This window comes from Paenibacillus sp. J22FR5, from assembly GCF_059691975.1.
The window spans coordinates 1-115,343 of record NZ_JCAUAN010000009.1; the positions used below are offsets into that span (position 1 = coordinate 1).

Sequence of the window (115,343 nt, forward strand, 5' to 3'; positions counted from 1 at the left end):
CCGTATCGTTACCTTTACGTGTTCAAGACTCGATTCCGGGTAGGGCGGCTTTTCCCTTTGCCCGGGTGGGAATTACACCCACTGAAAGCACCCAGCTTACCTAGGCGCACCGAAGAAACCTTTTAAATCAATAGAAACCACAAACATATTTTGGTTGGATGTTAATTTAGGAGCATAGTATTGACAAATCTTCTTTGGACGTGAAAGAAACAACCTATAATCTTCATAAAACTTTCGGTATGAATGAGAATTACCCCATCCAAACTTTGCTTGCTTCGGTTTATCATTTATCGATAACCATTCACAGTGTAATCGATTTCCATAACTATAAATCCCCTGTCTCTGTGCTTCAAGAAAATCAACTTCTTCTGATGGTCCTTGTGCTGTTTCTACTGCATCGGCCAAACAAAGCATTGCTGCAGTAGCGAGAGTTTGGTCTTTAATACTCAGATGTGCTAACGGTCTAAGCTTTTGTATTTCATCTGATTTCCAAAAATTTTCATCATTAACATCTTCAAAAGCCCAGCGAGAGCTTTTGGGTGCTGGAACAATTTTCATTTTATCCGGTTTATAATCACTTCTTTTACACGACTTTGCCCATTTTATTAATCTTTTCTCAAGATTTATAGTCGAACAATCAAGTTCCAAAACATCTGCATACCAGTTATGCCTACGAATATATTTTTGTGTCTTTTTCCAAGCCTGAGCAAGTACTACAGTGTCCGTCAGGTAATCTGTTCGCGGTGCAATTAGTGAATATTTATCTATTATTTCGTTCATAATTTCACCCCTAGGAAGTAGTTCTATTTTCACTTGTTGTAACAATAAAAGACAATATCTTGAAAATTATAACAAATTATTAAGACTTCTGATATAAATTTTAAAAATTATTCTACAGTTCTATTCCAAATATGCTTTTTTAGTTTCCCATAAAACTAATTTTTTTTGGGATGGTCTTAAACTACATTAATTTGAACTCCTGTTTTCATTTTTAATTTTTCGAAAAGTTTCCGTCTTATGTTTCAACGTTCCTCTGAATGAATCTAGACATAAAAAAACTGCACATCTAATAGTTAGATAGTGTCTAACTATTGGGGTGTAGCCCAGAGAATCGCCTTCTTAATCTTATGGATGAATCTACTTATTTAATAAATCTCAAATCGAATAATCTGCAACAAACATAACCTCCAGCTCCCTCAACCATTTTTCTAATTCTTGGTTGCTCTGTAATGCTTTAATTATCATAAGACAGGCGTTTGTCCTGTATCCTTCGTCCGATTTCAGTAATGCTTCTATAATTCTACCAATATACTTTCCAATCAATTCTGTAAAGCGAAAACAAGGAATACTTGAGATGCGAATCGAAATACTACTGAAACTATTCGATATAAAGGAAGTATCGTCTCTTTGAATTAGTTTAAGAAGCCGAAGAACGTGAAGATTACTATTGAAAGAGGAAATCATATGAACGAGATAAGGAAATCTTACTTTACTGACGTTTCAATTAGAGACGAGTTTATTAAATTGGTTAGTAGTTCCTTCATAATTCCCGAAGAATATAGGCCATACTTCGCAGAGGGGATCAAGAAATTTCAAAATAATCCAGACAAACCATTAACGGACAAAACAGTTGAAAAAATGGTTGCTACGGAGCAATCTTTAAACCAGTTCATTAAATCAATACAAAAAGAAAAAAACCCACAGCGTCAAATAGGCGAAAAATTTGGTCATTGGAAAGGTTATTTTGCGGAGTGGGTAACTTGTCTGGAATATAATTCTTTAACATATAAAGGCAATGTGATAATGACAATTGTGAATCCCGATACAACATCCAAGGCTGATTTGCTTCATCTAGTTAAAACCAATGATGGTTATGAAGTACTTGCTGGTCCTGATGTAAAAACTGGTTCGGCCGAGTATGTACTGACATCATATGAACGACTTCTAAGGGAAAAAATTGAAATACCTTTCTTAGACGCATTCGGTCATTTAACTGATAATAAAAAGGCACTAGGAAAAGGGCAAATAAAGCGACTAGAAGCTGCTCTAGAGGCACACCCTGGGAAAGAACCACTTGCAGGATTATTTTCTACAACAGATTACCATAGATTAATTATGGACTATCTTGCATTTGAAAAGACAGGTCACTTGCCTAGTGAGCGAGTTACTGGTGATTTTAAACTGCCAAAGTCAACTAAAACAATCGAAGATATTATAGACCTGAGCACTAGTCGTGAGACTTCCAACCTGATTAGTTGGGAACAATTCCGAATAGATTTTAGTGAAGGTCGGGTTTCACATGCCCCACTAGACATCGATCCAAATCCTGTTGAGATACCGCCACCTGTATCACGCTTAAAGGGAATAGATGAGTTAGATAAGTTTCCACATGCTAAGCAAAAAATTGATAATAGTAAATTAATCGATGCGCTAAATAACCGTAATGAAGTAAAAAATAAAAAAAGTAAGCTGGAGAAATTATTAGATCTTGGTAAAAAAACAGGGAAGTTTCTTGGACAATTGGCGTGGGAACACAGGTCGGATATTATTAATAGAATTATCATTCCATTAATAGAAGACAGAGTTTCAAAAAGTACTAAGAAAGTTATTAACTTAAGGGGACAAGAGGGAAAATCAATTCAACCTAGAGAACAAACGTCACTTAATAAATTAGATGGAATCGGCACTTCAAAGAGACCCCATGATCGTAGAGAGCATACGAGGCATTATCCAGATGGCCGAACCACAAAGGTTAAACAGTCACAAATAAATAAGCATAAGGATTCGTTATGAGCAATTAATAATTGACCCCAACAACAACATGTACATTTGCGTTCTTGAAGGTGTGCTGGGTTTTCCGCTTACCTATATATTGTCTGAAAAAATCACCAATCGTATGAAATTGAACAGAGCAAGACGCCGCGGACAACTAAAATAGCCTAGCTGCATGGCGAGTAGCAGCTAGGCGTTCTATAGCTATTTTAGTGGAATCGAGTAATCCAGAAGGTGAAGGCTATGTATTCCAATTTTCAATTGGAGTGTTCTTTCATCTTCCGTTGCTAGAACATGTACATCTCTAGCCCGTCCCGTGCACGGTATCCTTATGACCATCATCGTTAGATATTCTAACCAGATTGCACGCCCTCGGTTTCTGCTCCGATAGGGTAGCGCGCGCTTACAATCTGGGATTTCACGAATCCTGAAAAAAAGGAATCATATCACAGAAGGCGGATTCGGCCAAAATGCTACATACTGGAATCGAGAATGTGATATTTACATTCTGTATGATGGTGTGACTGGAACTATTGGATTTATTTGTAGTCGAGCAAAAGCCGAGAGAGAAGAGTTTGAGCAATCTTCTGACCAAGAATGATCTATACAGATCATTCTTGGTCAGAAGTAATAACTTTGATATTATACCTGTTGATTCTAGAATTCCAGATACAGATATTCTTAACCGTCTTATGATGATATTAAGTTTTTTGTGAAAGATAGAAACAGAGTGTTTAATAGCTAAGAGGTTATTCAGCTGAATAACCTCTTAGCCTTTAATACCATATTTCCTATTCAATCATTAAGCTAAAACTTTTTTGTAAATCCCCGCAGATGCTTCACTTCCGAGTATTACTTGATATTTCATGTTACTCGCTCCAGCTATCTGAGTGGCATACTCTTTCTTAGCTTGCACTACAGGATCATCGATTTTATTATCACCTTTCACTTCGACGATAACCCATGATTCATCATTCTTTTGGACAATAAAGTCTGGGTAGTAACGTCTAACCGTATGAGAGTCTGGATCAATATATTGAACAAAGAAATCTGACTGACCATGAGTTAACATTCCAGTGAAATAAACCTTAGTAACTTCACCACTTTTAATCAGGTTCCAAAACAACAATCTTTCTGGATTTGAGTCAAAGCAATAGGTATCGAGATGGAAGCTTTTCCCTGCATATTTAGCGATTGAAGAATCATTCTTCTCTAGAACCAATTCAGGCTTCGCAGTTACTGAATAATAGCCCTCCTTCGGTTCCTTTACAAGTTCAATTTCTTCCTCAATTGTCTTTTCTTCAGGTTCAAGATCAAACATTTCCTTAAACAATCTTGGAATTATCCAGTCATAGAGCAGTTCATTATATTCATTTACTGCCTTTAGGATTACATCCATTCCTTCTTTTGTACCTTCAAGGATATTCTCAATCTCTAGGCAGGATCGATTCAAATAGCGGGCAACTTCCGCTGTTAATGTAAAAGAACTAAACTTTCGTTGATCTTTTAACTCCGATAGATCTTCAACAAATGTAGTTTTTTTGCGTGCGGCATCATTAAAATCGATGCCATATTTAACTTTGTGAATTAACATATATTTTTCTACATCAGCTTCTGCCAAACAAAGATCTGTTCCCATTTGTGGGACTTTTTCTTTTATTTTATGTAATTTATGAATACGCTTGAGTTTTATTTTAACTGGTGGTGGTACAAGCTCTATTTGGTACTGCTTTTTACCATTATTATTTCCATTTAAGTCTGCTGTGCCAAGTCTAAAATTTTCTAAAAGCTCTTCCTCTAAAATCTTTATATTTTCATCGGAAAGGTATACATTTGCTGTCTCTTGAATATGGCCTATAGCACGCATACAACGCATAGTGGCTTGAAGAACAAATACTTTAGACTTAGGCTTTCGGTAAAGAGCTACTCCAAATAAAGAGCGACAATTCCATCCTTCACGACCCTTATTAACAAGCAAAATAACTTGTTTCTCTGATGACTTTGAATCTAGGCGATTGAACTCACGAATATCATCATTACTTGTTAATTTAGAATCCCCTACATTAATTAGTATTCTATTAATAGATATGTTTAGATCGGCCATTGCTGCTTCAACGGCTGGTTGTAACTCATCCTGCAATTCTTCAATTGATGAAGCAAAAAAGGCCAATTTAGGTAACATACCTTCATACCGATTTTCTCCATACTTTTCCCAAAAATCTTTGATTACTATCCTTACAAACTCTGTACTCTTCGGATTAGTAAAATCATGTAATTCTACTTTCTTTAAGTATTCATTATCAATTGCATCTTTTAAGCCATAAGCATAAATAACTTCAGGTAAGATCTGCTTGCCCACATAAGGCGTTCCAGTGAAATTATAACATGCAACGACATGCGTTCCAGACCTTTGGAGGCTTGCCGCAAGTTCGTTTATTGTTAACCTAAGACTGTTTGTAGCTTTCTTAATCCCCATATCCTTTGCTAGCTGATCACCGAATGAGTGATGTGCTTCATCAACAAATATGCCAAGTTGTTCTAACCTCGTCAGTTTGTAAAATCTTTGATTTAGTGTAAGTTCCGACTCGTCTTCAGGTGTATCAAAATCATAAAGATCAGCAAATTGATTGTATACACTTTCTGAATCAAAGGTTGGCTTAAGTGCAAACATTTGCTCCAACGAACTTTTTTCTTTGTGTTGTCTTTTTAATATTATCTTTTGACTGTTTGAAATTATTAAATTAAACCGAGAACTGTCAATTGTATTAAGGGTTGTTCCCGCTTCCTCTAGAAAATGAATTTGCAAATGAGCGTCAAGAAAACTTGCGTACTCTGGGGGAATAACCTTTGATTTATCGAAAGTATATATTTCTTTTAAGGATTCAAGTACTGTTCTATCAGGAGCAAATACAAGAGCATTGTGACAGTATTTCTTATCCTTGGGAAACTTATTTGCTAGAATAAATTCATAAAAGATACAGGTAGCCATTAAAATAGTTTTACCTGTCCCCATCGTCAACGCGAATATATAGTTGGGATAAAGCTGCGAATTATTTTTCATGTGAGTAAATACTGCTTTATATTGCTTATCGTCCAGTACACCAAACAAATCCATTTGCTCGCCTTCAAGGCCAACATCGTCACGGCTCGAAAACCTATCTAACTTTTGAAACCAGTCTTCAAATATTTTATATACTGGTGCGTTATTTAAATATTCCTTTAGAAAAATATACATCTCCAATGCTTCAAACTGAGGTACTCTTAAATAAGAGTTGGGATTACTTGGATCATTAAAGTCTAAAAACTTCTTAGATAAATCTCTATAGTGATTACGGATAGCACCCCGTTTTTCAGTATAAAATTGCCTAAGGTATTTAAAAAAGGTAAAATTCAAGTCAATATTTTCTTTAGAGGAGGCAGTTTTTTTAGCCATGTAATACAGTTACCTCCAATGATTCTGATAGTAAATCAGTAATTTTCAAACGGATGGTGCCGGCATTAATAGGAACTTCATAGGTACCGTTAACAAGTTCATCTTGTTTTGGTACATCAACTGTTGAGGGTTCAAAGATTACTCCATCATAATTCCAATCGATCATAATTGACTCTACTAATTGCCGCCAATCATCTACATTTTCTTTCATTAGGCTTAATTTTTGTAGTAAATTCATTGGGTAAAACTGTTCAACCGAAAGTAGGTTTTCATTACTTATAGTAATCTTAACCTCTGAGTCCCGCTTAAATTCAAGCTTGGATTCATTCCGAAGAATATCGACTACCTCAATATCAAGTTTATAGTTCACTTCACTTTGGAGTGCAGCAGCTAAATCAGGTTCGTGTCCCATACAAACTAATGTTATTTTTTCAACTGGTTGATTGGGTCTATTTTTTTCTTTTCTTTTTTCAAAAACTGTATAGTCAAATCCGGTTATTAATTCGTTTAAATCAGCACGAGTAGCAATTCGATTAATTGGCATAATCTTAACAAGTCTTCCATCCTTTTCACCATCATAGATACTATGATTCTCAAGAGGCTGTATCTCTAAGGCTTCAATAAGTAGTTCACGTGCTTGAATAGGGTTTCGAAATACATCGTAATGATTAACGTTATACACTTTAAAGCCACTATAAATAATTGACGACTCATTAATTTGTTCTACAGTAGTATCATCTTCAGAGTCTTCAAATTCATCTTGAAATTCTTCATTATTAAAATCAATAACACTTTGGGCGTCTTGTTTTAAATATTCTTTAGATAAATTAAGTAATCTCAGCGTAGTCGTTTGTATTGCTCCCAAATTAATATCTGCTCCAATGAATTTTCTGCCAAGTTTCATTGCAGCGGTTTGAGTCGTTCCCGATCCCATAAAACAATCAAATACTATATCGCCTGGATTGGATGATGCCAAAATAATTCTTTCAATTAATTTTAATGGTTTTTGTGTAGGATATCCAACTCTTTCATCTGCTTGAGAATTTAATAAAGAAATATCATTCCAAAAGCTTCCTATAGGCTTCCCTTTATCATCTTCGGGTCTTAGCATCCTAAATGGTTTACCTGTAGTTGACCACCCTAGGTTACCCTTTTGATCCAGTTTCTCTAAACTCGACTTCTTCATACGCCATCCTGCAGGACCAGGGGTATATCCTTTATACTCATAAACTAAATTTGCACGAGCCCCCATACCATCGGATCGTAAAATTGGTCCGTCGTAGTAGCGAAGCCCATTTTCATCAGTCCTATGGTATTTTTCTAATAACTCCTCTTCAGTTAAAGGAATTCTAACTCTGTCTAGGTGAAGCTCTGCCTTAGAAGACTTCACATAATAAAATATAGTATCAGTAAATGGGCTATATCTACGGGATTTATGCTGTGACCCCTTCGGATTAGTCGATCTAACCCAAATGATTTCGTTTTTAAAATTGTCGCTACCAAAAATCTCATCTAATATAAGTTTTAGATAGTGAGATTTATGTGAATCGCAGTGCAGATATATTGAACCATCATCTGCCAAAAGTTCTCTTAATAATATTAGTCTTTCGTACATGAATTGGAGGTAATCATCGTTAACCCAAATATCGTTATATTGCTTTTCTTCAAATACAGTATGATCATTTTCAGTTGTTTTATCTTTCAATTTAATAGTTTTCTTGTATTGAGCTTTGGAATCAAATGGAGGGTCAAGATACACTAATTTTACTTTTCCACGAAACTTTTTAAGAAGATGACTCATTACTTGAAGGTTATCACCCCAAAATAATTCATTAATCCAGCCATTAATCTCATCATTATGTTTCTCTTTTAGTTGTGCTGGATAGTACTGAGTTGACCGAAAAGGTCTCTTTCCTTTCCAGTGAAGCATCGGATAGCCTTGAATTGGTTCAAATTTATAGTTCTCCACGGAATCAAGGTTTAGGCTGTCGGTTTCTAATTTTATTTCTTGTTGCATCTATAGTTACGCCTCCATCATCTATTGTCTGTCGCAGTAAAACCTCATATCACATTCAGCACATATCTTTGCCGGACGCTCTGTGATAGTAAATTCTTTTCTCTCGATCTTATCAACTATATTATCAAATGTCTTTACAGTCTTGTCTATTGATTTAGCGTTCTTATTGAATGTTACATATGGGTTACCATCGTTTTCACCTGTGTAATATAAATGCAGCTTACTAACCTCTTGACCTGTTCGAGCTTCAACTAAATGTGCATAAACCTCAAGTTGCCTACGATAACGCTCAAGTTTATCACGATCATGAATTAAATCTGGCTTCTTCTCTCCTTTAAAATCAACAATTTCCACTGTTCCATCTTCGCCGCGGATAAGATCAATAGTACCTTTAAGAATATAGTTTTCTTTAACTAACGACACATCAACCTCAGCTTCTTTGATTCTAGACCAGTCTCCAGCTTGTCTGTCCACATATCTAAGTACTTGTTTTATTGCTACTTGTTGGATTTGTGGAGCTAAGTAAACTCGTTCTTTCTTTGTCAAATACAAGTAATTTCTATTAAACCAAGATTCAATGTTGACTGGTGTAATGAAGTGCTCCTCATTTCTTAGAGCACTTTTATGTATATCTTCAATTGTTTGATGAATAAGCATTCCAAAAAGTGTTGCATTACTTCTAACAGGCGAAAAATCCAGATCTTTAAAAAACCTATATTGTATAGCACAGTTTTCAAATAGAGCGATATGTGATGTAAAGGAGTATTCATTCTTTAAATTAACATCCTTCACCATTTCAAAATCCATCTTTGTTAAGTCTACAACATCATCTCGCCAGTAGGGGAGCTCATCATATTGTGTTTGAAAGTGTTTAGATGGTGAGTATTTTTGCCCTTTACCTTTTGGAGTATTTTCTTGGCATGACATAACAAGTAAGTTTTGCGCACGCGAAAAAGCAGTATAGAAAAGTCTCCAAAAGTCGTAGTTCTTGATTTTATCTATGGGCTCGAATGGTGGTTTTCGATAATGTTCATTTTGTAACACTTCATCTAATTCCGTATAATTCTTCCGTGGGCCCTCATTTAATGACCCTACCAATACAATAGGAAACTCAAGCCCCTTGGATTGATGTATTGTCAGGAATGAGACACAACCGCTTGGGGCGTATTCAGAGTCATCTTCATATTCATTAATCCCACCATCCATTAGGAAGCGTAAGTATTGATTAAATAAATCACGAATGTTTTTATCAAGAAATTTAGGCGTTATTACAGATATATTGTGTAAATATTCAAACTTAGTAAGCAGCTTTGAGAACAATGCAAGGTTTCTAGCTTGGCGACTATCTACGATCATTGTTGCCCCTGAATCTTGAATGTATCGACCAAATAAAGGAAATTGGAGCAATTCATAAAATAACCGAGCAAAACCATAGTCAGTATTTTCACTTAGAGTTAAATGGTTTTTAGCTCTTTTACGGCACCAGTTTAGAAGGTCTTTGTTTTCTGACAAACGTAACTGATCAGCAAATTCAGCAAAGCAGCTATCGTAGTAATCCCACTCCCTAAGATAAGCATCATCACTCCACTTTCTAACTTTTGGGAATTGAGGAAATAAGAAAATAAGGGCACCTAAAATAAGTCTTACTTCCTCACGGTCAAAGAACATGTTTGAGCGAGGGGAATAGACCGGTATCCCCATTGACTCGAGGTATTCAGCTAGGCTTACTACTTTCTCATTCCTAACTGACCTAAATAAAAATGCTACTTGATTCCAATCTGACAATTTACCTGAATTTCTTAGCGCATGTAAAAATTCAAAAACTTCATTATTCCAGTTATTTGCACCATCTTGACCAGAGACCTTAATAACAGCCGGTACGTCAACAAACTCATCTTCTCTTGGAAGGATAATCTTATTATACCTGAACACTTTTCCATTATCTGTCCAACTGTTCATTCCCATCCATCTGTTATAAAAGTCGATAATTTTGGGATGAGATCGATAGTTTATTGTTAGTTCAACCTGGTGACAATCTCCATCAGGAAAGTTATTAGGAAACTCAAGAATATTTCTTATGGTTGCTCCCCGAAAGCGGTACAAACCCTGATCGTCGTCCCCGACAACACAAATATTACGTTTTTCACTTGTGATCAAAAATAGAATAAGTTCCTGAACAGTATTCGTGTCCTGGTATTCATCGATCATTACGTATTGAATTTGTTCTCTTAACTTCTTTAAAATGACTGGATTATCTTCCAGTAGTCGAAGTGTTTCCACTTGGATAGTGGAGAAATCTAGGCTATTGTTTTCTTCAAGTTGTTTTAAATATAAATAATAGCAATGCCCTAGTATTACAACTTGAGGGTTTGAAGAAGACAATAATGTATTAGTATCAATGCATTCTTCGCTTATCTTATTGAGCATATTCATTAAATCTTCTGCACGATCCCAACGTGACTTTACTGCCGTTCCAAAAAGTAATTCACTGTTAGGAATACTTTGATAATCATAAATTTTATTGTAAAGGAAATATTGTTGATCAAACTGATCCATTAAATTATAATTCCGTTTCAATCGAGTGTATTCACGGTTTTCTTCAAGTAATCTTAAGCAGATAGAGTGAATCGTTCCTATGTACATTTCATTCAGATTAACACTGACTTTAGCAGCAATAAGCCGATTTGAAATACGAGTAATGAGTTCTTGAGCAGCTTTTTCAGTGAATGTTGCAACCATAATATTTTCCACTGGAACATTCTTTTCAGAAATAAGATAACAGATTCGTTCTACAAGCGTAAATGTTTTTCCTGAACCAGGTCCAGCTATGATTAACAGGGGGCCCTCAGTTGTCTCAACAGCATTAAGTTGATCCTTATTTAATTTGTTTTTATTAACTATATTCGCCAAAGGGTTCCCTCCTGATAATTTATGTATATTTATAAACAAACTTTCATTTCAATGTTTTTACGTATGAAATACAATCCATTTATATTGATGGAATCAGTAGAGTAACACTCAATTATTTCGAAAAATTCTTCATGTTCTCCTTGAAACCAAATTTCTATGGGAATCTGAAATAATATACAATTCTCCAAATCCTGCATCTGTGCTGATTACTTTACCACTAGTATACATAGTACCAGCTCCCTATTATAGCTTAGATTATCCGTAAGTTTCACATTACAAATCCTACCATACTCCTAATATTAGAACAATCAATAGATCCTTATGTTAAACATAGAACTTAACGGATGAAATATCTATTTTGATCTAGCTGAAAACGTGTAAATGTGTAATTCAGAGCGATTTCAGGTCATTGTGTACTAATGCGGTTTATTATCTGACACTATGAAAATTAAGAAAGGATATACATCGACTTTTGTCGAAGTAATTAATTTTAGTTTTCTTTTGCATTTTCAAAAAATGAATCTTTAGTCGTAGGTACTTAGCAGGAAAATTTATACTTTTGGCGAAAATATTATGAATAAATGGGCTGTGAATAATTTTATGACCAAACGAACAATTCCGTTTTTGAAATGGGCTGGCGGAAAGCGATGGTTTACAAATAAATATAATGATATGTTTCCTAGAAACTTCGATCGTTATATTGAACCATTTCTCGGTGGTGGCTCTGTGTTTTTTCACTTAGAACCATTACATGCGTTATTGGGCGACGTAAATGACGATCTAATTACAACGTATATTTGTATTCGTGATAATTGGCAGGCTGTTGAAAACCTGCTAGTTCAACATCAAAGAAACCATTCTGAAAAGTATTATTACGAAATCAGGGACTCAGTACCAATCGAGACCGTTGAAAGGGCTGCGAGATTAATCTACTTAAATCGTACTTGTTTTAATGGGATTTATCGAGTTAACCGACAGGGCAAATTCAATGTTCCAAAAGGTACGAAAGATACTGTTATCTTCGATTTTGATGACTTTGAAAAGTTATCACGAATATTGACAAACGCCGAAATCCGTGTTAATGACTTTGAAATGTTAATTAATGAAGCACAAACAAATGACTTTATTTTTGCAGATCCACCTTACACAGTTAGGCATAACCAAAATGGATTCATTAAGTACAATGAAAATTTATTTTCTTGGAACGATCAGATTAGATTGGCCGATGCCTTAGGGAGAGCACGTGATAGAGGGGCCATTGTAGTTGCTACTAACGCCAATCATCATTTGCTTAGAGAGTTATACGAAGTACGCGGATTTAATCTTAGAACCGTTTCTCGCTATAGTTCAATATCAGCAGACCCTAACAAGCGTAATCAGTATGAAGAAATAATAGTATACGCTAATATTCCACAGGAGGAATGACAAAGTATGAGTCAAAATGCTTCAAGCCTCACTTCCTTAGTAAATAATGTTGCAATACAAGATAATCCGCTTTCGGTTTTGAGGACTTTCATTGAATCACAAGACAGTTACGAGAGAGCTAGGCAGACAGATAAGTGGCGGTTCGTTGGTTATGTGTTGGAGCTAGGATATGATACTGCAAAAATTATTACTTCAGATCCATACAAAATAGCAGTGGGAGGTATACCTCGGGGATCGTTTTTGATTATGACTCCTAATAATCCGGGCAATCTGCCTCTGCATTTTACGTTATTACGCGTCACAGGAGTTACAACAACCCCTCTAAGTAACCAAGTACAGCAAACATATTTTGAATTGCACAAAAAATCAATGCCTGAACTTGATGTTTGGACACAGGGTGAATTGCAGTGGGGAGCCTTGGAGTGCGATGTACTAGGAATGTTCTATCCTGACCCTAATGATCAGCGTCGACTTTCATTTTCTGGTGATGTAAATAATGTAGTAAGTGCCCACCGCTATAGAGTTTTTGCTCCTGATGAAGATCTTCAGAAATTAATAGTCAACGGAACTGTTAAGCCAGAGCAGCAGTTTGAACTTGGCACATTGCGAACAATGGAATGCCGACTCACAGAAGCAAGCGTCTCACAAATCCCAGTAAAAATTTCTATGAAAGATTTCAAAGGTTGCCGTACATCAATGTTTGGTAAAACACGATTGGGTAAATCGAATGTTGTGAAGCTTATTGCTCAAGGTATGCTCGAATCCACTGTCAATGATAACAGCGTTGGGCAACTTATTTTTGATATAAACGGTGAGTACGCCAATGATAATCCTCAAGATGGAAATAAATCCATTCGTTCAGCATTTGCTGATAGATGTGAGGTCTATGCTCTTACTCAGCGGCCAAATACTCCTTCGAAACCGCTGAGACTGAACTTTTATGAACAACCTGAGTCATGTATTGAAATACTAGCCTCTATGTTACAGCAAGATAATAAGGTATCAAATTATATTCGTAGTTTTGCAAGTGTAAAATTACCATCTATTGAAAGTATTGCAACTATGCCTGATGGTGATAAAACTAGACCTGTAAGGAAAGTACAATTATATTGGGCTATTCTAAAAAAAGCAGGATTTCATGGTGATGAATCCCGACTCAAGGATAGAGGGCTATTAAGTAGAAACGCCAAACATTTTAATCCAAGTTTTAATCAAGAACTTCGAACCGCCGCGTATAGTTCTTCCAACAGACAACCAGGAAATGCTCCTGCCAATTTGGATGAATTAGTATCTGAATTTGAAGTGATGGCGAAATTTCAACGAGAAAATCCAAATCACCAAGCATTAGTCAGTGGTAGTGGAAAGCCTATGTTTGATGCGGATGATCAAGCATTACTTGAATTTTTAGCCCCCAATTCAGGATCGGGACCATCTATTTTACGAGCATACAAAGATTATCATTCACCATTGGCAGGAGACTTCCTTAAAGATATCCTTGATTTATTGGATACAGGAAAAACTGTAATTCTTGATCTTGGAAATGCAACAGATGCAATTCGCCGTTACTTTTCTGAAATGCTTTCAAGAACAATCTTCGCTTATCAAGAGAAAAAATTCGTAAGTAATTCACTTGGAAATCATTATATACAACTTTATTTTGAAGAGGCTCACAACCTATTCCCACCAAATGATAAGGATCTTACGGGAGTCTATGCTCGATTTGCAAAAGAAGGTGCTAAGTTTCATATCGGTATGGTGTATTCAACACAATCACCGTCAACGATCAACAAAGAACTATTAGCTCAAACTGAAAATTTCTTTATTGGTCATTTAGCCTCTGTTGATGAAACAAAAGCATTATCTAGAGTACAGGTTGCGTTTGAAGGGATTGAAGAAGACATTTTACGCTCTAAGACGCCTGGTTACATGCGAATGCTGACGATGTCTCATCGTTTTGTAATTCCAATGCAAGCGAAGAGGTTCGAGGCCTCAACTCCCTTAATTCAGTAAGCAGTTGTTAGTTTTAGGAGGTCATTATGCCATATAGCCAGGGAACAAGACTGCCAGGTGAGACAGCTTCAAAGCTAGGACATTTAAACGTTGTTCATAGCGAATGGGTTAACTCATTAATACAGGATTTTGAACATAGCAAGGATTCAACTACTGATCCAAGTAACACTTTTTGGGCAGCGTTTAGTCCAAGCGATGTAGAGCCACTTCGTAATGTCTGGGCTGTAGACGGTTCATTCGTAACGGTAGCTTCCGACGATTTTCCTAGGAGAGAAATCTCATTTGTAAAAACTGCGTTATTGACAATGGATCGAACCAAAATCGATGCGATCGATAAAGAACATCCTCACCCTCTTCATCTTCAGGATGTAATGACTGGAAGTGCAATATTCCATGCAACCGTATTTCCGCTAAGAAATATTAGAACAAGTATTGGAAATAATTACGACACAGTCAGACACATAATTAGGGATTCTATGAAAATTGATGAAGAGGGAATATTTTTCGAAACCTTGAAATGGATTGTGTATCAAAAGTGGAGCCAAACACCAACGTCATCACCTTCATTTGGTTGTCCGCATTGCGGAAAGGATGTTCACGGGTTACCTTATGATGCTGATGAAGGAAAGTGTTTGGAATGTAATAAAGTCGTGTTTTTAACCGACATGATAGGTTTCCATTTAGATATGGATGAAGAAAGTGCTCCTGAAGGCGTCTCCTCCGCTTATATGCTAATAATGGAGCTCATAATGTTATTTACTGTAATCAGACTCTTATGGGGTCATACTGATAAGCATTTGTTGAGTGATACGTTATTTATTAAAGATGGCCCACTCACACTCAGAAGTCAGTATTCAAAACTTGTACCTCCGATTCGTACATTTCTGGAACATGCGAAGCAATTAGGACGGCCAATTCATATAGTCGGTCAAGAGAAAAGTGGAACTTTTTTTGATCATCTTTCCTCAATAGCAAGATTCGCTCCACCAACTGAACGTGGTGAAAATCTACATTATGCTGTTTTAACACATGATTATGTAAGAAAAGAGGTATATCGAACTCCCGATATGAGTAATCCGTATGGAAAGAGAACAAATTGGGGTGAAAAGCTTTATGTTAAATTTGATCCTAACACCTACATGGTTCTTAATGCACCTACGGGAGATTATAATGAGGATGTTAATTTTCCTAAGGAATCCAATATTATTGGACTTGACAGAATTCTAGCCACCTTACCGAGTCTAGTTAGCCATAAATACGAGGGCGCATTATTTCCGGTTGAACTTGCGAACGGTATTGCGTCTATGTCTAGTTATCCCTCAGCAAAAATCCTACAAAGGTTTGCAATGGATCCAAGATAAAGTAGCTCCACTTTTTGGATCTACAAAAAGGATTAAAATCTGTTGTACTATCGCAGATTTTAATCCTTTTTCATTGCTGTAGTTGTAATAATAATTCGTCATCGTCAAAATACTATTGAAGTTCCACACTAGCTGAATAATTATTTATCTTTGGAAGAGATTTTGATTTCCCAAAACAACCTTGATTTCGTAGGAGGGGTATATGAGAAATTAACTTGATAGCCGATCACCAAATTACTCCCACCCCCTCGGGGAATGAATTGGTTGGCTGTACTCCAACATGACTGCACGCTCTAGACTTCAACAAGGAACCCCGGACTGCTCCGAGCTCGCATAATTGTACTATTGTATGATTGCTTATGGTAAAGGTAAGTTCGTATACACCGTCACCGTACAATTGTTTCGGACTAGTCTGGCTCTACCGAGTGCTTGGATTAGTGGTTCTTCCAGATGGTAAAACTGGATTTCTCGCAGCAAAGGCTCATCAGATATCGTGTTATATTTTAAATAAACATTTCGGCACTCACTGGGCCTACTACTCTTGCTCTCGACCAATTCTTGTTCCCCATCAATTTAAATGTCGTCATCAACATCTTTATGGATCGACTGATCTAACTCATCCATTATGCCTTCGTTCACTATACCAATTACTTTGCTAGTAAAAAGACTAATTATCAATATAGATAAGAGTATTTCAGTTATTTAAGAAATTACAAAAATGGCATTTATTTTTTTGACGACAACCATTTTCTTTTCAGTAAAAAATGGTAGATATTGATGTCTGATTACTCAAAAATAATATCTATCATTTCGTGTAAAAGTTTTTTTATCTTTTTCCTTTTCTCAGCAGATAAAATACTTATTATATCTTTGTCTGATTTGAACTCATGATCAGTTTGTATATTTGTTCCAAGCCATTCTAACAACGAATCTTTAGGGATAAGGATTCTATTACGTACTCGAACAAAAGGAAAACCTTCTTGTCCTATTCGAACCATACTATAAACAGTATCGCGACTAACACCAATTAATTTGGCTGCTTCGGTTACATCCAACATTCTTTTGGGTGTATTGGCTTCCATTTAAATCCTCCAATAATGTATTAAGTACTACTTTTTTAAAATTTCTAAATATCACCACTTTATTTATTTACATTTTTATACCTCACTAGACAATATTTAATAATTAATTTTCTCTTCTTTTAGAAGCTGAATAGTTTGTATATAGATAGGTCAGAAAGTGATACCCTTACATTCAGTCCTTTGGGAATGGTAGATATCACATTATAAAGACAGACCTTTTTACTTTAAGACTTTATTTGTTACATCAATTTAATGTCCTTAACTAATTTCCAACTCTTTAAATTAAATGCTCAACTTTCGCACCTTAAATCACCAAACGTAAGCGTCAAATAACCAAGTGTATTTAAACAGAAAAGCCCATGGTTCAATCCACAGGCTTTTCATTATGTACAATGTTGTTGAACTGCCGGACTCCATGGAATATACGCATCAAGTAGCTCCGGCTGCTGACGAAATGCAACCGCTGGTAACTGTTGCAACAGTTAGACTAGATATTTGTACGGGCTCAATCCATTTGCATTTGCTGTCTCTACGATGCTGTAGATCATTGCACTTGCGGTTGCACCCCGTGGGCTGCCGCTGAATAACAAGTTTTTACATCCTACTGTATGTAAAGGGACGAATGCTGTTATCAGCTAGATTGTTCGAGACCACACAGTTCCCATCTTGTAAGTAATTCAGAACTCTTGCTTATGGTTACGTGCATACTTCAGCGCTTCACCCAGCTTGGATTTGGGAAGTACCTTGCCTTTGGCCGTTTCTACCCATAACCAAAAAGCATCGAGTACAGGCTTTTCCTGCACCAGACGTTGCTCCTGCTCCTTTCGTTCTTCTTCAGCGGAATGTGACGTAAGTTGTGTTTCAAGCTCAAAAAGTTTGTTGCAATAGGCTACCCCTTCACTGGCAAGGGCCCCTTCCGGCTATTTCGCCTCCGGTGGTAACGCCTCAACAAACTTACGTCGAAGATGTGCCCAACATAGGCAGGATGTCGTCCCTGCTAGATTCGCATAGCCCGAGTAGGCATCGCTATATAAGTATCCCTTGAACCCTTTTAGGAACGCTTGCGGGTACTGCTCCCCTCGTCCTGGTTGGTACTCAAAGATTCGTATGGGATGCGCACTATGATGCCCACTGCTGTAGATCCACATGTAGGAGGCGGTCGTGTTCTTCCGTCCCTTTTCATTCATGACCTGCAAGGGCGTCTTCTCGGCATGCAGATATCGCTCTCGTACAAGGAGCTTATTTAGTCGATTCACCAGTGGCTTCAGCCAGTCTCTCGTAGCCGCGATTATCTAGTTCATCTACCATCGTTGCCCGACTCAGATCAAGGCCGATGCTCTTCCACTCCTTCTCCTGACGGTACAGCGGCACGCTGTTCACAAACCGAAACTCCTGTGGAGTGATCGAGCATACGGCCTCCGCATCCATGGGCCACTGGTATTGGCTTGACAGCGGCAGTTTTGAACAAACGTTTTAGAGACCAAATACCGTTGCTGTCGCTGACTAATTACTATTATGCTATGCAGTGTTTGCCGAGGTACCAGATCCCGCCAATTCATGTGCCTTAATAATGAGGGAGTAGCCTCGTTGTACGACGTCGTTACTTGTTAATGTCTCCGCGTACAGGTCAAGTTCCTCTTTTATTCCCGCATCGACAGAGTAGAGCCAATTGGCACCGTCCAACATAAAGACCGCATTGTTTACGGTACGGATTTCACTTTTCTCCGATAGACGCTTCTGACAGTCCTCAATTCTACAAATAGAACGGTCGCTTATCAACTCTACCACGGCTTCATAGAAAGGATTGATATGTACCGCCTGCAGGTTTACCCCAGACAATCGTTCAATGTCAAAGTTATGACCGCTCGGGAACGGATAGTTTTGTCCGTAAGTGTTCGTAAATACCTGATGATCGTTTTTTAGCATAGTATCGTATTTGATAAAATAATATTGCCAGTCTTTGGTCTTCCATCCGTTAGCTGACTCAATCAAAGATACCACTTTTTCCTCTATCGATTTCCCATTTGCTTGCATTAATAACTCAATAAATTTTGTGAATACTTGTTTCAGTGAGTTGCCGTAATAAGTCCAAAGATATTCTCGGTTATTCCGATTTCCACCGAATAGATAGCGCGGCCCTAAATTACTATTGCCGAGTTGGACTTGATAGGATCCCACCGATAACATCGCTCGGGAAACAAGGGAAGAACTCATTTTATCCAGTTCTAATAATGTTTTTTTAAGCTGATCTGGGTAAGCAATATATGCACCTAGCCATAGGTGGACGGCACCTTTTAAGATTGTTATATCTTCTAATTCGTGAAGCCCCTGTTTCCACTGAGGGTGCTCGGATATTAGAACGGCCTTCTCTTTCTCATGCAAAAAGCTCCAATTAGCAAATCCGAGGATACCCTGCTCTTCAAGCAAAACCACGTAAATCGGTTTGTTTTTTTCAACAAGGTTATCAATAGAATTAAAGATGTGACCCAGATTATCTACACGAAGATTGCTGTTATAAAAGCCTCCATTGTCTTGCCGAATTCGAATGAGTAAGTTTCGAATAACGCGCAAGGTATCGGATAGGTCCTCCTCCTGCTTGGCTATTTTCTTAACCAATAGTGCATAAAGCAGAACCCGCTCATCCAACTGTATTGTGTTCTTAATACATTTATCCATCAGCTGGATGTCATTGTTAAAAAGTCGTAGTTTCTTATTAAAGATTTCCTTGAATTGACTATGAATGTTATTTCGGTTCTCCCATAAAGACAAGACATCGAATAAAAAAGAGACATTTTCCTTTTTAGCATAAATTTGCGTCAAGTCATGGAGCCTAGTGAAGTGTTGGGAAAAAAGATTTGCATTTTTCGAATTAGGATTTGCCTTTAAATACAATGTGCTGCTGATAAATGAAAAGAGATTCATAAACGCTTTATCAAGTGTTTTATCGTCATCATCGCGGTAGTCCCAGAGCAAGTCCTTCCAATTCGTCTCTACAAGCAAAGAAAATTGCTTACTTTCTTCTTCGAATCCGTTCTTTTCAAGCACTTGCTCGAACTGTGCCTTGAAGTTTTCGTAGGTAGTGAGAGGCTTTCCTCGAGAATTCATCTTAATATAGAGTTCATCGCCTAATCCGTAATCTTCTAACTTTAAGAAGCTAAATGTGATTGGACACTGGCCGGACTCGCTCATCAATGCTTCCATGACGGGTTGATTCAATCCCTGGAAGGATTTATGCATCGAATCTATCATAACGAGCATTGCCTCTACCGTCGGATCTGCTTGCCAGTGATAATGAAACCATTTCTTATTCCTGATTACATATGATGGAGTATTTGTATCAAACTCATGATAATTGATAGTCTGCTTAGTTAGTTGCTTACAAAATTCACGAGCACTTATTCTCGTTGCATAGGAGAATTTTATTAGGGTATCCGAGACGTCTACGTCCTCTTTAATCGCGAAATACCAGTGAAGTAAGAATAACGTTGTCACGCGTTGCTGGCCGTCCAGAAGAGAAAGCACATCGTCTTCTACAGAACCATAAATAAAATCAAAATCCAGCCTCTTCTTTAAGGTAAGAGCATCATTTATATTCTCAAGCAATAATTCGCGAATTTCTTTAGTTTGATGATCGTTGCGGCCTTGAGCGTAGTCGCGTTGTATCATGGGTACGGTAACATGATACTTATTAAGAAGTGACCAGAACGTATTCATTGAACTCATCTCATGTTCCCTCCTATTCAAAAATCTGGAAAGACTTTTCTATGGCTGCCAGGTAGCCGTTACGGTCTGACTCACTCCACAATTGGAAATGATCGACCTGCTCACTGTAATATTTCATGAATGCATTTCGAGTGCAGATTGGGATAAAGTGCCCCTTTTTGTCATACGAAAGAAGCTTATGATACTTCACTGGGTAAAAATGATTGCCAAGCGCGCTATTGGTTCCTTGATCGAGTAAGGCCAAGTTTTCAATCGAATTTAAATCGGTGATACCAAACCGATTTTCAGTTATCAAGATTACATCATTAGATAGATCTTCAAATTCAGTCTGGGTCAGACTGTTATCTCTGTGACGTTGTTTCAACTTTTCAATGATAACTTTGTACGATGGATCCTCCAACTGTTCGAGAAACGTTATAGCATCACCGATCCAGGCCTGCCACAGTTCTTTCGTCCTGAGACCTTCCGTATTTTGAGCATGAAGATGTTCTATGGTCCACTTATCCTGTCCGTATGCATCGAAAGGAAAGCGTGCCTCATGATTTTTCTGTGTTAAGGTAGTAGCAATATTAAACAAGAGCAACACCTTCTTAATTACTGCAGTATCTACTCCGTATTGCAACTGGCTGAAATCAATTCCTGCGACCTGATCGTAGATACGTTTCTTTAAGTTGTCGCGGAAAGCCGGCTTATCTGCAATGTTCGCATCTTCATATAGATTGATAATATCGACAATGTGCATATACTGTGTGAGGTATCCAATATAATGATACAGCTCTCGATCCTCAAACCATTCCTCAAATAGCGCCAGGTAACCCTTTATGGTTTGCCAAACCTCATCTAGATCAGGCTGCTTTTGTATTTCATAGAAGGTAAAAAACATATCTTGGTTTTTTGATTTCGCATTCTTAGTATAGAGGTCAAATAATAATTCGATGCGGCTTGTGTAGTCCGTTTTTGGGTTAATAAAGTACCATAACCGATTGTTTCTAAGCTTTCGTTCGATCGCGTCCCACTCATTTGCTCTTTCATCTTTTTTTTCAGTGGACATTAAGATTAGCGCTTTTATCAGCTCCGCGTTTGTTAGCGGAATTTTACCGATATTCAGTCGGCTAAAAACCTCTCTAACCTCGATTGTCCGATCAACCTCATACCAGATGACCTTTACGTTTTTACCCAATTCAATATGAAATTCATCTTCCAAAGTTTCCGCATCTTTGCGCGGTCTCTTAAACCACTCTTTCACCGTATCGTAAGCTTCCTTGAAGAAATAGTAATCAATATTTTTGGCATCTTTCACGTTGGCCAAGTTGTTCAGAATTTCCTCACTGTCAAGGCGTGTTTCGTACGAGATCGCATAATTTGTCTTCCCCAGATAGGATAAAATGATTTTGATGGTAGTCAGTCTTTGTTGTCCATCAATAACCTCATAAATTTTATGACCCGAAGCATTTCGCTCCTTGCATTCCCTAACTACAACCGGCTGCAAGCAATAGAAATCCGACGTTTTTTCTTTAATCCAGGTGTAAATATCATCGAGCAGATTAACTACCTGTTGCTGATCCCAACGATAGCCACGCTGATATGACGGAATAAAATATGCCGAGTCTTTTCGTACATCATTAACATTTTTCAGTTGAATAGCGTTATTCATACCGGACCCCTTCCATTGAATAAAGCATTAGTAAATCGCAAAAATTGGGTAATCTTACCTATACTATTTTCTGTATGCCTTTGTATTTATCCTTCTGTATGTGATCAGATATGACAAGTTTAAAAATAGGTTAGGCTGGTGGGCCTGATATAACGCGATTTAATATTTAATGAATATAAAGTTGTCTCAGCAAAGCCCCACACACGAACATTTGTTTGGCATTACAAAGACTAACGAATGTTCCGGAGTGGTCTGAGATAGGAAAACAAGAAATAATGACTCTGAAGAGATTTCAAAGAGTGTTACATTCCGAAGATACGTGCCGTGAGTACCTATTCCAGCTTCGCTGGCCTAACGGTTTCTGTTGTCCGAAATGCGAGCACAATGTCTTTTATTTTCTTGAAGCCCACAAGCTTTATCAATGCACACGGTGCAAGCATCAAACGTCGGTTACTGCGGGCACCATTATGCATAAATCCCATTCACCTCTTCTGACCTGGTTCTGGGCGATTTTCCTTGTCGCTCATGACAAACGCGGCGTTTCCGGAGTGTATTTATTACGATAATTGAAAATATATGTAAAGTTTATACCTACTATCCAACGTCTTCGTTTTTTAAACGTGAGTTGAATTTTATATAACTTAAAAGAAGCCATCTCTCTGAAAATCATTAGAAAGCTGGCTTCTAATCAAGCTATATGTACTAAGTTTTAGATTTTACTTTCTTCTTATTACGACTACGTTTTTCTCTCTCAAATTGTCTTCGCTTTTCACGATTCATCCGAACTTCAGAAACATGGCTGTCCCAGCTAACACTTTCGCTTTTTCTGTGTTCAATTGGATTTATCGATGAAGGCATAAAGCTATTTGTTCTATCGGCAATACTCATGCCTAGATTAGAATCTACAATATGAAACTGATTATAATTAAATGCGTGCGTTACACGTTTAAGGATTATTGGCTGATCATCCGCAAAGTAAGTATATGGATAAATAAGGCCTCCAATGATTCTTTCAATTGAATTCTTATATTTCTGTTCTACGTTTTTATCCCACAAAAATACTAAAAACAAAGCGGATCCAAACCGCATTACAGCAGAAAGCAATAATCCTTCAATGTTCTCATTTAATTTATTCGCATTTTCCCTCACACGAATTTTCGGCCTAAAAATATCCGTAGTAGGTATCATCTCAAGAAATGATTCTCCAATTATTGGTGGATTGAAATAAACAGCTAATTTAATGTTATCTAAATAGAACTCTGGGACTGGTGACATGTTTACAGAGAGCCCACCAAAAATAGAATATGGAAGAATGGAGTCCGTAGAGTGATCAATTAGATAATTTATATTAGTTTCAAACCATTCTGTTTCTAACTTATATTTACGCGCGTTATTATACATAATTTTTAATAACCAGCGTGAGAACAAGGACATATTCAAATTGAGTGTTACCTCATCGTCTTTTCCATACTCTTGAACGAAATAATTTTTGATAACTTGTGATCCGTAAGTGTCCAATGCAGAAAGAGGACCACTATTGCATTTTTCACAAACGTCTTTTATTACTACCCACTCTGTTTTATAGTATTTTGTCGAAGACTCAGGGATTCCGTTACTGTTTTTAATATTCCTGTCGATATTGAACTCACATTCAGGAAACAAGTCTATAAGAGCCATTGGAATAAGATGTTCGCCGGTTATTTTGCCACCTAGCTGGCAGTATTTACAAGTCATAAAATGGATCCTCCTTATTTCTATGATACTGCTGCATTTTAAAAGAAGATTATTTGTATATGATAAATGCCTAATAAGATATCTATCAGGACTTATCGTGTCTTGTTCGGTATTGGTAGAATGCTCCTATGGATTTAGCCTTGCTGGGTTGCATTTAATATTAAGAAAGAGTAAGTCGGCTGGATTAATCGAAGCAGCATGTACCTTAATCAATACTTCATTACTCCCTATTCCAGGTATAGATATTTTAGATAGTCCCAGACCCTCAATCCCTGTATATCTATTCAGTATAACTGCTTTGTTGCTGGTCAAATGAATTCCTCCTTGTTATATGTCTAAACTGGTGAATGTCTTTTTCATAGCAAATGCCCCCTATAGTTGTGATGCGTAGTTAGCTACCGGCGGTACGGTCTACTTTTTTTGTTTGAAAAATGGTCATAATGCCATGTGAAGTATTCTTTTGTTTGATCATTCCAGGCTTCGCATAGTTCCCTCTTGACTCTGAAGTCTCGAATGATTCGTGACATACTTTTTTCTATATGAGTTTTCAAATACAATCTTTACTACCATTTTCCACGAAAATCGTAGTGTCTATAGATGTATCTATTGCTATTTGGCACCTTGACCTTCGCAGTTCGAATGTTAATCGGTTCTTCCATTTGCTTTTGTGCATCGGCTTTTATTCGATTAATAAATATGATCTGGTTTTCTGAGAAGGTCTTGATTTTGTTGAAATTCTTGTAGGTTGTTATGAGAAAATCCGTACATTTTTTATTTAACTCGATGTCGCCTTGTGCAAGATGGATATTAAGGGTGTATACTAGATTTTTCAAATGGTCAGCTTGGTGAATCTGCATTCTTTGCTCTTGCAATCTCTTCTTTATCTCCGGTTGCATCCTCTTTTTGTATTCATCACATAGCTGAAAGAAAACCTGACGTTCTTGCTTCACTATTTCTCTTGAGAAGAGGTCATCCCCGTTATAGATGTCCTTTTGAGCCATGTACGATAACGAGATTGCAACCCGTCTATTCAAAATTCTGTCTTCAATATCCGGTATTTTATCATATAAGATTTCTTGGTAGTTTCCATTTTGAGCCCCAAGTTGAATGGTAAAACCGATACATCCGAGAGCTTTAAAGAAATTCCAAATAGCAAAGGAAAAGTGAATGGTATCCCCTTTGGGTACATAGGTAACTTTAAACACCTTCGCTAATTCTTCTTTTATCGTAGGAATCCACGCTTTATTTTCAATTCGGTTAAAAATGAATTTATCATATAACCAAAGCTGCCAAACCGCAGCGGGGACTTGGATAAGGTGCCCGGAGTACGTCCATACCTTAAGGAAACCTGGGAAATTATCGTCACAAAGTTGGTGTTTTTGAAGAAGGTTGAGAAAGAGCTTTTTATCTTGTTCTCGTTTAATCATTGCTGTGATGTCTGTTAAAGATATTTTTTCATGAAGAATTGTTTTCGCATCGATGACGGCTATTTTGTTTCGATTCCCTACGGACTCTCGCATCTTCGCACGATCTCGCTCTTCTCTTTCCTCTTTTTTTAAATTTTTTAGCCGCGCTTTTTCTTCTTCTTCTTTGCGTTTGAGTTCAGCTTCTTCAAATGAAACCATTTTCTTATACAAAGCTTCGTTTACCAAGTAATGTTTATACGAAAACAACTGTTGAAGGTCATCTGTTACACTTTCAATGATGAATGTCGTATCCCAATGGTAGTGATATGCTGCATTCATTTTAAAGAGCAAGCGAACTTCCCTTGTTTCAACATTCAGGAAATAAACGGCACCATGCTTTAAAAAGATTTCTTTTGGGAGCGAAACAAATTTATGTTTTAAAGGGTCAATTTCATGTTGTGATCGACCTACTCGATGCACGGACTCCCCTAACAACCAGAAGTCTCTAATACCTGCTGATTTGTAGAGTTGATGCCTGTTCCACCAATCTTCACCTGGTATTTCGGAACACTGTATTTCAAACGCCCAGCGCTCTCCATTTGGATGAATACATATAACGTCAGCTCGTTGATTAGTTTCGATAATTTTATATTCAAATTGCACCTGTGCTTGCGGATACTTTTCTTTTAAGTAAGAATATAGCAAGAGCTTTCCTTTGATGTGTTCTTCGGTTTCAGGCTCCCAATCATTTTCGCATTCTCGAATTCTCCAGTGTTTGAAGTGCCCCATTCGTCTTGGACCCGAATGAAAGATAACTCTATCCCCGCATTCCGGACACTGTAAATGTTTACCCTCAGACAGCAACCGAATGTCATTCTCATTTATAAATTCGAATGGTATAATTTTTTCACCGGTATTGGTGACAGCTACATACATGTTGTTATCCTCCCTTCCATCTGGGTTTGCAATAAATTCATCTGCCAAGCACCATGACGTAGTGACTGATAAAACTGGCGGTCACCATTTAATGTGTATGAAAAAGGCGACACGTACCTTTATGGTAGACATCCTCGTGTTTCTTTTCTCCTCGTTTTTCGTCAGGTGGCGATTTCTGGCTTGAGTAGACTCTCAGGCAACAATACAGCTATTAAGATGTGGATCTGGTTCATATTCCCACGGACGCACGAGAATTATCTTTGAGAGTTTCTGATCGATGCGCTTGGAAATGAACCACTGGTATCAATTAGTCAGATCAAAAACAAATCCTCTCCATCGCAGGTATATACGGCTTTTCCGTCGGGTAGGAAACGCAATTCGTAATATCCGAAAGGATAGCAGCCGGCGAAAACTCCAGTTGGATCCAATCGACTTTGGCCAATGTACATCTACTCCCTTCTCGCATTTATAGAATCAAGATTTTATTACTGGTTAGAAACCATCTTGATCCAAAATCATTCCGGTCCCGTTGTATTACATCTGTTAAGCATCCTCCAATGCAGTGAAGTGCTCTCGTTTTACCCAATCGATAAGTATTCCGTTTTTACCGCGTTGGAGCAGATATTCCATTTCTACTTTACTGCCCAAGCGAATGTCACGGACTCGGTAGATGGCACCGTCACTATGGAGGCGAACCATATGTCTGATTTCTATATCTGGTTCACCATCAAACGTTTTATATTTGTCCATTGAGCTGACTCACCCTTTAATGTCTATATTGCATTCGTATAATATATATACTACATTGCAATGTATATCCCTTCCAATATTCGACAATATATTGATTCAATATTCTTTGGCAGCCTAGTGCTAAATTAAACTTTAAAAAGTGTCAGATATACATGTTCCTCGTACCAGAATACATTTATGAAAAAATAAGAACCCGCTCCTTATTTAGTGGAAGGCCACGTTGCCCGGCTAACCAGTCAACTTTCTGGAAAGAAAAAAAAGCAAAAAGGTTATGGACCCTTCGCTTTACTCAATACTATATATAATATCATTCTAAACTTTCTTCTTCGTGACTACTCATTATTTGTACACTATTGGTACACGATAGTATGTAGCAAATCACCATTATATAGAACAGTTGAAATTGAAACAAACTGCGATGCAGTAAGAGTAGCTAAAAAACTATCAATCTCTTGGCTATTCACTACCTTCACTTTTAAACCCATAGTGTATACACTCCTTATCTTTAGTTATATAGTTATATACTTGATGCAATTTGATCATTATTTTCATAGTATGCCACCTGACATTTCGCACAATGGTGTATCACATTTTCTTTCAGAATAGGAATTTTTTTATAAACTTAGTATTCACCAGAGTTCCAAAGTTTGGAGTGAGAGGCTCTATATTTTCTCGGTTCACCAACGTCAGGATAAACAGATAACCGACAGTTTAAGCATTCGGCAGCTGTGGTATTCCACCAAGATCCTAAATAAGCCCCTTCGTTGTCGATTTCGTGGTCACTGATAGTGCTTACAATTAACGTATGTTCTTTGCAAACATAACAAGTATCCAAGTTTAAATCATGAACAGCTTCTACAATTGCCTTCGCTTTATCGAGAATATCAGATAGGTCCAAATTCCAATCGCGTAAGTTGTAGCATGCACTTCCATATGTTTTAAAGAATGCAATACGTTTGTAATTTATAGGTCTGGATTGACCTGATTTAATAATTTCATTAATTGGATCGAGATCTGCTGATTCATTATACTTCCAGAACCGTTGTAGTTTATTATATTCAGTTTGTTGGGTCACCCGAATGACAAGCGGCAAAATATTCTGTGAAACAAATTGGTCAAGCTCGGTAATACGTAGGACAAAAATACCTTTGTGCCAACCACGGTTACGCAAAACATTAAGATCGTTTAATGTAACCTTATTGTCTCGAATGGTCTTAACGACAATAGGGACCCCATCAACATGGTTAATAAGATTGCATACACGATCTAAGGCGTTGCCGAATTCTACTGTATTGTCATGTAAAATATCAGCGCTGCCTATATTCTGAAGAATGTCTAGTATTTTAATTGAATCGCCGCCGTCTAGAGAAATCTTAAGGTCCAAATTTGGATGAACCGACTTTAGGACGTCTTTAAGTAAAAGTTCAAAGAAATGATGAAAGTGAAAGATAGTTTGCATGTACAATTCTTGATAATCTATGTCTTCACACAAGCTATCGATTTTATCCTGACTAATTTCATATAAAGTATGGTCGGGTAAGATGCTCATGTCATCAATAATCCGCTTTTTATGTGCTGCATAGTAGGTATTAAAATATGCTTTGAGAGCAAGGCGTAATGATGCTAATGCTGATTTGGTAACATGAGAGCGGTTTTTTACAGCACCTATTTTAACGCCATGTATAGTTTGATCCAGTTTAAATTGCATTCTAATTCCTTCCTTCACTAACATCAATTTAATAATGACGACGAGTTATAATTCCATTCCAGAAAGAGTGACACGGAATATAGTTTATTCAGCTTTGATAAATTCTTTTTCAAATTTATCTCTGTTCTCTTTCGTAAACTGTGTAACCACTTTTTCTTTCCACAATTTTAATTCTTTATCATCGGACAGATCCTTCAAGTTAATTTTATAAAAAGTCTCTGCTTTTTTCCTATCCAAAGTAACTGACTGTTTTTTTCCACTAAACTGAGCTGTGACTATTTTAACTTCACCTAAATTTGGAATCTCTCTCAGTATTCGTACACTTTCCTCCATTAGTACTTTCCTAATTGCATCTCCAGTTAACCAATAATCGTTAAATGTCTTCTCGTCAACTGGAGGCTTATCGCTTTTGGTTGCAGCATAATCTTTATACGATGCATATACAACAAGTGCTCTATTGCCGTCGATACTAGCACTTTTCAAGAAATTTGCTCCTTTGATATTCCTCACATACTCGTTGAAGTGTTTGATTTCCTCATCTGATACTTTTGTAGCTGCTGCTACAGACGAAGTTGGTGTAGCTGCTTGAGAAGCTGTTATTGCTGGTGACGGAACCGTAGCAGTCTGAGTTTTTTCATTCGTACATCCCGAAAGCAAAATCCCAGATAAAACTGACAAAGTACCAACGATCAATAACTTTCTTTTCATTTCTTCTATTTCCCCCTATGTATGTATTTAATATCTTACAGCACTTGTTTTATACGCACTATGTTGGAAAATGTTTCATATTAAACAATGATCAGCTTCTCAAGACACCTTCTTTACATTTAGGTTCAAGCCAAACTCTTTTCTTCCATCCTTTAAATTCATATAGAAATACTCAGTTAGAAGCTACCTGTCCATGCCAATTCGAATCAAAGATTGCTACGTTGAATGTCTTTATTGAAATCAAAAGCAAATCATCATTTCCACCGTTCTGAATGAAAAAACACCTTGCCTTCCAGTCGAGGAGGCAGGTGTTTCTAACGTTTTTGATCTAAATTTCTCGTATGCTCAAAATACGGTCAGCCCCTATACTGACTTCTTCTTTTAAGTAGATCATAGGGTTGTTATTGTCACACCCACACGAGTGAAACAGAAGTTTCTCGAATGCCGTGGTAATCAACTGTCTTTTCACATCATCCGAATCGTCGGTGTCAAACGTGCTCGAATCGAGTTCAGAAAATAATGCCTTGAATGTTATCACGGACGGGGTTGCCCGAGACTTCCAAGCTTCCTCCAAGTCCCGCGAAAAAAAAATGTGCTGCCCAATGTCCAAAACAAACTCGGGACATTTGAGCATTTCTTCAACATCCTCTATTTTTTCGGGATTGTCACCAAACAAGAACCCATTGATGCACCGATCACTCGTCATGCGAAGATTCAAATGGCCAGAGGAAACCTTGTGGTCTCCTCTACGAATGGAAAGGAGATTGTCTTCCTCAATTAAAAGATCAATTCCGAACTCCCGCAAAAAAGTTTTAAAAGGTGTTTCAATAACGAAAAGATCTTTTAGACTCAGCATGCCGTGGTCGTAAAAGGATTGTGGATCCAAGATTGCCGACACATGGCTGACGGTAATCCCATCAATCAAAATGTTGTCGATCTCCAGGTGGAAATGGTCTTTAATAACTTCGAATGACAAATTATCATAATAAATGCCGCCATTTTTTTCTGCGATTCGATACTGCTGACTCTGTACAAAATCATGAATATCTGTCATGGATACATGTAAAATGTCAATGAGTGACTCTGTTAACTGTTCAATAGAACTTCCATTTAAAAGCTTTTCCATTCCGCACTCCTTCCTCTTAATTGCTAACCACATGCCGAACGTTGGCAAGTCATTATCCGCGCCAAAATGGCCCGTTCACTTTGGGTACAATCCGTGTGTAATTCGATTGCCATTTGCGTTGGCTTTGTTTTAAGCTGTTTTCAAGCATGCGGGCTTGTACACGCCGCGTCGCGTCGAGATCATTGTCTAGCTCTCGTTGACGCTTGAGCCGAACCAAATCATCGATGGTAATATCCGATAAACCATATCCCTCTTCTAGCGTTTTTGTCAACTGGTCAACGAGCCTATCGATATACAAAGCGATTCTCTTTCGCTTTTCGAGAATTTCCCAGCCCGAGTAGGTATACGATGGGTGTGCGGATTTGCCCCTAATTTTCTCTAACTCAACGAGGCTATTTTTTAACACATCTAACTCATCAAGGAAGAGGGTCATCTTGTCTTTGTATGCATCCTTCTCGAGCTCGAGGCGGTCAGGGTAATGTTTCAGTGCCATCTTTGCAGTATGGACCACATCTACCTGGAATCCGAATAAGGCGTATCTTACGCGCGCTATGTGTTGCCTTCTTCGGACGGGATCGGAAATCAATAGTGCCGCATCGATTTTCTTTCTAAAGGTATCATGATGCGCCTCAAAGTCTTCCTTCAGGTCAATTAAATGTGCTAGTGTTTCGGTAAAGCCTTTGACGCGATTGCCAATCTTTCGTTTTTTCTTGCTCATGCGTTGCCTCCTTATGTTACTCCCATTCTTCTTCATCGACCGGGTCTGTGAATTGGCAAAGATGAAAAGCAGGTAAATATGTCAAATACCCTGCCTCCACCAAGCTTTTGATAGCGAGGGATACGGAAGATTTGTCCATCTTCAACACTTCACCGATCTCTTTTTGACTTATCGGCTGCAGGCGTTTGGACGAGATACGCGTTAACATAAAGAAAAGAACTTTATAGCTTTTCTTAGTGAGTTCAGTGTTCTTTGCGCAGCTTAACAGGAAATCATGGGACACCTTGACGGCGTCTCCGCCTTTGGCTTGTTTGACACCCATAGGTTGCCTCACTTTCGAGAATCCATTTAAAATATTTAAATTAGTTTGCTATAGTAAGAATAATACGCGCATTAAGATACGTCAATGAGAAATACCGGCCTGTGTGCTGAAAGCAGACAAATAACTAAAAAAACCGCTTCTACTAGATAGCGGGTTGGTTTCTTATATTGAAGCGCCCTATGAAAGAACAATATAACGATTCACATCAACTCCATAATTCTTCTCTGAAATAATTCTTCTAAGTTGCTGCTTAAATGAAATATTTGTATTTGCATCCTTATAGTTACTTCTATGACCTGTTAATTCTAATAACCTTAACAACTCAGATTCGCTATAATCGTTTAATACATGTTGTAGTAGCCCATTATAAATATTATTAATGTAATCATAGTCATAAATGTAGGTATTAGAATTTGTATTATTCTCATAGTACTTGCTAATGTATTCCCTCATAAGTGAACCAATACTATGTTTGTATAGCTCATATTTTTGCAGGAATGCTTTGTCTTTCAAGATAGGTGTTCGTATTTTTAATTCTTCTATGCACTGAAAAACTCCATGAATAAGAGCTTCCTCATCTTTATAAATAAAAATTGCATGTAAGCATAAGTTGGGATCCTTTTTACACAAATTCTCAATTTGGACTCTAACGTACTCCGGAAAATGCGAATAGAACTCTGGATTAACTGATAGAAACTTTACTAGTGCAAGTGATTGACTTACCCAAAAATTTTCACCATCAAATTTTACCTCTTCAGAAATACTTATCCTGTTAGTCAATCTTTCATTCTGATCTTTAAATGTCTTCAGAAACAACTCTTTATCCCACATGCAAAAAAGTATTAACGTTTCTAAAATAACCTGTCTATTTTGTTTGCATTTTTCATCTTCTAGATAAAATGCAGATTTCCAAATTAACTTAAATAATTCTATTTTTGCTTTAATATTAAATCTCTTGTAGTACTTGTTATGTAAAAATGTTTCATAACTTCGTAAATCAGGTTGCCGTTCATAGTAATCACAAATGTCTAACCTAAAATCGTCTAGTATACTTTCAGATAATACGATATCTCGAGTAAAAACACTATCAAACATATTCCTTATATGTGCTAATGCCTGTTCTTTTGTTGGATCAATTATTTCGTATTCGTCATTAAGAACTGGATGAGCCGCAGCATTTCGAGCATACCTTAGTTCTTCATATTGGCGCTTTTCAATTTTATTTATAAGGCCAACTGTTTCAATGCACAGAACTATTCTCTTCTCAATATCAGAATAGCGTGCATTATCTTTTCTTATTTCTCCAATATCCCCCAGACATTTCATAGCTCGCTCCTCTGAATACAGATCACTGAGCTTAACTATCTTATCAAGAAAATCAATGATTACTACTGTGTGTAGAGAGACAACGCAAGCTCTGTAATTCCCGTTATAATAACTTGATACCACCTCTCTAAGATAATCTTTTGTCTTAGGACTCACAACGTGACTTAACGCATCATCAATATTAAAATTCATATAACCCTCCACATTTCAAAGATACATAAGAATGAATTGGAATAATTTTCTTAATCTCCTTTTCGACAACTTTCGCAAAATTCCTCTAAGGCAACCTACGCCGGGGCTACCTTGCCTTCATAACTTATTACTCACTTTATTTCTTGTCGCCAGCACTTTTGTAGTGATATTCTTGACTCAATAAACAATGATCCCGTTTTACCATCTTTAACACATCCTTACCGGGTTCTATCTATCATTTTTAAGCTGGTATTTCATGATCTGCTTCAAATAACTCAATGAATTCATCTGCGTTTGTTCATCTTGCTGAAGACGTAAACACGCTTTTTCCCGAATATCTTCCACGCATACGAAGATGTGAAAAAGCGACTCATGGTATACTGAGCAAGCTTCCAAGGTTTAACATGAGTTTCAATAATGAGTCTGTTTGAGCCAAACCTGCCATCCTGACAATAGAAGAGCAATTTGAAATGAGCCCAACGACGCTATACCTTTTATGCCAATATGGACATTTCGATCATCTTGGAGAATAGCTAACTTTTTTCTGCATCAAGAATATTTTATGCATTAAAAATGCCCCCCCCCCCATGGGTCCAATTCACGTTATGGTTCCTTCTGCTGGTTACTATTGTCGGGTACTTCACCCAACGGGCATTCGATAAGAAGCATGCAATTAATGAATAAGGTACCCTCTACTCATAACTACACCAATCCCTCTCAGTGGTGTCGGATCATTTGCACTTATAGTTATCTTGATTGAAATGAAATACTAAATGCTAACGTTAGCTGGACGAAAAGGTACCCTACCATGTTGCATCAGTGATCATTACTAATTCTGGCGAGTAGCCGCGGCACCCTAACAAGAATATTAATTAATCCTGATATCTGTGTAATTCGTGAGCACGACTTTTAACGACGCATCCTTTTCTTGTCAGAAAAAAGCGGCTTATACTGGAGTCTGATTACATCTATCATTTCGTGTAAAAGTTTTTTTCTTTTTCTTTTTTTCAACAGATATAATACCCAGTAAATCTTTATCTGACTTGTACTCTCTATCAATTTGTTTATTTGTTCCAAGCCATTCTAACAAGGAATCTTTAGGGATAAGAATTATTACGTACTCGAACAAACGGAAAACCCTCTTGTCTTATTCGAACTAAACTATAAACAGTATCGCGACTAACACCAATCAATTTTGCTGCTTCAGCTACATCCAACATTTTTTTATATGTATTAGATTCCATTTTATTCCTCCATAAATGTATCAAGTACTACAATTGAACTTTAAAATATAACACTGTTCTGGGAATCCCATTTGTTTAATAACCAAGTTCCTCGAGCATCCTACTCCAAATTCTTTGATATTCCTTCGTAGTAAATAGATTTTTACCGATCCTAGAAATTACCCTTGTGGTTGAGGGGTACACATCCATTTGATGAAGTTCTAGAATAGTCTCTTTGAGTTGCTGTTCCTCTTCCAACCGTTTTCTCTCTAATGCATCCTTATGTTGATCTTGGTAACGGCTTGTTGTAGTGCTATATAAGTCTGGGAACAAATTAAGAAGCAACCTTTGTTTTACTCCCAGCTCAATAGCGATCTGATTAGTTGACTTAACTTCATTTTGAGCAAGGTTATTATTGAGCACTTCCTCGATCTCTGCTTTTGTATATCCACGATACTTGCCCTTATATTGTTTATTTATTTGTGTGTACTCCAAATACTTGTTATTAATTGCTTCGCACAATTCTGGGAAATCTCTTATTAATATGGGCCTATGCTTACCAAGTCTCTTCGCAATGGTTTCCAGTCTCTCTGGCGGATTCAAAGTCTTATATAAATCAGTTAATTCTTGCTCTAGTTGTTCCATCTCCAATTTAGACTTTGTTTTATTTAAGTGATCTCCTGGATAGTAGCCTCTTTGCTCTATACAATACGCCTTGTACCTCTCCGTAATTTTATTGGAAATATCCGGGAAATTAAGTGATATCCTTTTATGATTTGTATGTAATTTTGCAGCCGCTTTACAAAGAGGGATAGGAGGTTCAGTATGCAGGATTAGTTGCAACTCATCTCTTACCTCTTCCTTATTCCATTTCTCCTCCTTATTAAGATGTTGTTCTGTTCTATTAATCCTTTTTAATACTTCTGGAAGATTCATTTCATCAAGGAGTTTATACGCTTGCACGCCAAAGAAATCAGCTAATTGAATACATAGTGTCAACGACATTTGATGTTCACTCAAATAGTTTTCCAATAATAAGAATTGCTCAATACCGCTCATCTTTGAGAGTTTTGAAATTTTCCCATTACAATGAACTCTTCTATAGGTGTCCACCGCTTCAGGAATACAAGTTTTTGACGGCGCTGCATTCATTGCATAGGTAGCTTCAATGAGCATATGTATATGCCTTTTCACTTCATCTAACTCATTCATGTTTTGCTCATACACACCTCCTGTCTCATCCGTCAGGCTATGATAACATCTTGGGCAATACCCTAACACCATACCTTGATCAAAATACTTCGGAGAGTGCCCACAATTGATGCATTTGTCAGATAAAGCAATTAGATGCCTTGAACAATGACTAACTAATTTAAATGTCCATTCTAGTGGTTCGTATACTACTTGTTCATGCTGAAGCCATTCACTAATACACATCGGACACCATGCCAAGGTCGGACGGTGAAGATGATTTAGACTTAAGACTTCTGTCCAATTTGTCAAACTTAAAGCATTGATATCTTGCCTTTGAGTAGCGATCTCAATGGTCCGATTGATTAACGGTAACATCATAAATCGACTGTCATCAAGATAGGTGCTTTGACTATAAAAGCTAGTACCATTTTTGTACTTCTTCATGCCTGAGGCGTTTAGAATATAACGAATTAATTCTATTGCTTCAACAGAGTGGGCAGCTGCCAAACGATGGAGGTAACTTCCCAAGCTTTCAACTTGGGAAGTTCCTAAGCCGATTGGAACGATGCTTCTAAATAATGTCCCCCTAATTGTTTCATCGATCCATAGATCTAACTTGTTCATGTTATTGTTCATCTTGCGTATCCCCCAGATGGATACCTGTCTTATCACGTTTAGGCTTTCTTACACCAGGTTGTTTTGATCGTTTACTAGGATTGACCTCGTCATCCTCGGGAGACATTCCAAGCATAGAACGTATTTCCTTGCTCATTGCTCCCTTTTTAACTTCTATCAGTCTAGCCTCCCCTTTGTTCGCAAATTCAAGCAGCTTTTTGATTTTCACTAATGGAACAGCCGATTTCTCTAGATGCTTTTTTGTGATCTTCTCGTCCTTTGACGGTTCGAGAAGTGCAAACCCCAGCGCTCGATATAACAACTTGTGAAGAGCTCCTCCACAGCCAATGGTACGTTCAAAACAGAAGTCGAAAAACTGTTCTAGATTAGAATCGCCTCTCAAAGGCAGATGCTGCTCATATGTGAGGAGAAGTTTTTTGAATGCCCCCCTCTCAATTTCATCTTCGTAATGGTATCTTGGAAAATGAACATCTACACTTCGGTTTATCAATTGATCACTTAAATCAGCCATGTCCAATAGCTCATATGTCCCAATCAAAACAATTGGAACTGTTGTGGTGTTAACAAGGGACTTCAGATTATCTGTTTGATCCAGAACATCCTTACTTGCAGGAATTTTCGTAAAATGCTGTGCTTCATCGAGAATTAAGGCTCTAGGGTGCCTATGTTTCATTACCGCTTCTGCTGCCCTCCTCAACTGAGGAGCATCCGAAGTCCGCCCAAAACCACTTGCGATTATTCGGTCTTTTTCGTACACGACCTTTTTATCGATTAATGGTTCTTTTGCTTCGAGTAATAAACGAATGTAGAAATCTTTCCATAAACTACTGTTCGTTTGCGGAGGCACAATTTCGACACTGAATGGCCCTTCATATTTTGAATCGCTTTTTACTTCTTCCGCTAATCGCTCCTTCAGTATTTCTGAAAGTTTAGATTTACCCACATGTGAAGGTCCAAAGACATAAATAATTGTCTCAGGTGTAGCATTCTTAATTGCTTTTAAGGTTTCATCAAGTTTCTCAGCTAGCTTAGGATGATTAATCCGTTTCTCTTTAAAGTACAGTTGGCGCTCTTCCATCGGCTTATCTAATAGATCTTGCGGAAAGAGCTTAAGCAATCTTTCGTTCATTGACATTACAATTCACCATACCCTTCAAATGAATCTTCCTCATCAACCGTTTCGTATGCCTCGAAATCTTCATCTTCTTCATCAATTTCATCATCTTCAGCTACTTGAGTTGGATAACTAAAGTTTGCAGCCATTTTACTTCGTTCTAAATCCTTTTTACGCTGCATCAAGATATGTTCTTCCTTCTCAACCTCCATAATGAACTTCGCAATAACTTTTGCATTTATTACGAATTTTCTATGATTTTGTTCCCCACGTTTTTTTATTTCTGCTGTTATCAACTCAATTTCTTTCTTCGTTCTACCTTTGAAAATAGCTTGATAGGAGGAGTAGCATCTAACCCAGGTTTTATTTAAATAGACATATGCTACTCCCATATCAAACGGATCAAATCGAACAGGGTATTGCTTTTTACTTTTATTCAGTGTCCGGAAATGGTGAGTGTTGTAATAAATATTGTTAATCTTTATTCCGTTTACAGGATGGACCATCGCTGTTCCCTTTATTGTTGTTGGTAAGGTCAGCAGAATAAATTCCTCGTTGTACGGAATTAACTGTGCTTTTCGATCTCCACTCAACATAATGGACTGATCAAACGTCTCACCTGGTGACATGCCTAAGGAAGGATGATATAAACCGTCATATACTTCATACGCATACCCACACAGTTTTTCATTAAATTCTGCCAAGGTCCAAATGGCATGATTTTTTGGATTTGTTTTTTTTGTCATCTTACGAACCTTTTTTGACGCAAGCGTATTGCCCCAAAATGTAGTGATAAACTGTGTGTTTGTTTTTCCGAATATCCGTTCAATAACAGAGCCAAATCGTGGTTGACCTGGTGGTCTCACCTTTTTACTTTTTTCGTACATCGCAAGTAAAGAATCAAAATAAGTACTTTGAAAATCCTTACCTCCATCCACGACTAGGATCTCTGGTAGTCTGGAGAATCTTCGAACACATTCTCGAATCACCATCATATTGCTTCTATAACTAGGTGAGTCAAAAGAAACATACAGTGCTAGAATTCGGCGACTAAAGCCATCGACTAAAAATGTTAGCCATGGTTTACCGATAACCTCACCTGTAAGGGAATCAATTAACTCGATATCTAACTGCGTATGGTCGATGTAGGCTACTTCAAATACTCGGTCTCCGTGACGAGGTGTCGTATAATCAAGATAAAAGTAGGCGACATCAATGTCATATGCTACACGTTCCCCCTCTCTTTTCCTTATTTTTCGCCTGTCGTCTTCAGATTTTATTTCCAATACAAAAGACTTGTACGATGGAACCGGTAAGTATCCTAGAGCCTCACATTTATTCGTGAACCCACCATAGGATATCGCGATTCTCTTTTGCTTCAATGTAAGATAGTCTTTTTTTATATGCTCTTTCATGAAATCACGAACTTTCTGTTCTATTCGCTTTGCACGATTCCCCTTTTCGTAATGCTTGGGCAATAAACCAACGTAGCCCATTCCGAACGCAATCTCAGCGTCTTTAAAGCTCTTTTGCCAATATCGAATGGTGCGAGCAGGGATTTCTACTTCATTCCCGTTACTTACTTTTTTGAGAATTGACATGCGTTCGTTTGCAATGTCGTAATCCAAGGTGGCTGCCTTAGCTAATATCCCCGCTAGCAATTCATTCTTTTTGGCTTGCTCTGGAATACTAATTCCTTGAATACTCCCCGATTTGACAAGCTTTTCAAGTAACTCATAGGACAATTGAACAGGTGTTGCAGAATTATCCATTACAAATACGTTTTTTTCGCCAACATTTATGACGGTCCATTCATTACCTTCCCAGTGAAACTTCTCTCCTGAGGACAGATTTAACGATGTAAGTCTAAATTGAACGGCCGGTAATGGATCTGTAGCTACGACGTTTAACGCAAGACTTAGCTCTGCATCAATATATACCTTTGCAAATTGCGGCTCTGCAATAGCATACTTCCGAATATCGATATAGATTTGCTCTCGGGCCAACATATAATTAATCGTATCCGCCTTAATACCCGCTTCTCTGGTTTCGTCTAACAGATCAATTAGCGGAATTCCTGGCCGACTCTTAACTACTTCATATACTACTTTAGAATCTGACTCCTGAATGAAGTAATTACTGTCACCTAAGTAATCCTCAAGAAAGACCAGATTCCGATATAGTAGAGTCTTGGAGCCATCACGATCTATATCTGTGTTAACCTTGTAGTATAAGCCTAGTTGCTTAACTGCTTCAGTGCCTGCTGGACTAACCCAAATATCAGGTTCAGTTTCTTCAAACAAACCGTCATACAACTCTACTTTCGCAAGAATGTCAGTCAGCATTTTAGATTCTTCATATCCTGCTGAACTTTTACGAAGGACAAAGATGTCCGGAGTATGTGGGTGGGCTATCTTTTTACCCTCTTTATCCATATACACCATCTTTACTCTCTTGGCCTGTTCATAATATTCAAGAACATCATCGTCATGTTCGAGAGCATAAATATGTCGAAGCTCCAAGGTATGACTTTCAAATTGAATTGTTCTACCCATTTTCTTGCTTGAGTAGTTACCAGTCACATTTGATTTGAAACTTTTAACCCTTCTGATAGGCTCCCCTTGCCTTATATCCTGTATATACGATTTAGCAGCATCTGATATTGGATTATCCATACACCATTTTTCGAATTCTGCATTTGTTAACATATTTATCTCCTCCGTAGAATTTAATTTTTATTAACTAAGAATGTTTGTATATATATTAATTAATATATATATAATAAAGGCGCCCAGATCGTTTGATTGATCGGGCGCCTTCTAATGAAACTTGTATTTTGTTGTATTTTTGTTTTTTTCCTTTATCCAGTACATTTGTACTCCTCCATTCTATTTTATTTGTTAATTAGCATTGCCAAATGCTAGACTAATTAAACTTATCTCTTAAGTCTTTCCAAACTTCGTAGGTCTCTGGATACAGCAACTTTGAAAAGCGCCTCTCACCATGATATTGTTCTAGTTGCCGAATGGATGGGTGCATATCATTTGAAGAGAAGAAATTCATCGCTTCTTTGGTTTGTATAACGATTAGCTCCCGCCTAATCCTTGCTTGCTTCTTTCTCTCTTCTCTTCGACGGTATACAACCGCAGAGCATACTTCAGGAAAATTATTTTTCAATGTAAGTATGTGAATTCCTAATATCTCGGCAATTTGCTTTAAGCTCTTACACAATGGATCCTCCTTAAGGATATCCATAAGTTGAATCTCAATCAACTCCTTCTGGAAGCTTATCCTTTTATTTTTTAGAGGAATCCGGTTACTACAAACTTCGTAATTACTAGTGGTTACCAGTTTGAAAATCTCTGAAGCATTGTGGTTATTAAACATCAGGATATTGATAATTGGAATTTTACTGAAGAACGATATTCGAAGTAGCGCCTCTAGGCTCGGCTGATGCTTTTCTCTAATCCATGAATTAATACTTGTTATTGGAAGCCCGAAATACTTTGCAAAATCGCTGACTTTATTATTAAACTGAAATTTAATCAGATACTTTATGAAATCTATTGCATATGTTAATTTCATTAAACTATGCTCTTGTACTGCGTTAATTAAGATCAAGATGGATTTACTAACAAACCACTCCCAACTTGAGATCTCCACTTTTCTCTCCTGTTCTGTTATTCCTTCTCCCAACCATCTTTCGCATTTTGAGCAATGACCTACTCTAGCACGATGCTCTATGTAATAGTTGTTTTTTTGGCAAAATGGACACACCTCCTCAAGCCTCATATTATGAATAGGGCACACTTTTACCAAGCGGAATGTCCATAATAGATGCTCAAACTCCGTTTTGTTTTTCATCTCCGCATCCCTGTAACATTGAGAGCACCAACGTTTAGTTTTGCTGTTTAATTGCCAATTAATAAGGAAGTGCTGCATGGGCAACAAAGTTAATTGTTCCAGAGACTCTATCCCAGTTGCTCTAACTAATGCTTCCGAGAAAATCCCAGCACCTTGATCTCCTCCGTTAACTAAATAAGAACGCACATAAAAAGGGGGGCCGCCACCGCGCCCCAACATAAGTCCCATGCTACTATTTTCGATATAGTGAGATGCGAAATACTTCAAAAATGTACCACTTAAACAGTTATGTGCTTCCGCTAGCCGAAGAAAATATCCTACTAAACTTTCCTTAGACTCTTTATCATAGATCGGATCTAGTGAAAAAAATTCGTATGCGGCTATTACCTCCATTAATGAGCAGCCCCTCTTCACTTACGCTTAATCTTATTTGCAAAAAATTTAGCTTTTAATTCACTAAGTGCAGTAAAGTAGGCTTCTTGCATGACTGTATCAATATCAAATTGTTCAATACTTGTTGCCATTAAAAGCTCGCTGCTACTAATATCAAACAAAACGATTTTAGTAGTATCCGATGGGTTAAATAATACGGGAATCTCCCAATTACCATGCATTTCTGCATATTCAAACCAACAATGCTTTATCATTAGCGGATGTGTATACAGAAGATTTTCCAGCAGCACTCCTTTACTTGTTACAGTCGCAATCTTTAGTCGGACTTTATTCATAGAGTCTCACCTCCTATTAACCTGTATAGGCAAATCATTCAAAAATATACGTACTTGCATTTCTTTTTTTTATTTTTAAAATGCAAATACCAATGTATCACCTTTGATCCTTTGTATACACTTGTCCATAAGAGGTGTTATTCATGGATCCTACATTAGCCTTAAAATCCGTCGGGAATCGCATTCGTACCTTAAGAAAGAATAAATGCCTCTCGCAAGAAGAACTTGCAGAGAAAGCCGGCTTCCACTCAGCATATATTGGTCAAGTAGAACGTGCTGAGAATAATATTTCATTTAACAATTTAGAGAAAATCGCAATAGCATTAGGTGTCTCTCTTTCTGATTTATTAAAAAATGCACCTTCAACGAAATATACCCCCTCAAAGAAGGAACTCATAATTGAGCAGATAAATGAAGAATTATCTAGCCTTCCTTTAAAAGAACTTAAAAAAGTCCAGTTAATAATTAATGAAGTTTTTAAAAAAATTTAACTATAGAGTATAATTAAATAGTTCCTTTATTAACTGCATTGAGGTTAAATAAGTTAATATAAATTAGATTGAGAATCTCTACTTTTTAAGTATAGCTGTGAACAAAAAAATGAGGCTGTCTCAAACGATGTGAAGGTCAAGTCACATCGTTTTTAAAAAAAGTGAATATTGAAATAAAAAAGAAGCTAGTCACAGTTTACGCTTAGCTTCTTTGCTTTTGGCATCTAAATTCTGCTTTTTAAGAAGATTCTGGGCAAGCGTAGTTAAACAGCTTTTAAAAATTCGGAGTAAAAATCGATCTAATTCACTCTTTTCGTTAGTTTAAGTCTATCAATATGAAAATTTAGAAGATTGGGAAGGACTTATGTTAGTGAACTTTTTAGAAAGAGGTTGATCGGTGTCGATTAGTCATAATAATTTTGATTATTTTCTGAATGAAGTGTAAATAGCAGTTTTACTATCAAAAAGAGTAGTGCTCGATGTAATTATCGAAAATGTCCGAAAATTCATCGTAACTATCGTAGAACAACGTTTACATAGAGTCTGTAAAATAGTTTATGCAACCTCACTGCTGTTTCAACCTCATTTGAATTGATCTTTATATTAATACTTCACACCAAAGTGTATTACCTTCCAATTTTATTCAGTCAACAAATCTTCTTTGGCGGGTATGTTTATCTGCTACTCATCGCCTCATACATTCGATCCTCAATCCATTCAACGTCAAGAAGTGGTTGATACTGGTCAATCGAGATTCTAATTCCTAATTGCTCTCCATCATCGTCCCAGGTTGCATCGTGATCTAATTCGCGCAATATTCTATAAGCGCCTTTACCCATATTCAATAGAATTGAACGTTGCTCACGAAATGTACCCTCAAGGAATAGTTCATGGACGCTCTTGGCAGCAACTCGCATAATACTCGATATCTCCCATTCAGCACCCTTAAGCACTACTGCAACAGCTGTCAGATCATTACCGTTAGCGAGAGCAACAAGAAATTCTGCCGCAGCTCCAGTGTGTATGAAGTGTATCCACATTCTCCATTCGAATTGTACTGGTATTAATGTAGTCGCAGAGCATTCCTCACCTGTTTCAGTAAGAATGGGCTCATTTCTCAAAAAATTCTTTACCGACGCCCAGACATCTGCTTGTTCTCCAAAATATTGATTGATAATCTCCATAAATCAATTCCTCCTTAGTTCCGGCTAACGAAAAAGCACCGAACAAATAGAGGTTCCCCCCTATCCGTTCGGTGCTTCCGCTACGGCATCACTTGTTAGTTTTCTATTATCATAATGCAGTAAAGCGTTTTTGTATAGTGTCCGAAGAAAATTAAGTTTTATCCTATGAGTATTTTTCAATTGCTACACCGTCAGACTCCGAATAAATAGTGTTAGACTAACTCGATTTTCAAATCAACGGCAGCCCAGGATGAATATTTCGGTCCGAAAGAGCCATCATTCCAGTGAGTAGTGAGCCACGTCTCCGGTAAGCGGGAGCCACCAAAAAAGGCAGCTCCTTCCACTAGATTTTGAATTAGTTGATGAGTCATTTACGTTTACGCATGGAGTCGAATCCTTCGATTGTGATCGTATAGGATAAATGTACGATACGGTCAAGTATTGCGTCCGCTAATGTATTCTCACCAATCTTACTGTGCCAGCCTGCAGGAGCCTTAAGCTATGGCTACTACTGCCTTCACCATTCGGAACTTAAACCCTAGAGATAGCGCCCTTGCTGGGCGCACTTAAATGAAGTCTAAGGAGGATAACCCCTGGTCTTCTTCATAACTCTACAATGCATCCTGCGAATCATTTCAAAGTCGATGCTTCCAACCCTTGGATTGTAATTCAAGAATCACTTTTTCAAAACGGTTTACATCCCTGTAGACATCAATTTTTTTTGGAGTTGAACTGTTAGTCTAAGGTATAAACTGGAGGATATTCTAGTTTGAAATTTCTCTACTTCATAAAGAAAATCCACAAAAGATTCTATTGACTCAACTGCTATAAATAAAGCTTCTAAATAGATATGCCTTTTTTCGTAGTCAAAAATCGCTTTAACGGGGGCAACAATTATATCTTTTCAATAGAACCTATTATCCTTTATCACAAAATCGAGTTTATCTAACAAAATTTCTAATCTGTGTAGCATTTGTTCTTTATACTCGAATCTTTTTTGCTTTTCATGATTTAGCTCCATATAAACGACTTCAAGCACTAACATGTAGGGAGCATTCACTACTTTTGCCATTGTTGTTCTGTGTTGTCCCTCCGAAACAAAATATGAATCTTGATCAAAATAATAAACCATCCTCAGTTGGTCAGAGTATTTATTATCCAGAAAAGTCCCGATAAACCTGTCAAGACCTTCACTTTCTAATCTTCTTTTTAAATCCTCTAACCTGGTCAAAGCTCCCTTTGCTCCTTCATAATGATCCCACCAAGACTCATTAGTTTCTCCACGTAAACCAAGACCTACAATCTTTTCTACGGGCACCAATACGTCATTCTCTTTCTTACCGTCATAGCATTCTGAATGACTCGGATGCGACAATAATTTCGTTTCTTTAAGTCATTTTATATATTCTTCTTTTATCCCTATGTTAATCAAATGATTTTCCGTCATTTACTCTCCCTAAACTTCGAATTCTACGATAGATAACTTGAGCAAATAAAGAGCCTTTCATTACAACTTCAGATTGAAATAGGCTTACCTTACGAGCAGACTTCAATGCATTTATTTCTTTCCATACCCTAAACTGGATACCATGTAGCCGAAGTTTATCTAATAGACAATTTCATTCCAAATGTCTAATTTCTGCCGCTACGTCATCCGACGATTCAAATTGCTCTGATAATACCTTATCGTGTAGATATTCAATTCGCTTGAAAAACGGAAGCTGATAACACTGATGTCATTATAGGAGAAACAGAACTTCGTAGCGAGTAGCGATTGATACGTAGTACCATATGGTAAAAGTAGATACCTGATTTTAGCTTCTCTCGGCTTTTCGAATTTACCCCATCAAGTCGCAAACTAATCGCATTTTAAATCAGTTTTTTCGCAAACCTGCTTTAATCGCAATAGCCGTACAAGTGATCCATGACATAGTATTGCTATTTTCTCTCGAGCCATTATTATCAGTATCAATAGACACCTTTTCATCAATAATGACCTGAATATTCTGCTGCTGTATCACAATTCGCTATTGATTGTCTCATAGCTACTAATGATGCTTACACTGATTCTTTATGTTCATTTCATAATGGATGTGTGGTCGTAATGTTCCTTTGTTCCCGTCATATTCATAGTATAAACATTGATTCTCAGCTCTTCCTGTCCAATTAGTAAGTAGGTTCATAGCAATATGTATAGCTGTCGAAACCAAAACCCCATTGGGCCATATCACTTGAGGTCTTGAACCAGCATCACCATATAATGCATCTTGTTGACTTAGAGCTTCAGGTGTAATAAAGCCAAAACACCACATACACGGTTTCCCAGGTAGGCTTGCTATAACCTGTCCACGCATGATTGGAATACCTGCTGGTTTTGTCACATCCATGCCTATATCTATATATGGGATCTTATTATAACGAGCAAAATTCTCAAGTTGTTCTCGATTCCTCAGCCCATCTAGGCATCCAAAAATTAAGTCAGCTTCTCCGATAAGCTTTGGTTCCAACTGAAATTTGTTATTAACCTGAATAATATCTGCATCGGGAACAACACTTTGTATTTGTCGAATAGCAATGCTCATCTTACTTGAATGATCAGCTACATCCTGATACCTAGCCCCCACTGTACGGTTTAGGTTAGTATCTTCCAACAAGTCATAATCACATAGTACATATCGCTTAAAACCAATGTGTGCAAGCTGTTGAACAATCTGAGAGCCACCTCCTCCGAGACCAATGACACCTACCCTTGTACTTTGAAGAATTTCATCGAGATTATCCCCAAGAAAGGACTGCCTATTATTATCCATTTAGAACCACTCCTCTCTTACCTTCTGAAACAAACACTTTATACGACCAAAGATCGTATTTTCACCAATAATAAAAGAATGAGAATGAATATCCTCAAATTTGTTGCTCCCACGCCCCCAAATTCTGGCTACCATCGAATCATTACTTAAGAGTAAAAAGCCATGTATTTCATTCGGATTTGCGTTTCGAAAAGATCTTAAGTATACAGGATGAGAGTCCATATCTACCTTACTAAAGCTAGGTATACCTCTACCTCCGTGTTCATGTACCTGCATTACACCTTCTTTATTGTGATCAACCCGTTTCATTGCTAATACGATTGCTCTTTGGTCAACATGTGCTCCAACTGAGGAATCATTTACATAATACTCATCAGGTATAGAAACATAATCTATTACCTCAATAGACTTCTCTTTATTGGATTTGGTAAAGACGTATCCAACACGCTCCCAAGCGTAGGGGTGTGGACGAGATAAGTCTTCCTTCATTTTTTGAAAGGTAGCCTTTTTCATGCGTATCAACATACCACCAAAAACCCCCTTAAATGATTCATGATCATTTCAGGAAATAACCCAGGGGCAACATTATTATGCGAAAAAGCATACCACGTTTCGTCACCAATTATGTAGGATTGATAGTTACATGGTGTATGTGGAGCCTTTATATCTTCCTTCAAAAAAAGTCTTGAAGTGTAACCACCAATTGTAGGTGCGAAAGACTGTGTGCAGAACAATGCATCTGACCTCTTAGGAAAACATCCCTGGGGCAATAATAACCCTGGGATGTATACATAATGGTTTTGACCATATTGCTTTTGTGTGACACCAGAGCCGTAAATATCTCGAAGAACATTCATATCATCAATAGAGTACACATTTTATCCCCCTTACGAAGAGTGCCCAGAGGAACCCCCAGATTTAAACCGCTCCCCACCATGTACGATAATAAAGCCTTCGTTCGCTAATAATAAATACTCAGGCAATTGATATAAGACATCACTAATGGGAATATCATTTAGCTCTCGAATTTCTGAAACATCAAGTCTACCCTGATGCACTTGGTAAACAGAGTCGTTAATGTAGATCGAAACCATATCACGACCATGTTCATTATTCTTTTCGTTGTTACTGTTACCGTTATTTTGACCATCGTCATGAATAAAAATTGGAGTTGTCTCTTTCACTCTTCCCACGCTCCTTTAATTTGGTTTTTGAGTTAACCGATTCGTTCTATCCCTTAGGTGGAAACGGGTCATTTCCATGACTGTCCCTTGATTGAATTCTTCCATTCTTGCCATGAATAATCATTTCAGAAGACTGATTTCGGGAAATCTCCCTAGCCACTTCTGTAGCTTCTTTCTTTGTTTCTGAAATTTTCGTTACCCTTTGATTGCCTTCGCCTCTTACTGCCCAACCATTTTTATGCGGAACAACATGTTGATTTTTCCCTGGCATTTGATAACCCCCCATATGAATAACATTTGTTACTATAACTATAACATCTGTTATAAATCTTGTCAACGCTATTTCTATTGTGTTATTATTCTTATATCACATTGTTAAAGGGGAACACTTATGTCTGTAAAAGACATCATTCAAAAATTAAGGAAAGAGTTGGGTATTTCTCAAACTGAACTTGCGAGGAGAGCAGGTTTACAACCACCCGCTATAAGTCAATATGAGTCAGGCGTGAGGACCCCCTCTTATGAAGCCCTAATCAAATTATCAAACGCTTTGGAGACAAGTATCGATTATCTTATATCTGCTGGATCTGGAGGCAAAACCCCTCAACCGTTTGATAAAAAAAGTGAACTAATTGTAAAAATGATTAATTCTCTACCACCTGAGGCTAAAGACAATATTATTGATTACATCGCTTTTTTAGGTATGGGGAGTAAGTTCACGAATTTAGGGGAAATATTCACTGAATCCAATGAGTATGCTCAGTATGTATTAAAAAAATATACTGACGGTAACCTACCACTTGATCTGTATTCTCTAGCAAAACGACTAGAAATTAAGGTCTATCATGCCGAAATTGATAACGATTCAGAAGGTGTGTTGTTTAAAAGTGAAAAAGTTATTATCCTTGATAAAACAAAGTTACGATCAAGAATACAATTTACACTCGCCACACTAATAGGACACTACATTTTACCTTGGCATCTAAAATCCTCGTATATGGTTAGAAAAAATGGGAGTTCTACAATTCATACTGAAGATACTTATGAGATGGAAGCACATAATTTTGCAACTAACCTTTTAGTTCCACCTATTCACATAAAACAGGATTTTGAAGAGACAAGGGCTTCATTAGCCACATTAAAAAAGCTTGCCGATGAGAAATATAACGTATCTCTATTCTTCCTAGCTAATAGATTGGTTGATTCTTTTAAGGATAAATATTCAGTTATTCAAACTGAGTCAAAAACAATAAAAAAGACATACCCAGGAAACCGTAAACTTAAAGAATCAGGATCAAAGGTCGATCAAAAGAGCTTTGCCGCTAGTTTCTTTATAGACCCTCCTACAAGTGAGGAAACTCGGCAAGGACAAGTACCTGCAGACTGTTGGTTAATGGATGCCAATGAAAACGAAAGTATCTACGAAGAATCTATTTTCAATCCTATGTATGGGACTGTGTTAACCTTATTACAGTTTTAAAGATAACGAATCATTTCTTTTATGTTTCTTTTCTCAGAGGTCCAGTAGGATTCAGGCGCAATTCGATTTCATTGTTATTAAAAGAGTGGACGATATTCAACATATTTTATCTATTAAAAAGGGATCTCTCGTATCTGAGACGATCCCTTTTGATTGTTTACTCAGTCAGATTGTTCCTTTGCCTACAAACCAACAGTATTATCAAATGTCTTCCCCCCCTTTTCCGTTGCAAACCACTCGATCAAAATTGCAATACCTATACTTTTATCCCTACTATGTTAAAAATGATTAAACCCCTGCCAAAAAAGAGCCCTCAAACCCGCATTCCACCGTTGCTCGAAAAAATAGACTCTTGCTACAAATCTCACATTTACCGCTGCTATTGACAATCAACCAAAGAAGCCAAATTTGAGTAAACGCCTGCATGCCACCTACTGTCGCCCATATCTGCTCCTAGAACCCGTTTTTGATCGTCCTAAGCCTTCTGATAAGTAACAAGGATACCTACCATGAATAAACATTTTATTTTAATACTTTTTAAGTCTAGGTATATTATCCTCCATTTTTGGTAATAGTAATTAATATTCCTTCCATATTTCTTCTATTTCTATTCCTTTTTTTTTTGCTACTTATTTTATGCCTTATGATCCGGTATGTAGTTAGAATCAAGTGCTGTAATCATTTTTGGCAAGTATCAAAACCTTTTTGTGTTACTCTGATCATGGGATGGTATGTAGTTGCATTTATGATTCTATAAAATAACAACCCATTAATAATTCGGGCTAGCCAAACACATTTTCTATCACCATAGAAAGTTTTTGAATACAAAGTCCTCAATTTAGAGAAATATAATCACCTGTAATAGGTGCTACCTAAGAGACCACTGAGATAAATGATTCTTTTAATGCAAAAAGAGCCTTAGAAGCGATTCTATTGGCCCTTTTTTCTTTTGCTAGAAATGTAGACTTTGCATGAGTCTCTTTAAGAGGCGCCTCTTCCTAAGGAGAATACATGGAGGTATAATATTGCCGGAAAATATCATATGTTATTCATTGCCATGCTGGCAAATTATTGCGTTAAGTATCAGAAAAAGTCGAAATATGAGTTCAAAAAGGTTAGAGGCGTACCCATTCATCAATGTTCCCGTCATTGCGACAGAATTCTTCGCGCATTGTGAAATGACATGAAAAGCGTGTGCCTGCGCACTACCGCCAGTCAATTCATGACATTCGTCTCCGAATGCGAGGTCAAATTTGTGCTTAAACCAACGCTTGAAAAGGTCAGCAGGTGAGACTTTCCTCGGCGCTACACCAGGCTGCTTCCGAATGGAAGGTGCACCAGACAAACTGCTCTTATCGCGATTTTTAGCTTGCCACAAACGAGCACCACATGAACGGTAATCATCTTTTTCAGGATCGGCATTCGTATATCGACGGACTTGGTTCGTGCAGAACTGGTTGCTTTTGCGGCGCTTGAATTTTCCATGTTTATCATAGAACTCTTTGCGCTCCATCGGCACGATACCGTCTTCCCCTTCAGTCATCAGTTGCCCGCCACATTCGGGGCAAACCCAACCTTCGAAAGCTGTCTTATGGATAGATAGTACTTCTCCATTTGGCTGAAGCTTTCTTTTCGTATAGGAGCGGGATACCCACTTCGCAGCTGGCTCAAAAATATAACCAAGCTTTGCGGTATCGCGAGCGATGATATAGACCTCAATCTTAGTTGGTTTCGATTCGAACTTACCGCTATCACGCAAACGAATAACATCTACGTAATCATCAAGAAACTGAACTTCAAACAATGACTTGTCGATAAGAAGTCCAACTTCCCGCTTCGTTTTCTTGATGAGATGGTTAGGCACCATATAGATAACCCTACCCTTCCCTCCAAGCTTTTCGGTAAGCAAGGAAAAGAATGTCGCGATGCTCATTGCCGTTTTACCCGTTCCTGGCTCTCCAATAAGAAACAAATTGCGATGCTTACGGAAACCTTTGATCAAGGCAGTAACTACATGCGCTTGAGAAGTAAACAACGGCCTCTTAAAATTATTTAAAACCTCAAGTGGCTCGTCCATTCCCGGGTGATGCACAGGCACATACTCATCATTTAAGCGACGAATCAGATCCTCACCGAACAAATTGAGGTAATCTCCAATGTTTTCGATATCCGCTAGCGTCTGGGGTCCATTATCCAATTCCAAAGCGTTTTCTATATCTCCTGATGAATTGCCTAGTGCAGGAAGGGTATCTTCAAGACTCCCTCCACGTTTCGCAGCTTCCTTTATTGCGATAGCAATAGCCTCATCGACCGTATCAACCTTTAAATTCACACTCATTTATATAGCCTCCTTCGTGATGTTGCGATCTTCCGTTAGTTGGATCGCACCTGTTCTAAGTCCATAGGAAATATAGCCGTCTAACATGTCCTCATCTGCAGTCAACTCATAGGCAACTAAATCAGCATAATCCCCGACAAAATCTTGTACCGTTAGAGGGATTAAGTATTTATCCTTAATCAATTGATCAAACAGATAGGGCGTCCACTCTTCGAGCATTGGTGTTTCATAATACGCATCAATGGCCCAAAAGAACTTCTGAAGGATGTCACCGTCCCAAGCAAAAATCATATAACCATCATTTTGCCGAGACAGCACCTTTTCATTAGCGACAATGCCGGTAACAAAAGTGTCATCCTCACGTTGAGATAAATGGCGATACTTCCCACTCGGCCTTATAGCGAAGGAGGATTTATCAAATTCTTTCTCACCGATGCGTGGAGCATGACGGATCCAGAAGATCACATCACTTGCTTTTTTAGCATGGTGGAATTGCGCAAACATTGCTTGAACACGGGAATCAATATCGATAATATTGGCGTAAACAAGCTGAGTTTCTTTTTTCTCCTCATCACGTTTTGTTACAATGAGAGGAGTGTGCACCTTAACATAAACATCCTTATGGTTAAAATCCATGAATTTCATCCCTATTACCTCCAGCGTCGAGCTTATTTTGTTTTTTCGTATTACCTAGCTTTGGATCGTTCGTATGTCCCCTGCGGAATTCACAGTCTTAAACGTGATTTTAAACACTTCACGCTCCGTGATCACCGTCTCATGTCCATTCACCTGTACATCCTCATGAATCGCCTTCTTAACAATACCTTTGAGAACATGAAGGTTGACTCCGCTGCCAACTTTACCATTAAGTCTTCCAGAAGCCATGCGCAAGACTTTGTGCATGCTTTTGTCCGGAAGAAGCGGCTGTAACTTTTCAGCTGGCTTTTTGGGAGTAGACCACTCCATTCCTCGTAGGGTAAGTTGAGATACACGGGATACCTCACGAACCTGATCAACATCCATACGACTAGAACGAAAGAACTTAGGCGATACATTGCCAGATGGCACCTTATAGATCGACGTTTCCAATAAAGGAAGCCTTTCTAGTTCGCTGCCTTCTTCCATAAGCGATAGAATACGCCCTACTTCGTTCCGATCGATGAACTTGGCAGCCCGCTTCCGTCCAATGGTATACACTTGATGAAAAGTATCATCATGCGATTGAAATACCCTGATGTCATCGAGATTTGCTACGAGCATGTTCACAACGTCCTTGGTCATCCTGCGCCGTGGAATGTTGTAGACTAAAATGCCATCTACTGAAACATACGGAAGAAGATGACGCAAAAACCGCTTTTCCTTTCTCTCCACTTTAGAGTCCACTGTTTCGGAATCTGAGTCGTATGGGGGGTTAAGGTAGCATATTCGGAAGAAATCTCTACTCACACGAGTTTCCTCATATCCCCCATATAACGCATTTGGCACCCGATCGCGGAGCTCTAAATACTTTTCTTCATTTGGTTCAATCCCGAAAGTCACCGCGGAGGATTCCATGGTCAGTACCTCTAACGCTCGCCCGCTTCCCGCGCAAAAATCAACTACGGAAAAAGGTGTCGTTGGGAACTGCAGCAGACTTCGGATACAAAGCATATCCTGGTCCGGTGTTTCAAAATTCCCCATCCGAATCTTATTTCTCATCACTCTGTCGAACATACCTTTCATGTTGAACGTCATCCTATTTCCTCCTATTTGGGCATTAAAAAAGGGAGTCCGACTACGCAATGCGCGCAGCAGCTCCCTATTACCCTGATTATTTGTGTCTAAACAAAAAAAAGACAGACCTATAGAAGATAGTCCTGGCTCCAGTGTTTAAACTATGCATATTTCCCCCGTTATGAGGGACCCGCTCTCTGCCGAAACAAATGATCAGCAAAGAAAAAATGTTTGTGAATCGGAATAGGTACATTATACCACGGAATAAATCGGTTTGATACACGATTCCCTACCAATAGAATAAATCTCTATTATTCAGGCACCAACTTTTTCTTAAACCATTTGGAGAAAATCACTTTGGGTTTTATAATGAGAGATATAAAGAAATTTTTGGAAGGTGGGGGGCCGTATGAGTAAAAAAGAGGTACGTAGTTTAGAAGAGGTTGAACAGGATATCATGGATCAGAGCATTCCGGACTCCGTAAAAAAGATTGAATGGATGAAAGAAAGGCTCGGACTAGCAACTAACGAACAATTAATATCAAAAGCCCTCACACTACTTCATATGTCAATCGAACTAGAGGATCAAGGATATACGGTAGCTGCATATACGAAACCCGATTTTCTAACTGAACTCGTTGAAGGGCGTCATGTTATTGAGTTAGGTATAGTACCTAAAAACCCATAAATAAAAATGCTATACGCTTGAAAGGAATGATTTCGTGTCAAATATTGATCCAAAGGGATTCTTACTTACTTTGATTGAACTTCTCCGATCCGATAAACAAAATACTATGGCGGATTTACTAGTTACATGTAATCTTGAATTTGAACAAACTAGAGAGTTTACAAAAAAAAATAACCAGAGACAAGAATATATTATCATCAGACATCCCGCTCGCTTAATGGCAGACTTGAAACCTTATGATAAGTTCCTCTATCAATATGCAGTGAGAATTTATGATGAGACGGATGAATATGATCTTTATGGTGTCAAATTTAAGGTTCAACCGATTACCCCCGTACAATCTAGCGCAGATGAACCAAAAGACATTCAGCAGTATGCAAAAGGCCAAGTTTATGAGAATCTTCTTGATAAAATTCACAAGCTTGCTTCCATTGATCCCATTGAAAAAACATATGTCATTGAAGCGTGTGAGTGTGCAAAGCGGGATCTACGGCTGGCTGCGGCAACCATGCTTGGTTGTGCTGCTGAACATTTGTTAATTCGTTTGACAGACGCATTTTATACCTATATGGAGAATCACCAGGCTTCAGATAATGAGTTGAGCAATTATAAAAAGAGAGTCCTTAGTGCAACCAAAATCTCTACCCGATTAACTGAATTTTTAAAGTACATTCCTCAACATAAACCGGTATTTGAATCGCTTGGTCTGGAGAATCCTGAACGCAAAATTGATAAGTTCTTTGATCCCATTCGATTGATTCGCAACGATTCCGGGCATCCGACAGGTAAAGTGCTCTCGCAGGAAGACTTGAATACTGAGTTCGGTCATTTTCAGTTAATTATGAATTATGTTTACCCTTGCATCGAGGGATTGAATGATCCATTTTTGGATTAGCCACTCGTCGCAGCGGTTAGGCTGTCGAGATCAAAAAAGAAGCAAGGTCTAAACCCACTATTGAGGTTTGACCTTGCTTCTTTTTTACTTCTTATTGGCTTTTGAACCGAAGTAGTAACCTAAAACGAGCGTAACTATCGGCGCAAAATATGTGGCGTATGTCTGAAAAACATCTTTCGTCTTGTCGACATCGCCGCCAAATATCAGTTGGTACGCAAATATGAGAGTAAAAATGCCAATGACCGAAGCGGAGAGGATAGCCCCCACTTTTACAATGAGATAGCGTTCCCTATGATCACTAACTTTGACAAGCTCATTATCTGAACCAACTCCGTTTGATCCTTTCCCTTTTGGAGCAACCTTTGATGGTGTGTTTCCATTTGTGGGTGGATTCTTCTCCCCAGGCTTAGACGGCTTCTCTGTAAGAGTAATATCGCTTACGGAACCAATCTGAACCTCCTCTAAATCAATACGTATTTCTCTGTTCTCTTTCATTTCGTATTACCCCCTTAATTGAATAGTTTTTACCTCCCTCGAGAAAAATTTGTTTCTCACAGCTTGAATTTCATATCCCATATCTTCAAGTTCCACGCAAATATTCATTAACGTGAGTGCTTTCGAAAAGAGTTGAGTCATGCCGGAAACGTTAACCTTCTCGATTAGGTATGTATATCTATCGAGATTCGGAAGGGCATGTGGGCACCCTTCAATCTGCTTATCCTCGTAGACCTTCGTTAATTTCTTCCTCAAGTCAGTTACAAGCGGGTGGCCACCAGGCAATGATTGAATCAGTTGCTGGAGATCCTCTTTGGAGTAAGATAAACCAAATTCCAAAACCTCGTTTGTACCTGCTTTTGCGTGAGCTGCATTCGTCATTGTTACATTCCCCCAAAATTCTTGAATAAGAGCGCTGGACTACGCTCTTCCCCCAATTTAGACCTTTAAAAAGAAGGCTCTCTCTGTATGTCTCCTGTTACCTCAGCGAACCGGATTGATAACCACGACTAGGGACGGATCGCCGTCATACGTTAGGAAGCCCGTACTAAGCGGCCCGCTGATACGTAATTGAAGTGTGTTTACATCACGATCTCCAATAAGCAGTGCATCACGCAGGTACTTTCCGTTGAATTTAATCGCCAAGAAGTCTCCAGTAAACGTCGAATCCGCGATAACCTCGTTGATTTCCCCCGCTTCAGATGAGGAATGAACAAGAAATTCACCTTCATCATTGCGTTCGAGTGTAACTCGGTGATTCTCGGCTTCTAACGTCGCCATCCGGTTCAAAGCACCATCCATTTGCTCTCTTGAAAATTGTAACGAGACACCCTCATTTGCAAGATCAAAAATCTTACTCATATCTGGATATGTCCCATCAATCAAGCGACCAAAGTAAACAGTTACTTTATCCCGTAATACCAGGTAATTGTCCGTCATGCAAACGTCAACCCGCTGTGAGTCCTTAAAAGAATCCACAATTTTTTTGAACTCGAGCGCACCAATGATTCCCTTGTTAAAACCATCCCCGATACTCACTTCCGAAATATGTCTAAATATCCGATGGCGATTCGTGGATGTAAAAGCAAGCTTTCCGTTAACATTGTGGATGAACATTCCGCTTAGAATAGGAGTTTTCTCATCCGTCGATGCAAACTTGTAAGATAAAGCTGCCTTACGAAGGGTTTCAATAGGAACTGACGTGAAATTCTGCATCTCCAACTTCGGTAGATCCGGATACTCTTCTGCTGAAAGCACATGAAGATTAGCCGAATTTTTCTTCCCATAAAACACGTGAACCATTGTGTCTTTCTTAACAAAAGATAGTTTGCCTTTCGGTAATCGCTTAACGAACTCAATACCCTCTTTTGCTGGAAACAAGTAACTACCATTTACTTCATTCGTATTTTCCACCGTAACCATGTGCAATACAGATTGTGATGAATCCATAGCGGTAATAAAGAGGACATTACCTTGAAGAACGAATCGAATCATCTTCATGATCGGAATAGCGCTTGATGTAGGAACGACTTTGCCACAAAGCAAAAGTGCATTCAAAATCACCTCATGCTCTACTTCGAAAGATATTGCCGCATCTGTGGAAACTACCGCTTCTTCATGCTTCTGTTCTTGTACTGTTGTCATATTCGTATTTCCTCCTGTTTTTTAACGCAAAAAAAGCCCATAAAATGACAAAAAACACACCTGTGGTATGTTCATCATTCTACGGGCTAATAAGCGCCGTTTCGTATTGGGTCCGAGTTATCGGACATTTGGCTCCATCACACGCCGAAATCAATGAGCGGCGGTGAAAATGTAGTGGTCTTTCGGAATGTATTTATTATACCAGTGTTTAGCATCTTGAAGCAACACAAATTAGACGAGGCTCCGAATCCCACTGCCTGCCGGGACTAGAAAATCTCTCGTAATTTTGATTAACTGGCCATCAGGATCCCTTTGAACAATGTATTCAGTAGGATTGCCCGACGAATGGATTTTACGCGACACAACACCGGTCCATTCACGTAAGTCACTAGGTGCGTTGTCACCATCCCAGACATTGAATCCAACCCGCTTCCCTATGGCTGCTTGATTCAGCCCAGGGTTGGTGATAGGGTTTTTCGACAGGAAGGAATGAACCAAAAAATGAGGGTGGATAACAGGATGAATGCAAAAATCGTCTTCCAAGAGTTCTAAATAGACAACTCGCCGTCCTGCCAACATCTGCCAAACATCATAGATGGTGCCCATAACTCTTGGTCTACCTTTCAGATACTTGCATGTCGTCGGGAAGGTATAATTTTCAGCGTAAGTACCAGCAAGATTCCTCTCGATCAAAAAATTAGCTAGTTTACTGCCCCTGTGCATGCCCTCGCTATACCAGTAGATGCACTGCAGTAGATCCCTGAATTCATTACTACTCATCTCACCCCTCTCCTTCCATTCGATTCCCTTCCCCATTAATCCCATTCTATCTATTCGCCTTTACGTTCTTTTGCTTTTTCTCGTCGGGATAACGTTTGTTGTCTGATCTTATTAGCTTGCTGCATGATCAAGTCTGTTTTTTCTTTAAGGGACATAAGGGAATTCTCACCTGATCGGAATTTACCGCGAATAACATTATCTTTTTTCTCATTGGCCATAGGACTCACTCCACCTCTCGGAAGGTCTTCGATATTAGAGCCACTTCCGCCGCGTTGATTTAACTTCACTGAGGACTTTGGCTACGATCTGATCTGCTTTTTTGTTTGGTGGTACTCTATCACCAACTTTATATTTGGTAATATTCATATTCTTCTTCGTAGTTCTGAAAATGCCCATAGGCGGGTCGCCCCCTATCATTTAGGTTAAATCTAGCATGCCCAAATTTTAGGAGACTTAAACAGAAAAAGCCTTGGGGAGTTACCCCTAGGCTCTTCAGATACTACGCTTTGATTTTAATATATCAATATTGTTATGCACAATTGCATTTCGTATAATTGCATTTTGTACAATTCGATCTGCCTGCTCATTTCGCGGGACACGGGTTCCTACGGAATATTTCGTAATGTTGGAAGTTAATGAAGTTCCTACCCGTTTATTTCGGAACAATCCTTTTAATCCTAACATTCCCTGTCACCTCCATTGTCAAGTGTAGCGCTTACCTCATCTACAGAGATTATACCATAAATTTCTCTTAACTTCATATGATAGTTTTGAAGTTTAATAGACGAAATAATGACTTGCGCATAAACTTCTAAGACTTTTGTAACGGCCTGTTTTTGTTCTTCCTCAAGACTGAAGCCTTTGTTGAAATGTAGGACGATCACTCCTACTGGGGTATAGGAATCAAGGCCAGACTCTCTAATTGGAAAACCCATGATACCTTCATAGACCCGGTTAGAGTCAGCTTCGAATCCATACTCCTCTTCGGCTTCTGGTGTATTCACGTTTGAAATCCAAACAACATCACCTTCGGCAGCTACTTTGCCAGCAAACTTTTCACCAAGTCTAATGATCCTGTTACGAACCACGCTAGTATGCATATTATAAGCACCTAAAATACTCAACTCGCTATTATTGTTGCTCTTCACTAGCATGATCGAACCCTTTCGAACAAAAGATTGGATCGGCTTCGTATTTGTTATTTCTACCAAAATTCGGTCCATTACGACTTCGAATTGATTTCTGTTATTTTCAGGGTCAATGACTACATCAACCAAATTCTCAACAACACGCCTCATGGATTCAAAGCTTTCATTTGGAAACATACTTAATTGCCTCAATTGCTCCAGAGCATCGTACAGTCTAGTAATTTGGCGATCTTTCTCTCGGAGCTGCTCTTTAATGTACTCATCGGCTTGGTTTTGAACAAACATGTCTAAGTCTGCACTGTACTTTCTTGAGAGCTCAGCTGAGAAAAATTCATTCTTGAGTATACCTTTGGTGTTCATGAACCAAATTGGTAATACCGTAGGACTAACAATGTTCCTTGTGGTCTTGTCCCATAAGAACTGGAGCAAAAACCAACCACCGAAGATAAGTGCAATTGTCTCAAAGTTGTAAGTAAATGAAAAAGTCGAATCCGGCTTAAATTTCTGAATTGCTTGCTCTATAAAGAATATGAACAAGAGTACAGCAGCAGGAACATTGAAGGTTTGAAAAATGGCAATCACAAAATTGATTAACCATTTAACACCTAACGAAAGGTAACTTTCTTCTAATCGATGTAAAAAAGGTATGTATCGAGAATTGCCTATTAGAACTCGAATTTCTTCTTGTTCTCGAGCTTCTTGTTGTTCTCTATTTTCCATAGTCGTCCAGGCTAAACGCCAAATCCCTCCTCTTCTCAATTTCTACTTTAACAAATAGAACAGGATATTTGAATAGAAATTAGGAAAAAATCAGTCCGCATATGGAGAACACGAAAAGGCATACGTGTCCGTATACCTTTCACCATTACACTTTGTATGTTCGCCAGTCAATTACCTAATTCCTTCCAACTTAACGAATCGTGTGTGCTCGTTTTACTTAATTCAAACGAGCACAACGCACTCAAGATTATCGAATAGGTAAGGCTTTCTGATGCAGTTCTCCGCTCCATTTGCCCCAAACAGATAACAGTTCAACGGGCCCATACACTGTGGCACCATCGAAATCCAAATACATGACTTTCGGGTCTTCATTGAGATCGGCTCGAAAATCCTTATGCGTATTCTTATAGTCTGCTTCAAGCATAATGGGACGAACCCATACATCATCGCGACCACCCCGTTCAGCAATAGCTTTGTTTGTCGCCTCGCGGCCATTACGAACGTCAATTATTTCTTTCGTTACCCGATTAATTAAGCAAAAATACATACATATTTCCCCTTATCGCCCCCCGAAACATGGAGAGAGCGTGATTTTCCCTCCATGTAGGGTACGATACTATGAAATTCGTATTAGCGGCTCATTAAAATGGTCCTATTCAGGATTACCTTCTCACACGCTGTCACAGAGCTCCAGAAGCCTCTCAATGGCTTCATCTAAGCTCCTGCCATCAAAGGAATACGACCAAACCAAATCGTCAGAATCAGCCTGTCCTAGAGCCGCCGAAACGATTCTAGCATAGCCATCTTCTGTCGAAAGATCAGCATCCCCCTCATGACGGTATCCCGTTTTATCCAAATACTTACGAATTGCCTCTTTCGCAAGAGGAGCAAGCTGCATAATATCCGAATGTACAATAGTCCGATGATAGCTATAGCCGGCATCAATAAGATTGAAAATGAATAACGGCGCCTGGGTCGTAATGTGTATATCCTCCGCGTCATCCTCACTATTAATCCCATCAGACAACCAATCCTGAAGCGTAGATAAGTCCTGCAGAGGTTGTGAAACGCCAGTCGACGTTTGAATCTCAGGACTGCCTAAATCAGAAAATTTCTCTAAACCAGCTACATTGCTCGTTTTAAGTAAATTGTGAACATAATTTTCGAATTCGGGCCAGTCGCCGTCAAACACTAAACCGCCATCCTCAAGACACGACTTAATTACACTATACACTTCACTAGGTATCTCTAATAAATCAGTCAGAAAAGGATTATCTCCACTACAAATAAGTTCATCGACGAATCTTCCATCATCTAATTGCATTTTGATATGTAAATATTCATGAGAACCCGTGTTCATATTTATAAAGTATTTCATCGTATTTCCTCCTGGACGTCCCCTTTCACCGCAGCGGGGAAACGTCAATCTTCCTTATCCCTGCGGCGGGGAACAAAAGAGAAATGCTTTGCATTACGCAAAGCATTCATCTTCCTCCTACCATTCATATGTTGGCAAACCATTGGCAGTCTGACCGTCACAATCAAGCATAATCCAAGAACAATCTCGCTCTTTCGCATAAGCAATTAGCAACTGAAGATCGTCGGAAAGCTGGATCACATCTTTACCATCCGTAGGCACCGCGATAATGAATCCAAATTCTCCCTTTGGGTAAACCACAATTGGAAAATCGGGATCATTGCCTGCTTGGAGCCAAGTACTGGTCTCAGGTGTTATGTGAGCAGTTGAAAGCTCAAGAAGGTTGGAAACAACAATGGCCTTCTCCCTATCAGTCGCTGCAGAATCATCTTCCTCCGAAACGACTGTGATCTTTAGATCTCTCTTAAGCGGACAAAGGGGCTCTCCCTCATCAGTAAGGGTATAGTAGCAATTACCTACTAATGCGTAGATTTTTGCACTCTCCACATTCTGATACAGCTTTCTGTTCCAATCATCCTCGCCAATGTATCTCACCTTGATCGGAGGCACGTATTTCATTACTTCCGATTTAATTTCAAGATACTGATTGATGAGTTCATCGTTATCAGAATCAAGAATTTGCTGTTCATTCTTACATCCGCAAAACTCATAAAAAGATTGAAGAGTTTTGTTCGCGTTCTCCAGCGTTACAAATTTATCATGCTGAATGATCGTAAAAAATCCTCTGAATTTCGCAAATGCAACAAATTGAGAAAATCCGCCCGCTTGTACTTCGCTTTGTTTTGTATTTGTATCCATATTGTGTATGGTCTCCTTATACAGTCCCGTGAACGGGGGACTGTTACATTTTAGCCCCCGTTCTAGGCTGATCTGAATCCTATATACCAGTTAACATATGTCGTTTATCTACCCTAAAAAGGTAAATCTTCTTGACTGATATCAATTGGCTTTCCATCGTCGATGAAAGGATCCTGTTGTTCCTGACTACTAGACTGACCTCCACGATTGTTTCCTCCGCCACTCTCAAGGAAACGCACGTTATCGGCGATGATCTCAGTTACATATACCCGTTTTGACTCATTGTTATCGTAGTGCCTTACTTGAATGCGACCTTCTACGGCTGTGAGTCTGCCTTTTTTCAAGAAATTTGCACAAGTTTCCGCAAGCTGTCTCCATACAACGATATTGATAAAGTCAGTTTCACGTTCTTTGGACTGCGAACTCGTGAATGGACGGTCTACAGCAAGCGTAAATTGGCATACTGCTTGGCCTTGGGGGGTATAGCGCAATTCTGGATCTCGGCTCAAACGACCGATCAAAATAGTACGGTTCAACATAGATATATACACTCTCCAACTAATTATTTTTGTATGTTCCCAGCTTAATTCCCTATTACATCCTAATTAAGTACTTACTTCAAACTTAATTGTTGTTCCTCTTTTTAAATACATATTATTCTAAAATTGTAGTTATATGGGGTAATAGCAAATTATCTAAAAGGTCGTCAATTCCTTTTCCCTGCGACATATCCCACTGAGCAAGACTAAGCGACATGTCCGTTTCCCTCGCAAGAAGTTCAGCAAATAACTCCAAAGATCGTTCGACTTCAGGAACACACACAACGTCCGCATCATACGCGATGATGGCGTGTTTGCATCCTAGCTGCCGAAGAGGTTCAAGTGCTAGAGGAAATGCTCCTGCACCCGGCAAAGCAATTACAGGCTTTTGTAAGGCTTCCGCAGCTTTATCTGCTTTAATAGGTCCCTCGGTGATCCAAACTGTTGAACAGTCAACGATGTTACTCGCAAGTTCACCTGATTCCCAATATGGCAGCGAGCTGCTCGGTAGCGCTAAATGAATGGGAAGCGGGTTTCCGATGGATGAACCATTCGTTTTCGAACCACTACTCCACCACCAATACCTTTGCCCCTGTTTTAGTTCAACACTAAATACAAATTGCCCCGTTTTAGAGTTACACACTTTTTTGTCCTTCTCGGTCAAGATAACCTCCATGGTCTTGTCCTGAATTTTCAGTGAGCACTTCGCACGGCGATAACCCGCTTCATCCCTTTCAATCTCCTCAATTATTTCTCCCTTAACTGCACCCTTCAATTGCAATTCCAAGCGCGGTCTATCTACACGTATTTGCCAACCTGCAACTTGATTATGAACCGTGCGAAACGGGACCATAAGTCCCGCTTCACCTGCCATTGTCCAGTAAGGCCCAAACTTCCCGTCTACACAGAAAAATCCAGGTACTCCTAACAGATCACCCTGATCGCCGAGCCTGCCATATACTTCTTTGGCAACTTTGTAACGATCACGTTCTGGCAGACTACGGTATTCACGGAGTGAAATCTCATCGGATTCCATATTCCGATCATTTCTCAAGTGCATAGAATGGTGAGATGAAAGCGGAAGTTCCTTCGCCAAGGCACGGTAGACTCGGTTCAGATGATGAACAGGCTTTTTATCTACAGCGTTGCTCACTTCAATCTCTACTTTTGTCTTTGGAATAGCGTCTGGATCCAAGTAGTGGCGAAATTGTCTGCCAATCGTGGAATCAAAATATTCATCAGAAGGCACTCTCATGCAATGCACAACAGTGAGCTCCTTATTGATCACACACCAACCTTTATGTCCACAAATAGGACAAAGACCCATAATCTCCAACCATTCCGCGCTCTTTGTTCTTCGAAGTTTCATTCCCATTCTCCCCTTCTTATGACACCTGTTGGACCGACTCCGCCTTTAGATGTTCCTCTACCATTCTTAGTTGTCCGATATTCAGCGAATTAAATCTGCCGTTCCAATTTATTTTTAACCAGCTCGATATCTTATTCTTGAGTACCGCCTGGTTCTCATTCTTCGTCCTATTCATCAACCGACTCACTACTACATTCCTTTCCCTTTTCACATCTTCCTCTGACATCTGCTCGTTACCTTGCGAATTTGGAGTTGGATTGCTTTGGGAGCTTGATTCATGAGCTACGTTGGTTTCATCCTGTAAGTTCGGCGCCTGAGATGATGCAGATATCTTGGCTGAACCTTCAATTTCTCCTGTATCACCTTTATCCGGAACATCATTCGCTCCTGCTTCTTTAAGCGCTTTTTGTCTGGAAAATGCAATATAAATATCTTCGTAACTGGATAACCCACTGCCGACATTACCGTAACCAGCATGTGAGAGAGCACGTCCGACTGCAGAGGTACTGGCATTCTCAATTGGGTTCGTAGCATCAACACCACTACCACCAAAGCCAATGCAAGCCCGCTCCTTCGTCTTAACAAACAAGCCATCTTTGTTAAGACCTTCAAACACACATACGATAACCCAAGCATCACCGATTTGTTCGGGATAAGTGTCAAAAACGTAACCAACACCTTGTTCCTTGTGAACATCGATCATTTGAGTAATCCTACCCTCTACATCTACATATGGACGGAAGGTCTCCACATAGGTTTTACCCCAATAGGATTGCATGTTATTTTCGCGATGCACATCGGATAACGCATACTCTTTGTCCCAAATTTTTTCCTTCTGAGATAACAAACGAATGAATTTGTGATATTCCTGCGGCACAAGTTTGTACACGGACTCAATATGGTCCAAGGCTAACTTGCGTTTTTCCCTCGCAGTTCTAATCAACTGATCTGAAATATCACCAGCCAAGATTGTCTTTCCTTGCCCTTGATCACCGTTGCCGTTACCACTTCTACTCATTTCCTATTCCTCCCATTTTTCAATTCGTATTGCCTCCAACGTCGAACAAACATTCCGATTCGTTCGTAAAAACAAAAAAGATGCCTCCTAGGTGGATGCATCTCCTATAATGGGCAGCAAAAAAAGGACATACTGGTTGCGTATGTCCTCAAAATGTCCCATTAGAATTCTTAATGACCTAAAAAGGTCTGCCACACTCTCCGCCGAATCCGTATATCGAACAGCGAAGAAAATTAATAATAAATCGGAATAAGTGAATTATAACACCGCTGCATAGAATGGTAAAGCGCAAGATAGTGATAGGTAAGGGTATTCCTCAACTTGACCTGCCGCAATAGACTTAGAAACCATAGAAGGACCTTCCCCTGCCTATTCGAATGTTGAGTTGAATCTTACTCTTATACCACCCATTCTGCTATAATTATCTAGGATACTACCCTAGAAGAGAGGTATAAATATGAGCGTTAGCTCCCCCCCTTTGGATCAGATATTTTCAAGCGTTACTCCGGACGAGCTTTTTCGTTCGGCGGAGCGAATAACATTTGAAATTGTTCATCGTTACATGCCAAGTGAGAAACGTCAACATCAAGAATTTTGTCTTGGCGGAGTGTACCTGAGCTCGCTTTCCAATGAAGATTTGCTTGCGCTCACATTACTGTTTACAACTACCGTAAGATATAGCCATGAACGTTTTATGGATGCGATTTCTCAAAATGACGAATCCGAGAGTAGCTTTAGAATAGATATTCTCCAAGCTAGACTACAGATGCCTTGGAAAACATTCATGTAATGTGGGTTGCCCTTCGACGTTGGCTTAGCGCCAGTGTTGAGGGGCATTTCTATTTATAGGGTAGGATTCGTCAGTTATATTGCGTATTTCTACGCATATTATCAGAGAACAAAGCGCACCTGCATAGAGCGACTATACCGATAATTTGAAATATCGGATTATATTATAATATAAACTTTTATAAAAATAAGTCTTCTATAAAAGAAAGGTTTGAGGGTTCTTTTATGCAGCACCCTCGGGACCAGTTGTATCTAAGGCTCTCGGGTTTTGGGGTTTACAAAAACAAAAACGGAATTAAAGTCTTAATTATAAAAAACAAAAGCCATATTAACCTTATTTTATAAAAACAAAAGAATTTGGAGAACAGGCAAGGCTGCGGATTCCACGCTATAAATGGACAATGATTATCCCCAAAATGATGACTTATTCATCGATGTCCTTATTACCCACAAATTATAAGTTGTTTATTACAATTTAGACGATAACGATCCGGATGTCTGACCGGGATTCTATCGGGTAGTTTTAGCTTACGAACAATTTAAAATCTGTTTTTTACAATTTTAAACGAAGTCTGAAGCACTTCGATGACCACACAAAGAAGCTGGATCTGTTGAATTTACGATTCAGTTGACGGCACTTGAGGTCTGTTAAAGGATTTCGCAAACTGAATGACAGCACAAATACCCCTTCCTTTTTATAGGTGTAGGGGTTTGTTTCTAGCCGACTAATTTCCGCCGCTTATAGTTGTGGATTTCATCTTCTAATCGGAATCCCGTAGGAACAGCCGGAACGAATGTGATATCGTGAAGCTGCGCCAAGCTCTTGAGCATGTGCTCAACCACTTCCCTATGGCAATCTTCGGTAGATGTTGAATCCGCAGCGAATTTATTTGTAATGATGCCGCTGTAAGCCTGCGCTGTTTCCTGTTCCAATTTCAGATAGAAATATGGATCCTTTTGCTTCCTCTGCGCGCTCATACGGACGGCCGTTATGCCTTTCACCCCATCAAGTCGACTATCAAAGCGATAGTTCAGTGATTTCCTTGACGCAGGCACCATATATTGCTGTCGCATTTTTGAAGACACTTCAGCAAATATAGCCTTTAACTCCCGATGATTGTACACGGATAAGGATGAAGCAAAATCATATTCGCGCTGTTCGATCTCCTCATACTCGCAGTTAGCTGTAACAAGACGATCGATCCCGAACTGAAAGGCAAGAGCCATTGTGCGCGCTTTTGTACGGGAACGGATTTCGTCTTTGATAAGTGATGCGACATGATTAGGATAGGCTTCTCGCATGGTTAGTTTATCGTATAGCTTTTTAATCACATAACGGATCTCACCGGAGCTGGACGTTTTAAGCAGACGAACCATCTTTGTAAACTCGCTGCCGGCTTTGTATGTCTCAACTTCTCCAATTTTGTATTCCGAAAGTACCTGGGCTACAAAGTTTGCTTTTCGTTTATAAGTGACCTTAAGCGGGATCGCATCGTGATACTCTTCTACTTGCTCAACCTCATATAATTTTGGGTTCACGAGAATGAATACTTTATCAAAGGTTCTTCCCGACTTATCATAAAAAACTTTGGAGAAGCAAGTTTCATTACCTGTGATCAGCTTAGTTCTGAGCACTTCAACCGTATCTCGGACATGTGTTGTGTTTGCGTGCAGGAAGCGGGTAATGTCCTGGTATTGGATGTCCGAACTATTGGTTGGTTTGAACACCCGAAAGGATATTTTTTGATTAGCCGGGTTAACCCCTTGCTGCAGATAGAGAGATAGGAATAATTTCTGTTCCCTCAGAGATAGAGAGCTGTAAGAGGCACCAAAAAAGAAGGGGTGAGCTTTGATGTGATAACCAATCCGCCCAGTACCCTTTTGCACATAATGCTGAAGCTTTACTGAAAACAAACCTGCGTCGATATGCTCTTCTACGGTAATTAGATTAAGGAGTCTAAATTTCTCAAAAGAAGCATAGAATTGACTAGGACACACTGGCTCTACGAAGTATTCAGTCAAACGATCATAGATATTAGCCATAGCCCGTATATCAGGGATGTGCCCGACTGTATTACAGATTTTCTGCAAAATAATTGCTAACTGCAAATCTGCTTGCGTTAAGTGGTGCAGCAAATACTCGCGTTCACCTTCTGAACGTTTGCTTGGCATCTTAAAAGTCTGGCCGGATTCATACTGTAATTCCACATTAAAGAGTGCGTTCATAAAGGACACGGAAAGAATTACCGGTGTCGTAGCAAGTCCCAACTTAAGTCCGCGTTTATTGGTTAAAATCATCAAATTCACCTCCCTTCATGTCTAATTAACTATTGAAAAATAACTGCTGAAATTGGTATAATAAAAAGGCAATAAGAAAGCAGCCCATCAATTATCCATTTTTAAAAAATGGTTTGAGGGTTTTGTGGTTTAATTTTGGTTGCCAGACCAAAATCTATTATTTTGTATTTTGTTCGTTGTTCTCTCAACATGAAAATTTAATGGTGGTTCGCCAAAACCACTCATCAAAAAACGCCAAAGCTTCCAATCGCCAAATTGGAGGCTTTTTACTTTGTGAAGGAATCCAAAAATTGAAAAAGTTTCCTTACACCTTTCGACAATATCACGACTTTTTCATTCTGGCAATCGAATAACAGGGTATATTTTACGGGATAACAGGGTATATTTTTTCGGATAACAAAGTATATTTCGGATATTAGAGTATATTTCGGATAACAAAGTATATTTCGGATAACAGGGTATATTTTTTCGGATAACAAAGTATTTTTTGGATAACAGGGTATGTTTTTTCGGATAACAAAGTATATTTCGGATATCAGAGTATATTTTACTGGATAACAGGGTACGTTTTTTTGAATAACAGGGTATATTTTTTAAAATTTTTTTTCTTTACTAGACTCAACTCAACGTATCACCATTGAATCTAGCAATAATGTCCACAGAGGTCACATGTTTATTGCATGCGATTTTAAACATGCGGTAGACCAACCTAAGTTGAAACTCTCTTCTTTGTAGCTAATAAGTCAAACGCCCTCGTTTAATTCAATTAAAGTATGCTCAGACCTAGCCGGGTTAAAATAAACATAATACTGGCCGCCCATTTTTCTTTGCTTAGGAGATGAAATAACTTCATAAGATGCAAACTCTTCAAATGCTTCCATGACGATTGTACGAGCCTTCGAGTAGTTTTCATTGTCAATTTGGCAGTGTTGAATAAGTTTATCCATCTCAAGCACATAACGGTCGCTAGGTGTCTGTAGAACGGACAATATCAATGAATATAGCGCTTTTGTCGCATTGTGTTCAAAGTCATTTAGTACAAGTACATTCACATTAATGTACTTGCCAGCTTTCAAGTTTTCATGAATGCCATCAGCGATGATGATAGAGGCAGAACGCTCTCGACCTGCTTTTCCTTGCAAAGATAATTTCGATAAAATATGCTCGTATTCAATCCCTTCGCGGATCAAACCTTGTTCATCCATGTAAAGTTCTGTTACGAATGAAGTAGCATACAGATTTTTTAAAGAGTTAAGGATATTAGTGTAGTCACCACCTGCGGGATCGACGATAAACATTTCCTCAGCTAATTCTTTAAATTCGAAGTGGAACTCTTGCAATCTTCCGTTCTTCTGCCAAAGAGAACCGAGGCCAAGAAGAGTCAGCTCATCAAAAGTGGTAAGCAGTTTACCTTTGTCATTTCTATATGAAAGCCTCTTATACCCATTCCGGTATTGAATCAAAACACCGTCTTTTTTCATCTTTTCTAATTTAGACAGAGTTGGATATGATGAGGAGACAAATGGATACTGCACCAAAGTATTCTCCAGTGGATGGTTTGTATTTTTCTTAATAGCCATCTTTTTCTTTGACATAGCATTATTAAGAATCCGCACGTTCATATTAAGTAAGCGAAGTTGATCAAGATCATCTTGCTCTATGGGCTGATTAGATCTTTGCCGCTGTAAGATTTTCTTGTCCAGATCTGTTTCTTCACCCACTAATTCTAGTGCTGCTTCTCGCAGATCCGATGTGTATAAATGGATGAGCTTTCCTGTACGGGCATCCATTTCTTCTATGATCTTTTCATCGATTTCGTCAGAATCAAGACCTCTCATTTTCATGAGCTCCACTTGTGCAAGCAAATAGGGTCCTTCCTTCTCGATTACTTTTTCAATTTTCTTTTTCATGGATTTTGGTTTCACCTCTGCAAGGGTTATTCTCCCCTTCATTGTACTCGTTATAGGATTCATCGTCCATGTCACTCCTTAGAAGCGGTTTCAACTAACACTTAACCGTACATAGCAAAAAGGACGTAAAAAAAGGCAGACGGGTACCGTCTACCTATTACATCCTAAATAAAAAACTACGTTTATGTTCAATCTCTGTACGAAACCAAAAAGGAGCGACAAAGAAAATTGCGATGAAGCGGAATATGGATATCATACCACACAATAGCTTGATTGAAAATTGAGTTTAAAAAAAGATGACAACCTATTGGTCGTCATCTGATTGTTTTGATCTTATTTCCTGGTATTGATTTAATAAGTCATCGAGCTCTCTCGACATTTTTAAGACGATTCGTGAACATAAGCCAAACTGCATTCCGACGTGAACCATTTCGGCCCGCTTCGCTTCAATCGCTTCTTTTATCTCGAACAGCCTGTTTACCATCGGAAATGTCCTCCCTAGAGCGATACCGAAGTAACTATCTCCAGTACCGGTCCTCTGCAAGGATTCCTGACTCAAGAATGGTTTTCCACCATTGACGAAATGCGCCATTGATAATCTTCCTCTCTTCACCTTCTGGATATGGCCCGCCATAACGAGTACCACATACAAGATAGGAATTAGTCATTCCGCGTTCGACAAGCTCGTCCTCGATCCACGCTTCTGCAGCACGAGCCAATAGTTCATGATCTCTTCTCCAGTAATTCCCCCGCACTACCGCATCAAGATAAAACGAGCTGGACTCTGTGGGTACAAAAAACTCACTAGGAACAGGCATTTCATTTTGCTTAAGGATATGGCAGTAGAAGAAACCAATGTCGATCATTTGTTTTTGTTTAACCCGATATCGTCCCTTTAAAGCAAGTAAAGCCTGAAGGATATCATAGTTATTCTTTATTAGAGAATCCCGAACGCTGCTGTAATAGCTATGCGTGCTAGGCAACTCTTCTGGCACTTCAACGCGAAGCAAGCCATTCCCCTCTTTAATCGCTTTCATGAGCCGTTTAAATGACTCAATCACTGGGTAAGATAAATGTTTACCTGGCTCATTTCCAGACAATGGAGCCCGCTTCCCATTCGTGTAGGCGTGGGATAAGCTATATAGATTGAAATCAAGTCCATGTATCCATTCATGTAGTAAAGAGCCGCCACCACGGAATTTCGTAAGGTTAATTACATTGCTGTCCGACTCGTAGTGCGCAGATGCATTTCCAGATCCCCGAGAACCGAATGAAAGTCCGATAGCACCATATAAAGAAAGCGACTTACGCGGGATCTCAAGAATCGTAGCTAAGTCAGAAAGTGCGTTACCACAGCAAAGCACGTGATAGCGTCCGGCCGCATCTTGCATCCAATTCCCGAACTGAATCCCTCGGAAACCATAATGCTCAATCAAATCATCCGGCTTATCGACGCCTGATGGTGTTGTTGAGTCACGCACAACTTCATCTGGTACAAGACGCTCCCATTTATCCTTCTTCTCCTGCGATGAAGCAGCAGACTCTGCTTTAGTCTTGGATTTCATCCAATTCCAATCTTTACCCGTTTCTGAGCCAAAGGCTTTCTCATAAATGGTACGGTACCCCGGTTTTCCTCTGCCCTTTGCAACGAATACAGAAAGAAATCGATCACCAAGAGAACGCCAAAACTCGTAGTACAGAAGATCAGGTTCTCTTTTCACCATATACTCATACTTCGTTTTATACCCGCTTCGTACATCCGGATACAGCGTCTTCTCGATAGCAAAACGGAGTAACTCTTCGGTACTCGCTTCAGTCAGAATATCTCGCAACCTTCGGATCGCTTCGATGAAATGCTCTCGTTTTAAAGCACTGTCCTCTGGACGTTGAACGATGCGATCTAACAGCAGCTTAATCGCATAGGTCGCTTCCGATGAAAATCCGCTTTCTCGGAGTACATCCGCCGAAAAGCCTTCAAGTAGAGCATCCTTACATATTTCCTCATACGCAATTTTGGGGTCAGTTTCAATCGTTGCATACCATTCTTGGGAGAACTTAACCTTAGAACTAGCAAGATGTTTCCTTGCACCTACAAGTTCTTCTCCACAATCATAGACATACTTCTTTCGCGCGCTGCCTGTAGTAGGTACTGGTTCTTCTGAAACTGTTATGACAGCGGGTATTGTTGGGATTACAGATGCATTCACCGAAAGAATGACATCCACGTTTTCCGTCGCGAAATAACTAAATAGATCCAATTGCTGTATCATATCCTATAGCCTCCGTAGTCCCCCGCTCCAGGCGGGGGAAATGTATAATTTCCGCCTCCGCCTGAATCGGAGTATCCTATGAGCGCCTAACTCACAATGAACTATGCGAATTCCTGCAAATCCGCTTCACGCCAAGCGTTGAAACGTAATTTGGATGTTGCAGGAAGCGGGCGAAGCAATTCTTCGTCTTCATCGTCCACTGTAAAGATTCCTATTACCCTAGATAACCATTGTTTCATTCCGTATTACCTCCGTCGGATTCCCCAAACGCTGCTAGGCGGGGGATATAATTTACTCCCGCCTAGCTGGGCAATTCTATGAAGGTACTGCTCGACTAACGATTAATGCACCTTAGCAAGGTTTGACGAATGATCCTCAGTCATACTTGATTCAAGTCTCTCCTGGTTCAAGACTCTAATGAGATTCATATCATTAATAATCTCCTTCATAAGTAATTGAAGACCAAGTTTTCCTGAGAGATTATTCAAGCCCGCCAAGTGGCCAAGGGCGAATTCAATGGAATACACCCGGTTTTCAAAGTTACGTCTAACAGCAGCTCGTTCGTTATTGATTAAAACTTCAATCGTTTGGGAATCCTGCATAATACATATTTCCTCCATTCATAAAGGTAAGATTTGTAATCAGTCTGTACACGAATGCGACCTTTTTCCATTTGGCGGCGGTTAACCGACCAAGGATTCAGCGGCAGTCTGTTTGTCCGCTAATGCACGAAAATATGCATCATCTTCTGGGCCCCATTGATCTACGCCTGAGCCGAACGGATCGAAGACGTTATTACATAGAACACCTCGAAATCCGACCTTATCCATTCCTAAAAGCGCATAAATGGCTAATTGGAATCGTTCGGGCACTGGAAATCCTTCGATCTCCTCTCGGCGCAAGACTGTTTGGTAAGCGGTAATAATCTCGCTTCTATCCCACTCGATTTGTAGCTCGTGCATCTTTTGTAATAAATGGACTCGACAATCCACTGTTAAGTCGCCTATTCCAGAGCCGATTTTACCCTTACCTATGCGTTGAACTCCGAAAGTTCCGCCATAGCGGATGTCTTGGCCTATTGCCTTGAGAATTCCGCGGAAACGGTAGTACTTTTCGTACTCAGGGTGATCTTTGATCAAATTCCCCATACTTCTGTCCTCAGACACTGTGCAGGTATAGCAGCCAGTTCTAGCTGATTTTCCGCAAGAAAGCATAGCTTCATTGTCATTGATAACAGCTGCCCCAAGCGGGCATTCACCACCTGCTGCGCTTCCGTAGAAGGCAAGCAAATCCGTATTACGCGCTCCTTTTCTCCAAGGGGCCTTGTTAAACGCTAAATACGTGACGACCTCTTGGGCCGTCCAATCACGTATCGGCGAGCATGTCCGTATATTTCCCGTTGGATGAGATCCGTAGAAATCGTCGCCAAATGTCTTTAGGAGACTAAGCCGGCGCTGCGTGGACTCGTTGTCCCTACTTCCAAGCACAAGACACGTTTCTTCAAATCCTTCGTCTAGAAACATAGCTTCAAGAAATGCGCGTGCCGGATCTATTTTGAGCCTTCGAACGCACCACTTGAACGTAGAACTCGGCGCCTGGTATCCCTTACCAATGATACAAACGAACATCGTGTCTTCCTCACTAGGCTCCACAATGTGATAATCTATCCATGGGAACGATCGCTCAATAACTTCCTTGAGTTCATAGAGCATCGAAACTACCATCGGATTCTCAACTTTTGTGTCACTTGTGATGATCATGATGCGCTTTGTTGGATCAGGGTTTGCGATCGCATGTTCCAGCATAAGCTGCAAGGTAAGCCGCGAATCTTTTCCGCCACTGACTAGTAAGCCGATTCGTGAATGCTCATCATAGATTTTCTTAATGCGGGAACGAGTAGCATCTAGCAGCTCGTCATCCACTTTCTCCAGGAGATCAAGACTCTCGCCCTGAGTTACACGGCGTTCCTTCTTTTTAGGGATGACTTCTTCTACATCGAAATCGAATAGAGTCTGACACCTTTCTTTAGGGAACGCGATGGCTTCCTTTTTTGCTCCGTATGGAGGAATTGCTTTCGACATGTATATCTCCACAAGCAAACTACAAGATGAGTGAAAGCAAAACATCTGAAATTTGTGCTTGGGCGACATATAGTGGAAGTTCTCTCCGTCATCCAACATGGCATCAATCATGGTCTGCTCCGGGATAAATAGGCGAAATCCTAAACGATCCAGTTGAGTGAACAATCCGCCCATTGGCGTGTTTACTTCAAAGATGTTGTGCCACTTAAGCCCGCTGTCCGGTGCGATGCATTCCTCATTAGGCTGATCTTTTATGAAGTGGTGCAAGACGATATAGGCTTGGTTAAAAAATACTGCGGACCAATCCCGTACAGTCCCATGAAAGCTAAAGCCCGCTCCTTCTAGATAGTCCCAAACATCCGTAACTAGGAAATTGTATTCTTTCAGTCGATCTGCTACAGATACTTTCTGCTTGTTCTCGACGAATTGATACGTTTCCTCATTTGTATGTGCTGCCGTCTGGTTCATCCGTATTTCCTCCTTGTTTTTGGGCAATAAAAAAGGAAGATACAAAAAAACACACGGATCCCGTATGTTTGTATCTTCCCTAATTAAACCCTATATGTATTAAAGCGAATGCTTTTCTCCATCTTCGCAGAATCGATGAACGCGAAGAAAATGTATCGTGAATCTGAATAGTAAAATTATACCTTGTGGAACCTTTTAAGACAAGCAGTTAAGAGGCAAAATCCCTCACTGTCGATATCCAGCTATACAGCTCTGAATGATTCTAGATCAAAAACGTGATTGTCTTCATACAAAATGAAAAAGATGGGGTTAGCTTAGTAGCTTGCCCCATAAAGGTTGCCGGCAGCTCAAGCGATTTAGAAAGGTGTATAGAAATTTAAGTATTTGGGAATGCAGATTACTAAGGGGTGATCTAGATGTCAGCTAAAATCTTAATGGAAAAGCACGTTGAGAATATGTCTGCAATTAAAGTAAAAAGGTATGAAAAAACAATGGCAGCGGATCTCTCCGTATATTTTTATGCTCATATGACCGATCGTCATCTTGCCCTATCCGCATATAGAGTGATCGAGGAGTTGTGTCATAGAGGCCTTGGCATTAATGATTCACCTTTTACCGAAACAGACCAACGATTAAAACTCATGGCAGGGGATCTGCTAATGGCTCTAGTTCACAGAATTGAAGCATAATGTTGCCAACCCGAAAAATTAAGCATAAGCACGCAAATCGCTTAAGCGATGGGAGATCTATAACAAAAGAAAAAGGACTGTTATAAAATAACAGTCCTCCTCTTTGTGTGTCCTAAGTAAATGCAAAACCGATTTGACCTCCATCATCTATCGTAGCACCATGACTTTGGTTTTTCTTCTTACCAAGTCCTGCATGACTGCGAAAAAACATGGAAGCTAGCTCGTTAGCATATGCCTTCATCATTTTCCCATCCAAACTTTGTCCGATCATCTCATAGATTCGCGAGATCGGGATGTGTTTTGGAAAAACATACCAGTTGGGAATCTCAAATATCCGGCGCATCTCACTAATTGTTAAGAATCTCCAACGTTTACGATCCGCACTTAATACATACGAATTACTTGCCGAATGGCTTCTGTAACGCGCTGGAATACACTGCAACTCCGTCGAAGATTCATCAACGAACGTTTTCTCAATACTACGATCTGCCCATGAATTGTTCTTCTCTGCTTTGGAATTGAAACTTTTCATCCAATCATCAACACTTTTCCAGAGGTCTTCTGAAATCGTTGATATTGGATCTAGTAGTTCACCTAGCTTCATTCTACGAAATCTAGGTGTTTTGGGAATGCGAAAAAGCTCAAAATCCTCTTTTGTCTTTAAGAATACGGTGTAAGAACGAGTCCTGTGTGCAATGCTACCAAAATCGTAGCTGTCTTGCTTAATAGGACCTACCTGATAACCGTACTCGGGCATCAATAATTCTTTCAAATCAAGAAATGGCGAAGAATCATAGAAAGTGCTGACATTCTCCATAAATATCGCTCTTGGAGCGGCAGCCTGGATAATTTTGAATGTTCCCAAAACAAGATTGTCAAAATAACCTTGTTGCCCGTCCCCTAATGTACTAGATTCATTACAGCTCAGGGTAACCAAAGCGACATCGGCCTTTGCAACGGTATGACAGTCACGGAGGTCGCCGGAAAATAAATAGGAGTGCTTGAAATTATGCTTAATCACATCGCTCGAGTCTTCATCTATTTCTATCTCTTGAACACTAGAATAGTAATTGGTAGAAACAAACATCGAGGTCCCTATCCCCGCTCCCGCGCAAACGGAGATCAACCGGAGCCGCTCATCGGAGTGTTCATCAATCGTATCACTCTCAAATAATCTATACCGCAGCGGACTTACAATGACTCTTGCAAAGTCGCCTCGACGCAGTACAGATATTTCTACCTTATCTTGCACATTTAAAACTGTTGAGTAGCGGGCGCCACACGTATCGACTAAAGGCCGCATCTCTTGGCTAATTCGATTCTTTCTTTGTGAGACATGAATTTCATGGATATCATCTTGATCTGCGCTGCCCTCGAAAGGGATGTTCTGGAGCAGGATCTGATCTTCCAATACTTTTACATATAAATCCGAACCTGGTTTTAGCCCAGCGGTTTCACAAATTGTAGATTGAAGCCATAACCGCGGCGCGTCATGCTTTTTCGAGATCGTGTATACCTTCTTCAACAACAGCTTCGCTTTTTTCCAATTCATATTAAGTCGTCCAACAATACGGCGGATCGGGAAGTCCCCCGAAACGCACATGAGGGACTCCTCCTTCCGTATTATGGTATCCGTATTACCGCCAACTTAAACTCTTCCTATAGTTCATCTGTATCGCTGCATATTACCGTTATTTCAAAACTGAAACATCATAAATTTCCTTTTGACCGCTTAGCAAATTTTCAACATTCATCTCTGCTAAGTAAGAGCCGAGCAACGCTTTTTTTGCAACTAATATCCGCATCAGATTTGGTGTTTCTCCCGCAGACATTTGACTTGATTGCAAAACAAGTTGTTCGAGAACTTCTGCAAAACTCAACTTTTCGTCAATATAATCGATTTCTTCCTTCGTAATATCTTTACCATTTAGAAGATTTTCGATATATACGTTATCAAGCTCATACATATCTGATAAGTCAAAGTATTCTTCTAATATGCAGGCAAAGCTTTCGATGTCTACTCCATAAAAGTACAACGGATTTTCATTGATAATGAAACTAGACATTCTTAAATCGTCCAATAAGGTAAGTATTTCATCAATATCGAGGTCTGCTAACTTTGTGAACAAAAATCGATTAATCGACAGCTGAGAAACAAACGATTTCCCTGCTTTTATTATTTCTCTTTGCTCCTCAATTCTTTTATTTATATCATCTTCCGCTATAATTTCTTTGGGCATTAATGAAAATAGCTTTTCTGTATTCATATGGTATCTCTCCTCGATGGATTGTTATCCTACCTATTACATCCTTCATGCACTACGTTTATGTTATGATGTAGCGTTATCGCTGCACATTATCGTTAAAAGATCACTTAGCTTCGTCAATCACACGTAACTCATCACCAATTGAATTCACACTTTTATGGGGCATTACGCTGCACCCAGAGCATCTAAGTATGTTGCAACAGAATTTCTGATGAGTTTTTCATATGCACTAACCATAGTTTCGTGGTCCATCTGCTTACCTGAATGTTCCCAAATGGATTTGCTGTATGTATCGCTTACCCTAGTGCAGGTGATACCGAATACTGTAACTGACTTCGCTTCTTCCCAAATAATTCGGTGTACTGCTAGAGCACCTACTGCACGCTCTATGGAATATTCTGCATCTTTAGTGTTTATGTTGAAGCTGAACGCTTTCTCACTTTCTCCTCTAATCGCACAGTGAATTTCTAAAACTACTTTCTTATCCATTGACACTCCAAACATACGTATGACCTCCTAGAAATTGAACATCGTTTTCGTATAGCTCCCTTAATGCGGAGCCCGCTGTACCAGGAGAGAATAAATTCTTATTCTTTCCCTGTACAGGGGCAGTACAATTACATACTACGTCTATAGATCATCACATGAATGTAAGGAGCGATTACCCTCCAAGAATTAACGCAATTTTCTCTTCTTCGGAATTTTTCCGAAATCATGCATGTCTAATAAATGATCCGCAAACAATTCTTCGTCTACTTCATCAACTTCTTCTAGAATTTCGACGCCGAAGTCTTTTTCAGTAAAATGCTCTTTAATCCTACGGTGCAAATCGCTTCTCATGTCCCTTTTAACTTCGATTGTGGTCATGCCGCCGTCTCCTTTATTCTCGATAACGCCGGCTTCGATCCCATCAATAGTAAAAGGTGCTGTATAAGCTACACCCCGGGATATTTCCAAATAATTTACTGATACGATCTCAATTCCTTTAATAGCTTTCATTAGTATTACCTCCATGGATTAGGATGTTTGTTAGTAGCATTCGGAAGGCGTTTCCCCTGTTTCTATTCCCCAAAATTGCCGAGGGGCTAAAAGAGTTCCAGAGAAATTGTAATCACGACCACAAGAGCAAGGATTCGTAAAATGATGACATTCCACTTTTGCCTTGCATTCACACTTGATTACCACGTAACCTGGAATCCAACGACTGAAATCAAATGTGTGCGGGGCTCCATCTCAGAACCACATTTACAAGTTCGCGGTTCTTTTACGTTAAAGTAGGATATACCGCATTTGCCACACTCGATCCCTTCTTGAATTTCTTCGTACATGTAGCCTTCGATTTGCTTAATAATTGTGGCCATAATTCCACCCACTCCTTTTAATGTTTGTATACACTCCAGCATGTTAGCAAAGCGAAAAGGACGTAAATAAGGGCAGACGAATACCGCCTACCTATTACATCCTAATTTCATGCACTACGTTTATGCTACGTTGTAGCATTTCTCCATTCTTGTACAAAACCAAATTGGATCGGCACAAGGAAAAGTTATCTCGCATATAACCGGAGCGGAAGACGTGCGTCGCCGTCTTCCGCAAATACCTAAGGTTTGCCTGACTGTGTTCTTCGTATAATCACCCTTAATTAACGCCACTCTGCTGCATTAGGACTGATAGGTTCTTCCGTAACCGTATCAAGATGTTCGTTCTTACCATCCAAACGGAGTCGATGAATATCGCCTTGGATTTCATTTGCGATGAAATGAAAGTTGTTCAACCTAGCAAGACGCTCAAGCGTAGTAAGTTGACCAACAACAATATCGACAGACGATACCTTGTCGATGTAGGAACTGATCGCATTCCTTTTTTCCGAACGAATAAACCCTAGCAATTCATCTTGCAGCTTTTCCAGTACGTTGTTCATATGTAATTCCTCCTGTTATTTGGGCAATAAAAAAAGAAGACGCAAAAAAGACACACGTATTCCGTATGTCGTCCTGGTCTTCTAAGTTCAACCCTAATTTGTATTTGCTATTGGAAAATAGCGTTTCCCCATCTCTGCTAAAATCGATGATTAGCAAAGAAAAATCAATAGTGTTTCGTAATATCTGTATTATATTGCTTTGCTAATGATTAGTAAAGATTGGGTTCTCTAGGAAGGGAAAACCCCAATAAAGACTGAAACAGAACCGACGCTTAAGCGCGCCGGTTCTGCATTAACCATCCCTTCTATCAAACAAATGAAGGGTGATATTCCATTTCGATCTGAAGATCAGTGTAACGATCCTCTAACGCCGCAAACGTCCTCACATTGAATCCCAGTGCCTCTTCATTGGACATTCCTAGTGGGCGACGCACGGGCTTACCAAGCGTAAGCAGTTTGCCAAAGGCCCTTCCATTAATCCAGCTAGACGCGTCTGCAGAGAACCAATTAAAGCGCAGCAGCGTATCCATTGCACCTAAGCCGAGGGCGTGTAGGTTAACCACCGATCCGAATTTATTAAAAATTTCAGTGTATTTTGCTTCACGCTGTCTTGAAGTAACAAAACATCCTCCGCCAATGGCTATAACCTCGTAATCATCATCAACGATCTCCTGCAGCTTATCCATGGGACTCTGAATATGAAATACTGGTATCGGTTTCCGGCCCGTCATTTTTTCCAGTACCCTTGTATTGTGCATCGTCGTTTCATGATCCCCTATTACATCCAGCGTTAGGAACTGATAAATTACTTCGGAATGCGCACGAATAAATTCTCCATACGCTTGAAGATCGATCGGTTCCACGGCCCTACCTTTTAAACTGGCTTCATATAGCGACTTCTCGCCTGGATCGAGTAAGACACACGGATAATCAAATCCGAGATCGAGTATTTTCTTTTTCCATTTGGCTGAAGCATCGCTCCGTACATGAAAGTAGTTAATCAGAACGACATTTCCACCATTCGATTTAACCACATTAATATCCTCGAGACCTTTGCTGACACCGCTAAAGAAATACCTCAAACCACGCAAGCTAAGTCGTACTGCCCCCGTCTTTGTCGTTGTGACCTTGCATATATCGAATATAATCATACGGACTATCGCACCAACAGCACTAGAGAAAGATTCGATCTTAATTAAGTCCTTGAGCGTAGTCACGCGTCGATAAAATAGCATAGCCAGAATACGACGCAAGCTAGACCGCTTGATTCGGTTAGGCTTTACGCTCTTTTCTGTAGTCACGTAGACGTATTTATCAGTCACCTTAAAAATCATATTCGTTTTATTCGCTTTGACCGTCTTAAACGTATACCCTTCTTTGCCGTATTTCCGGAAAAAGGTTCGCTCTTTTTCGTTCGCTTTCACATCAAATTTGTTATAAGTCGCCATAGTTATCGCCCAAACCACAGAGAGAGGATACCCTCTCAATGATGGTGAGAGGGCCCCTCCTTCGTTTATCTGGATTTTTTTCCTATGCTGCCAGTGGAATCACCAAAATTGCAGCTTTACTCCTAATTTTGGGTAACAAAAAAAGACGCAAAGAACATACGTACGTATGTCATCCTGGTCTCCTTAAATAACCCTATGTTAGTATGCCCTGATTAATAGCGGCGAAACTCCAACCCTGCTGAAATCTGTGATCAGCAAAGCAAATGATTAGTGACTCTGAATACAATCATTATAGAAAAGATACCTTTATATGTAAAGACAGGACGTAACCTACGGCCTTGCGTGCTGCTATTCCTTAATCTCTATTCGCTTTTTCCGTCCGGCCACACTCGAATAATATGGCATTTTAAGCGCTTGAGCTTGGTCTACTGGAATAATACCCACTGCCTTCAGTTGTTCCAAAATGCGTTTTTTTTGGTCATCCTTGTTCACTTTACTCATCGTATCCCCTCATTCCATAAACATGCGACCCTATATGGCAGTGTTCACGAATTGGCGAATATTTAAACCCAAAAGAAAAAGAAGGGAGCTAGTCCCTTCTTTCCTAGTTAATAACTAATAGTTTTCGATTTTTGCGTCCGGACACACTGGAGTAGAAAGGTATCTCTGAAAGCTTTTTGTCCGATTCAAGTGGACGGATCCCAACTTCTCGCAATTGACGGAGAACGCGAGCTTTTGTGGTTTCAATTTCTTGAGTCTCTTCTTTTCTCGGATTATGTTCCATGGCGATCACCCTCTATTCGTTGATTATCCCTATTATATACTGTTTTGAACTCATTTTGAATACCCTCGATGAAAGTTGCCTCGATGGAATCGATCTGCTGCAGCGCATCATCGTCATTGAGTAATTCAGAATCTAATGTAATTAAGCACGCATGATTGACTCCCCACAGAATCATGGGTTGGCACAAGTACATACGCCCCTTCTTCTCTCCACCACCTACATAAGAAAAACGGTAAAAGTCATTTTCAATTAAGATTGCTCGAAGAATGCCTGTTCGTTTTCTTACGTTTAACGCGGTAAAGAGATCATCAGGAATTGTAAACAACCCGAGTTCAAATTCAACGAAAGGTTCAATAAGGTCAATTGCCAACTGAACCATCGAGTAGAGAATAGCGTCCTCTTCGAATAGATTGTCCGGTGATAGACGCTCTAGAAAACTACGGTGTTTAACAATAAAATCGATCAATTTATTCGGGTTCTCTGCCTTATCCCACAAAGATTTTGCACGCATGAATTCTCGGTATATTTCCCGGTCAACATTGAAGTAGATTTGTTCAAGGGCATTAAGTTCAATCCCTTCATGTACATATCCATTAATATGTTCAACCTTAAATCTAACGATATCTTGCTGCTTTTTAATGGAATACCGATACATCTGTACGGCATGGACAGAGGTCTGTGTTGAAACAAATTTATTAAGGAAGGAATGCAGGATATCGCGGCGTTTATATTCAGATAATTGGCGATTTGCTTTGATCTGAATAATCAGCTCATCCTGAGCTTCTTCCTCTAGTTTAGTCACTCTCTGTATTTGTAAAACAACCAGCAAAGCCGTTGCGAGTAAGTAGTACACAACGGGAATCTTTAGTGTATCAAAGACAGGCGCTATGATGTTTTTAAATGTAGACTCTGCTTCCCCTGAGTAATTCTTCCAAAGATCCAGAATCATTAGAAACACCAATATTCCAGCTGCATATAGCGTGGTCCTTATGGTTCCCCACTTTTTCATATACGTATCAACTCCATTTTCCCTCGGTCACTATCCATATATTGGACAGCAACCAAGAGAAATCCTTTTTTTATATAACCTCCACGAAGACTAGAATAAGAAGAATGGTGTTAGCGATCGGTAATCCGCTTAGTACCTCACTGCTTATTGAGGATAATGAGTTCGGCATCTTCAAGAGAAGGCACACACGTCATATGGCGCGTCGCTTTCGTATCTTCAATGCAGACTTTTACATCTTGTCCCCAAGAATCAGTAAGACTCCCCCACTGGTAACATTGGTAATGCAGTTGCATCTTACGCTGAAGAACATCTGCGTCCCATCTGAAAGCCAATATGGATTTAACGCATGAATACTTTCGATAGTACCAACCACCCGCTTCAGATCCACCGAAACCACGAGTAATGGTATACACATTAACAACTTGAATGAGTCCGAAGTGAAGAGGAAGCCTGTTTAAGAATAAAGACAGGACTTCCATTGAACGAGCAAACATACGTTTGAATCTGCTTTTCCAAACTTGAGCAAATGTCCACTCGGCCCGGATCGCAGCTTTCACTTCTTGTTCGCTATCCTTTATCTCCTCCAAGTACTCAAACATGTTGATCTGAACAACATCACTCATGTGTCAACAGCTCCTCTTCATCAAGTTCGTATCCAAATTCGCCACCTCTATTGCGGTGATGAATTATATCCTCAAACTCCTCTACCACGCATTCCGTGCCATCCCAGTACAGGCAATACACTTCTTGCGAGCTATTGTATCGATCAATAGCCTCTTGAGAGGAAATCTTCTTCATATCTTCCCGGTTGTAACTCATCGTATGACCTCCCTCTCCTATTCTTCCGATAACGATGACATAATGGTAATGACAGGCTCGTAATGATCACCTGGACCAATCATGGCGTACATGGTGACGAGCGTTGCCACTCCTTCAAGCGTTACATAGAATGAGAACGGTACAGTACTTCGGTTCTTATCTCCACGACGAATAGCAAAAGCGCACATAAACAAGCAATCCCAAAGCCGTCCTTCCTTACTTTCTCCACGAGATAGTGCATCTTCATCTGGATCAAGATTACCCCATACGGATTGAGTAAGAGCAACAGGCAGTTTAAAGCCCGCTTCCTTCGCTGTGCTGGTTACATCGACAAGAACTTCGTCTGCTAGTGCATCAGCACGGGAATACACATGAATCACATTGTTAGAAAATTTAACTTCCATTCGTATGACCTCCAATTATAAATTACGTATTACCCCTAAGAAGCGGGGATGCCGGTTATGGCGATCCGAATAAACCGTAATCCCCGCTATCAACTTTTTAGTCGTTCTAATTTAAACAACCGCATTTTTTACATTGGCCGTCGACCCATAAACCATAATGCATTAGAACGGGATATCTATTACCTTTTTTGTCGTTCCATTCAATGACTGCTCCTTCATTTCCTTTTCCGCAATAGTCACAGTCATTATCCTTTTCCTCTTCTTCATACTTTTTCTGCGCATCAATAAGTTGAAGAGTGATTTCTTCACCATATTTTTGCAAACAATTCTCTTCCCATTTATAAGCCATTCATATATCCTCCTGAAATAATTTACGTATTACTCCCTAGGCAGCGGGATGAAGACCTAATCGAGCCAGGGCATCATCTCGTCCATAAAACTTAATGTAGTTCGTCCACACAGCGGCAATTTGAGGATCAAGGCTATTACTATCCTTGGCCTTGTCAAAGCCTGCTTGCGTCCAACGTTGATACTCTAAATCTGCACGTAGCAACACACTCTTGCACCTAGTCAGGGAGTTCGACCATTTATGCTTACGGTGATCATACAAAACAGAAGCGACGTACCATTTTTCATCTACATAATTAAAATAGATGACATGGTAGATGTCCTGCTCATTGCCGATATAATTTTCAAAACAGGCAAGTAGTAAGCTTTCTTTAGGCAATATTAATTGCTCTGGAATGAATGAAGTAAAATCATCGACAATATGGGGCGTATAGACTTTAGGTGAAGCGGGCTTTGAATAGATTGAACTACTCAATTTCCCCTTTACCCTCACACACCATAGCTGAACGATCAATTCATGAAGCAAATCACGGCATGTGTCATCACCAATAATTTTATTACGCCACTGGGCGTATGCTTCATTACCCTCACCAATGAGTTTCCGTACATATGTTTCCGTTGTAGGATCGCCCCCATATCCGGCATCCCTGCGACGTGAAGAACCCACGGATTGAAACTCCATGTAATAATCATCGACAGGAACCGATACTCTCTTTCCTAATAACTCCAGTAAGTCGAATAGATCAAGTTGTAATGTTCCCATCAGCTCACCGTCCCAATAACACGCCAGGTTCTGTGATAAGCACCTGTTGGGTTTTGTATAGGTGACACAATTCTCCTAGGTCTACAACTAACACCATGTGACCTAGTGCCTCTTGAAACGCCGTAAATTCCTCGGCATCTGCGAGAGACAATTGTTCATGGGCGATAACCCATCCTTCTTGACTAAATGACCATGAATCATAGGTCAGTTCGTTATTCCATCCATTGAATTTCATCTGTATGTCTCCTCTCATTTACCATGCTGTTATTGCATTTATCCCGTCCACTTACATCCTGTATTCCATCGGTGTAGCTCGATGAATACGTCGAAACATGTGAGCGAACTGCCATTCCTCTTCGTTACGTTTGCGGTAACTAGCAAAATTGATCAGGACTAAAAAATCATTAATAAGCAATCTACCGACACGCTTTAAGCCTTTGGAATGCTTCGGAGTTCCGATGTATCCCATACGGGCATAATAGCCATGTAAGGTAGATGTCTCAGTAATTAAGGTACTAAGCGGGAATTTGCTATGGAACTTCGCCACTGCTTCTTCGCGAATTCGAAAGTATTTCTCAGGTTTCGCATAATAGAAGAATAAGATTGGTTGGAAGTGTAAGGCATAGTCCCCGTTTTTCCTCTTGCTAATGATATAGTACCGATTCAAATATCGACGAGTAATGACCTTGATAAAAGCTAGTAACAGCCCTGCTGCCGGGGCAACAATGAGAAATAAAATAATTAAAATAAATAGGGCCACCAAATTTTGTAACATACCTATATCCTCCTTGTGCGGGTACGATGGTACCGGCCACTTAAATGTATTTAACTCCATGCAAAGAAGGGATTTGAGTACATTCTCAAACCCCTTCCGCTAATTCGTATTTAAGCAACGACCGTTGCAGCCAATAAAGGCGCCTTCGGTACGACCCTGGACACAAAATATTGTGCGTCTGGTTCATCGAAGGATTCAATTGACTCAGCATTATCGATATACACTGGATATGAAATCTGATGTACCCGATTTAATAGACTGGCGAGCTCAATTGAACAACGGATCTTCTCTGAGGTGGATAATGACTTGTACTCGGTATTGTTATATAGAAGGGTAAAGTCAAGGGAGATTTCCCCCGTAGCCTGCGAATACTTGAATAGCTGAATTTCGGCTAAATTCAAGAACGAGTTGACATATGCCACTTGCATTTCCGCGTACTGAAGCATGAAATTATAGACAGCCTGCCTATCGGCATGCTTCTCATCCCGCTCCGTCAATGTTTCACCAAAGATTTCGTGTTGCTTTTCTAAATCCTCTGCCATTTTGAGCTTCGTGTATCTTTCATTTTGGAGACCTTGTAGCCTGTCGATATCAGCTTGAACGGCTAACATTTTTTTTCCCTTCTCCTTGAAGAACTCGGAAATCAAAACGGTATTCTTATGACTCATGCCCATGATTTCATTAAGCAGCTCATGTCCCTGTACCTTGAGTTCATCGCATTCTTCTTTTAGCGCGATTAGCGTATGATACCGTTTTTGATGCTTGTCGGTAACTTCCGCTTCGGACATGACATGACCACATTCTTGACAAAGATCACCGGCTTTAGGGTTTGGGAGTTGACGTAAACGATCGGATTCTCGTTTCTTCTCTTCAAAACTGGCTTTAAGTGTAGCTTTCTTCTCATGGAGAGGAGATAGATCATGTTGAAAAGGTTGACTGCCACCTTCCATAAGGACGGCCAGTGTCTCTTTAAGCTCAGTGAGCTCCTCTTCATCTTCTTCGATCATCCTCATTGGGATATCAAGCATACTCTCGGCCTGAAGATATTCAATCTTCCCTTGCACCTTTTCTAAAAAAACATCCAACTCACTGAGTTCTAACCGCAAGTCCGAGAGCGTTTTTTGCGGGTTAATCATCTCTAACCGCGCAATTCGATCCCGATCATCAAATTCTAGATTTTCGAGCACCTTGTCATGATCAATCTTCGGCAGCATAGACACAAGCATGTTACGAGCTCGTGTCGGTTCAGCTGCAGCAATCGAGCCAAAATAACCAGGAACGAAAATACTGAGGAATATATCGGTTGAAGAACCTATGAGTTCGTCGAAATCCATTTGCTTTGCTTCATGACCGTTGAGGAATAACTTCGTGAGTTTGCCCTTACGCGTGCGGCAAAAGTTATAACGTGTGATATCCCCGTCTTTAGGTACTTCAACTCCGATTACAACTTTCGTCTCTTTGGATGATTTATTTTTCAGTCGATCGAAGATCCCCTTCGTTCCGCCTGCGAGATCACAGCCTTTGAGACACCACACAATCGCTTCTGCAATCGTGGTCTTACCCCTACCGTTACCTCCAGATATATGATTCACAAGACCAAATTCAAATGATCGAGTACTCTTGTGGAGCTTAAATCCGGTAATTTCAGCAAATACAATTTTCATCGTTCGTATTACCTCCCTGTTCTTACATGTATCCCTTTTCCTTCAAACTCAACATTTTCATTCCGCCGATAATCACATGATCAAGGACTGGTATGCCTAGAACCTCTCCTGCGTCAACTAATCGCTTCGTAAGAGAGATGTCTTCTGGGCTCGCATCCGTTATTCCACTGGGATGGTTATGAGCAAAAACAACGGATGCTGCGCCCCGACGTACAGACTGCTTGAACACTTCGCGGGGATGAACGACAGCAGCATTCAAAGAGCCGATAGAAATGGTTTCACGGCCAATGACAATGTTCTTCGTGTTGAGGTAAATCGTAACGAAGTGCTCACGGTCAAGAAACCTTAGATCTTCCACGACTTTTTGAATATCGGCAGGCGTGCGAATGACAATTCCCTCTTCAAAACCGACTCTACTAATGCGGCGAGCCGTTTCAAAGACAGCCATCAAGTGAAAGGATTGACGTTCATCCAATCCGAACAAGTGAGATAACTCAAATTCGGAAAGGGAAGCCAAGTATGGCAACCCTTTTTGGAGAACGTCATCCACCACAACGGACAGTTCTTTGTTCTTTACAAGAGGTTCGAGCAACAGGGTAAGTAGATCCCTATTGGATAAGTGGCGCGCATCGCACGTCGCATAATAGCTGCTCTTTACTTCATTCACTGCGAATTTGTTTAAGGTTGAAATGGACATTTTCTTATTACCTCCAGGTTTCTCGATTCATGTAACAACTGTCATGTGGAAAACATCGTTATTTAGAAAGTAATTTACCGATGACCGTACACTCTTTTAGAGCCTTACGGGATTCCTGCAGACGTTGTGCCTTGAAAATGAGTGCCTTATTGTTGTTGTTCATATTAGTTCGCCCATGCCTATAGTGCGGGGATCAGCCCCGTTGCACAAAAGCAGAGGGGCTACCTCCTCGTAAATTTTTTTTGTATGTATCCAGCTTAATTCGTATTACCCCAGCGTCTTGCGTTGCATATACCTATGCAGTTTCGAGATCAAATAAAATTTGGTCATCGGGTCGTTTAGTCCCCAACAGGTTCGATTTCAAATCATCAATCCAAAGTGAAAATCGGTGATGGTGAATCGGCTTCCTAATATCAGGCGCTTTGACTTCGTAATAGAAGTGATCCTGAAAAGGAAACACCGAGAAACGGTGCTGCTTCTCCACCTTCGTCCAAATTTTCGGAGTCGACTCCGTAAACCCATAAAGGGGACGAAACGAACTCTCATCAAAAGCAACCTGCATCCAAAAGACTGTCGTAGGAAATTGGTTGCTCAAGGTATAAAACCAAGAACTAAGCAATCTCTCTAAGCCTCCTTTATCGGTTGAACCTGATGGATGATACCAACGGATCCAAAACTGCGAACGCTCTCTCTCACTGATCTTTTCTCTAAATTCGATTTCGAACTTATGCTCACCAATGGAGCGGGACCAGATATGTTTCTTGGTTGTTGCCCGCATGTCACATTGCTGTTCCAACACGGGTACAATGGATGAAATATGCGCATCAGCGTGCCATTTGAAGGCGATAGAGCGTATCTTCACAGAACTCACGCTCCAATCCGGATACCTTGCGCGATGTATGCAGAGCCAGGGAGAATTCCCCGGTGTACACGGCCTGCTGCAAGGATCACAACATTGTCCAAATAAACACCATTCTCTCGCAGCTGACGATTGATGTTAGCCGTCCAAGCAAGAAGTTCATCTTTGGTCATTGTCATCACATTAACGGGCATTTCATCCGAGGGAGAAACGCCATTAGCTGTTAAGGAGTAAACAATGGAACCATGACGCTGCGCCATTTCCAAATTATCGTTAAAGCGTACTTCAAATCCCCCAAGATTCATTAAAAGACAAACTTGTTTTTGAATAGGTTTTTGCATACGTATTACCACCCTTATGTTATTTTTTTGTATTACCACCTAAGCCGTAACTGCGTATGTTCCGAGTTTAAGAGGAACTTGATGCTTGTTGAAAAGCTTCAAAAGCTCTTTTTCGAGAACATCCGCTACGTCTTCTTCAATATGTTTGCCACGGCTGCCTACGATAACTTGAAGCGGGTTGGTCTTCACTACGTCGAAAAATACGTAATTGTCCACTCCACCTAATTCAACGATAGCCATTCCGCCACAAACCAGGCTGTGATCCATTTTGATCGTTACCTTTTTTATCATTCCTATTACCTCCAGCGGGCATAAAAAAAGAAGACACCGTGTGGTATCTCCTCCATTATCCCAATATGTTGTATTGGATACGGAGTGGTCCCTTCGATAGGGCGATAAACTGATCGCATGCCAAATGGCTGGATTCAGTTAGTCACCTTCAAGAAGTAGAGCTCCGAAAATAACATGTTCGTATTACCCTGCTTAACACCTTCAGACTAAGTGATTGCTTTTGGAAGAAAATCTTGAAGCGTGAAATTCCGCTTAAGATCATTCAAGGAGACGTTGACTTGACCAATGATTTTCATCTTGGCCAGATGCCTTGCGTAACCAGCTACCATTGCGCCATCACCAATTAAAATCTGTTCATCACATTCACATTTTTGAACGGGAACATCGGTAACAACTAATGTGCCCCCATCAAATGGACGTTCTGTTGAAGTAGTCATTTGTATAATTTCTCCTTTACACCGGTCACAGTGAGACATACATACATCCCCTCCTATAACCTACATTTTATCATGGGTTTGATATTTCACAAAGCGTTGATCGAATTATCCAAAAACGAGCCTATCAATTAAAAACAGCCCTCCAAGGATATAAAACCAAGCCATAAATTTGAAATAACGTTCGGACGGCATAGCCATCCCCCTCTCCAATTTTTTTTCGTATTACCCCTGTGTTGGCACATATTTGCGGTATCTCTCGCGATCAACAGGGAATGCTGTCTTTACGATAAAACTGTTACCAGTCTTAATAAGGACACAAACCACAATATGATCACCCGATGCAGCAGGACCGACAATGACACGTTCTGGTTCTTGGTTGCGACCTCGCTCACCACTATCATAACCTTCAACGATTCGACCTTGAGCAATTGCCCAAACGATATCAAGTTCGTCGAAAGTACGATCAGGATACTCATCATTATGGTATCGATCACGCCAATAGTGCGGTGAGATAGTCGTAGTGTAACCATCCAGATTGTTGACACCTTTACGTATTTTCTCCAGTTCTTCGACCCAATACTTTTGTAAATGGTCCACTTCGTATTACCCTCCTTTGTTTTAGCTTAGTAAAAAGCAAAAAAGCCCTGAAAGTTAAAAAAGACCATAACCAAATAAAGATGGCATGTTCTTATCTACCTCAAGGCACTTATATATATAGGATTGTCTACTGACAAACCTGGCTCCCTCTCCGTCGAAATTATGGTAGCGGCGGAGAAAATGTTTGGTGAATCGGAATACTTTTATTATAAAGGAAAAAGATAGGGTGAGCAATAGGAACGAAACGAAAAGAGCCACACGAGTGGATTCTCGCGTGGCTCTTTATGCTTCCACCGTTTGATTTTTAAGGAATGTCTGCGGAATGTCAAAAAGGAGATGCTACAGCTCCTTGATTTTACTTTCGTTCCCTGACGGCCTTTTTTAGATCGTTTAAATATCTTATAACCCATCGAATTACAAAAAATAGAACAATAGCAAGTACAACCATCAAAACTAATGGACCATATGTATATATTTCAGTATTTGATGTAGCAGATGCTTCTGATAATAACAATGAAACCCCTCCTTACGATCGCTGTCCTGCGGCTCACGAGCAGTTCTGCCGCCAGGCCGTCCGCTTCTATTCAAAAAAATGATGAAGAGTCGAATATATCGGTGTCGTTGAATTTTTATCCTGGTGGATGACCAAACCTAGATCAATTAATGCATTTTGCTCACCGTGTATCGACTTTACATTCATCAAACGAAGGAGCAATTGATGAATGGGTTCGTCCGTGTCCCCGAAGCGATTCGCTTGAAAGAACATATCTTCGTGCCGATAGACCGTTGCCAAGGAGAACTTCGTTTGAAGGTCACCACTTAGACGTTCGGGTAGTAGCAAGGCTCGGAAGAGATCCGCATCCGTGATCGTAACTTCAGCCATTTCAAACCAATCTTTCACACCAGAGAAAGTAATTTCAAAGTTCATCATCATATAGGAATCAATAAATAAGTTCTCGATGAATTCTGCGTTCATATTAGTAGTTCCCCTTTATGTATTCAACTTTTGACACGACAACCGATTCAGCGCCACCGGATTCAAGTGTAACAGCAATAGCAGAAGGAATATCCTTGATTGCTATGTTAGGAGCTTCGGTATCAGTGCCTATATAATAGTTTAACACATTATTATAATTCACCAAATTTATTACTGGCTGATTTGTCATCGGATCCGTCAACGGATAGCTGTCCGTGTGTCCGTACCCGTCGCTATCCGTCCAATGAAATAACCTGTGCGCATAAGAGCCGTAAAGTTGGGAAATACCGAACACCAATGTGATTGTATCCCCCTCTCCCCCTCCGTTGATTCCCCCACCTATGAAGGCAACATCATCGAATGGTTGTCCGGTAACGGGATCTATCCCTCTATTCGCATCTAGACTAGCTAGGTTCTGGCTGCGGATGATCGATTTTAACTTATTCGCATATTGACTATCCGTTGCATACCCAGCTCGCTGGAGTTCATTAGCAAACGCATAAGGGTTGTTTTGTATAAGTGCTGTATGATACCGTCCATTGACGAGCAGGAAGTCAGAATGATCTGCAAAGGATTCTTCAGGATTGCTGTATGACCTGAATTTTGCGGTTATCGATACATTGACGCCACCGTACTCTTCGTTCGTGGTAGCTGTACAGGAAGGTCCCGAGTAATTTGCACTCGCTTTAATACCAAAAAAGTTATTACAAATGGTATGTGCCCCTTTACCTGATTCAAGCGCGGCTTGCGCTAACGTGATACTGGCAGGAATCCCGCTTCTCTGTTCTTCTCTTTGCGCAGCATATGCGTAATTTAGGAAGAATGGATCAGTGAGAGAACCTAAATCGCTCGGAACAGTGACAGGTCCATAATCAGGATCAGGAGCAGTTGGTGTATTACCCGTGTTCGGAATCGTCCCTAGTACGGAAGAATAACCATTGCCAAGTCCTTTAATGTAAATGGTACCTGTGGGATTAAACGCTGGGGGTGCGTTATCCATGTAGAGCCCACTAAGGTAAAGCATTTTCTTTGAGTGATATTCACCCTGCATTTCGGAGAAAGGAATTTTTTTCATCGCACTCAAAGCTGCTTCACTGGCTGCATCCGTAATTACGCTCATCAGATTAATGAAATTCTGTGGGTCAATCGGCTCTTCTCCTGTCGGTATCATTTCGAAATGGAGATGACTTCCTGTTGATCTACCCGTATTCCCTGAAAGACCAATTAGCTCCCCCATTTTAACGTGTTGACCAGGAGTTACAAATGCTTCACTGAGATGAAGATAACGTGTTGTTGATCCAACATCAGCATCTGAAGCAGCGATGGTGACGTAAATTCCTGCATTCTTCGTACTCTCGGAATCGGACGACTTTGGATAACTAACGATTTGTACGATACCATCAGATGACGCATTTACAGGTGTCCCTGTAGGTATTCCGATATCCATCCCAGTATGTATGCTTTTTTGCCCTGAAATGGGGTCAATACGTTCTCCGAATGGGTCAGTGATATGATCTTCTAAATTGCGAACATATATTTGAGGCGGTAAGATCTTATCGGAGATAAAGGATTCACTAGCAATTTGATTTGTCGTTGAAACAACAGCAGCAAGTAACATAAAAACTAGAATTATTAGTGCAATAATGCCTAGAGCACCGAGCACATAAGGATTTTTAAGAAGAGCGAGGGTCACCTTTTTGATAACCCTCTTTTTAATCTCATCCTTTATCCGTTGTTTCGCATACCCCTTTAAAGCTTCAAGGTTGGTATTAAGAGAAGCAAACAATGCCCTCCCTCCTTACTTAAACTAGTGAACCTAGTTTGAATTATTCTTTGCCTCACGGAGTTTTCTTGCCTTAGATGACTTACTAGCGACGTTATTCGCAATGTCCTTGTTTTTCGGATCTAAGACAGCTTGTTGACGATGTGTCGATCTGTTAATTCTTGTGATTTCTTGTTCCTCATTCAAATGATTACTAACTTTCGTAGAAACCTTATGTGTAAGGTCAACAAGCTTTTCGGTCTTCATCTCTGTATTGATCTCAATTTTCTCGCCGATGTTCATACGTTGAGTTGAACCCATCTTTGCAACAGATTCTTGCATTTTACTCTGCATATCGGTTGGCAAATTGATTTTTCCGATTGATGTTTTCATATTAACTTTCGGATTCACTTTCATGTCAATAGTTGACGTCCGATCTACAGAGGCATTCGGAAGATTCGGCATTGTCTTCATTAGGGAACTGGAATTAAGAGGACCCGAAGTATTCACTTTAGGTACATCTGGTTGTGAACCTCCCATAGGAGTCGGAGTTGCCCTTCTGAATGCTTCATTCGATTGCAATAGCTTCGATTTCTGATCCGCGAAAGCTGGACTCGATTCGAAATGATGTGTAATAGCTCTACGTTTCTGTTTACTCAACATTGCTTCGTTTATCTGAGAAGTATTATTTATTCCTGCTGATTTGAAGCGGCTATCCATGTCCTTTACAAAGTCAGTGTGTTTAACTGGTTCACCAGTCGCATTAGATGTTTGGAAGGCAGCTCCCCGCTCAGTCTTGTAACGATCCCAGAGATTGAGCATTGTGAAATCGGCAACAGAACTTTTCATTTTGCCATTGGAGTTTAGCGTTTTTGCACGACTTACCTGAGCTACAGCTTCTGGTTTACGATTAACCATATGAGAACCAGCTTGGCGTATCATATTCTCGTTGTTATACATCGTTGTCGCTGCTTGCTGATCATTCATATCATCCGTAATGCCACGATTAAGGATTGACTGCTTAACGCTGCCTCCGTCATCTTTAATAGACTTGAGACGGCCCTTCTCATCCTTCCACTCTTTGTCCATACCACGGAAAGGGTTCTTCGCGTTATTTCGCAGATTTTCATTTACACCTTTAACAAAAGGCGTATATTTAGCAGGCTCCCCTGTTTCAGATGCAATTTGATCAGAGGTATTTTTCTCTTGCTGATAGCGGAGCATCATGCTTGCAGAGGTTGCGTGGTTGAGATCGGTATCAGCTTTATTTAATGCACCTGGCTTAAATGTACTCGGCACACCCTCTGATTCTTTTTTGCTGAAAACACCCTTTGCTGCGCTGTATACTTTACGAGTAGCCATTCGCTTCGCCTCATCAACAATAGCTGATCCCGCCTTAGGTGCTTTCGGTAACACGCCGGCTACATTGGAGAATACGGAGCCCATTTCTTCTCGATATTTAAAGATGACGTATATCACGATAGCTTCAATCACAAGACCCGTAAACCAACCCGCTCCTGCTTTGACTGCTACGATATCAAACGTGAAGTGACCCATTACAAGCGACAAGTCGAGGAAGAACATTGTCATTACCGACATCCATCCAAGTCCCACGAGTTTAATGAATTGTCCGCGAACCACGGACAGTCCCGCTTGTCTTCCTGGTAACAGTGACGCAAGAAGGGTAACTCCCATCGTAGCAGCATGAATAAGGAATTTAATTTTAGTAAACATGAGAAAGACGGCCCAAAAACAGAAAAACCCAAGTATGATAAGTGCAAATATAAAGTTAATGATAATGAGTATAAATTGTTCTGGCATCCGATCTTTCGCAATCGCCGGATACGTTTTGACCATATTCTCCAGCAACTGCTTACGATTATCTGAGAATGGATCAGATTTAAGAATTGGATCAATCTTTTTGTTATCAATTGAAGGATCATCGAATTGCAGCATTTTGTATGGTCGCATTACAAATTCGTTCCATACTTCCTCTGAAATGACCGTGACACCCTTCTTGTTGTCAGCTTCGAGATTCGTTGCTCTCGCAAGACCTGCATACATCGTAGTGCCGAGTTCTTCTCCTGCTTGGTTAATAAATTTAAGGATAGGACCTGCCTGGGAGAAGAAAACGAGTGCTATGACAAGTGCGATCAAGAACGAAGTAAATGTTTGAATGGACTCGAGGAATCGAAGTCGTAACAATTGATACAATCCGACTATTAATACAATGGGGACAATAATACCAAACATGGTGCCCCATAGACTATTCCCGAGAAACCCATTACTCGTCCCTGTTAAATTCTGTAAGACTTCACCTACTGCATCAATGAGTTGATTCATAAAGCTAAATTCAAATGCTTCTCGTGCGATGAAGTTAAAGAATCGGGTAACTTGTGCTGTCCCAATAAATAGCAAACTCAACATATGGTCATATACCGTAGAAATACTATCATCCGCTTTGGCGCTGACCTGCCACATTTTACGATCCGGGTGGATCGTTTGGAATGCATAGTGTGATGGACTGTACATATTGTACAATGCAGTTGCAGGTGCATTTTTATCAGCTGGAATCATCTGATCCAGAGAATCTGCATAAATGGAGTGGACTGGGACGATGACGCCAACAATAAGGAATAGAACTAGTCCAATTGTTAGAAGAATCGTCCTTGTTCGACTGGACTTCTTAATCTTCGTCCTCATCAAGCTCATCATCTTGTTCGTCATCGTCGTCTTCCTCCTCCCCATCGAGGGCAGCAGACGCCTCCAAGTAACCTACAAACCCTTCAAGCGCTGAAAACTCATCTTCTTCATCGTCCGTTTTTGGAAGAATGGACTCTGCAGGTGGTCGCGTGTCGAAGCAATCGAATAGATGTTGGAATACGACATCAATACGTACAAGACCGACACGTCCGTAAATATCCTGCATAAGACATTGACCATTATCTAAGTTCTTGATCATATCTATATTGGACTGCGTATGCTCCATACCGTAGAACGATAATGTCTGCTTAATCTTATTTGTATCCGAATCCCTGAATGCGAATTTAACGCCGATATTACCCGCCAAGTCCCCTGCTACGTCAGTTGCGTTCTGTGTAACAATGATTGCACCGCCGTTTAAACTCCGTCCGGTACGGACAACCATATCAGCAAGAGCTTTACCCGCTTGTGTGCCAAGTAACGCCCACGCTTCATCCATAAGGACAAATTTGAATATGGATCGATCATGGTAAATGTACTTATGTGCGAAGCGGGCCATAGCGAACATCATAGCCACTGACATTTTTTCATCGAGTGAATAGTTTTCAGGTGATTTCTCTGGAGAAGGCATCTTCAAGTTCTGTACCTGAAGTATATTAAGCGCAAAATCCATTTGGATGGTTTTTTGTTGTCCTGTACCAAACAACAGTTTGGCAAAGGACAAGGTTTCAAAGCTTTGAAGAATCTCAGCTAACATGTACGCAGGAGGTCTTTCTTTCCCCATCTCATAAAGAACAGGAATACAAGCAGCTAAATATGGGCGTTCCATCGCTGCGACCTTATGTACTGCTTGGGAGATATAACTGTACTCTACGCGATCCGTTTTCGTAGAGGATAGGTAAGCCAAGATTTCAACGGCTGCTTCTTTAGCTGCCTCTCTATCTTCTAACATGACAAATGGATCTAATTTCCCCATATCTTCTTTGGAGGAGGATAACGTCGCCACTTGGATTTGACCTTCCAGTTCAGGCAACATGTCCGGCCAGGCCGATCTCTCGCCTTTTGGATCGAATATGAGTGTCTTACCACCGTTTACGGCATTCTGATAAGCAAGTAAATTGGCTAAAACAGATTTTCCACCTCCCAATGTACCAGTGTCCGTTATACTTGGACTTCGGTTGATTTGGCTGGCGTGACTAGGATCGAAGTAAACGGGATGGTCTAATGCGCCTGTGGTGCCTATATAAAGTCCTTTGCCATCGCCTAATTCTTGAGTTGCCCCAACCATTCCTGCAGCCAGCGTTTCGGGGGGTATTCGCTGAATGTAATCTGATACATACCTTGGAGAGCCTGGAATAAAGTCATTCAACAATAGCCATTGGTCACCGGCGGGTAATTCAATATGAATATTCCCGAAATCACGATAATGATCTTGAATGATCTTCACATTACTTTTTAACATATTGATGTCGGTATGGTATAAGCCGAAAGTGACATGTGTGATAAAAGTTGGGTTTTTGCGTTTCTTGTACTCGTCCTCAAGGTAAAGCGCTCTTTCCTGCTTCTCTTGTAGATCAAGCGGAATCGAGGCACCCGCTTCTAGTATGTTTTTAACTTGGCTCTCAATGTCCATCTTTTTGCGCCCAAGCTTCTTCAGGGCATCGCGGGCTTCAAGTACCTCTACCTTGATACTCATCTCTACTTGAAACGGAAGTGTTGCTGCACTATATAACCACTCACTTCCTGGCATCTCCATGGATTCAGGTAACTCCGAAAGTGTCAGGTATGCGTGGTAAACTTCTTTTTCTTCCCCATCATACGGCTGCGTGATCTTTATTCGTCGTGGATGAGAGGTATCAATATCACCTTCGGTAAGAGTCAATACTTGGCGCGGATCGTAGAAGATAGTATCAAACCCTCCACGGAATCCTTTTGTCTTCTTTGGAGACCAAGGTTCGTTTTCCACTGAACGAAGTACAGGTTCAGCAATACCCCACCAGTAATTACGCTTAATCAGCCACTCAATGGTAGCGCCAGTCCCTCTCATTACTTTTATCTTACGAGAAAGGCGATCAAAGATTTGTTTCTCTTTGATCATGTAGGAATGATATTCATGATCGAAAATCTCAGGTTCATTCATTCCGGATATATTTTCAATAAAGCGCTTAGGGTGAAGCAGCATTTTCTTAAACTCTGAATATAAAGTACTTACTTGCTCGACAAGATCCTTATCATCACTCTTAGGAAGGCATACGGCAATATAGGCTCGATAATCAGCATTGTTTCCACCACCGACATCGTTGTAGTTCTCATTTAAATAGTCTCGTAGGTTATTAATGTATTTCTTGCCCCACTTTTTAACTGGGCCTTTAAGACGTTGTCTCAAGAGTTCATGGTGTTTATCAATATCGTGAATCTTAGGAAGCCATAGGATGTGAAACTGATCCGTTAATAATGTTAGAAATGAAGTTTGCGAGATAAGACGATCAATCTTTTGTTGTTCGCTTAAATGGTCATATACGTATGAATCGATTTCATATAGTGCCCAGACTTCCCTGTTCTGTGTAAAGATAAGGTTTTGCTCAAAGTATGTAATAGGGAACTCCACTTGGACTTTGTTGATTTTTTTCTTTGTTGCTACGGCCAAAGGTACAAACCTCCTTATAAAAAAGGAGCGTGTCTATGCACGCTCTCTTGTTGTGTTGCGGTACACCACTTTAGTGCCATATCCGTAATGCTTGTTATGTTCGAATTTGCGGTACCTATGTAGTCGTTTAGGACGCATCCAGAAGAGGATCATAGCGTACAGCCATTTATGAGGCGCTTTACCATCCAACTTTTGTTTTGCAACAACCCATGTGATGAACCCTGGCAGGAATACATACTTCCACGCACCCGGAAGGAAGAAAAGAAGTGTTTTCCCAAGAATAATAAAAAGCAGCTCTGTCACACAAAAGATGGCAACAACTCTGAGATTCGTCGGGAATGGAAGTTTTTTTCCTTCCAGCGCGTAAATGACCCAATCCAATGTCCATATCTTCGAATAATTAGAAACGGTCATTCTCGGAGATTCTTTATGATCACTCATATTAATTCATGAAGTAATCATAGAATTTTTTGGCAATTTTACCAACTAGATCCGACTGGGTAAAAATGGAAATAATAAGAGCTGCTGCGATGAATCCAATCATTTTAAACCAATCACGCTTAACGAGGAAGAAGATACCTACAGCAAGTAAAATCAAAGTGAACCAAGTTTTTAAATCAGATGTTAGTGAATTAGCAAGATTACCCAGAGGGCTTGCATACGCACTAGATACGGTAAACAATGAGATGACGGATAAAATACCAACGTTTTTAAGTACATTTTTTTTAAAAGAACTAAGTTTCAGTTTCATTTAATAATCTCCTTCGATTTTCGGCTATTTTGTTGCTGTTGCAGAGGGTGTAGGAGTCGACGTATTCTTAATCGCATCCTGTGTGGTCGTGGAAGCTTTGCCTTCATTCGAAGATGCTTCCTCCGTACCTAGAGGTTTATTGTCGATAGATGTGACGTATAAACGACCATCTTTCTCTAAAGCTTTTAAGCTCCATACGTTGTTGAATTTCTCACCTAACGCATTCTTCACTGTCACAATGACATTCATTTGGATAGGAGAAGTTTTGGACTCCTTATTGGAGAACATATCGACGCTTTCCACTTTCTCAAGAATAAATCCTGATGATGAAATGTGTTTAGGTGATGACTCTGGATCTACAAAGAAGTATTTCAGTTGATTAACATTACCTTCATACCATGCTCGTAGGAATCCCTCGGATAGATCTTTACCCTTATTAACTATTGCCTCATCAGTAATTGCACTACCCAGCGTTTTATCCTTTTCGGGTTCACCCTTTAATTGTTCACCAACAAAACGAGGATAAGATTCAATCACGTGCCCATCAGGCGATGAACTTACTGGGATAACCATGTAAAACTTATTGATGGTATTGGCCGTTGGAGTCGTAGAAGGCGATGTTTTAGAATCGGTACCTACACCTAGTACTGGAGCGGGAATATATTCACGCCGGACGAGCACGGTCACATCTACTCGCGTGTCACTAATTTTTTTGCTGTCGTAGATTTCCGTCGATAGCACTCGGGATGAACCTTTAAGTTCACTCGTTTTTAAACCTGCATCACCATCAATATGACTAACGAAGCGGGACACTCGTTTTCCATGACTTCCCAGGTCCGTGATATCCCAAGAGAAGTATTCATTTGCAAAGTCTAGTGCGAAACCTTTTATTGAGTCATCAATCGAAGGATTCGTCTGGATGCCATAATTGTTAACCTGAGAAATTACCCGATCACCTCGAATAGTCGCGGTACAACCTTTCAGAACAATTGCTGCCGCTATAATCCAAAAGATAACCCTTATCGCCTTTTTGCCCGCCATTCCACGCGGCGCGCTAGGTTTTATAGATTTATCGCTTTTCTGGTTATGTTGCTTTGGTTCTTCCTCTGCAGTTACTGTCGTCTCTGCATTTTTCTTTTTGCTATTTTTGCCAAAACCCAACTGGTACTCACCTACCTACTTTTGCTGTTTCTTACTACTTGGTAGCAATATGCCAATCACTACACATATAAACACGAGCAAAATGATTGCGTATTTCGTATCAAATCCCAAAAACCACTTATAGCTCCCCGATAAGAGATTCTTCGCCCCTGGAACACCATTAACGATTTCGCCACCGACATCATCAATCAATCCAACGATTTTCTTGTGTTGATCGTCCATCTCTTTAGGTTCTTCGGGAACTTCCGAAGTTGATGGATTCACAACCACCTGTTTCGGCGGGTCTGATGAAGGCATCTCTTTATGTCCCGGACTCCGAATCAGCAATACCGATGTAATCAGAATAAGAATGATACCAACGCTGACTAAAACGATTTTTCTATTTCTATTCAAACCCTCACCCCCCTCCATTCATGTATATTGATATATTAACTAACATATATAATAACACACATATATGTATAGTGATATACATGAATGAGAGTTTGTCCATCTATTGATTTCCCATAATAATGATATTTTTTACTTTATGTGTCTAGGTCCCCTAGACCTGCGATAATGTCGCCAATATTTCTGCCTGTTAGTACGCGATTCTTTTTACCAAACACACGTTCTGCGGCGTTGCTAATGTTCTCGAAGCGTGTATTGTATATTGCCTCTGGGATAATAAAAGCGATGATCCCGCTTCGGATGATGGGATTAGATGATAACTTGATTACATCACGGTAGCGCTCGAGTTTCTTTTCGATGGAAACCTGCCCGGATGCAAATGGTGATCGTTGTACGGGTTCTGTGGAACGGTCAAGTTCAATATAGAACGCCTGTTCGCCGATGGTGAATATGGCATCTGGACGGATCGTCAATGTATTATTGTCGCTATAGACGGACTCAGAAGGATACCAGTCCCAATCAAAGAATTGCCTGTACTCCGGAAACTTAACCATCCAGTTATACCTAAGATCGAGATAAACTTTACCAAGCTCCCAATAATGCTTCTTCTTCGCTCTCTCCATATCAACTTCATGTTTCGATAACCGAGACTCTTCTGGAACTTCCAACCTCTTCTCAACAATTCGTAGACCGCGGCCACTCAGATAATACCAAGACTCTCCTGCGACTCTTTCCCGCTTATTTGACGGACGATCAAGTTCATCTGGAAGGGCATAATTCGCTTCAACAATATCACGCTGCTTAAACTTTGTTATCGTTCTTCGGGCTTTCAAAACTGCTCGTTTTCTATTCTTCTCTTCAATGGCCAACCTTTCAACGGAATCCATTGTAAGATATTCCTCATAGTACATTTCTGGACTATCTAAAAAATAGGTATCAACGAGAACACTTTGAGACATACATCTGCATTTATATAGATCAACTAGGAACCTCCATTCTCTTTCCGAAAGCTGATCAATTGTATCACCGATCGAATAATCTTCACTTCTTCTCTTCCGTCTTGGTAAGTCATTATCTGGTACTTCTTTTGGATCCTGAATTTCAAAATTGGACATAGTTATAACATCCACCTTTCTGAGCCCATGATTGGGTCCGGGTTGATTTAAATGAGAATGACCGAAATTCGTATTAGTCGGGAATTCGAGCGCGGACGAATACGTTGGTGTATCAGGACTTTCAGGTAAATGTTGCTCTTTATCCTAATCAATGCTTAAACAGATGCTATCATAGATAGTTTCATGTATGGATGAACAATAGAAATTCAATAGAAACACAGATGGATGAACAAGCATGACCAGATAAGAATTGAACTGAAATAACAATGGATGAACAAAGATAAATCATTACGATGGCACGAATAACAATGATAGATGAACAGCATGCTCAAAAAAAATAACTTGCACTTTTACACCAAGAATCCTCCCCTCTCTCCAAGCAATTTAGTACAAAAAATTAACCGAAACGTGTAAAGCCATAGTTCCAAGTTTGAACCAAATTATATTACAAGTAATGGTTAACAGACAACGAGTAAAAACTTCGAATCCTATTTCTACCTACAGGTAGTGATTAATCATCAGCAAGTATGTGGTTCACCATATCATCATACACGGATCACCTGTGAACCATATCTTATCCATCATAAAGGTTAGAATTTAAGCATATTTCCTCTTTTAAGTGATCTACCCTCCCATACCCTATATGTAATCTTGGGGATTTCGTATATGGAGCGACCAGGCATCTACTCGAAAGCTGTATGCATTCCTATAGGATACTCCATCGAACAGAAAGAAACACATCAATTAATATTGAATCGATTCGATTAGATTCAATAAAATGGAGTATTGCATCAATAGGCAGATGTCTAGAAAGTCCAACAACATAAAGGGAATATATCCGGAGCAGCACTACAATATGGACTTGCTTTCAGTTCTATCATAATGTAAGATTTGATTACTGATGCATTAACTGAATCGATTCGATGCAATAATTGCAGAAAGGAGATTGTCCTATCTTAAGTCGTGAACAGATTTTAAAGACACTAAGTGACCGTCTCGGTAATGGTAAGTGGGCACTTGCTATTCTTAAGTCAGAGAATCGTCCACTTAACAAAGAATTACTGGGGGAATTAGTAAATGATTTATTTCAACGTCAATCCAGTGAAAACAAAAAACTTTTAGGATCGCGACACATGTTGGATGAAATGGCAGCACGCTTAGAGGGTGCTGGATTAGTTGACGTAAGCGAGATGGGACGTGCACGGTTATATACCGTATCCCCTCTTGGTGACGAAGTAATTCAATACATACAATCAAAAAAATAAAAAAATCCAATTTATGAACGGAGCTGCGGAAAATGAGAAATGTGTTAACACGTAATGATTTGGACCTTAGCTTAAAATATGGTTTCCTTGGTTTGGGTATGGGCGGGTGTTCGATCGCATATGAGAGTGCAACAATTAGAACCCAAATTACTAATAATCACAATCCCTATACTGCTCTTCTGATTAATACAAATGAAATAGACCTTCGTAAATTCCAAGAACATAGCAATGTACGCAAATTCCAGTTACAAGGGTTTGAAAAAGGTGCCGGCAGAGACATTGCGATCGGAGAAGAAGCTTTTAAAAAGAACAAAGACGCTATCCAAAGAGAAGCTACAAGTTACTTTGCAGACAGAGATTTCATTTGGGTGACGGGCGGTCTTGGAGGTGGTACAGGAACAGGCAGTATTCTAGAGGCTATTCGCATGTTATATGCAAATGGATATAAAGATCGCTGCGGATTAATGATTACTCTGCCGCGGGACAATGAAGGATCTACAGTAATCGAAAATGCACTTGATCGATTAAAAATGCTTGCACAAGCTATGAAAAATCTAGGGTGTATATTGGTTGTAGATAATCAGAAACTCTACGATGATCTGATCAAGGAACAGCCAAATGCGAGCATTTCGGAGTACCTAGATTACAGCAACAAGTATATTGCAAATGCTCTACATGAGATTAATGTTGTAACTGCAAGTTTTAATCCGATTGCTGGATATCATTTTGACAGCTCAGAACTATTGAACACATTGAAATCACCAGGATTAATATCAATTAGTAAACTGGAGTTTGCAACTGGGGCAATTGATACATCTAATCAGGGGACCTTTCTTCCTGCATTTAGAAGGAGCATTGAAAATGGAACTCTTTCTAATGGTTACAACTTAAGCAAATCTAGCAAAATTTCTGTAAGTATGGTTGCTTCTCCAGGTGTCGCCAAGAGAATATTTTCAATGTCATTCATTAACTCAATCGAGAGTACAATTGAAAATTTATCACCTATGGCGAAGGAAAAGCCTGTTGCTGCGTATGAAGATCCAAAAGGTGAAGACATTTCAATTTATACAATAGTCTCCGGCCTCGGTCTTCCTGAAAGAGTGCAAACTCTAGTAGCAAAAGCAAAAGAAGCTCAAGAGAAATCAGATGATATTTTCGGACAGGAAGATTCTGCATTATCAGCTTTAACGGGTTTTGCTAGAAAAAAACAAGATAGCAATGCATCCTCAAATAGTGATGATCCCTTCGCTCAGAATGAAACGAAAGAAAAAGAAGCTAATAACAATTCAGGCTTTGATCCATTCAGCATTATAAATAAGTAGGAATAACAAAAAGAACTTTTTCCTGTTTGTAATGAACGGGACAAAGTTCTTTTTTATATTGAATCTTATAGATGCAGTTACTGATTCAATTATTGCATCAATAACCGATGCGTTATTAATTTGTAAACTAAGGGTTCAGGTCCCTCTTATTCTCCGCTTCTACTCCCATCCCCCACTTATAGGATCGTCGTAGACAAAAGATCATACGCCATATTCTTCTTTCAGTGCTTTTTCGATGTTATCACGGATGTACGACCTAATAAATGCTTCACGATCAGCCCAATTTTCTTCTTTTTTGAACCAACCGATTTTTCTCAAGCGCACTTCTTCTGGCTTGGAATTCCATTCAACTAACGCTTTATCTTCAAGTTTTTTTTCAACTTTGATTTTAGTTAATGCTTCAGAAACTTTTTCGTTGTGAAGTTCTTCCGGTGTTTTAGGCGCGGGCAACAACTTTTTTATATCTTCTTCCATTTGTGCAGCCGCTGCGTTTGTTGCGAGCTTCAGAATTTTCTCAGTCGCATCTTTAAGTTTCTCTTCTAAAAGTGCTTCAAATCTCTTCTCCATGCTTTTTCGCATCGTATCTATGTCTAATAAAGGATTCGCACTATCCCAATCATCGGGGAATTTTCGCAAATCATAAACATCTGGCAATTGTTCAAATATTATTGATAATGCAAAACCTTCATCCCTGCGTTCTTTGATATACTTTCCTATTTCTAAATCAATCTCGTCATAAACTTTGTCTCCAGCTACACGGTTCACATAGTGAATTCCCTTATCCTCCAGCTGAACAAACCACTTGTCGACAGTGTTATAATGCTTGTCTATCAATTTGGCGAATTCCGTGATTTTCCACGCCTTTTCAATATTCAACTGACATTCCCCTCCCCTACCTGTACGTATTTCCCCCGGTTTCATCACTTGTGATCATTCACATGTCTATCACTCACCATATATGATACACAATAAAGGATAAGACGTCACGTTTTTGTTTGTGTGAATCACAAGTAGAACAATGCTGATTAACAGTATGTTTCCTCTCAGTCACATGTGGCCCGTTGATGATTAACAGTATGTTTCCTCTCAGTCACATGTGGCCCGTTGATGATTAACAAGGTGTTACGGTGTGAGTACAACCGTGATGTGTGAGTCACAAGTGCAGTGATGATGATTAATAAACGATAAGAAATTAGTCACAAGTAGATCACCAAGGATTAACCAATTATGGTTTGTAAGACATCAGTGTATCATCAGGGGTTAACCAATACGGCATGTGAGTCACAATTATATCATTAAGGATTAACCGATTGTAGTATGTAGTTCACGAGTGTGTCATTAAGGATTAACTAACTGTAGTGTGTAAGTCACAAGTGTGTCATTAAGGATTAACTGACTGTGGTTTGTAAGTCACAAGTGTGTCATTAAGGATTAACTGACTGTGGTTTGTAAGTCACAAGTGTGTCATTAAGGATTAACTGACTGTGGTTTGTAAGTCACAAGTGTGTCAATAGGGATTAACTGTTTGTGGTATGTAAGTCACAAGTTTATCATTAGGGATTAACTGTTTGTTCTATGTAAGTCATAAGTGAAGAAGTGAGCGACGATCCAGTGCTGGGAGATTAAAGAATATTCTAGATAAGCAGAGTATATGAAAGGAGAATCCGCAAAATCATAAGAGAAAGAGGAAGTTGAATGGGTATTAATGAGATCTTACTGACATTTCTCTCAACCTAATATATATTTATATTAGTAATTCAATATACTAACTAATATACATGAATGGAGTTGTTAGATTGAAGTTTCTAGGAATGATACTCGGAGGCATATTTTCAGCTCTTGGTCACGCATTTGCATTCATTTTTAAAAACATTTACATTGGAATTCGGCGATTCTCAATGGATCCGGCTAATAAAAATGCAATGTGGAACATCCAAGCATTCACGGTGCTAACTTTATTATTGGTTATATTTTTATGGTTAGTGGGGAAGTACCAGGATCAATATTATGGATTAACTGGTCCGGTGTTTTACCGAGCAATTCCGCTTCTTATCCCATGCTTTATAGGCCACATCATTTATTCATGTCCGGCGCTATTTAAAAACCAATACGCAAAACCTGCTATTCAGACGTTTTTAAACGCATTTAGCGTATTAGCCTTAGGGCAGATTATTATGAGATTCTGTTCCTTTGGAATTGGTACATCTATAACTCTGGTACTTTTAATAGGCGTAGTTTTTGCTACTTTACACTACACCATGAATCTTAGTTCAAAGAAAACAGTTTTTCATAAACTAACTACGCTTGTAGAACAGGCAGAGGCTAATGAAAATGGAAGGAAGTCTAGTTCAATTGAGAAGGGGCACACAGCAAAGGAGATATCTGAGGAAATTGAAGGTATCGACCTTTCAAAAAAAGGATGCTTGAGCCACCTGCGCTATTATTCGGAAGATTGTAATTTGGATTTATTTCATACGATTCCTACTAAAGAACGTCAAAGTCAATTAATGTCTTTGAATAGATCAGATCGTGCTCAACACGGCCAAGTAATAGGTGGTACTGGTGCGGGTAAAACTCTATTGATAACTAACTTTGTAACTCAAGATATCCTTAATGATTATATGGGGTCTACGATTATTGAACCCAAAGGATCTTTTATTAGACGTTTAGCGAACTTTTTGGATAGAACCGGCAGGAAATACTATAGACTTGATCCTGAGTACGCTCAGTCTGATTCGCTTAATCCGCTTTTTGTTCCTGAAGGTAGTGATATCGAACCGATGATAGAAGCGAATGTTTCTGCATTCCATGGATATCTTGGTCCTGATGCAGTCCAGTTCTTCAAAAGTAGATCAACGAATCTATTTCGGGTAGCAATTAAAGCATTGAAATTGGCTTATGGTAACGATGTGACTTATATGGAACTGAATAGATTGATTCAGCCTATTGGTGATGATTATCGCGTTGAGGTACTATCGGAACTAAGAATGAAGGGGAAAGAGAATCAAGTTCCTTTATTGTTGGAATACACTAGAAACATGGCTGGCACACCAACGATGCAAGAGAAGACTATGACTTTGTACTCAAATATTTATGATTATCTAACTGAATTAACCGACAGTAAATACATTCAGCGAATCTTCTGTCAACCATCCACCTTTAATATTGATGATGCATTGGAAAATGGGGATGTTGTACTAGTGAATGGGGCTTACGGGACACTACAAACCCTTACATACACTGTTGGTCGTCTATATATTAATCTATTACGCGCAAGCACGTTTAGACGCAAACTTGAGGAAGGTAAAAAGCCTAGAGCTCATCAAGTAACGGTCGATGAAATTGAAATGTTTGCTGATGAAGAATTCTCAACTTTCCTAGAAATGGCTCGGGAGTTTGAGGTGTTCGTAAATGTAATCCATCAAGGAAACGAGCAGCTTGAAGATGTAAGTAAGCGACTTGGAGCAATGGTGAAACAGAATGCTGTTCAAAAATTCATTCTGGCCGGCTTAGGTAATGAAGATGCTCAATACTTTGCGGATATGTTTGGTGAGGAGTATATGATTGGTTTGAGTTCAGGTACGGATGAAATGTCCACTGAAGGTTTTAAAACTCAAATTAAAGAAGAAAAACGGTATACAGTAATGCCTTCTAAAATATTAAAACTAAAAGGATTTAACCCTGAAACCTTTGAACCAGGGGAATGTCTATTCCGTGGTGTACATAACAACCTTCGCCTAGATCCTGTAATTGGACTTATACATCCGTTGCCTAGGAAGTTGTTTAGTGCATTAGCCGTCTCCAGCAATTCTGATGAAGATATTCTAACTCTTGACATCACAAAGACAGCAGTTATTACTGAGAAAGAAATTGCCGAAGATAAAGGGACAACAAAAGCGAGTAGCGATAAAGAGAGTTTGCTAAACAAAATTAAAAAGCAAGCACAGGAGAAGAAGGGAGAAGTTGAGAAGGGTACAACAACTTTCAATCAAGTAGATGGGAAAGGAATAGATTCTAACCGTGAGACAGTAACGAAGGGATCTTCCGGGAATAGCGATTCTTCAAGATCAACCAAAATCAGAAATTCTACTTGGGACGCCGATACGGAAGAGGAGGGAGGTCTCACTTCCGAGGAAATGGTTGTTGTAGCGGTGAGAGATAGTAAGGTCGAAGCTAAGGAAATAACTCCTGTACCAGAGGACACGTCCACAAAAACTGAATATATTGACGAAGTAATACCTGCAGAAGAAGTGCATACAGTAGGCAGCAAGTCATATGCTCAAGCTAATGTAACGAGTTCGGCAGCCTTGAAGCTTTCTGAAAAAATTAAAAAAGAAACAAATGAAATAAGACAAAATAAAGGGACTAACGAAACGGAGTAAATCCCGTTCGTTAATCCCTTTCTTCTTTGAGCTCCTGAAACAAATCATTAAACTTTTCGTATGCCATTACACCTAGTGGAGTGAGATTATATAGCTTTTGACGACCACTTTTATCGAATTCAATTAACCCGAGACCTTCAACCCAGCATACTGCGAAATTCAATTCCCCGCGTCGCACACCTGCTTTTAGTGATAAGTCTTCTTTATTGTAAGCCTTTTTTGATAATGCCAGGATAACAAGTTTCGCTGCATTGGGTAATCTACTCACCATTACTTCTAAATATTTACCAACCGGTGTATTAAAATCTATTTTCAACTCGTCTGACATAAGAGAGATCAATCCTACTTTCTATTTTCTATATATGTCTGTATATTAATCACTAATATAACATATACATCAGTAATATGATATACAGTAAAAATTGATAATTCCTCAATTTTCAATATAAAGGCGATATTGAGAAGGTAAAGATAGGTAAAGAGTTTGAGTCATCTGCTTGTATAAATAACGCGGATCGAAACAATATAGTTTGTTCTGCTCTAAGTGTTCGTCTAAAACGATAATATCATGCACGTTTCACCATAAATTAGAGCTAAACAGTGGCTGAAATTGGATTCACTAATTTTCGAAACTCTAACCTAAGTTGTTACGCCTTATAGATAATTTCAGTTAAGAGGGAGTTTTCATGAATGAGTTATGTTAAATGGAGCTTAGTGTCTTTATTTATCTATTCAATATTAACATTGTTGGCTTGGATTATTGACGATTTAGGATGGAAAGTAACGGAAGGCAGTTATCAAATAATTGCGAATATAATTTCAAATATCCAATTCCTTTTCAAACAACTTCTTGGTATGGATGATGTAATTAACTACAACTTTAGATTAATTCCTTTTATATTGGGTGCTATGTTTTGGGTGATTTTGGCTTTATTATTCAGTCGAAAACTAAAAAAGCAAAGTCTTTAACAAGCACCATCATTCGTTGATGCTTTCTTGTGCCTATACTCTGTTACGCTCCCTCGGGAGACGTTAGCTCAATTGAAGCCAGCAGCAGTCAAAGACTTTATTTTCAAGTCTTGGCTCGATGCTGATTCTTTTTATGGATCAGTATATAACTTATTTTTCAAAAGCTACCGATTTTCCACCTTGAAACCGCGTCAAATCAACATCTCAAGTCTAAAGTCTTTATTTTCACTTAACATCTGCAATATTATTTTGCAGAGCTAGCTATTTTGTTTATGTAAAAATCTATTAACCGAAATTATAGAAGAAAATACGAAAAAAAATACGAAAATAATCTATAAAAAAATTTTGAGAAAACAGAGAAGGGATATATAATTACAATACAGTCGAAATGAGAGGAGGAAAGCGTCATGCGGCCCCAATTTTATGATCCATCACTAGAACCCATTGTTACTACCGATATGGATGACAATATACTTAATGTTCGTTTAGAAGGACTACATCATTACGGGTATAACGATATGATATTGGAGAGCGACTTTGAAATATACCTGGAGCTATTCGATGCCATCTTGAATCGGATATACGTCCACGATTTTGATATCAACATGTCTTGGAACTTTCAAGGCAGATCAATTGATTTCAACATCGATGAATCCAACCTGGCACATATCATTATTTCAATGGAAATCGAGAGTACTTCAATTATTTCTCATACAAACCCGACAACAGGTACAACTGGGAAATTTTCAACTAAAGGATTACGTGAACTTCATAGTCATCCAGAAGTAGAAATCCATGATGGAAAAGATGAAAATGCAATGGATATTCTCAGCTACGTGATCAACACAGTGAAAGAGGGTACCGTATATGGCGAAGATTTCTCCATTTTTCATGAAGATCGTGAGTATTCCTTCTTCTTAAAAACAGATAGATACGGAAAAGAAGTCTTTATCCTCAAACAGACCGATGATGTGCGTCAGCAGCCTCAATCAAGGAAAGAAGGCAGAAGTGTATCTCCACCAAGTCATTTGAGAAGAATTAAATAAATCGGTATTTATTTATATATGTATAGTAATATGATAGTATAGTAGTATATTAGTATATATACGTGTTTTTTATTCTGTACAAGTTTTTTGGGAATGACATTTCTAGATCATGAAAGATAGGAGTATTCTATTGTCTAATGGTACGCTTATAAAAGAGCTCGATTTTGTAATTACACACCCTTCATGCAGCACAGAGAATATTGAGACATTTTACAACTACTGCCTTTACATGTACGAAGTGGTCCCGTTGCTGGAGATTATCAAGCATCTAGACAGTAAGAAACCGCGATTGCTTCAGGATTGGTCAATGAAAAATGGGACAGTAAAAGCGTTATTGGTTGAGATCAATAGAGAGCATCATGAGGATGCGGTGCAGTCTTTAATTGAAATTCAAGTCGATCTTTCCAGTATCGACGTCGCTAGAAATGGAGTATACAAGATTGAGTGGGAAACGGAAATAGACGAACGTACTGTAGATAGTTATTTTAAACAAAAAAAGTTCGTAGCTATTGATCGTAATAACACAGAAGTCGAAGTTATCGGGATAAGTAAATTAAATGAGGTAAATAAATACCAAATATATATTAAAGAAAAGAGGACTTAGATATGAAAGAGATGAACGACGTGTTGAATAGCAATCCTATCCAAGAATACAAAACATCATTGCGCCGCAAACAAATACATCAAGGGACTGTAGTTGGTATTGAGAATCATGAGATGCCTGACGGAAAGAAAGTACAATGCGCTATTGTTGGATTAAACAATGGATTAAAAGGAATTATTTATGGTGGCCAATTTGATAGTCGGACGTACCGTTCAATGGTTGGATTTATCGATCACAAAATTGATTTCATGGTTTTGGATGTTAAAAAGATGAATCTGGACCCCAACGAATATGAAGTCTTTAACGAAGAAAAAGGGATAGTTCTTCTGTCTAGAGTGCAAGCATTAAACGAAATGCAAGAAGAATTTTGGGAAACAGCCCAAGAGAATCACATTGTCACTGGTACGGTTAAAGGGTTTGAGGATGAACGATTGTATATCCTTGTTAAAGGTGTTGCGTGTGTTCTACCCATCCAAGACTACGACTATGACTGGACTCAATCTGGGAAAAAGCTATTGCCTATCGGCACGGAAATAACTGTTAAGATTACGAGTATCGATCGGGAGAAGAAACAAGTAAGGGTTTCACGTAAAGACCTTCTGGTTGATCCTTGGAATAAAATCCATGAAACCTTTGGAGTAGGCAACTACTATCCCGGTGTAATTACAAGCGTCGTAGAAAACGTGGGGATATTTGTAAAGTTAAAGCCTGGAGTCGAGTCTCTTGCGTGGTTCCCGGAAAAAGTTCCAAGCCATGGATCGTTGGTTGGAAAAAAAGTATCTGTTCTTATTAAAAATATCGACCAAAATGGTAGACGTATGCGGAGCCGTATTGTTAATTTTCCTCATGAGATCTACTAAGTCGTCTGGAGGAATAGAACGATGCAGCATTTCGTATCGCCTTTGATAAAATCACCACAAACCGGAGTTCAAATTAAACCGTTGTACGATGATCCATATGGATATGTAACGAAGTTAGACCCTCTAACACGTCACGAATATTTTTATATATTAAAAAAAATCGAACAAGGTTGGATCACCGAACGGGATATCGAAATCACTAAGTTCATGCTCGTACATCGCTGGATGACATTATCACAAATTGATCGCTTGTTTTTTAATGATACTGAGCGGGGGCATACAGCCAGAAACAGAGTGAATAAACTTATAAAGTACGGGTTGCTTCGCAAAATACAATGGTCGAGCTATTCGAACGCACAAGAGAACAAACCAAGTTTTTATGAACTAGGAGCTAGCGGCGCTGATATACTCAAGTACCGATTCGGTATAAACCTTGGCACTCGAGATCCTCGATCACTCAAGCCGACTACTATGCTTGCGAAAATGAGATATATTGTCACAAATGAACTATACATTAATTTGAATGATAGTTTCGACTTAATTCATTTTGAATTTCATCCACTTCTAACGGTAGAGGATCAGCAGCAGATTCCAACTGCTCGATATATTCTGCGTAATCCAAAAGGAAAAGAATTAACCTTCTATGTTATTTGCCATCGAGAAGAAGATAAGTGGTTAAAAACATTGCATCACCAGGCACTGTTTTACAAGCAATATCTTGAACAATCAGAACCAGGGGCAACTTTAATCATACTAGTATCTACTGATGAGAAAGCGGAAATCGCTAATAAGGTGTTTGAACTTGAAAATGTCCAAATGGGTAAAGTTTGGTTTGTAACGGATGAAGATCTGTTTAATAGCAAAGTGAATCTAGCTCAAGGCTTTTTCGTATATCAGGACAGAGAAAAGATGTACTATGACTTGGGGAAAAAATAATGAAATGTGACCAGTCAATTCATGTATACCACTATAGTAATATATATACAAATGAGATTTGGATACGTTGGGAGACATGAAAAGAAGAAGTACTGATATTTGGAATTAATGAAAGATAGGTGGAATTATGAAACGGCTATTCCTCGTTTACGATGATAAAGATTTCATGGAATGGATTGAGGAAGAACTGGCTGAATACGGCAGGTGTGTTCGAACCCTAGAAGGACTTGATTTTTTCTTACCTCAATGGAATTCCATCGATGAAATTGACGTTATTATCCTTCCCGAGACAGTCGTTGAGTCACAGGAGTCGCTTTTGAATCTGTATCAGACAGTAAAAAGGGATTCGCCAGAGACGAATTTTCTATTTATCCATCATCGGGATAAGGATTCTTTCATCGAAAAAATGTTGGTGGAAGGAAACGTCTGTGTCAGTTATGACGAACTAGATGCCGGCCTTTTGGAAGCCCGTCTACGGCATAAAAATACAGCAGTAAGGTCAATTCCAATCAGTAATACAAACATATTACCTTCAACAGTTCGAAAAAATGAACCTATCGAATCAGATAGTGTTAGATACCCGGAGTACACAGACCAATACGAACCCGAGGAATCAGAACATTTATCCGAACAAGATACGCGAGATCACGACGGAACAGCTAGTGAATCTTTCGAAAGGGAACACCAAATCGTATTGGATCATGTATTCAGTAAGGTCGAACCAATCGAGGAGGAAGCTTTGGCAAAGGAAGTACATGCCAAAGCTTCTATTGTGGAAAAGCCTACTAAAAAGCACACTGCGGAACAGCAAAAGGCTAAGTTGCAAAAAATTAAAGAGCGCATCGTAATCGAAGAAAAAATTGTAACCGTACACGTTCCTGTCCTTTTCAATTCAACACTTGTTTCGATCGTTAGTCTATATCCAAGAGCCGGAGCGACGTTTATAACTGCAAACTTAGCTCGCATGCTAGGGGAGAATAAGGTTCCAGTAGCAGTTTTTGAGCCTATTTTAAATTCTGTGGGTTCTACCTACTACGAATTAATGTATGGCGAAAAAAATGCACCTAGCAATTGGAAGTCTTGGGCAGAACAACTACAAACAAATGGATATATATCACAGGAAAATAATTGGTATACCAACGGAGTAACCTGGATTCCTTCCAACGTAGATCCAACGCCAAACTGGACAGAAGAACAGACCATGAAACTACTTCTGTCTGCAAATAAATATCCAGTTACCCTGTGTGATATATCATCAAACTATAACGATGCACAATGTAGAATGATTCTCAGCATGTCTGATGTAATATGGATTGTTGCAGATGGTGACCCCATCCAACTAAATCATCACTTCAAGACTATTGATACTTTTAAGAATGACTATCCTGACAAGCAGATAAAAGTGATAGGGAATAAATGGAACAAGTATATAAAGAAATCAGAGTGGAAAGAAGCAGTATTGCTCCCAGTCCTAACAGAAATACCCGACATAGGCCCGATGGTTACTAAACTATTATGGGAAGGTAAGATGGCATGGGATGACTCAAAGTTGAAAAATCAATTGTCTTCTCCATTTAAACCTATGGCACGCGCTGTGGTGGCTAAAGAAATGTTTGGTCTTATAAAGAAACAATATGGCTTTGGCGCTAAGTTGAAAGTTCTATTCCAGCAAATGAAATCTCTGGATGATGAAGCAGACTCGAAAAAAATATAATTTGGTA

The 115,343-nt window shown here is 39.4% G+C and carries 106 protein-coding genes and 3 pseudogenes; 20 read left to right on the forward strand and 89 right to left on the reverse strand.

Going from position 1 to position 115,343, the window contains the following annotated elements; translation table 11 throughout:
* Nucleotides 1–96: 96 nt before the first annotated feature.
* A complete protein-coding gene (locus AC58P7_RS14155; RefSeq protein ID WP_497343788.1) occupies nucleotides 97–780 on the reverse strand; it encodes a hypothetical protein in 684 nt (227 codons plus the stop codon).
* A 654-nt stretch (nucleotides 781–1,434) separates the two neighbouring features.
* Between AC58P7_RS14155 and AC58P7_RS14160 the strand changes: the two genes are divergently transcribed.
* Nucleotides 1,435–2,793 carry a hypothetical protein gene (locus AC58P7_RS14160; protein ID WP_497343790.1) on the forward strand — a complete coding sequence of 453 codons (1,359 nt, stop codon included), beginning with the start codon at nucleotides 1,435–1,437 and terminating at the stop codon, nucleotides 2,791–2,793.
* A 781-nt stretch (nucleotides 2,794–3,574) separates the two neighbouring features.
* On the opposite strand, the gene AC58P7_RS14165 is transcribed toward AC58P7_RS14160, so the two are convergent.
* The 3 genes from AC58P7_RS14165 to AC58P7_RS14175 are packed head-to-tail and all read right to left on the reverse strand — an operon-like array spanning nucleotide 3,575 to nucleotide 11,132.
* Nucleotides 3,575–6,205 carry a TnsA endonuclease N-terminal domain-containing protein gene (locus tag AC58P7_RS14165; RefSeq protein WP_497343792.1) on the reverse strand — a complete coding sequence of 877 codons (2,631 nt, stop codon included), beginning with the start codon at nucleotides 6,203–6,205 and terminating at the stop codon, nucleotides 3,575–3,577.
* Nucleotides 6,198–8,222 (reverse strand): site-specific DNA-methyltransferase, encoded by a 2,025-nt coding sequence (locus AC58P7_RS14170; protein WP_497343794.1) that lies wholly within the window; start codon nucleotides 8,220–8,222, stop codon nucleotides 6,198–6,200. Before AC58P7_RS14170 ends, AC58P7_RS14165 begins: the two co-directional genes overlap by 8 nt.
* Nucleotides 8,223–8,243: 21 nt before the next feature.
* Entirely contained in the window at nucleotides 8,244–11,132 is a 2,889-nt protein-coding gene (locus tag AC58P7_RS14175; protein ID WP_497343796.1) for an ATP-dependent helicase, read from the reverse strand.
* A gap of 573 nt (nucleotides 11,133–11,705) precedes the next feature.
* Here AC58P7_RS14175 and AC58P7_RS14180 point away from each other — a divergent pair.
* Genes AC58P7_RS14180 through AC58P7_RS14190 form a run of 3 tightly spaced genes read left to right on the forward strand, consistent with a single transcriptional unit; the run spans nucleotide 11,706 to nucleotide 15,928 of the window.
* Nucleotides 11,706–12,557 carry a DNA adenine methylase gene (locus tag AC58P7_RS14180; protein ID WP_497343798.1) on the forward strand — a complete coding sequence of 284 codons (852 nt, stop codon included), beginning with the start codon at nucleotides 11,706–11,708 and terminating at the stop codon, nucleotides 12,555–12,557.
* A 6-nt stretch (nucleotides 12,558–12,563) separates the two neighbouring features.
* Nucleotides 12,564–14,567, forward strand: a complete 2,004-nt coding sequence (locus tag AC58P7_RS14185) for an ATP-binding protein (protein ID WP_497343800.1) — start codon at nucleotides 12,564–12,566, stop codon at nucleotides 14,565–14,567.
* Nucleotides 14,568–14,593: 26 nt separating this feature from the next.
* On the forward strand, nucleotides 14,594–15,928 hold the full coding sequence (locus tag AC58P7_RS14190) for a hypothetical protein (protein ID WP_497343802.1): 1,335 nt from the start codon (nucleotides 14,594–14,596) through the stop codon (nucleotides 15,926–15,928).
* Nucleotides 15,929–16,713: 785 nt separating this feature from the next.
* Here the strand turns inward: AC58P7_RS14190 and AC58P7_RS14195 are convergent.
* The 4 genes and pseudogenes from AC58P7_RS14195 to AC58P7_RS14210 form a co-directional block, all read right to left on the reverse strand.
* Nucleotides 16,714–17,010 carry a helix-turn-helix domain-containing protein gene (locus AC58P7_RS14195; protein WP_497343804.1) on the reverse strand — a complete coding sequence of 99 codons (297 nt, stop codon included), beginning with the start codon at nucleotides 17,008–17,010 and terminating at the stop codon, nucleotides 16,714–16,716.
* A gap of 383 nt (nucleotides 17,011–17,393) precedes the next feature.
* Nucleotides 17,394–18,396: pseudogene (gene tnpC / locus AC58P7_RS14200) on the reverse strand (IS66 family transposase); the annotation flags it as partial.
* A 132-nt stretch (nucleotides 18,397–18,528) separates the two neighbouring features.
* Complete coding sequence (locus tag AC58P7_RS14205; protein ID WP_497343806.1) at nucleotides 18,529–20,733, reverse strand: GmrSD restriction endonuclease domain-containing protein; 2,205 nt, start codon at nucleotides 20,731–20,733, stop codon at nucleotides 18,529–18,531.
* A 13-nt stretch (nucleotides 20,734–20,746) separates the two neighbouring features.
* A complete protein-coding gene (locus AC58P7_RS14210; RefSeq protein WP_497343808.1) occupies nucleotides 20,747–22,387 on the reverse strand; it encodes a DUF262 domain-containing protein in 1,641 nt (546 codons plus the stop codon).
* Between the two features lie 257 nt (nucleotides 22,388–22,644).
* Here AC58P7_RS14210 and AC58P7_RS14215 point away from each other — a divergent pair.
* Nucleotides 22,645–22,950 (forward strand): annotated as a pseudogene (locus tag AC58P7_RS14215) (transposase family protein); the annotation flags it as partial.
* 139 nt (nucleotides 22,951–23,089) lie between these two features.
* Here the strand turns inward: AC58P7_RS14215 and AC58P7_RS14220 are convergent.
* The 15 genes from AC58P7_RS14220 to AC58P7_RS14290 all read right to left on the reverse strand — a co-directional run bounded on the left by AC58P7_RS14220 (nucleotide 23,090) and on the right by AC58P7_RS14290 (nucleotide 42,072).
* A complete protein-coding gene (locus tag AC58P7_RS14220) occupies nucleotides 23,090–24,121 on the reverse strand; it encodes a hypothetical protein (protein WP_497343810.1) in 1,032 nt (343 codons plus the stop codon).
* Between the two features lie 563 nt (nucleotides 24,122–24,684).
* Nucleotides 24,685–26,463, reverse strand: coding sequence for a competence protein CoiA (locus tag AC58P7_RS14225; protein ID WP_497343811.1), 1,779 nt, complete (start codon nucleotides 26,461–26,463; stop codon nucleotides 24,685–24,687).
* 543 nt (nucleotides 26,464–27,006) lie between these two features.
* A complete protein-coding gene (locus AC58P7_RS14230) occupies nucleotides 27,007–27,213 on the reverse strand; it encodes a hypothetical protein (protein WP_497343813.1) in 207 nt (68 codons plus the stop codon).
* A 622-nt stretch (nucleotides 27,214–27,835) separates the two neighbouring features.
* Nucleotides 27,836–28,921, reverse strand: coding sequence for a hypothetical protein (locus tag AC58P7_RS14235; RefSeq protein WP_497343815.1), 1,086 nt, complete (start codon nucleotides 28,919–28,921; stop codon nucleotides 27,836–27,838).
* A gap of 84 nt (nucleotides 28,922–29,005) precedes the next feature.
* Nucleotides 29,006–29,629, reverse strand: coding sequence for a hypothetical protein (locus tag AC58P7_RS14240; RefSeq protein WP_497343817.1), 624 nt, complete (start codon nucleotides 29,627–29,629; stop codon nucleotides 29,006–29,008).
* A 328-nt stretch (nucleotides 29,630–29,957) separates the two neighbouring features.
* Complete coding sequence (locus tag AC58P7_RS14245; protein WP_497343819.1) at nucleotides 29,958–30,755, reverse strand: hypothetical protein; 798 nt, start codon at nucleotides 30,753–30,755, stop codon at nucleotides 29,958–29,960.
* A gap of 52 nt (nucleotides 30,756–30,807) precedes the next feature.
* Nucleotides 30,808–31,473 (reverse strand): hypothetical protein, encoded by a 666-nt coding sequence (locus tag AC58P7_RS14250; RefSeq protein ID WP_497343821.1) that lies wholly within the window; start codon nucleotides 31,471–31,473, stop codon nucleotides 30,808–30,810.
* A gap of 16 nt (nucleotides 31,474–31,489) precedes the next feature.
* Entirely contained in the window at nucleotides 31,490–31,795 is a 306-nt protein-coding gene (locus AC58P7_RS14255) for a MarR family transcriptional regulator (RefSeq protein ID WP_497343823.1), read from the reverse strand.
* A gap of 177 nt (nucleotides 31,796–31,972) precedes the next feature.
* Nucleotides 31,973–33,313 carry a hypothetical protein gene (locus AC58P7_RS14260; protein WP_497343825.1) on the reverse strand — a complete coding sequence of 447 codons (1,341 nt, stop codon included), beginning with the start codon at nucleotides 33,311–33,313 and terminating at the stop codon, nucleotides 31,973–31,975.
* Nucleotides 33,314–34,410: 1,097 nt separating this feature from the next.
* Entirely contained in the window at nucleotides 34,411–34,557 is a 147-nt protein-coding gene (locus AC58P7_RS14265) for a helix-turn-helix domain-containing protein (RefSeq protein WP_497343827.1), read from the reverse strand.
* A 75-nt stretch (nucleotides 34,558–34,632) separates the two neighbouring features.
* Nucleotides 34,633–36,366, reverse strand: a complete 1,734-nt coding sequence (locus tag AC58P7_RS14270) for a TniQ family protein (protein WP_497343829.1) — start codon at nucleotides 36,364–36,366, stop codon at nucleotides 34,633–34,635.
* Nucleotides 36,356–37,495 carry an AAA family ATPase gene (locus AC58P7_RS14275; RefSeq protein WP_497343831.1) on the reverse strand — a complete coding sequence of 380 codons (1,140 nt, stop codon included), beginning with the start codon at nucleotides 37,493–37,495 and terminating at the stop codon, nucleotides 36,356–36,358. Before AC58P7_RS14275 ends, AC58P7_RS14270 begins: the two co-directional genes overlap by 11 nt.
* 5 nt (nucleotides 37,496–37,500) lie before the next feature.
* The gene (locus AC58P7_RS14280; RefSeq protein WP_497343833.1) at nucleotides 37,501–40,188 is read right to left on the reverse strand and encodes a TnsB C-terminal domain-containing protein; all 2,688 of its coding nucleotides are present in this window, start codon (nucleotides 40,186–40,188) and stop codon (nucleotides 37,501–37,503) included.
* Between the two features lie 217 nt (nucleotides 40,189–40,405).
* The gene (locus AC58P7_RS14285; protein WP_497343835.1) at nucleotides 40,406–41,737 is read right to left on the reverse strand and encodes a TniQ family protein; all 1,332 of its coding nucleotides are present in this window, start codon (nucleotides 41,735–41,737) and stop codon (nucleotides 40,406–40,408) included.
* A 17-nt stretch (nucleotides 41,738–41,754) separates the two neighbouring features.
* Entirely contained in the window at nucleotides 41,755–42,072 is a 318-nt protein-coding gene (locus tag AC58P7_RS14290) for a Mu transposase C-terminal domain-containing protein (protein WP_497343837.1), read from the reverse strand.
* Between the two features lie 143 nt (nucleotides 42,073–42,215).
* Between AC58P7_RS14290 and AC58P7_RS14295 the strand changes: the two genes are divergently transcribed.
* On the forward strand, nucleotides 42,216–42,563 hold the full coding sequence (locus AC58P7_RS14295; protein WP_497343839.1) for a helix-turn-helix domain-containing protein: 348 nt from the start codon (nucleotides 42,216–42,218) through the stop codon (nucleotides 42,561–42,563).
* 674 nt (nucleotides 42,564–43,237) lie between these two features.
* Here the strand turns inward: AC58P7_RS14295 and AC58P7_RS14300 are convergent.
* From AC58P7_RS14300 to AC58P7_RS14340, 9 genes and pseudogenes are all read right to left on the reverse strand, one after another.
* Nucleotides 43,238–43,747, reverse strand: a complete 510-nt coding sequence (locus AC58P7_RS14300; RefSeq protein ID WP_497343841.1) for a hypothetical protein — start codon at nucleotides 43,745–43,747, stop codon at nucleotides 43,238–43,240.
* A gap of 212 nt (nucleotides 43,748–43,959) precedes the next feature.
* Nucleotides 43,960–44,118, reverse strand: coding sequence for a hypothetical protein (locus AC58P7_RS14305; protein WP_497343843.1), 159 nt, complete (start codon nucleotides 44,116–44,118; stop codon nucleotides 43,960–43,962).
* A pseudogene (locus tag AC58P7_RS14310) lies at nucleotides 44,115–44,228 on the reverse strand (ATP-binding protein); the annotation flags it as partial. The gene AC58P7_RS14305 and the pseudogene AC58P7_RS14310, both read right to left, overlap by 4 nt.
* Before the next feature lie 423 nt (nucleotides 44,229–44,651).
* Nucleotides 44,652–45,065 carry a hypothetical protein gene (locus AC58P7_RS14315; RefSeq protein WP_497343845.1) on the reverse strand — a complete coding sequence of 138 codons (414 nt, stop codon included), beginning with the start codon at nucleotides 45,063–45,065 and terminating at the stop codon, nucleotides 44,652–44,654.
* 730 nt (nucleotides 45,066–45,795) lie between these two features.
* A complete protein-coding gene (locus AC58P7_RS14320; RefSeq protein WP_497343847.1) occupies nucleotides 45,796–46,557 on the reverse strand; it encodes a ThiF family adenylyltransferase in 762 nt (253 codons plus the stop codon).
* Complete coding sequence (locus AC58P7_RS14325) at nucleotides 46,558–47,082, reverse strand: hypothetical protein (protein WP_497343849.1); 525 nt, start codon at nucleotides 47,080–47,082, stop codon at nucleotides 46,558–46,560.
* Complete coding sequence (locus AC58P7_RS14330; RefSeq protein ID WP_497343851.1) at nucleotides 47,076–47,432, reverse strand: hypothetical protein; 357 nt, start codon at nucleotides 47,430–47,432, stop codon at nucleotides 47,076–47,078. Before AC58P7_RS14330 ends, AC58P7_RS14325 begins: the two co-directional genes overlap by 7 nt.
* Nucleotides 47,433–47,444: 12 nt before the next feature.
* Nucleotides 47,445–47,741 (reverse strand): hypothetical protein, encoded by a 297-nt coding sequence (locus tag AC58P7_RS14335; protein WP_497343853.1) that lies wholly within the window; start codon nucleotides 47,739–47,741, stop codon nucleotides 47,445–47,447.
* Between the two features lie 46 nt (nucleotides 47,742–47,787).
* On the reverse strand, nucleotides 47,788–48,012 hold the full coding sequence (locus AC58P7_RS14340; protein ID WP_497343855.1) for a DUF2188 domain-containing protein: 225 nt from the start codon (nucleotides 48,010–48,012) through the stop codon (nucleotides 47,788–47,790).
* A gap of 120 nt (nucleotides 48,013–48,132) precedes the next feature.
* On the opposite strand from AC58P7_RS14340, the gene AC58P7_RS14345 reads away from it, so the two are divergent.
* The gene (locus AC58P7_RS14345) at nucleotides 48,133–49,221 is read left to right on the forward strand and encodes a helix-turn-helix domain-containing protein (RefSeq protein WP_497343857.1); all 1,089 of its coding nucleotides are present in this window, start codon (nucleotides 48,133–48,135) and stop codon (nucleotides 49,219–49,221) included.
* A 1,045-nt stretch (nucleotides 49,222–50,266) separates the two neighbouring features.
* Here AC58P7_RS14345 and AC58P7_RS14350 read toward each other — a convergent pair.
* The 3 genes from AC58P7_RS14350 to AC58P7_RS14360 are packed head-to-tail and all read right to left on the reverse strand — an operon-like array spanning nucleotide 50,267 to nucleotide 53,293.
* Nucleotides 50,267–51,559, reverse strand: a complete 1,293-nt coding sequence (locus tag AC58P7_RS14350) for a DEAD/DEAH box helicase family protein (RefSeq protein WP_497343859.1) — start codon at nucleotides 51,557–51,559, stop codon at nucleotides 50,267–50,269.
* Nucleotides 51,560–52,204 (reverse strand): hypothetical protein, encoded by a 645-nt coding sequence (locus tag AC58P7_RS14355; protein ID WP_497343861.1) that lies wholly within the window; start codon nucleotides 52,202–52,204, stop codon nucleotides 51,560–51,562.
* Nucleotides 52,205–52,249: 45 nt separating this feature from the next.
* Nucleotides 52,250–53,293: a DUF6094 domain-containing protein gene (locus AC58P7_RS14360; RefSeq protein ID WP_497343863.1), complete on the reverse strand. Its 1,044-nt coding sequence runs from the start codon at nucleotides 53,291–53,293 to the stop codon at nucleotides 52,250–52,252.
* A gap of 388 nt (nucleotides 53,294–53,681) precedes the next feature.
* Here AC58P7_RS14360 and AC58P7_RS14365 point away from each other — a divergent pair, with 388 nt between their 5' ends.
* A complete protein-coding gene (locus AC58P7_RS14365; RefSeq protein ID WP_497343865.1) occupies nucleotides 53,682–53,960 on the forward strand; it encodes a hypothetical protein in 279 nt (92 codons plus the stop codon).
* Between the two features lie 34 nt (nucleotides 53,961–53,994).
* Nucleotides 53,995–54,855, forward strand: a complete 861-nt coding sequence (locus AC58P7_RS14370) for a hypothetical protein (RefSeq protein ID WP_497343867.1) — start codon at nucleotides 53,995–53,997, stop codon at nucleotides 54,853–54,855.
* An 84-nt stretch (nucleotides 54,856–54,939) separates the two neighbouring features.
* On the opposite strand, the gene AC58P7_RS14375 is transcribed toward AC58P7_RS14370, so the two are convergent.
* The 13 genes from AC58P7_RS14375 to AC58P7_RS14435 all read right to left on the reverse strand — a co-directional run bounded on the left by AC58P7_RS14375 (nucleotide 54,940) and on the right by AC58P7_RS14435 (nucleotide 64,804).
* Entirely contained in the window at nucleotides 54,940–55,350 is a 411-nt protein-coding gene (locus AC58P7_RS14375; RefSeq protein WP_497343869.1) for a hypothetical protein, read from the reverse strand.
* 6 nt (nucleotides 55,351–55,356) lie between these two features.
* Nucleotides 55,357–55,731 (reverse strand): hypothetical protein, encoded by a 375-nt coding sequence (locus AC58P7_RS14380; protein ID WP_497343871.1) that lies wholly within the window; start codon nucleotides 55,729–55,731, stop codon nucleotides 55,357–55,359.
* Between the two features lie 102 nt (nucleotides 55,732–55,833).
* Complete coding sequence (locus tag AC58P7_RS14385; RefSeq protein WP_497343873.1) at nucleotides 55,834–56,994, reverse strand: DNA polymerase III subunit beta; 1,161 nt, start codon at nucleotides 56,992–56,994, stop codon at nucleotides 55,834–55,836.
* Between the two features lie 231 nt (nucleotides 56,995–57,225).
* Nucleotides 57,226–57,774, reverse strand: a complete 549-nt coding sequence (locus tag AC58P7_RS14390; RefSeq protein WP_497343875.1) for a hypothetical protein — start codon at nucleotides 57,772–57,774, stop codon at nucleotides 57,226–57,228.
* A 50-nt stretch (nucleotides 57,775–57,824) separates the two neighbouring features.
* Nucleotides 57,825–57,992: a hypothetical protein gene (locus AC58P7_RS14395; protein ID WP_497343877.1), complete on the reverse strand. Its 168-nt coding sequence runs from the start codon at nucleotides 57,990–57,992 to the stop codon at nucleotides 57,825–57,827.
* Nucleotides 57,993–58,026: 34 nt separating this feature from the next.
* Nucleotides 58,027–58,170, reverse strand: a complete 144-nt coding sequence (locus AC58P7_RS14400; RefSeq protein ID WP_497343878.1) for a hypothetical protein — start codon at nucleotides 58,168–58,170, stop codon at nucleotides 58,027–58,029.
* A 281-nt stretch (nucleotides 58,171–58,451) separates the two neighbouring features.
* The gene (locus tag AC58P7_RS14405) at nucleotides 58,452–59,642 is read right to left on the reverse strand and encodes a GAF domain-containing protein (RefSeq protein ID WP_497343880.1); all 1,191 of its coding nucleotides are present in this window, start codon (nucleotides 59,640–59,642) and stop codon (nucleotides 58,452–58,454) included.
* A 247-nt stretch (nucleotides 59,643–59,889) separates the two neighbouring features.
* The gene (locus tag AC58P7_RS14410) at nucleotides 59,890–60,189 is read right to left on the reverse strand and encodes a hypothetical protein (protein ID WP_497343882.1); all 300 of its coding nucleotides are present in this window, start codon (nucleotides 60,187–60,189) and stop codon (nucleotides 59,890–59,892) included.
* A 123-nt stretch (nucleotides 60,190–60,312) separates the two neighbouring features.
* Nucleotides 60,313–61,020 carry a hypothetical protein gene (locus AC58P7_RS14415; protein ID WP_497343884.1) on the reverse strand — a complete coding sequence of 236 codons (708 nt, stop codon included), beginning with the start codon at nucleotides 61,018–61,020 and terminating at the stop codon, nucleotides 60,313–60,315.
* Nucleotides 61,021–61,137: 117 nt separating this feature from the next.
* Nucleotides 61,138–61,878, reverse strand: a complete 741-nt coding sequence (locus AC58P7_RS14420; RefSeq protein WP_497343886.1) for a DUF5983 family protein — start codon at nucleotides 61,876–61,878, stop codon at nucleotides 61,138–61,140.
* Between the two features lie 113 nt (nucleotides 61,879–61,991).
* On the reverse strand, nucleotides 61,992–62,417 hold the full coding sequence (gene ssb, locus AC58P7_RS14425) for a single-stranded DNA-binding protein (protein ID WP_497343888.1): 426 nt from the start codon (nucleotides 62,415–62,417) through the stop codon (nucleotides 61,992–61,994).
* A 115-nt stretch (nucleotides 62,418–62,532) separates the two neighbouring features.
* Nucleotides 62,533–63,786, reverse strand: coding sequence for a toprim domain-containing protein (locus tag AC58P7_RS14430; protein ID WP_497343890.1), 1,254 nt, complete (start codon nucleotides 63,784–63,786; stop codon nucleotides 62,533–62,535).
* A gap of 16 nt (nucleotides 63,787–63,802) precedes the next feature.
* Nucleotides 63,803–64,804, reverse strand: coding sequence for a hypothetical protein (locus AC58P7_RS14435; RefSeq protein WP_497343892.1), 1,002 nt, complete (start codon nucleotides 64,802–64,804; stop codon nucleotides 63,803–63,805).
* Nucleotides 64,805–65,261: 457 nt separating this feature from the next.
* Here AC58P7_RS14435 and AC58P7_RS14440 point away from each other — a divergent pair, with 457 nt between their 5' ends.
* Nucleotides 65,262–65,594 carry a hypothetical protein gene (locus tag AC58P7_RS14440; RefSeq protein WP_497343894.1) on the forward strand — a complete coding sequence of 111 codons (333 nt, stop codon included), beginning with the start codon at nucleotides 65,262–65,264 and terminating at the stop codon, nucleotides 65,592–65,594.
* A 716-nt stretch (nucleotides 65,595–66,310) separates the two neighbouring features.
* On the opposite strand, the gene AC58P7_RS14445 is transcribed toward AC58P7_RS14440, so the two are convergent.
* From AC58P7_RS14445 to AC58P7_RS14475, 7 genes are all read right to left on the reverse strand, one after another.
* Nucleotides 66,311–67,891, reverse strand: coding sequence for a hypothetical protein (locus AC58P7_RS14445; protein WP_497343896.1), 1,581 nt, complete (start codon nucleotides 67,889–67,891; stop codon nucleotides 66,311–66,313).
* 743 nt (nucleotides 67,892–68,634) lie between these two features.
* The gene (locus AC58P7_RS14450; RefSeq protein WP_497343898.1) at nucleotides 68,635–69,801 is read right to left on the reverse strand and encodes a hypothetical protein; all 1,167 of its coding nucleotides are present in this window, start codon (nucleotides 69,799–69,801) and stop codon (nucleotides 68,635–68,637) included.
* Nucleotides 69,802–70,105: 304 nt separating this feature from the next.
* Entirely contained in the window at nucleotides 70,106–70,285 is a 180-nt protein-coding gene (locus tag AC58P7_RS14455; RefSeq protein WP_497343900.1) for an aspartyl-phosphate phosphatase Spo0E family protein, read from the reverse strand.
* A gap of 34 nt (nucleotides 70,286–70,319) precedes the next feature.
* The gene (locus tag AC58P7_RS14460) at nucleotides 70,320–72,071 is read right to left on the reverse strand and encodes an LPD1 domain-containing protein (protein ID WP_497343902.1); all 1,752 of its coding nucleotides are present in this window, start codon (nucleotides 72,069–72,071) and stop codon (nucleotides 70,320–70,322) included.
* 101 nt (nucleotides 72,072–72,172) lie between these two features.
* Nucleotides 72,173–72,310, reverse strand: a complete 138-nt coding sequence (locus tag AC58P7_RS14465; protein WP_497343904.1) for a hypothetical protein — start codon at nucleotides 72,308–72,310, stop codon at nucleotides 72,173–72,175.
* 102 nt (nucleotides 72,311–72,412) lie between these two features.
* Nucleotides 72,413–72,673, reverse strand: coding sequence for a hypothetical protein (locus AC58P7_RS14470; protein WP_497343906.1), 261 nt, complete (start codon nucleotides 72,671–72,673; stop codon nucleotides 72,413–72,415).
* An 81-nt stretch (nucleotides 72,674–72,754) separates the two neighbouring features.
* Nucleotides 72,755–74,620: a phosphoadenosine phosphosulfate reductase domain-containing protein gene (locus AC58P7_RS14475; protein ID WP_497343908.1), complete on the reverse strand. Its 1,866-nt coding sequence runs from the start codon at nucleotides 74,618–74,620 to the stop codon at nucleotides 72,755–72,757.
* Nucleotides 74,621–75,036: 416 nt separating this feature from the next.
* On the opposite strand from AC58P7_RS14475, the gene AC58P7_RS14480 reads away from it, so the two are divergent.
* On the forward strand, nucleotides 75,037–75,309 hold the full coding sequence (locus tag AC58P7_RS14480) for a hypothetical protein (protein WP_497343909.1): 273 nt from the start codon (nucleotides 75,037–75,039) through the stop codon (nucleotides 75,307–75,309).
* Nucleotides 75,310–75,421: 112 nt separating this feature from the next.
* Here the strand turns inward: AC58P7_RS14480 and AC58P7_RS14485 are convergent, their stop codons facing one another.
* The 32 genes from AC58P7_RS14485 to AC58P7_RS14640 form a co-directional block, all read right to left on the reverse strand.
* Nucleotides 75,422–76,912 (reverse strand): DNA cytosine methyltransferase, encoded by a 1,491-nt coding sequence (locus tag AC58P7_RS14485; protein ID WP_497343911.1) that lies wholly within the window; start codon nucleotides 76,910–76,912, stop codon nucleotides 75,422–75,424.
* Between the two features lie 88 nt (nucleotides 76,913–77,000).
* A complete protein-coding gene (locus AC58P7_RS14490; RefSeq protein WP_497343913.1) occupies nucleotides 77,001–77,576 on the reverse strand; it encodes a hypothetical protein in 576 nt (191 codons plus the stop codon).
* Between the two features lie 165 nt (nucleotides 77,577–77,741).
* Complete coding sequence (locus AC58P7_RS14495; protein ID WP_497343915.1) at nucleotides 77,742–78,080, reverse strand: hypothetical protein; 339 nt, start codon at nucleotides 78,078–78,080, stop codon at nucleotides 77,742–77,744.
* 171 nt (nucleotides 78,081–78,251) lie between these two features.
* On the reverse strand, nucleotides 78,252–78,575 hold the full coding sequence (locus AC58P7_RS14500; protein WP_497343917.1) for a hypothetical protein: 324 nt from the start codon (nucleotides 78,573–78,575) through the stop codon (nucleotides 78,252–78,254).
* A 179-nt stretch (nucleotides 78,576–78,754) separates the two neighbouring features.
* Nucleotides 78,755–78,937 carry a hypothetical protein gene (locus AC58P7_RS14505; protein ID WP_497343919.1) on the reverse strand — a complete coding sequence of 61 codons (183 nt, stop codon included), beginning with the start codon at nucleotides 78,935–78,937 and terminating at the stop codon, nucleotides 78,755–78,757.
* 281 nt (nucleotides 78,938–79,218) lie between these two features.
* Complete coding sequence (locus AC58P7_RS14510) at nucleotides 79,219–79,497, reverse strand: hypothetical protein (protein WP_497343920.1); 279 nt, start codon at nucleotides 79,495–79,497, stop codon at nucleotides 79,219–79,221.
* A gap of 308 nt (nucleotides 79,498–79,805) precedes the next feature.
* Entirely contained in the window at nucleotides 79,806–80,945 is a 1,140-nt protein-coding gene (locus AC58P7_RS14515; protein ID WP_497343921.1) for a hypothetical protein, read from the reverse strand.
* Between the two features lie 348 nt (nucleotides 80,946–81,293).
* A complete protein-coding gene (locus AC58P7_RS14520; protein WP_497343923.1) occupies nucleotides 81,294–81,446 on the reverse strand; it encodes a hypothetical protein in 153 nt (50 codons plus the stop codon).
* Nucleotides 81,447–81,718: 272 nt separating this feature from the next.
* Nucleotides 81,719–82,738 carry a hypothetical protein gene (locus AC58P7_RS14525; RefSeq protein WP_497343925.1) on the reverse strand — a complete coding sequence of 340 codons (1,020 nt, stop codon included), beginning with the start codon at nucleotides 82,736–82,738 and terminating at the stop codon, nucleotides 81,719–81,721.
* Between the two features lie 137 nt (nucleotides 82,739–82,875).
* Nucleotides 82,876–83,361: a hypothetical protein gene (locus AC58P7_RS14530; protein ID WP_497343927.1), complete on the reverse strand. Its 486-nt coding sequence runs from the start codon at nucleotides 83,359–83,361 to the stop codon at nucleotides 82,876–82,878.
* Complete coding sequence (locus AC58P7_RS14535; RefSeq protein WP_497343929.1) at nucleotides 83,354–83,557, reverse strand: hypothetical protein; 204 nt, start codon at nucleotides 83,555–83,557, stop codon at nucleotides 83,354–83,356. Before AC58P7_RS14535 ends, AC58P7_RS14530 begins: the two co-directional genes overlap by 8 nt.
* A 17-nt stretch (nucleotides 83,558–83,574) precedes the next feature.
* Nucleotides 83,575–83,961, reverse strand: a complete 387-nt coding sequence (locus tag AC58P7_RS14540; RefSeq protein ID WP_497343931.1) for a DUF6573 family protein — start codon at nucleotides 83,959–83,961, stop codon at nucleotides 83,575–83,577.
* A gap of 106 nt (nucleotides 83,962–84,067) precedes the next feature.
* Complete coding sequence (locus AC58P7_RS14545) at nucleotides 84,068–84,310, reverse strand: hypothetical protein (RefSeq protein ID WP_497343933.1); 243 nt, start codon at nucleotides 84,308–84,310, stop codon at nucleotides 84,068–84,070.
* A 36-nt stretch (nucleotides 84,311–84,346) separates the two neighbouring features.
* Complete coding sequence (locus tag AC58P7_RS14550; RefSeq protein WP_497343935.1) at nucleotides 84,347–85,072, reverse strand: hypothetical protein; 726 nt, start codon at nucleotides 85,070–85,072, stop codon at nucleotides 84,347–84,349.
* A gap of 4 nt (nucleotides 85,073–85,076) precedes the next feature.
* Nucleotides 85,077–85,325 (reverse strand): hypothetical protein, encoded by a 249-nt coding sequence (locus AC58P7_RS14555; protein ID WP_497343936.1) that lies wholly within the window; start codon nucleotides 85,323–85,325, stop codon nucleotides 85,077–85,079.
* A gap of 33 nt (nucleotides 85,326–85,358) precedes the next feature.
* Nucleotides 85,359–85,847 carry a hypothetical protein gene (locus AC58P7_RS14560; protein WP_497343938.1) on the reverse strand — a complete coding sequence of 163 codons (489 nt, stop codon included), beginning with the start codon at nucleotides 85,845–85,847 and terminating at the stop codon, nucleotides 85,359–85,361.
* Nucleotides 85,848–85,957: 110 nt separating this feature from the next.
* The gene (locus AC58P7_RS14565) at nucleotides 85,958–87,511 is read right to left on the reverse strand and encodes an AAA family ATPase (RefSeq protein ID WP_497343940.1); all 1,554 of its coding nucleotides are present in this window, start codon (nucleotides 87,509–87,511) and stop codon (nucleotides 85,958–85,960) included.
* Between the two features lie 22 nt (nucleotides 87,512–87,533).
* Nucleotides 87,534–88,208: a RadC family protein gene (gene radC / locus AC58P7_RS14570; protein ID WP_497343941.1), complete on the reverse strand. Its 675-nt coding sequence runs from the start codon at nucleotides 88,206–88,208 to the stop codon at nucleotides 87,534–87,536.
* 295 nt (nucleotides 88,209–88,503) lie between these two features.
* Nucleotides 88,504–89,070 (reverse strand): hypothetical protein, encoded by a 567-nt coding sequence (locus AC58P7_RS14575; protein WP_497343943.1) that lies wholly within the window; start codon nucleotides 89,068–89,070, stop codon nucleotides 88,504–88,506.
* 5 nt (nucleotides 89,071–89,075) lie between these two features.
* Nucleotides 89,076–89,408, reverse strand: a complete 333-nt coding sequence (locus AC58P7_RS14580; RefSeq protein WP_497343945.1) for a hypothetical protein — start codon at nucleotides 89,406–89,408, stop codon at nucleotides 89,076–89,078.
* A gap of 39 nt (nucleotides 89,409–89,447) precedes the next feature.
* Nucleotides 89,448–89,699 (reverse strand): hypothetical protein, encoded by a 252-nt coding sequence (locus AC58P7_RS14585; protein ID WP_497343947.1) that lies wholly within the window; start codon nucleotides 89,697–89,699, stop codon nucleotides 89,448–89,450.
* Between the two features lie 206 nt (nucleotides 89,700–89,905).
* A complete protein-coding gene (locus tag AC58P7_RS14590; RefSeq protein WP_497343948.1) occupies nucleotides 89,906–90,175 on the reverse strand; it encodes a YgiT-type zinc finger protein in 270 nt (89 codons plus the stop codon).
* A 183-nt stretch (nucleotides 90,176–90,358) separates the two neighbouring features.
* Entirely contained in the window at nucleotides 90,359–90,733 is a 375-nt protein-coding gene (locus AC58P7_RS14595; protein ID WP_497343950.1) for a DUF4258 domain-containing protein, read from the reverse strand.
* 580 nt (nucleotides 90,734–91,313) lie between these two features.
* Nucleotides 91,314–91,709, reverse strand: a complete 396-nt coding sequence (locus AC58P7_RS14600; RefSeq protein WP_497343952.1) for a hypothetical protein — start codon at nucleotides 91,707–91,709, stop codon at nucleotides 91,314–91,316.
* Nucleotide 91,710: 1 nt separating this feature from the next.
* Nucleotides 91,711–93,495 carry a glucosaminidase domain-containing protein gene (locus tag AC58P7_RS14605; RefSeq protein WP_497343954.1) on the reverse strand — a complete coding sequence of 595 codons (1,785 nt, stop codon included), beginning with the start codon at nucleotides 93,493–93,495 and terminating at the stop codon, nucleotides 91,711–91,713.
* Nucleotides 93,496–93,525: 30 nt separating this feature from the next.
* Nucleotides 93,526–96,198: a CD3337/EF1877 family mobilome membrane protein gene (locus AC58P7_RS14610; RefSeq protein ID WP_497343956.1), complete on the reverse strand. Its 2,673-nt coding sequence runs from the start codon at nucleotides 96,196–96,198 to the stop codon at nucleotides 93,526–93,528.
* A complete protein-coding gene (locus AC58P7_RS14615; RefSeq protein ID WP_497343957.1) occupies nucleotides 96,158–98,821 on the reverse strand; it encodes an ATP-binding protein in 2,664 nt (887 codons plus the stop codon). The genes AC58P7_RS14610 and AC58P7_RS14615 overlap by 41 nt, the downstream gene beginning before the upstream one ends.
* Nucleotides 98,822–98,854: 33 nt before the next feature.
* On the reverse strand, nucleotides 98,855–99,262 hold the full coding sequence (locus AC58P7_RS14620; protein ID WP_497343959.1) for a TcpE family conjugal transfer membrane protein: 408 nt from the start codon (nucleotides 99,260–99,262) through the stop codon (nucleotides 98,855–98,857).
* Nucleotide 99,263: 1 nt separating this feature from the next.
* Nucleotides 99,264–99,572, reverse strand: a complete 309-nt coding sequence (locus tag AC58P7_RS14625; protein WP_497343961.1) for a hypothetical protein — start codon at nucleotides 99,570–99,572, stop codon at nucleotides 99,264–99,266.
* A 24-nt stretch (nucleotides 99,573–99,596) separates the two neighbouring features.
* Nucleotides 99,597–100,733: a conjugal transfer protein gene (locus tag AC58P7_RS14630; RefSeq protein ID WP_497343963.1), complete on the reverse strand. Its 1,137-nt coding sequence runs from the start codon at nucleotides 100,731–100,733 to the stop codon at nucleotides 99,597–99,599.
* A 15-nt stretch (nucleotides 100,734–100,748) separates the two neighbouring features.
* On the reverse strand, nucleotides 100,749–101,126 hold the full coding sequence (locus tag AC58P7_RS14635) for a hypothetical protein (RefSeq protein ID WP_497343965.1): 378 nt from the start codon (nucleotides 101,124–101,126) through the stop codon (nucleotides 100,749–100,751).
* Nucleotides 101,127–101,260: 134 nt separating this feature from the next.
* Nucleotides 101,261–102,238: a replication-relaxation family protein gene (locus tag AC58P7_RS14640; protein WP_497343967.1), complete on the reverse strand. Its 978-nt coding sequence runs from the start codon at nucleotides 102,236–102,238 to the stop codon at nucleotides 101,261–101,263.
* A gap of 932 nt (nucleotides 102,239–103,170) precedes the next feature.
* Here AC58P7_RS14640 and AC58P7_RS14645 point away from each other — a divergent pair.
* Together AC58P7_RS14645 and AC58P7_RS14650 are read left to right on the forward strand one after the other, a co-directional pair.
* A complete protein-coding gene (locus AC58P7_RS14645) occupies nucleotides 103,171–103,503 on the forward strand; it encodes a hypothetical protein (RefSeq protein WP_497343969.1) in 333 nt (110 codons plus the stop codon).
* A 32-nt stretch (nucleotides 103,504–103,535) separates the two neighbouring features.
* Nucleotides 103,536–104,825 (forward strand): FtsZ/tubulin family protein, encoded by a 1,290-nt coding sequence (locus AC58P7_RS14650; protein WP_497343971.1) that lies wholly within the window; start codon nucleotides 103,536–103,538, stop codon nucleotides 104,823–104,825.
* 201 nt (nucleotides 104,826–105,026) lie between these two features.
* Here the strand turns inward: AC58P7_RS14650 and AC58P7_RS14655 are convergent, their stop codons facing one another.
* Entirely contained in the window at nucleotides 105,027–105,701 is a 675-nt protein-coding gene (locus tag AC58P7_RS14655) for a hypothetical protein (RefSeq protein WP_497343973.1), read from the reverse strand.
* Nucleotides 105,702–106,621: 920 nt separating this feature from the next.
* Here AC58P7_RS14655 and AC58P7_RS14660 point away from each other — a divergent pair.
* Complete coding sequence (locus AC58P7_RS14660) at nucleotides 106,622–109,207, forward strand: type IV secretory system conjugative DNA transfer family protein (protein ID WP_497343974.1); 2,586 nt, start codon at nucleotides 106,622–106,624, stop codon at nucleotides 109,205–109,207.
* A 10-nt stretch (nucleotides 109,208–109,217) separates the two neighbouring features.
* On the opposite strand, the gene AC58P7_RS14665 is transcribed toward AC58P7_RS14660, so the two are convergent.
* The gene (locus AC58P7_RS14665) at nucleotides 109,218–109,535 is read right to left on the reverse strand and encodes a hypothetical protein (RefSeq protein WP_497343976.1); all 318 of its coding nucleotides are present in this window, start codon (nucleotides 109,533–109,535) and stop codon (nucleotides 109,218–109,220) included.
* A gap of 362 nt (nucleotides 109,536–109,897) precedes the next feature.
* Between AC58P7_RS14665 and AC58P7_RS14670 the strand changes: the two genes are divergently transcribed.
* The 6 genes from AC58P7_RS14670 (at nucleotide 109,898) to AC58P7_RS14695 (ending at nucleotide 115,336) form a co-directional block, all read left to right on the forward strand.
* Entirely contained in the window at nucleotides 109,898–110,176 is a 279-nt protein-coding gene (locus AC58P7_RS14670; RefSeq protein WP_497343978.1) for a hypothetical protein, read from the forward strand.
* A 407-nt stretch (nucleotides 110,177–110,583) separates the two neighbouring features.
* Nucleotides 110,584–111,222 carry a hypothetical protein gene (locus AC58P7_RS14675; protein ID WP_497343980.1) on the forward strand — a complete coding sequence of 213 codons (639 nt, stop codon included), beginning with the start codon at nucleotides 110,584–110,586 and terminating at the stop codon, nucleotides 111,220–111,222.
* A 229-nt stretch (nucleotides 111,223–111,451) separates the two neighbouring features.
* Nucleotides 111,452–111,826, forward strand: coding sequence for a hypothetical protein (locus AC58P7_RS14680; RefSeq protein WP_497343982.1), 375 nt, complete (start codon nucleotides 111,452–111,454; stop codon nucleotides 111,824–111,826).
* A 2-nt stretch (nucleotides 111,827–111,828) separates the two neighbouring features.
* Entirely contained in the window at nucleotides 111,829–112,686 is an 858-nt protein-coding gene (locus AC58P7_RS14685) for a S1 RNA-binding domain-containing protein (protein WP_497343984.1), read from the forward strand.
* A 21-nt stretch (nucleotides 112,687–112,707) separates the two neighbouring features.
* Nucleotides 112,708–113,622, forward strand: coding sequence for a replication-relaxation family protein (locus AC58P7_RS14690; RefSeq protein ID WP_497343986.1), 915 nt, complete (start codon nucleotides 112,708–112,710; stop codon nucleotides 113,620–113,622).
* A gap of 166 nt (nucleotides 113,623–113,788) precedes the next feature.
* Nucleotides 113,789–115,336: a CpaE/TadZ family protein gene (locus AC58P7_RS14695; RefSeq protein WP_497343988.1), complete on the forward strand. Its 1,548-nt coding sequence runs from the start codon at nucleotides 113,789–113,791 to the stop codon at nucleotides 115,334–115,336.
* The last annotated feature ends 7 nt before the right edge of the window (nucleotides 115,337–115,343 follow it).

What these genes read in the sequence shown, in the direction of transcription:
- AC58P7_RS14240 (WP_497343817.1), bottom strand. Translation starts at nt 29,629, where the DNA reads ATGAAAAGAAAGTTATTGATCGTTGGTACTTTGTCAGTTTTATCTGGG.
- AC58P7_RS14685 (WP_497343984.1), top strand. Translation starts at nt 111,829, where the DNA reads ATGAAAGAGATGAACGACGTGTTGAATAGCAATCCTATCCAAGAATAC.
- AC58P7_RS14560 (WP_497343938.1), bottom strand. Translation starts at nt 85,847, where the DNA reads ATGTTACAAAATTTGGTGGCCCTATTTATTTTAATTATTTTATTTCTC.
- AC58P7_RS14565 (WP_497343940.1), bottom strand. Translation starts at nt 87,511, where the DNA reads ATGAAAATTGTATTTGCTGAAATTACCGGATTTAAGCTCCACAAGAGT.
- AC58P7_RS14325 (WP_497343849.1), bottom strand. Translation starts at nt 47,082, where the DNA reads ATGTTGATACGCATGAAAAAGGCTACCTTTCAAAAAATGAAGGAAGAC.
- AC58P7_RS14695 (WP_497343988.1), top strand. Translation starts at nt 113,789, where the DNA reads ATGGAATGGATTGAGGAAGAACTGGCTGAATACGGCAGGTGTGTTCGA.
- AC58P7_RS14285 (WP_497343835.1), bottom strand. Translation starts at nt 41,737, where the DNA reads ATGGAGGTAATAGCCGCATACGAATTTTTTTCACTAGATCCGATCTAT.
- AC58P7_RS14555 (WP_497343936.1), bottom strand. Translation starts at nt 85,325, where the DNA reads ATGAGAGGAGACATACAGATGAAATTCAATGGATGGAATAACGAACTG.
- AC58P7_RS14420 (WP_497343886.1), bottom strand. Translation starts at nt 61,878, where the DNA reads ATGGATACAAATACAAAACAAAGCGAAGTACAAGCGGGCGGATTTTCT.
- AC58P7_RS14550 (WP_497343935.1), bottom strand. Translation starts at nt 85,072, where the DNA reads ATGGGAACATTACAACTTGATCTATTCGACTTACTGGAGTTATTAGGA.
- AC58P7_RS14520 (WP_497343923.1), bottom strand. Translation starts at nt 81,446, where the DNA reads ATGAGTAAAGTGAACAAGGATGACCAAAAAAAACGCATTTTGGAACAA.
- AC58P7_RS14270 (WP_497343829.1), bottom strand. Translation starts at nt 36,366, where the DNA reads ATGAACAATAACATGAACAAGTTAGATCTATGGATCGATGAAACAATT.
- AC58P7_RS14515 (WP_497343921.1), bottom strand. Translation starts at nt 80,945, where the DNA reads ATGGCGACTTATAACAAATTTGATGTGAAAGCGAACGAAAAAGAGCGA.
- AC58P7_RS14435 (WP_497343892.1), bottom strand. Translation starts at nt 64,804, where the DNA reads ATGAGTAGAAGTGGTAACGGCAACGGTGATCAAGGGCAAGGAAAGACA.
- AC58P7_RS14295 (WP_497343839.1), top strand. Translation starts at nt 42,216, where the DNA reads ATGGATCCTACATTAGCCTTAAAATCCGTCGGGAATCGCATTCGTACC.
- AC58P7_RS14205 (WP_497343806.1), bottom strand. Translation starts at nt 20,733, where the DNA reads ATGAGTTCAATGAATACGTTCTGGTCACTTCTTAATAAGTATCATGTT.
- AC58P7_RS14500 (WP_497343917.1), bottom strand. Translation starts at nt 78,575, where the DNA reads ATGAAAGCTATTAAAGGAATTGAGATCGTATCAGTAAATTATTTGGAA.
- AC58P7_RS14320 (WP_497343847.1), bottom strand. Translation starts at nt 46,557, where the DNA reads ATGGATAATAATAGGCAGTCCTTTCTTGGGGATAATCTCGATGAAATT.
- AC58P7_RS14265 (WP_497343827.1), bottom strand. Translation starts at nt 34,557, where the DNA reads ATGGAATCTAATACATATAAAAAAATGTTGGATGTAGCTGAAGCAGCA.
- AC58P7_RS14250 (WP_497343821.1), bottom strand. Translation starts at nt 31,473, where the DNA reads ATGAGCAAGAAAAAACGAAAGATTGGCAATCGCGTCAAAGGCTTTACC.
- AC58P7_RS14545 (WP_497343933.1), bottom strand. Translation starts at nt 84,310, where the DNA reads ATGGCTTATAAATGGGAAGAGAATTGTTTGCAAAAATATGGTGAAGAA.
- AC58P7_RS14540 (WP_497343931.1), bottom strand. Translation starts at nt 83,961, where the DNA reads ATGGAAGTTAAATTTTCTAACAATGTGATTCATGTGTATTCCCGTGCT.
- AC58P7_RS14510 (WP_497343920.1), bottom strand. Translation starts at nt 79,497, where the DNA reads ATGAACAACGTACTGGAAAAGCTGCAAGATGAATTGCTAGGGTTTATT.
- AC58P7_RS14410 (WP_497343882.1), bottom strand. Translation starts at nt 60,189, where the DNA reads ATGTATTTTTGCTTAATTAATCGGGTAACGAAAGAAATAATTGACGTT.
- AC58P7_RS14155 (WP_497343788.1), bottom strand. Translation starts at nt 780, where the DNA reads ATGAACGAAATAATAGATAAATATTCACTAATTGCACCGCGAACAGAT.
- AC58P7_RS14345 (WP_497343857.1), top strand. Translation starts at nt 48,133, where the DNA reads ATGTCTGTAAAAGACATCATTCAAAAATTAAGGAAAGAGTTGGGTATT.
- AC58P7_RS14400 (WP_497343878.1), bottom strand. Translation starts at nt 58,170, where the DNA reads ATGGGCATTTTCAGAACTACGAAGAAGAATATGAATATTACCAAATAT.
- AC58P7_RS14640 (WP_497343967.1), bottom strand. Translation starts at nt 102,238, where the DNA reads ATGTCCAATTTTGAAATTCAGGATCCAAAAGAAGTACCAGATAATGAC.
- AC58P7_RS14585 (WP_497343947.1), bottom strand. Translation starts at nt 89,699, where the DNA reads ATGATAAAAAAGGTAACGATCAAAATGGATCACAGCCTGGTTTGTGGC.
- AC58P7_RS14260 (WP_497343825.1), bottom strand. Translation starts at nt 33,313, where the DNA reads ATGAATTTTAATATTGATGATGCGTTAAGTCACGTTGTGAGTCCTAAG.
- AC58P7_RS14220 (WP_497343810.1), bottom strand. Translation starts at nt 24,121, where the DNA reads ATGACTTGTAAATACTGCCAGCTAGGTGGCAAAATAACCGGCGAACAT.
- AC58P7_RS14475 (WP_497343908.1), bottom strand. Translation starts at nt 74,620, where the DNA reads ATGAACCAGACGGCAGCACATACAAATGAGGAAACGTATCAATTCGTC.
- ssb (WP_497343888.1), bottom strand. Translation starts at nt 62,417, where the DNA reads ATGTTGAACCGTACTATTTTGATCGGTCGTTTGAGCCGAGATCCAGAA.
- AC58P7_RS14195 (WP_497343804.1), bottom strand. Translation starts at nt 17,010, where the DNA reads ATGGAAGCCAATACACCCAAAAGAATGTTGGATGTAACCGAAGCAGCC.
- AC58P7_RS14275 (WP_497343831.1), bottom strand. Translation starts at nt 37,495, where the DNA reads ATGAACGAAAGATTGCTTAAGCTCTTTCCGCAAGATCTATTAGATAAG.
- AC58P7_RS14690 (WP_497343986.1), top strand. Translation starts at nt 112,708, where the DNA reads ATGCAGCATTTCGTATCGCCTTTGATAAAATCACCACAAACCGGAGTT.
- AC58P7_RS14485 (WP_497343911.1), bottom strand. Translation starts at nt 76,912, where the DNA reads ATGTGCGTTTCGGGGGACTTCCCGATCCGCCGTATTGTTGGACGACTT.
- AC58P7_RS14185 (WP_497343800.1), top strand. Translation starts at nt 12,564, where the DNA reads ATGAGTCAAAATGCTTCAAGCCTCACTTCCTTAGTAAATAATGTTGCA.
- AC58P7_RS14355 (WP_497343861.1), bottom strand. Translation starts at nt 52,204, where the DNA reads ATGAAATTCATGGATTTTAACCATAAGGATGTTTATGTTAAGGTGCAC.
- AC58P7_RS14665 (WP_497343976.1), bottom strand. Translation starts at nt 109,535, where the DNA reads ATGTCAGACGAGTTGAAAATAGATTTTAATACACCGGTTGGTAAATAT.
- AC58P7_RS14415 (WP_497343884.1), bottom strand. Translation starts at nt 61,020, where the DNA reads ATGAAATACTTTATAAATATGAACACGGGTTCTCATGAATATTTACAT.
- AC58P7_RS14505 (WP_497343919.1), bottom strand. Translation starts at nt 78,937, where the DNA reads ATGGCCACAATTATTAAGCAAATCGAAGGCTACATGTACGAAGAAATT.
- AC58P7_RS14405 (WP_497343880.1), bottom strand. Translation starts at nt 59,642, where the DNA reads ATGGAAAATAGAGAACAACAAGAAGCTCGAGAACAAGAAGAAATTCGA.
- AC58P7_RS14580 (WP_497343945.1), bottom strand. Translation starts at nt 89,408, where the DNA reads ATGCAAAAACCTATTCAAAAACAAGTTTGTCTTTTAATGAATCTTGGG.
- AC58P7_RS14395 (WP_497343877.1), bottom strand. Translation starts at nt 57,992, where the DNA reads ATGGCCAATGAGAAAAAAGATAATGTTATTCGCGGTAAATTCCGATCA.
- radC (WP_497343941.1), bottom strand. Translation starts at nt 88,208, where the DNA reads ATGTCCATTTCAACCTTAAACAAATTCGCAGTGAATGAAGTAAAGAGC.
- AC58P7_RS14650 (WP_497343971.1), top strand. Translation starts at nt 103,536, where the DNA reads ATGAGAAATGTGTTAACACGTAATGATTTGGACCTTAGCTTAAAATAT.
- AC58P7_RS14170 (WP_497343794.1), bottom strand. Translation starts at nt 8,222, where the DNA reads ATGCAACAAGAAATAAAATTAGAAACCGACAGCCTAAACCTTGATTCC.
- AC58P7_RS14610 (WP_497343956.1), bottom strand. Translation starts at nt 96,198, where the DNA reads ATGACGAACAAGATGATGAGCTTGATGAGGACGAAGATTAAGAAGTCC.
- AC58P7_RS14470 (WP_497343906.1), bottom strand. Translation starts at nt 72,673, where the DNA reads ATGCAGGATTCCCAAACGATTGAAGTTTTAATCAATAACGAACGAGCT.
- AC58P7_RS14235 (WP_497343815.1), bottom strand. Translation starts at nt 28,921, where the DNA reads ATGCAATTTAAACTGGATCAAACTATACATGGCGTTAAAATAGGTGCT.
- AC58P7_RS14375 (WP_497343869.1), bottom strand. Translation starts at nt 55,350, where the DNA reads ATGAAAGAGAACAGAGAAATACGTATTGATTTAGAGGAGGTTCAGATT.
- AC58P7_RS14385 (WP_497343873.1), bottom strand. Translation starts at nt 56,994, where the DNA reads ATGACAACAGTACAAGAACAGAAGCATGAAGAAGCGGTAGTTTCCACA.
- AC58P7_RS14440 (WP_497343894.1), top strand. Translation starts at nt 65,262, where the DNA reads ATGAGCGTTAGCTCCCCCCCTTTGGATCAGATATTTTCAAGCGTTACT.
- AC58P7_RS14620 (WP_497343959.1), bottom strand. Translation starts at nt 99,262, where the DNA reads ATGAGTGATCATAAAGAATCTCCGAGAATGACCGTTTCTAATTATTCG.
- AC58P7_RS14490 (WP_497343913.1), bottom strand. Translation starts at nt 77,576, where the DNA reads ATGAATACAGAAAAGCTATTTTCATTAATGCCCAAAGAAATTATAGCG.
- AC58P7_RS14625 (WP_497343961.1), bottom strand. Translation starts at nt 99,572, where the DNA reads ATGAAACTGAAACTTAGTTCTTTTAAAAAAAATGTACTTAAAAACGTT.
- AC58P7_RS14340 (WP_497343855.1), bottom strand. Translation starts at nt 48,012, where the DNA reads ATGCCAGGGAAAAATCAACATGTTGTTCCGCATAAAAATGGTTGGGCA.
- AC58P7_RS14245 (WP_497343819.1), bottom strand. Translation starts at nt 30,755, where the DNA reads ATGGAAAAGCTTTTAAATGGAAGTTCTATTGAACAGTTAACAGAGTCA.
- AC58P7_RS14225 (WP_497343811.1), bottom strand. Translation starts at nt 26,463, where the DNA reads ATGTATGTAGCTGTCACCAATACCGGTGAAAAAATTATACCATTCGAA.
- AC58P7_RS14300 (WP_497343841.1), bottom strand. Translation starts at nt 43,747, where the DNA reads ATGGAGATTATCAATCAATATTTTGGAGAACAAGCAGATGTCTGGGCG.
- AC58P7_RS14350 (WP_497343859.1), bottom strand. Translation starts at nt 51,559, where the DNA reads ATGAGTGTGAATTTAAAGGTTGATACGGTCGATGAGGCTATTGCTATC.
- AC58P7_RS14465 (WP_497343904.1), bottom strand. Translation starts at nt 72,310, where the DNA reads ATGAAACAATGGTTATCTAGGGTAATAGGAATCTTTACAGTGGACGAT.
- AC58P7_RS14670 (WP_497343978.1), top strand. Translation starts at nt 109,898, where the DNA reads ATGAGTTATGTTAAATGGAGCTTAGTGTCTTTATTTATCTATTCAATA.
- AC58P7_RS14165 (WP_497343792.1), bottom strand. Translation starts at nt 6,205, where the DNA reads ATGGCTAAAAAAACTGCCTCCTCTAAAGAAAATATTGACTTGAATTTT.
- AC58P7_RS14450 (WP_497343898.1), bottom strand. Translation starts at nt 69,801, where the DNA reads ATGAAAAAGAAAATTGAAAAAGTAATCGAGAAGGAAGGACCCTATTTG.
- AC58P7_RS14675 (WP_497343980.1), top strand. Translation starts at nt 110,584, where the DNA reads ATGCGGCCCCAATTTTATGATCCATCACTAGAACCCATTGTTACTACC.
- AC58P7_RS14495 (WP_497343915.1), bottom strand. Translation starts at nt 78,080, where the DNA reads ATGTTTGGAGTGTCAATGGATAAGAAAGTAGTTTTAGAAATTCACTGT.
- AC58P7_RS14290 (WP_497343837.1), bottom strand. Translation starts at nt 42,072, where the DNA reads ATGAATAAAGTCCGACTAAAGATTGCGACTGTAACAAGTAAAGGAGTG.
- AC58P7_RS14600 (WP_497343952.1), bottom strand. Translation starts at nt 91,709, where the DNA reads ATGAACGCAGAATTCATCGAGAACTTATTTATTGATTCCTATATGATG.
- AC58P7_RS14430 (WP_497343890.1), bottom strand. Translation starts at nt 63,786, where the DNA reads ATGAAACTTCGAAGAACAAAGAGCGCGGAATGGTTGGAGATTATGGGT.
- AC58P7_RS14190 (WP_497343802.1), top strand. Translation starts at nt 14,594, where the DNA reads ATGCCATATAGCCAGGGAACAAGACTGCCAGGTGAGACAGCTTCAAAG.
- AC58P7_RS14360 (WP_497343863.1), bottom strand. Translation starts at nt 53,293, where the DNA reads ATGACGTTCAACATGAAAGGTATGTTCGACAGAGTGATGAGAAATAAG.
- AC58P7_RS14535 (WP_497343929.1), bottom strand. Translation starts at nt 83,557, where the DNA reads ATGAGTTACAACCGGGAAGATATGAAGAAGATTTCCTCTCAAGAGGCT.
- AC58P7_RS14445 (WP_497343896.1), bottom strand. Translation starts at nt 67,891, where the DNA reads ATGATTTTAACCAATAAACGCGGACTTAAGTTGGGACTTGCTACGACA.
- AC58P7_RS14305 (WP_497343843.1), bottom strand. Translation starts at nt 44,118, where the DNA reads ATGACTCATCAACTAATTCAAAATCTAGTGGAAGGAGCTGCCTTTTTT.
- AC58P7_RS14210 (WP_497343808.1), bottom strand. Translation starts at nt 22,387, where the DNA reads ATGAATAACGCTATTCAACTGAAAAATGTTAATGATGTACGAAAAGAC.
- AC58P7_RS14455 (WP_497343900.1), bottom strand. Translation starts at nt 70,285, where the DNA reads ATGGTAAACAGGCTGTTCGAGATAAAAGAAGCGATTGAAGCGAAGCGG.
- AC58P7_RS14680 (WP_497343982.1), top strand. Translation starts at nt 111,452, where the DNA reads ATGTACGAAGTGGTCCCGTTGCTGGAGATTATCAAGCATCTAGACAGT.
- AC58P7_RS14280 (WP_497343833.1), bottom strand. Translation starts at nt 40,188, where the DNA reads ATGTTAACAAATGCAGAATTCGAAAAATGGTGTATGGATAATCCAATA.
- AC58P7_RS14590 (WP_497343948.1), bottom strand. Translation starts at nt 90,175, where the DNA reads ATGTCTCACTGTGACCGGTGTAAAGGAGAAATTATACAAATGACTACT.
- AC58P7_RS14525 (WP_497343925.1), bottom strand. Translation starts at nt 82,738, where the DNA reads ATGAAAAAGTGGGGAACCATAAGGACCACGCTATATGCAGCTGGAATA.
- AC58P7_RS14480 (WP_497343909.1), top strand. Translation starts at nt 75,037, where the DNA reads ATGTCAGCTAAAATCTTAATGGAAAAGCACGTTGAGAATATGTCTGCA.
- AC58P7_RS14380 (WP_497343871.1), bottom strand. Translation starts at nt 55,731, where the DNA reads ATGACGAATGCAGCTCACGCAAAAGCAGGTACAAACGAGGTTTTGGAA.
- AC58P7_RS14530 (WP_497343927.1), bottom strand. Translation starts at nt 83,361, where the DNA reads ATGAGTGATGTTGTTCAGATCAACATGTTTGAGTACTTGGAGGAGATA.
- AC58P7_RS14460 (WP_497343902.1), bottom strand. Translation starts at nt 72,071, where the DNA reads ATGATACAGCAATTGGATCTATTTAGTTATTTCGCGACGGAAAACGTG.
- AC58P7_RS14180 (WP_497343798.1), top strand. Translation starts at nt 11,706, where the DNA reads ATGAATAAATGGGCTGTGAATAATTTTATGACCAAACGAACAATTCCG.
- AC58P7_RS14255 (WP_497343823.1), bottom strand. Translation starts at nt 31,795, where the DNA reads ATGGGTGTCAAACAAGCCAAAGGCGGAGACGCCGTCAAGGTGTCCCAT.
- AC58P7_RS14230 (WP_497343813.1), bottom strand. Translation starts at nt 27,213, where the DNA reads ATGGACAAATATAAAACGTTTGATGGTGAACCAGATATAGAAATCAGA.
- AC58P7_RS14365 (WP_497343865.1), top strand. Translation starts at nt 53,682, where the DNA reads ATGAGTAAAAAAGAGGTACGTAGTTTAGAAGAGGTTGAACAGGATATC.
- AC58P7_RS14390 (WP_497343875.1), bottom strand. Translation starts at nt 57,774, where the DNA reads ATGAGTAGTAATGAATTCAGGGATCTACTGCAGTGCATCTACTGGTAT.